Annotated in this window: 104 protein-coding genes, 1 tRNA gene and 1 pseudogene (2 of these 106 cut by a window edge); 47 read left to right on the plus strand and 59 right to left on the minus strand. The window is 72.1% G+C overall.

The genetic code is table 11. From position 1 onward, the window contains the following. On the minus strand, positions 1-167 hold the beginning of the coding sequence (locus AQI95_RS01585; RefSeq protein ID WP_067115975.1) for a nucleotidyl transferase AbiEii/AbiGii toxin family protein. The gene continues 568 nt to the left of window position 1, outside the view; 167 of the gene's 735 nt are visible here — the first part of the coding sequence; the start codon lies at positions 165-167; the stop codon falls past the left edge of the window. Between the two features lie 107 nt (positions 168-274). Between AQI95_RS01585 and AQI95_RS01590 the strand changes: the two genes are divergently transcribed. Further along, positions 275-622 (plus strand): DoxX family protein, encoded by a 348-nt coding sequence (locus AQI95_RS01590; protein WP_067115978.1) that lies wholly within the window; start codon positions 275-277, stop codon positions 620-622. A 48-nt stretch (positions 623-670) separates the two neighbouring features. Here the strand turns inward: AQI95_RS01590 and AQI95_RS01595 are convergent, their stop codons facing one another. The 8 genes from AQI95_RS01595 to AQI95_RS01630 form a co-directional block, all read right to left on the minus strand. Then, positions 671-3,373 (minus strand): HD domain-containing protein, encoded by a 2,703-nt coding sequence (locus tag AQI95_RS01595; RefSeq protein ID WP_067115981.1) that lies wholly within the window; start codon positions 3,371-3,373, stop codon positions 671-673. Between the two features lie 9 nt (positions 3,374-3,382). Next, entirely contained in the window at positions 3,383-3,868 is a 486-nt protein-coding gene (locus AQI95_RS01600; protein WP_079070981.1) for a hypothetical protein, read from the minus strand. A gap of 86 nt (positions 3,869-3,954) precedes the next feature. Continuing rightward, positions 3,955-5,679 (minus strand): methionine--tRNA ligase, encoded by a 1,725-nt coding sequence (gene metG, locus AQI95_RS01605; RefSeq protein ID WP_067115984.1) that lies wholly within the window; start codon positions 5,677-5,679, stop codon positions 3,955-3,957. Positions 5,680-5,813: 134 nt separating this feature from the next. After that, on the minus strand, positions 5,814-7,715 hold the full coding sequence (locus AQI95_RS01610) for a VWA domain-containing protein (protein ID WP_079070982.1): 1,902 nt from the start codon (positions 7,713-7,715) through the stop codon (positions 5,814-5,816). Positions 7,716-7,788: 73 nt separating this feature from the next. Next, the gene (locus AQI95_RS01615) at positions 7,789-9,768 is read right to left on the minus strand and encodes an FUSC family protein (protein ID WP_067115987.1); all 1,980 of its coding nucleotides are present in this window, start codon (positions 9,766-9,768) and stop codon (positions 7,789-7,791) included. 38 nt (positions 9,769-9,806) lie between these two features. Then, entirely contained in the window at positions 9,807-10,763 is a 957-nt protein-coding gene (locus AQI95_RS01620; RefSeq protein WP_067115990.1) for an endonuclease/exonuclease/phosphatase family protein, read from the minus strand. 60 nt (positions 10,764-10,823) lie between these two features. Further along, positions 10,824-11,798: a hypothetical protein gene (locus AQI95_RS01625; RefSeq protein WP_067115993.1), complete on the minus strand. Its 975-nt coding sequence runs from the start codon at positions 11,796-11,798 to the stop codon at positions 10,824-10,826. 379 nt (positions 11,799-12,177) lie between these two features. Next, on the minus strand, positions 12,178-12,660 hold the full coding sequence (locus tag AQI95_RS01630; protein ID WP_067115995.1) for a hypothetical protein: 483 nt from the start codon (positions 12,658-12,660) through the stop codon (positions 12,178-12,180). A 178-nt stretch (positions 12,661-12,838) separates the two neighbouring features. Here AQI95_RS01630 and AQI95_RS01635 point away from each other — a divergent pair, with 178 nt between their 5' ends. Together AQI95_RS01635 and AQI95_RS01640 are read left to right on the plus strand one after the other, a co-directional pair. Next, positions 12,839-14,044, plus strand: a complete 1,206-nt coding sequence (locus AQI95_RS01635) for a PP2C family protein-serine/threonine phosphatase (RefSeq protein WP_067115998.1) — start codon at positions 12,839-12,841, stop codon at positions 14,042-14,044. Positions 14,045-14,123: 79 nt separating this feature from the next. Further along, a complete protein-coding gene (locus AQI95_RS01640) occupies positions 14,124-15,266 on the plus strand; it encodes a hypothetical protein (protein ID WP_067116000.1) in 1,143 nt (380 codons plus the stop codon). Here AQI95_RS01640 and AQI95_RS01645 read toward each other — a convergent pair. Both AQI95_RS01645 and AQI95_RS48660 read right to left on the minus strand, forming a co-directional pair. Beyond that, positions 15,263-16,507, minus strand: a complete 1,245-nt coding sequence (locus tag AQI95_RS01645) for an amidohydrolase (RefSeq protein WP_067116003.1) — start codon at positions 16,505-16,507, stop codon at positions 15,263-15,265. The genes AQI95_RS01640 and AQI95_RS01645 overlap by 4 nt on opposite strands. A 97-nt stretch (positions 16,508-16,604) precedes the next feature. After that, positions 16,605-16,784, minus strand: a complete 180-nt coding sequence (locus AQI95_RS48660; protein ID WP_067116005.1) for a hypothetical protein — start codon at positions 16,782-16,784, stop codon at positions 16,605-16,607. Between the two features lie 114 nt (positions 16,785-16,898). Between AQI95_RS48660 and AQI95_RS01655 the strand changes: the two genes are divergently transcribed. Then, the gene (locus tag AQI95_RS01655; protein WP_067116008.1) at positions 16,899-18,242 is read left to right on the plus strand and encodes a helix-turn-helix domain-containing protein; all 1,344 of its coding nucleotides are present in this window, start codon (positions 16,899-16,901) and stop codon (positions 18,240-18,242) included. A gap of 19 nt (positions 18,243-18,261) precedes the next feature. Here the strand turns inward: AQI95_RS01655 and AQI95_RS01660 are convergent, their stop codons facing one another. Further along, positions 18,262-19,074 (minus strand): hypothetical protein, encoded by an 813-nt coding sequence (locus AQI95_RS01660; protein WP_067116970.1) that lies wholly within the window; start codon positions 19,072-19,074, stop codon positions 18,262-18,264. A 390-nt stretch (positions 19,075-19,464) separates the two neighbouring features. Here AQI95_RS01660 and thrS point away from each other — a divergent pair, with 390 nt between their 5' ends. Together thrS and AQI95_RS01670 are read left to right on the plus strand one after the other, a co-directional pair. Beyond that, positions 19,465-20,691: a threonine--tRNA ligase gene (gene thrS / locus AQI95_RS01665; protein WP_067116011.1), complete on the plus strand. Its 1,227-nt coding sequence runs from the start codon at positions 19,465-19,467 to the stop codon at positions 20,689-20,691. A 49-nt stretch (positions 20,692-20,740) separates the two neighbouring features. Then, positions 20,741-21,709: a nucleoside hydrolase gene (locus tag AQI95_RS01670; RefSeq protein WP_067116014.1), complete on the plus strand. Its 969-nt coding sequence runs from the start codon at positions 20,741-20,743 to the stop codon at positions 21,707-21,709. A gap of 7 nt (positions 21,710-21,716) precedes the next feature. Here AQI95_RS01670 and AQI95_RS01675 read toward each other — a convergent pair whose 3' ends face one another. Next, on the minus strand, positions 21,717-23,729 hold the full coding sequence (locus AQI95_RS01675) for a protein kinase domain-containing protein (RefSeq protein WP_067116973.1): 2,013 nt from the start codon (positions 23,727-23,729) through the stop codon (positions 21,717-21,719). Between the two features lie 168 nt (positions 23,730-23,897). Between AQI95_RS01675 and AQI95_RS01680 the strand changes: the two genes are divergently transcribed. Further along, positions 23,898-25,544 (plus strand): glycoside hydrolase family 13 protein, encoded by a 1,647-nt coding sequence (locus AQI95_RS01680; protein WP_067116017.1) that lies wholly within the window; start codon positions 23,898-23,900, stop codon positions 25,542-25,544. 5 nt (positions 25,545-25,549) lie between these two features. Here the strand turns inward: AQI95_RS01680 and AQI95_RS01685 are convergent, their stop codons facing one another. Beyond that, positions 25,550-26,296 (minus strand): DUF4142 domain-containing protein, encoded by a 747-nt coding sequence (locus tag AQI95_RS01685; RefSeq protein WP_067116975.1) that lies wholly within the window; start codon positions 26,294-26,296, stop codon positions 25,550-25,552. Positions 26,297-26,494: 198 nt separating this feature from the next. Between AQI95_RS01685 and AQI95_RS01690 the strand changes: the two genes are divergently transcribed. Further along, a complete protein-coding gene (locus AQI95_RS01690) occupies positions 26,495-27,181 on the plus strand; it encodes a DUF6445 family protein (protein ID WP_067116020.1) in 687 nt (228 codons plus the stop codon). 73 nt (positions 27,182-27,254) lie between these two features. Here the strand turns inward: AQI95_RS01690 and AQI95_RS01695 are convergent, their stop codons facing one another. After that, positions 27,255-27,611 (minus strand): cytochrome C oxidase subunit I, encoded by a 357-nt coding sequence (locus AQI95_RS01695; protein ID WP_208614041.1) that lies wholly within the window; start codon positions 27,609-27,611, stop codon positions 27,255-27,257. After that, complete coding sequence (gene ctaD / locus AQI95_RS01700; RefSeq protein WP_067116023.1) at positions 27,608-29,326, minus strand: aa3-type cytochrome oxidase subunit I; 1,719 nt, start codon at positions 29,324-29,326, stop codon at positions 27,608-27,610. Before ctaD ends, AQI95_RS01695 begins: the two co-directional genes overlap by 4 nt. A gap of 151 nt (positions 29,327-29,477) precedes the next feature. On the opposite strand from ctaD, the gene AQI95_RS01705 reads away from it, so the two are divergent. The 3 genes from AQI95_RS01705 to AQI95_RS01715 all read left to right on the plus strand — a co-directional run bounded on the left by AQI95_RS01705 (position 29,478) and on the right by AQI95_RS01715 (position 31,931). Further along, positions 29,478-30,167 (plus strand): DUF4328 domain-containing protein, encoded by a 690-nt coding sequence (locus tag AQI95_RS01705; protein ID WP_067116987.1) that lies wholly within the window; start codon positions 29,478-29,480, stop codon positions 30,165-30,167. Between the two features lie 47 nt (positions 30,168-30,214). After that, positions 30,215-30,880, plus strand: a complete 666-nt coding sequence (locus tag AQI95_RS01710; RefSeq protein WP_067116025.1) for an SDR family NAD(P)-dependent oxidoreductase — start codon at positions 30,215-30,217, stop codon at positions 30,878-30,880. A 103-nt stretch (positions 30,881-30,983) separates the two neighbouring features. After that, positions 30,984-31,931 carry an MIP/aquaporin family protein gene (locus AQI95_RS01715; RefSeq protein ID WP_067116029.1) on the plus strand — a complete coding sequence of 316 codons (948 nt, stop codon included), beginning with the start codon at positions 30,984-30,986 and terminating at the stop codon, positions 31,929-31,931. A gap of 22 nt (positions 31,932-31,953) precedes the next feature. Here AQI95_RS01715 and AQI95_RS01720 read toward each other — a convergent pair whose 3' ends face one another. From AQI95_RS01720 to AQI95_RS01735, 4 genes are all read right to left on the minus strand, one after another. After that, complete coding sequence (locus tag AQI95_RS01720; RefSeq protein ID WP_067116032.1) at positions 31,954-32,304, minus strand: winged helix-turn-helix domain-containing protein; 351 nt, start codon at positions 32,302-32,304, stop codon at positions 31,954-31,956. Then, a complete protein-coding gene (locus AQI95_RS01725) occupies positions 32,301-32,765 on the minus strand; it encodes a hypothetical protein (protein WP_067116035.1) in 465 nt (154 codons plus the stop codon). The genes AQI95_RS01720 and AQI95_RS01725 overlap by 4 nt, the downstream gene beginning before the upstream one ends. A 105-nt stretch (positions 32,766-32,870) precedes the next feature. After that, a complete protein-coding gene (locus AQI95_RS01730) occupies positions 32,871-33,173 on the minus strand; it encodes a hypothetical protein (RefSeq protein WP_067116038.1) in 303 nt (100 codons plus the stop codon). A 208-nt stretch (positions 33,174-33,381) separates the two neighbouring features. After that, complete coding sequence (locus tag AQI95_RS01735) at positions 33,382-34,461, minus strand: PucR family transcriptional regulator (RefSeq protein ID WP_067116041.1); 1,080 nt, start codon at positions 34,459-34,461, stop codon at positions 33,382-33,384. Between the two features lie 234 nt (positions 34,462-34,695). Here AQI95_RS01735 and AQI95_RS48665 point away from each other — a divergent pair, with 234 nt between their 5' ends. From AQI95_RS48665 to AQI95_RS49775, 3 genes are all read left to right on the plus strand, one after another. Next, positions 34,696-37,038, plus strand: a complete 2,343-nt coding sequence (locus AQI95_RS48665) for a hypothetical protein (RefSeq protein ID WP_067116044.1) — start codon at positions 34,696-34,698, stop codon at positions 37,036-37,038. A 114-nt stretch (positions 37,039-37,152) separates the two neighbouring features. After that, positions 37,153-41,979 carry a DNA repair ATPase gene (locus tag AQI95_RS01745; protein ID WP_067116047.1) on the plus strand — a complete coding sequence of 1,609 codons (4,827 nt, stop codon included), beginning with the start codon at positions 37,153-37,155 and terminating at the stop codon, positions 41,977-41,979. A gap of 22 nt (positions 41,980-42,001) precedes the next feature. Then, the gene (locus AQI95_RS49775; protein ID WP_279616991.1) at positions 42,002-42,133 is read left to right on the plus strand and encodes a hypothetical protein; all 132 of its coding nucleotides are present in this window, start codon (positions 42,002-42,004) and stop codon (positions 42,131-42,133) included. A 9-nt stretch (positions 42,134-42,142) separates the two neighbouring features. On the opposite strand, the gene AQI95_RS01750 is transcribed toward AQI95_RS49775, so the two are convergent. The 3 genes from AQI95_RS01750 to AQI95_RS47100 form a co-directional block, all read right to left on the minus strand. After that, a complete protein-coding gene (locus AQI95_RS01750) occupies positions 42,143-42,520 on the minus strand; it encodes a hypothetical protein (RefSeq protein ID WP_159056442.1) in 378 nt (125 codons plus the stop codon). Positions 42,521-42,641: 121 nt separating this feature from the next. Next, a complete protein-coding gene (locus AQI95_RS01755) occupies positions 42,642-43,172 on the minus strand; it encodes a hypothetical protein (protein ID WP_067116053.1) in 531 nt (176 codons plus the stop codon). Between the two features lie 66 nt (positions 43,173-43,238). Continuing rightward, positions 43,239-44,165: an SCO2400 family protein gene (locus AQI95_RS47100; RefSeq protein WP_067116055.1), complete on the minus strand. Its 927-nt coding sequence runs from the start codon at positions 44,163-44,165 to the stop codon at positions 43,239-43,241. Positions 44,166-44,465: 300 nt separating this feature from the next. Between AQI95_RS47100 and AQI95_RS01765 the strand changes: the two genes are divergently transcribed. Continuing rightward, positions 44,466-45,239 carry a VOC family protein gene (locus AQI95_RS01765; RefSeq protein ID WP_067116058.1) on the plus strand — a complete coding sequence of 258 codons (774 nt, stop codon included), beginning with the start codon at positions 44,466-44,468 and terminating at the stop codon, positions 45,237-45,239. Between the two features lie 262 nt (positions 45,240-45,501). Here AQI95_RS01765 and AQI95_RS01770 read toward each other — a convergent pair whose 3' ends face one another. Then, positions 45,502-46,608, minus strand: a complete 1,107-nt coding sequence (locus tag AQI95_RS01770; RefSeq protein WP_067116061.1) for a hypothetical protein — start codon at positions 46,606-46,608, stop codon at positions 45,502-45,504. 368 nt (positions 46,609-46,976) lie between these two features. On the opposite strand from AQI95_RS01770, the gene AQI95_RS01775 reads away from it, so the two are divergent. From AQI95_RS01775 to AQI95_RS01800, 6 genes and pseudogenes are all read left to right on the plus strand, one after another. Continuing rightward, the gene (locus AQI95_RS01775) at positions 46,977-49,034 is read left to right on the plus strand and encodes a TolB-like translocation protein (protein WP_067116064.1); all 2,058 of its coding nucleotides are present in this window, start codon (positions 46,977-46,979) and stop codon (positions 49,032-49,034) included. 203 nt (positions 49,035-49,237) lie between these two features. Beyond that, positions 49,238-49,771, plus strand: a pseudogene (locus AQI95_RS46245) (SDR family NAD(P)-dependent oxidoreductase); the annotation flags it as partial. An 89-nt stretch (positions 49,772-49,860) separates the two neighbouring features. Next, positions 49,861-51,147, plus strand: a complete 1,287-nt coding sequence (locus tag AQI95_RS46250) for a hypothetical protein (RefSeq protein ID WP_067116069.1) — start codon at positions 49,861-49,863, stop codon at positions 51,145-51,147. Positions 51,148-51,182: 35 nt separating this feature from the next. Beyond that, positions 51,183-52,382: an FAD-dependent monooxygenase gene (locus AQI95_RS01790; protein WP_067116072.1), complete on the plus strand. Its 1,200-nt coding sequence runs from the start codon at positions 51,183-51,185 to the stop codon at positions 52,380-52,382. Between the two features lie 63 nt (positions 52,383-52,445). Further along, positions 52,446-53,390, plus strand: coding sequence for an RNA polymerase sigma factor SigJ (gene sigJ, locus AQI95_RS01795; RefSeq protein WP_067116075.1), 945 nt, complete (start codon positions 52,446-52,448; stop codon positions 53,388-53,390). Positions 53,391-53,490: 100 nt separating this feature from the next. Next, entirely contained in the window at positions 53,491-54,750 is a 1,260-nt protein-coding gene (locus AQI95_RS01800; protein WP_067116078.1) for an NAD(P)/FAD-dependent oxidoreductase, read from the plus strand. A 28-nt stretch (positions 54,751-54,778) separates the two neighbouring features. Here the strand turns inward: AQI95_RS01800 and AQI95_RS01805 are convergent, their stop codons facing one another. Beyond that, the gene (locus tag AQI95_RS01805; protein ID WP_067116081.1) at positions 54,779-55,189 is read right to left on the minus strand and encodes a VOC family protein; all 411 of its coding nucleotides are present in this window, start codon (positions 55,187-55,189) and stop codon (positions 54,779-54,781) included. 209 nt (positions 55,190-55,398) lie between these two features. On the opposite strand from AQI95_RS01805, the gene AQI95_RS01810 reads away from it, so the two are divergent. Then, positions 55,399-57,015 (plus strand): esterase-like activity of phytase family protein, encoded by a 1,617-nt coding sequence (locus tag AQI95_RS01810; RefSeq protein ID WP_067116084.1) that lies wholly within the window; start codon positions 55,399-55,401, stop codon positions 57,013-57,015. Positions 57,016-57,066: 51 nt separating this feature from the next. On the opposite strand, the gene AQI95_RS01815 is transcribed toward AQI95_RS01810, so the two are convergent. Beyond that, positions 57,067-60,918 (minus strand): non-ribosomal peptide synthetase family protein, encoded by a 3,852-nt coding sequence (locus AQI95_RS01815; RefSeq protein ID WP_067116087.1) that lies wholly within the window; start codon positions 60,916-60,918, stop codon positions 57,067-57,069. A gap of 189 nt (positions 60,919-61,107) precedes the next feature. Here AQI95_RS01815 and AQI95_RS01820 point away from each other — a divergent pair, with 189 nt between their 5' ends. From AQI95_RS01820 to AQI95_RS47105, 8 genes are all read left to right on the plus strand, one after another. Then, positions 61,108-61,689, plus strand: coding sequence for an NADPH-dependent FMN reductase (locus AQI95_RS01820; RefSeq protein ID WP_067116090.1), 582 nt, complete (start codon positions 61,108-61,110; stop codon positions 61,687-61,689). Positions 61,690-61,737: 48 nt separating this feature from the next. Next, on the plus strand, positions 61,738-62,355 hold the full coding sequence (gene epsC, locus AQI95_RS01825) for a serine O-acetyltransferase EpsC (RefSeq protein WP_208614042.1): 618 nt from the start codon (positions 61,738-61,740) through the stop codon (positions 62,353-62,355). Positions 62,356-62,426: 71 nt separating this feature from the next. Beyond that, on the plus strand, positions 62,427-63,389 hold the full coding sequence (locus AQI95_RS01830) for a PLP-dependent cysteine synthase family protein (RefSeq protein ID WP_067116093.1): 963 nt from the start codon (positions 62,427-62,429) through the stop codon (positions 63,387-63,389). Between the two features lie 61 nt (positions 63,390-63,450). Further along, on the plus strand, positions 63,451-64,395 hold the full coding sequence (locus AQI95_RS01835; protein WP_067116096.1) for a PLP-dependent cysteine synthase family protein: 945 nt from the start codon (positions 63,451-63,453) through the stop codon (positions 64,393-64,395). A gap of 86 nt (positions 64,396-64,481) precedes the next feature. Next, a complete protein-coding gene (locus AQI95_RS01840) occupies positions 64,482-64,706 on the plus strand; it encodes a tautomerase family protein (RefSeq protein ID WP_067116099.1) in 225 nt (74 codons plus the stop codon). A 47-nt stretch (positions 64,707-64,753) separates the two neighbouring features. Continuing rightward, positions 64,754-65,689, plus strand: coding sequence for an ATP-grasp domain-containing protein (locus AQI95_RS01845; protein ID WP_067116102.1), 936 nt, complete (start codon positions 64,754-64,756; stop codon positions 65,687-65,689). Positions 65,690-65,737: 48 nt separating this feature from the next. Continuing rightward, a complete protein-coding gene (locus AQI95_RS01850; protein ID WP_067116105.1) occupies positions 65,738-66,991 on the plus strand; it encodes an ATP-grasp domain-containing protein in 1,254 nt (417 codons plus the stop codon). Between the two features lie 142 nt (positions 66,992-67,133). Beyond that, positions 67,134-67,277 (plus strand): hypothetical protein, encoded by a 144-nt coding sequence (locus tag AQI95_RS47105; protein WP_159056443.1) that lies wholly within the window; start codon positions 67,134-67,136, stop codon positions 67,275-67,277. Positions 67,278-67,337: 60 nt separating this feature from the next. Here AQI95_RS47105 and AQI95_RS01855 read toward each other — a convergent pair whose 3' ends face one another. Further along, the gene (locus tag AQI95_RS01855) at positions 67,338-70,334 is read right to left on the minus strand and encodes an AfsR/SARP family transcriptional regulator (protein ID WP_067116108.1); all 2,997 of its coding nucleotides are present in this window, start codon (positions 70,332-70,334) and stop codon (positions 67,338-67,340) included. 256 nt (positions 70,335-70,590) lie between these two features. Here AQI95_RS01855 and AQI95_RS01860 point away from each other — a divergent pair, with 256 nt between their 5' ends. Next, positions 70,591-71,871, plus strand: a complete 1,281-nt coding sequence (locus tag AQI95_RS01860) for an MFS transporter (protein ID WP_067116110.1) — start codon at positions 70,591-70,593, stop codon at positions 71,869-71,871. A 104-nt stretch (positions 71,872-71,975) separates the two neighbouring features. Next, on the plus strand, positions 71,976-73,034 hold the full coding sequence (locus tag AQI95_RS01865) for a zinc-dependent alcohol dehydrogenase family protein (RefSeq protein ID WP_067116993.1): 1,059 nt from the start codon (positions 71,976-71,978) through the stop codon (positions 73,032-73,034). Positions 73,035-73,182: 148 nt separating this feature from the next. Here AQI95_RS01865 and AQI95_RS01870 read toward each other — a convergent pair whose 3' ends face one another. Then, the gene (locus AQI95_RS01870) at positions 73,183-73,524 is read right to left on the minus strand and encodes a carboxylesterase family protein (RefSeq protein ID WP_107121521.1); all 342 of its coding nucleotides are present in this window, start codon (positions 73,522-73,524) and stop codon (positions 73,183-73,185) included. Then, entirely contained in the window at positions 73,470-74,102 is a 633-nt protein-coding gene (locus AQI95_RS01875) for a TetR/AcrR family transcriptional regulator (RefSeq protein WP_079070985.1), read from the minus strand. Before AQI95_RS01875 ends, AQI95_RS01870 begins: the two co-directional genes overlap by 55 nt. A 263-nt stretch (positions 74,103-74,365) precedes the next feature. Between AQI95_RS01875 and AQI95_RS01880 the strand changes: the two genes are divergently transcribed. Then, positions 74,366-75,025 (plus strand): nuclear transport factor 2 family protein, encoded by a 660-nt coding sequence (locus AQI95_RS01880; RefSeq protein ID WP_067116116.1) that lies wholly within the window; start codon positions 74,366-74,368, stop codon positions 75,023-75,025. A gap of 79 nt (positions 75,026-75,104) precedes the next feature. Here AQI95_RS01880 and AQI95_RS01885 read toward each other — a convergent pair whose 3' ends face one another. Next, a complete protein-coding gene (locus tag AQI95_RS01885) occupies positions 75,105-75,497 on the minus strand; it encodes a nuclear transport factor 2 family protein (RefSeq protein WP_067116120.1) in 393 nt (130 codons plus the stop codon). Between the two features lie 99 nt (positions 75,498-75,596). Beyond that, positions 75,597-76,820, minus strand: coding sequence for an alpha/beta hydrolase family protein (locus AQI95_RS01890; RefSeq protein WP_067116123.1), 1,224 nt, complete (start codon positions 76,818-76,820; stop codon positions 75,597-75,599). A 97-nt stretch (positions 76,821-76,917) separates the two neighbouring features. Here AQI95_RS01890 and AQI95_RS01895 point away from each other — a divergent pair, with 97 nt between their 5' ends. Further along, the gene (locus AQI95_RS01895; RefSeq protein WP_244188588.1) at positions 76,918-77,511 is read left to right on the plus strand and encodes a TetR/AcrR family transcriptional regulator; all 594 of its coding nucleotides are present in this window, start codon (positions 76,918-76,920) and stop codon (positions 77,509-77,511) included. 144 nt (positions 77,512-77,655) lie between these two features. Here the strand turns inward: AQI95_RS01895 and AQI95_RS01900 are convergent, their stop codons facing one another. The 12 genes from AQI95_RS01900 to AQI95_RS01955 all read right to left on the minus strand — a co-directional run bounded on the left by AQI95_RS01900 (position 77,656) and on the right by AQI95_RS01955 (position 84,633). Beyond that, positions 77,656-78,264 carry a sulfocyanin-like copper-binding protein gene (locus AQI95_RS01900; RefSeq protein ID WP_067116125.1) on the minus strand — a complete coding sequence of 203 codons (609 nt, stop codon included), beginning with the start codon at positions 78,262-78,264 and terminating at the stop codon, positions 77,656-77,658. Continuing rightward, entirely contained in the window at positions 78,261-78,539 is a 279-nt protein-coding gene (locus tag AQI95_RS01905; protein WP_067117002.1) for an SHOCT domain-containing protein, read from the minus strand. The genes AQI95_RS01900 and AQI95_RS01905 overlap by 4 nt, the downstream gene beginning before the upstream one ends. Before the next feature lie 524 nt (positions 78,540-79,063). Further along, the gene (locus tag AQI95_RS01910) at positions 79,064-79,351 is read right to left on the minus strand and encodes an SCO5918 family protein (protein ID WP_067116128.1); all 288 of its coding nucleotides are present in this window, start codon (positions 79,349-79,351) and stop codon (positions 79,064-79,066) included. Between the two features lie 34 nt (positions 79,352-79,385). Then, a complete protein-coding gene (locus AQI95_RS01915) occupies positions 79,386-79,784 on the minus strand; it encodes a CBS domain-containing protein (protein ID WP_208614043.1) in 399 nt (132 codons plus the stop codon). An 80-nt stretch (positions 79,785-79,864) separates the two neighbouring features. Beyond that, on the minus strand, positions 79,865-81,400 hold the full coding sequence (locus AQI95_RS01920; protein WP_067116132.1) for a DEAD/DEAH box helicase: 1,536 nt from the start codon (positions 81,398-81,400) through the stop codon (positions 79,865-79,867). A gap of 197 nt (positions 81,401-81,597) precedes the next feature. Continuing rightward, positions 81,598-81,804 carry a cold-shock protein gene (locus tag AQI95_RS01925; protein WP_067116135.1) on the minus strand — a complete coding sequence of 69 codons (207 nt, stop codon included), beginning with the start codon at positions 81,802-81,804 and terminating at the stop codon, positions 81,598-81,600. A gap of 231 nt (positions 81,805-82,035) precedes the next feature. Next, positions 82,036-82,374 (minus strand): MerR family transcriptional regulator, encoded by a 339-nt coding sequence (locus AQI95_RS01930; protein WP_067116138.1) that lies wholly within the window; start codon positions 82,372-82,374, stop codon positions 82,036-82,038. A gap of 211 nt (positions 82,375-82,585) precedes the next feature. Continuing rightward, complete coding sequence (locus AQI95_RS01935; RefSeq protein WP_067116141.1) at positions 82,586-83,002, minus strand: DUF5994 family protein; 417 nt, start codon at positions 83,000-83,002, stop codon at positions 82,586-82,588. Further along, entirely contained in the window at positions 82,999-83,208 is a 210-nt protein-coding gene (locus tag AQI95_RS01940) for a hypothetical protein (protein WP_159056444.1), read from the minus strand. Before AQI95_RS01940 ends, AQI95_RS01935 begins: the two co-directional genes overlap by 4 nt. A gap of 125 nt (positions 83,209-83,333) precedes the next feature. Beyond that, the gene (locus tag AQI95_RS01945; protein WP_067116145.1) at positions 83,334-83,858 is read right to left on the minus strand and encodes a DUF5994 family protein; all 525 of its coding nucleotides are present in this window, start codon (positions 83,856-83,858) and stop codon (positions 83,334-83,336) included. A 133-nt stretch (positions 83,859-83,991) separates the two neighbouring features. After that, positions 83,992-84,297, minus strand: a complete 306-nt coding sequence (locus AQI95_RS01950) for a hypothetical protein (RefSeq protein WP_067116148.1) — start codon at positions 84,295-84,297, stop codon at positions 83,992-83,994. A 75-nt stretch (positions 84,298-84,372) separates the two neighbouring features. Continuing rightward, on the minus strand, positions 84,373-84,633 hold the full coding sequence (locus AQI95_RS01955) for a hypothetical protein (protein ID WP_067116151.1): 261 nt from the start codon (positions 84,631-84,633) through the stop codon (positions 84,373-84,375). Positions 84,634-84,971: 338 nt separating this feature from the next. Here AQI95_RS01955 and AQI95_RS01960 point away from each other — a divergent pair, with 338 nt between their 5' ends. Further along, a complete protein-coding gene (locus AQI95_RS01960; protein WP_067116154.1) occupies positions 84,972-85,652 on the plus strand; it encodes a hypothetical protein in 681 nt (226 codons plus the stop codon). A 19-nt stretch (positions 85,653-85,671) separates the two neighbouring features. On the opposite strand, the gene AQI95_RS01965 is transcribed toward AQI95_RS01960, so the two are convergent. Next, complete coding sequence (locus tag AQI95_RS01965; protein ID WP_244188589.1) at positions 85,672-87,474, minus strand: SpoIIE family protein phosphatase; 1,803 nt, start codon at positions 87,472-87,474, stop codon at positions 85,672-85,674. Between the two features lie 298 nt (positions 87,475-87,772). Continuing rightward, positions 87,773-87,843, minus strand: a tRNA-Gly gene (locus tag AQI95_RS01970). Between the two features lie 294 nt (positions 87,844-88,137). Between AQI95_RS01970 and AQI95_RS47840 the strand changes: the two genes are divergently transcribed. The 4 genes from AQI95_RS47840 (at position 88,138) to AQI95_RS01985 (ending at position 90,662) form a co-directional block, all read left to right on the plus strand. Next, positions 88,138-88,296 (plus strand): hypothetical protein, encoded by a 159-nt coding sequence (locus AQI95_RS47840; RefSeq protein ID WP_167361918.1) that lies wholly within the window; start codon positions 88,138-88,140, stop codon positions 88,294-88,296. A 117-nt stretch (positions 88,297-88,413) separates the two neighbouring features. After that, the gene (gene dcd / locus AQI95_RS01975; RefSeq protein WP_067116157.1) at positions 88,414-88,989 is read left to right on the plus strand and encodes a dCTP deaminase; all 576 of its coding nucleotides are present in this window, start codon (positions 88,414-88,416) and stop codon (positions 88,987-88,989) included. Positions 88,990-89,002: 13 nt separating this feature from the next. After that, the gene (locus AQI95_RS01980; protein WP_067116160.1) at positions 89,003-89,512 is read left to right on the plus strand and encodes a phosphoribosyltransferase; all 510 of its coding nucleotides are present in this window, start codon (positions 89,003-89,005) and stop codon (positions 89,510-89,512) included. Positions 89,513-89,618: 106 nt separating this feature from the next. Beyond that, on the plus strand, positions 89,619-90,662 hold the full coding sequence (locus AQI95_RS01985; protein ID WP_067116162.1) for a GAF domain-containing protein: 1,044 nt from the start codon (positions 89,619-89,621) through the stop codon (positions 90,660-90,662). Between the two features lie 111 nt (positions 90,663-90,773). Here the strand turns inward: AQI95_RS01985 and AQI95_RS01990 are convergent, their stop codons facing one another. Together AQI95_RS01990 and AQI95_RS01995 are read right to left on the minus strand one after the other, a co-directional pair. Then, complete coding sequence (locus AQI95_RS01990) at positions 90,774-91,850, minus strand: Yip1 family protein (protein ID WP_208614044.1); 1,077 nt, start codon at positions 91,848-91,850, stop codon at positions 90,774-90,776. A gap of 83 nt (positions 91,851-91,933) precedes the next feature. Next, positions 91,934-93,412 carry a VCBS repeat-containing protein gene (locus AQI95_RS01995; protein WP_067116168.1) on the minus strand — a complete coding sequence of 493 codons (1,479 nt, stop codon included), beginning with the start codon at positions 93,410-93,412 and terminating at the stop codon, positions 91,934-91,936. Between the two features lie 259 nt (positions 93,413-93,671). On the opposite strand from AQI95_RS01995, the gene AQI95_RS02000 reads away from it, so the two are divergent. The 3 genes from AQI95_RS02000 to sigJ (AQI95_RS02010) all read left to right on the plus strand — a co-directional run bounded on the left by AQI95_RS02000 (position 93,672) and on the right by sigJ (AQI95_RS02010) (position 95,910). Beyond that, positions 93,672-94,466 carry an SDR family NAD(P)-dependent oxidoreductase gene (locus tag AQI95_RS02000; protein ID WP_067116172.1) on the plus strand — a complete coding sequence of 265 codons (795 nt, stop codon included), beginning with the start codon at positions 93,672-93,674 and terminating at the stop codon, positions 94,464-94,466. Positions 94,467-94,510: 44 nt separating this feature from the next. Next, positions 94,511-94,834: an antibiotic biosynthesis monooxygenase family protein gene (locus AQI95_RS02005; protein WP_067116176.1), complete on the plus strand. Its 324-nt coding sequence runs from the start codon at positions 94,511-94,513 to the stop codon at positions 94,832-94,834. Between the two features lie 161 nt (positions 94,835-94,995). Further along, positions 94,996-95,910 (plus strand): RNA polymerase sigma factor SigJ, encoded by a 915-nt coding sequence (gene sigJ / locus AQI95_RS02010; protein WP_067116180.1) that lies wholly within the window; start codon positions 94,996-94,998, stop codon positions 95,908-95,910. A gap of 76 nt (positions 95,911-95,986) precedes the next feature. Here the strand turns inward: sigJ (AQI95_RS02010) and AQI95_RS02015 are convergent, their stop codons facing one another. Next, a complete protein-coding gene (locus tag AQI95_RS02015) occupies positions 95,987-96,727 on the minus strand; it encodes an SDR family oxidoreductase (protein ID WP_067116183.1) in 741 nt (246 codons plus the stop codon). 144 nt (positions 96,728-96,871) lie between these two features. Continuing rightward, on the minus strand, positions 96,872-99,154 hold the full coding sequence (locus AQI95_RS02020) for a (Fe-S)-binding protein (RefSeq protein WP_067116186.1): 2,283 nt from the start codon (positions 99,152-99,154) through the stop codon (positions 96,872-96,874). 190 nt (positions 99,155-99,344) lie between these two features. Between AQI95_RS02020 and AQI95_RS02025 the strand changes: the two genes are divergently transcribed. The 5 genes from AQI95_RS02025 to AQI95_RS02045 all read left to right on the plus strand — a co-directional run bounded on the left by AQI95_RS02025 (position 99,345) and on the right by AQI95_RS02045 (position 104,638). Further along, positions 99,345-100,364: an MraY family glycosyltransferase gene (locus AQI95_RS02025; RefSeq protein ID WP_067116188.1), complete on the plus strand. Its 1,020-nt coding sequence runs from the start codon at positions 99,345-99,347 to the stop codon at positions 100,362-100,364. 94 nt (positions 100,365-100,458) lie between these two features. Continuing rightward, complete coding sequence (gene dnaK, locus AQI95_RS02030) at positions 100,459-102,306, plus strand: molecular chaperone DnaK (RefSeq protein WP_067116191.1); 1,848 nt, start codon at positions 100,459-100,461, stop codon at positions 102,304-102,306. Next, positions 102,303-102,974, plus strand: a complete 672-nt coding sequence (grpE, locus tag AQI95_RS02035) for a nucleotide exchange factor GrpE (protein ID WP_067116193.1) — start codon at positions 102,303-102,305, stop codon at positions 102,972-102,974. Before dnaK ends, grpE begins: the two co-directional genes overlap by 4 nt. A gap of 36 nt (positions 102,975-103,010) precedes the next feature. Then, positions 103,011-104,186: a molecular chaperone DnaJ gene (dnaJ, locus tag AQI95_RS02040; protein WP_067116196.1), complete on the plus strand. Its 1,176-nt coding sequence runs from the start codon at positions 103,011-103,013 to the stop codon at positions 104,184-104,186. Positions 104,187-104,191: 5 nt separating this feature from the next. Then, a complete protein-coding gene (locus AQI95_RS02045) occupies positions 104,192-104,638 on the plus strand; it encodes a heat shock protein transcriptional repressor HspR (protein ID WP_067116198.1) in 447 nt (148 codons plus the stop codon). 82 nt (positions 104,639-104,720) lie between these two features. Here AQI95_RS02045 and AQI95_RS02050 read toward each other — a convergent pair whose 3' ends face one another. The 10 genes from AQI95_RS02050 to AQI95_RS02095 form a co-directional block, all read right to left on the minus strand. Further along, positions 104,721-104,987 carry a hypothetical protein gene (locus AQI95_RS02050; protein ID WP_067116201.1) on the minus strand — a complete coding sequence of 89 codons (267 nt, stop codon included), beginning with the start codon at positions 104,985-104,987 and terminating at the stop codon, positions 104,721-104,723. Between the two features lie 42 nt (positions 104,988-105,029). After that, positions 105,030-106,472, minus strand: coding sequence for a WhiB family transcriptional regulator (locus tag AQI95_RS02055; RefSeq protein ID WP_244188590.1), 1,443 nt, complete (start codon positions 106,470-106,472; stop codon positions 105,030-105,032). Positions 106,473-106,599: 127 nt separating this feature from the next. After that, complete coding sequence (locus AQI95_RS02060) at positions 106,600-107,277, minus strand: hypothetical protein (protein ID WP_244188591.1); 678 nt, start codon at positions 107,275-107,277, stop codon at positions 106,600-106,602. After that, the gene (locus AQI95_RS02065; RefSeq protein WP_067116205.1) at positions 107,274-108,422 is read right to left on the minus strand and encodes a hypothetical protein; all 1,149 of its coding nucleotides are present in this window, start codon (positions 108,420-108,422) and stop codon (positions 107,274-107,276) included. Before AQI95_RS02065 ends, AQI95_RS02060 begins: the two co-directional genes overlap by 4 nt. Further along, positions 108,419-109,042 (minus strand): hypothetical protein, encoded by a 624-nt coding sequence (locus AQI95_RS02070; RefSeq protein WP_067116208.1) that lies wholly within the window; start codon positions 109,040-109,042, stop codon positions 108,419-108,421. The genes AQI95_RS02065 and AQI95_RS02070 overlap by 4 nt, the downstream gene beginning before the upstream one ends. Before the next feature lie 25 nt (positions 109,043-109,067). Next, the gene (locus tag AQI95_RS02075) at positions 109,068-109,697 is read right to left on the minus strand and encodes a hypothetical protein (protein WP_067116211.1); all 630 of its coding nucleotides are present in this window, start codon (positions 109,695-109,697) and stop codon (positions 109,068-109,070) included. A gap of 48 nt (positions 109,698-109,745) precedes the next feature. Beyond that, positions 109,746-111,926, minus strand: coding sequence for a hypothetical protein (locus AQI95_RS02080; protein ID WP_067116214.1), 2,181 nt, complete (start codon positions 111,924-111,926; stop codon positions 109,746-109,748). A 19-nt stretch (positions 111,927-111,945) separates the two neighbouring features. After that, positions 111,946-112,557, minus strand: a complete 612-nt coding sequence (locus tag AQI95_RS02085; protein WP_067116217.1) for a hypothetical protein — start codon at positions 112,555-112,557, stop codon at positions 111,946-111,948. A gap of 17 nt (positions 112,558-112,574) precedes the next feature. Continuing rightward, positions 112,575-113,207 (minus strand): hypothetical protein, encoded by a 633-nt coding sequence (locus tag AQI95_RS02090; RefSeq protein WP_159056445.1) that lies wholly within the window; start codon positions 113,205-113,207, stop codon positions 112,575-112,577. Between the two features lie 17 nt (positions 113,208-113,224). After that, positions 113,225-113,343: the 3' end of an ATP-binding protein gene (locus AQI95_RS02095; protein ID WP_067116223.1), read on the minus strand. 2,869 nt of this gene lie beyond the right edge of the window; only the last 119 of its 2,988 coding nucleotides appear in the window; its start codon lies off the right edge, out of view; it ends in the stop codon at positions 113,225-113,227.

A 113,343-nucleotide genomic window follows, 5' to 3' on the forward strand; every position in this document is an offset into this window, starting at 1 on the left:
CGGTCCATGGGCTCGGGGCTCTCGCCGGCGAAGTCGACGTTCGTGTGCGGTCGTTGGACCAGGCCGTGCGCCTGGAGGGCGTAGCCCCCGGCGAGGACCAGCCCGTAGGGGCCGCCCGCGGTGACGACGTCCGCGACAAGCCGCCGGTGGGGTTCGGGGAGGTTCACGACATCGGTACTTTGCCAGAAATTCTTTTCGGCTCGCCGTCACACGCCCGGACTCCGCGGTGTCAGAGAAGTGTCCGAGTCCGCATGCGTCTCTTCGGGAGCTTCTCATGCACATCGCCCATGTCGTCGTCACCCTGCTCGCCGCGCTGATGGCCGGATTCTCCGGGGTCGTGCTGCTGATGCGGGCCGAGTGGATCGTGAAGGCACTGACCGACTACTCGGTCCCGCAGGGGTGGTGGACCCTGCTGGGGGTGGCCAAGGCCGCCGGGGCCGTGGGACTGGTGGTCGGGCTGTTCGTGCCGGTCATCGGCGTGCTGGCCGGGATCGGGCTGGTGGTCTACTTCCTCGGCGCCGCCGTCACCGTGGCACGGGCCCGCTGGTACTCGCACATCCCGTTCCCGCTCGTCTACGCCGCACCGGTGGTCGGTGCGCTCGTCCTCGGGTTCGCGGGCTGAGCGGGAGGAGTCCGCGACACCCACCTGCGCCTGACCGCGCCGGGGCGACTACGGGAAGACGCTCTCCGGCGGTCGGCGCAGGAGATAGCCCGGAACCGGCCCGATGCTCTCGTCGCCGAGCCGCCCGGTGTCCGACCACTTGCGAGCCTCGACCGGCGCCAGCAGGGACTCCATGGTGCACGACCACGCGCGGCACACGGCGCGCAGGAGGAATCCCTGCAGGTTGCTCGACTGGCGCCACCACAGCTTTTGCCAGGTCAACTTGGTGTGATGACGCGCGGATTCATAGGCGCGGTCGCGGTTCTCCACGTCCGGGAAGACCTGATCCAACGGCGCGGAGGGATAGCGCGAGCAGACGAGGACCCAGTTGTCGGGCAGTTGCACGGAATCTCCCGATGTGTACTGGAAGAGCTCCGGGGGCCGGGAGCCCCAGGCCAGGGACGGCCCGGTGAAGGCCACGAACACCTCCTCCCGCTGCTCGGCCCAGCCGACCGCGTCGGACGCCCGGAGCAGGCCGTCTGCCGTGAGGGCGAAGGCCACGTCACCGGGCAGGTCCTGGTATGCGCCGTACAGCGTGCCGGCCAGCTCGAGTTGCAGCGAGTCGTCCAGCAGCCCGGCGTCGCGCAGATGTTGTTCCTGACCCCGCAACCACTGGCGTACCTGCTCCTGGTCGGCGGCCAGATCCGCCTTGTCCCGCGAGGCACGGTTCGGCACCCCCGCGAGATAGCCCGCGAAGGCCTGTGACTGGTCGGCGAGGAAACCGTTGACCGTGACGATCCCCGCGTAGAAGCGCGGTCCCTGGTAGTGCAGATCGTTCCACAGCGAGGCCAGGCCGATGCGCCGGCCCTGTTCGTCCAGCAGCTCGGTGGCCCGGCCGGCGAAGGCCTCCCGCGTCTGGAGGCGCTGCTTCTCGTCCCCGGCGCTCCAGTAGTCGGTGGCGGCCGGCGGATAGAGGCGGTCGAAGACCTCGTCCGGCGTCCCGGAGGCCAGGGAGAAGCAGGGCAGGACAGCCGGTTGCGTCGCGTCGAGTTCCCAGACATGGATGGGCACGGCGTTCTCCAGGACCAGCCGGCGCACCAGTTGGTCGAGCAGATCGTCCTCCGTGTAGTAGAGGAGGCCCCGCACGTCGTTGGGGCTCTTCTTCAGGGTGACGCGCACCGTCGTGCCTTCCGGGACCCAGCCCTGGGTGGACAGGGGGGTCAGCAGAGGGCGGTGGGACGGACCGTCGAAGGCGAGCCGGCGGGCGTCCTGGAGGGAGGCGTCGTAGCGGCGGGTGATCAGCTCCACCTGGTCGCCGAGCAGGAAGACGGAGAAGAAGCCGATGCCGAACCGCCCCTTGGGCGTGAACCCGCCGTCGGCCAGACCGGGAAGCCGGTTGCGCACGGTGGTGGAACTCCATCCGCTGTTCCCGAAGTCGAGCAGGCCGTGGATGAGGGTCTCCTCGTCCATGCCGAGGCCGTTGTCGCGGACCTCCAGGCACCGGGAACCGTCGGTCCCGGTCAGCCGGACCTCGATGCGCCCGTCCGTGAATCCCGGTTGCAGGGCTTGGCGGGCCAGCACGGCGTCCTGCGCGTTCTGGATCAGTTCGCGTACGGCGACCTCGGGCTGGTCGCCGTACAGCTGCTCTCCCCCCAGGTTCTTGACCAGGGCGGGAACGTCGGAGACCTTGATGGTCGCGTCGATGGGCCGCCACCCCTCGACACGGAAGTGCTGGGCGAACCGCTCCGGCGCGTCGACCCCCGCGACCGCGCGGGCTGCGAGCCGCTTCTCGCGGTGGTCGTGCAGAAGCGCGTCGACCGCTTTCAGTTCTCGGTCGATCGCGCGCAGATAGTCGAGGGCCAGCCACCAAGAACCGGCTTCCTCGGGCGGAAACCGTCGCATCGAGTCGTATTTGATCCGGTCGCCGTCCAGGACGGGGCGGCTGATGTGCAACTGGAAGCGCCAGTGCTTGCGGGAGAAGCCCTGCGGATCGCGCAGGGAGAACAGGAACGCCGGAGCACGCCGGTTGTCGATCTGGGTGGCGTCGGCGAGTCGCAGGATGCAGGCCAGCTTGAGCTTCTCGATGGTCCACTCGCCCGGCAGTCCGGGGAGCGGGCCGCTCTCGTGCCGGAATTCCTCGGCGAGCCGGTCCACCGGCCACCAGTGGCTGGCCGCGAGGTCCCCGACCAGCGGGCCGTAGAACTCGCGCAGCCGGCCGTCCTCGATGAGGTGGATGTCATGGCCGGTGCTGGACCTCCAGGCCTGGTCCACCAGGCGGCGCGCCTGCTCCGCGTGTGTCTCGCGGATGGCGGTCGTCCGGCACTCCGTGGCGATCTCGGCGGGCGGATCGTCCAACTCGTGCGGCTCCGGCCAGCATCCCTTGCGGCGGTAGTAGGCCATCGACACGAGGTCGTGCCACCGCGCCTCGCCCAGGGTGTCCCGCACGCTCGTCTGGTACGCCGCCTCCCCCATCGCGGCGTCGTGCAGCACGAAGGCGCACCCGAGGACGTATGCCTCGGCCGGATTCAGGGTGACCTCGTGGCCGCACACGAGGTCGGCTGTCTCCCACAGGGCGTCCACGTGGCTGATGTCGTGCACCGTGAAGTCGGGCATGCTGCGGGCGTTCTCCCCGAGGAGCACTGTCGCGTTCCTGCGCAGGTCCAGGTACGACGTGCGCAGTTGCTCGCGCTGCTCGGTGTGGGCGTCACCCTTCGTACGCGCGGCCAGGGTGCTCCGCCACAGGAAGGTGCTCTGATAGCCGTGCTCGGGCACCGGGGACGATCACCTCATCGCGGGAAGCAGGAGGAGTCCGGCCAGAACCCACATCGTGATCACCGAGACGAGGATGAAGAGCAGTACGTACGTCTCGTACCAGCGCACGAAGTTGCCGGGGCGGGGACGCTTGCGGAAGCCGGGGCCGATCAGCTCGTCGGTGATGTCGCACTCTTCGTGGCGGTAGTCGAGCCAGGCCAGGACTCCGACGACGATCAAGGTGCAGGTGAACGCGGCGGCCACGGTGGTCAGGGTGAGCAACCCGACCACGCCGCCGCGTGCGGTGGCCGCGGGGATGTCCCACTTCCGGAATCCCACGAAGAGGGCGAGGGCACCGCTCACGAGGGCGGTGGCGAGCGTCTGGTAGAGGGCGAGGAAGCGGTGGGCGTTCTCGTTCACCGCGTGGATCTGCTGCAGGATGTAGCGGTACCGCTCTAACGCGAACTCCCTGCGGACCGCTGCCGGTTCAGGCCCCGGCGCCCCTGTCGTCGTCATCGTCCCCCACCCGTTCCGACCCGTCATCAGCATAGGTAAGACACCGCCCGGCTGCACCCGGTGCTGACGACTTGCTCGGTGGGGGGCTACTGTTCCTGGCCGCCGAAGCGGGTCTTGTAGTTGTCCAGGTCCTCGTCCGTCAGCTTGGCGAACAGGACCGGCGGGACGGTGAAGGCGGTGCCGGACGGGACGGAGGTCAGGGACTTGGCCTCGTCCGCGGTGACCCAGGCGGCGGTGTCGTCGCCGAGGGCGAAGGCCTCGCGCATCGCCTTGGCCGTGGCCGGGATCAGCGGCTCGGAGACCACCGCGTACAGGTGGATCAGGTTCATCGCCGTACGCAGTGTGAGGGCCGCGGCGTCCTTGTCGGTCTTGATCTGGAGCCAGGGGGCCTTCTCCTCCAGGTAGGAGTTGCCGGCCGACCACAGGGCGCGCAGGGCCGCGGCGGCCTTGCGGAACTGCAGCGACTCCATGTGGCCCTCGTACTCGGCGAGGAGTTCGGCGATCTGCTCGCCGAGCCTGGTCTCGGCCTCGCCGGGGGTGCCGCCGACCGGGACCTCGTCGCCGAAGCGCTTCTTGGAGAAGGACAGCACGCGGTTGACGAAGTTGCCGAGGGTGTCGGCGAGGTCCTTGTTGACCGTGGCGGTGAAGTGCTCCCAGGTGAAGGAGGAGTCGTCCGACTCGGGCGCGTTGGCGATGAGGAAGTAGCGCCAGTAGTCCGCCGGGAGGATCTCCAGGGCCTGGTCGGTGAAGACGCCCCGCTTCTGGCTCGTGGAGAACTTGCCGCCGTAGTACGTCAGCCAGTTGAAGGCCTTGACGTAGTCGACCATCTTCCAGGGCTCGCGGATGCCGAGTTCCGTGGCCGGGAACATCACCGTGTGGAAGGGGACGTTGTCCTTGGCCATGAACTCGGTGTACCGGACGGGGTTCTCGCCCTGGTCCGCCTCGTACCACCAGGACTTCCAGTCGCGGTTCTCCGGGTCCTGGTCGGACCACTCCTTCGTCGCGCCGATGTACTCGATCGGGGCGTCGAACCAGACGTAGAAGACCTTGCCCTCGGCGGCCAGCTCCGGCCAGGTGTCGGCCGGGACCGGGACGCCCCAGTCCAGGTCGCGGGTGATCGCGCGGTCGTGCAGGCCCTCGGTCAGCCACTTGTGGGCGATGGAGGAGGCCAGCTGCGGCCAGTCCTTGTCGTGCCGGGCGACCCACTCGCGGACCTCGCTCTCCAGCTTCGACTGCAGCAGGAAGAGGTGCTTGGTCTCGCGGACCTCCAGGTCCGTGGAGCCGGAGATCGCCGAGCGCGGGTTGATCAGGTCGGTCGGGTCCAGGACGCGGGTGCAGTTCTCGCACTGGTCGCCGCGGGCCTTGTCGTAGCCGCAGTGCGGGCAGGTGCCCTCGACGTAGCGGTCCGGGAGGAAGCGGCCGTCCGCCGGGGAGTACACCTGGCGGATCGAGCGCTCCTCGATGAAGCCGTTCTCGTGCAGCTTGCGGGCGAAGTGCTGGGTGATCTCGCGGTTCTGCGCGGAGGAGCTGCGGCCGAAGTAGTCGAAGGCCAGCGCGAAGCCGTCGTAGACCGCCTTCTGCGCGTCGTGCGCCTGGCCGCAGAACACGTCGACGGGCAGACCCCGCTCCTTCGCGGCCAGCTCGGCGGGGGTGCCGTGCTCGTCCGTCGCGCAGATGTACAGGACGTCGTGGCCGCGCTGGCGGAGGTAGCGGGAGTACACGTCCGCCGGGAGCATGGACCCCACCATGTTGCCCAGGTGCTTGATCCCGTTGATGTACGGAAGGGCGCTGGTGATGAGGTGTCGAGCCATCGTGGCTGCTCCCAGGTCGCTGCTTTTTCTGCGGTTTCGAACCTTGAAATCGTAGCCGACAGGGGTGGGCCGCCCGCTTCCCGTTTTACGGAGTGGGAAGGGGCGGCCCGGGTGTCACGAAGGGTTACTGTCCGTCACGGGCGCCAGGTGGCGAGTACGCCCTCGTACAGCTCGGCGTCCGTCAGCTCGCGGGGGGTGGGGCCCGCGTGGAAGAAGGACGTGTTGCCGGTCTTCAGCCTGCGGAGGTAGTCGAAGGCCTTGTTGTCGTGCTCACCGAAGGCGACGAAGGAGAAGAACACCGACGGGTGGCGATCGGCGGCCTCGGTCAGGGCCTGGGTGGCGGGGGTCTTCGCGTCCGGGGCGCCGTCGGTCTGGAACACCACGAGGGCGGGGGCGGCGGGGCTCGCGTCCTTCTCGTACTGCTCGTAGTGGGCGAGTACGGCCTCTACGGCGGCGTGGTAGCTGGTACGGCCCATGCGGCCGAGGCCCGCGTGGGCGTCGTCGATCTTCGTCTCGTGGTCCGGGGTGAGGGTGAGGTCGGTGGTGCCGTCCACTTCCGTGGAGAAGAAGACGACGTGGACCGTGGCCTCGGGGTCCAGGTGGGCGGCGAGGGCGAGGGTCTGGTCGGCGAGGGCCTGGGCGGAGCCGTCCTTGTAGTACGCGCGCATGCTCGCGGAGCGGTCCAGCACGAGGTAGAGCTTGGCGCGGGCGCCGGTGAGGTCGGTCTTCTTGAGGGCGGTCGCGGCGGCGCGGTACGCGGTGGCGAGGGCCGGGGTGCGGGACTTGACCTTGGGGAGGGAGGTGGCGGGTGCCGGGGCCGGGGCCTGCGGCGCGGGGGCCGGGTCCGGGTCCGCCTCGGCTTCGCCTTCGGCGGCGGTGTTCCCACCCGCACCACCCGTGCGGGTCTCGTCGTCGGGTGCGGGTGGCCCCTGAGGGGCGTCCTCGCCGTCGGCGGCCTCCGGCGTGGCGGATGTCTCGGCCTCGGCCTCCGGCGTGGGCGGCGCCTCGGCCTCGGCCTCCGGCTCGGTCTGCGTGTTCGCCTCGGTGTCTACCGGGGTCGGTGCGACAGCCTCTTTGTGAATCTCGGTCGGCTGTGCGTCGTCGGACTCTTGCTCGGCAGTCGGCTCGACCGTTCCCTGGTCCTGCTCGTCGACTTCCGGCTCGGGCTGCTCCTCGGTCGTGGCCGCCGCCTCGGTCTGAGTCTCGGCCTCGGCCGTCTCCTCCGGCTGTGCCTCTGCCGTGGCGGCCACCTCGGGCTGGGGCTCGGTTTCAGTGCTCTTCTCGGGGCGGGTCTCTGCCGTGGCCGCTGCCTCGGGCTGTCCCTCGGCCTCAGCCCCCTCCTCGGAGTCCGCCTCGGCGGTAGCCGCCACCTCGGGCTGTGCCTGTGCCGTGGCCGCCGCCTCGGGCTGTCCCTCGGCCTCAGCCTCGTCCTCGGAGTCCGCCTCGGCGGTGGCCGCCACCTCGGGCTGCGCCTCTGCCGTGGCCGCCGCCTCGGGCTGTCCCTCGGCCTCAGCCTCGTCCTCGGTGGAGGTCTTGGCTTCAGCGACCGTCTCGGTCGAGGGCTCGGGCTCAGCCCCCTCCTCGGTGGAGGTCTCGGCCGCAGCCCTGTCCTCGGTCGAGGTCTCGGGCTCGGTGACCGTCTCGGTGGAGGTCTTGGCCTCGGTGACCGTCTCGGTCGGGGGTGCCGTCGGTGTCGGCTCGGTGGTGGTCTCGGGGTTTTCCGTGGGGTGGGGGATGGTGACGTTGTCGAAGGCCGCTGCCACCAGGTCGTGTTCGTCCGGGGAGGAGCGGCGGGGTTCGGGGACGGTGGGGGTCGGCTCCGTGGTGGGGGGAGTCGAGGGGGTGGGGTCGGCCGTGGCGGAGGCGTCCGGGGCGGGAGCAGCCGTGCCGGAGGGGGCCGGAGGCGTGTCGGTGGTGGGGGGTGTCGGCTCGGGGGTGGTCGGCTGCGCCGGAAGGCGGTCCGCACCCTCTGCCTCGGCGGCACGTGCCTTGCGTGAGCGGCCGAATGCGTTCCGCAGGAGAGTGAGAATGCCCATATGCGCAACCCTTCGCGTGAGTTGATGCCCGTAGATCCCTGGCCAGGACGGACACGTAAGGTTAGCGAAGCAGTCAGTGGGGGGATGCGATCGACCGGGCCGCGGCGACCTCCTGGCGGAGAGGCTCCAGCACACTGCCGGCGGGACCGGCGAGATCGGTGCGGACCGGGGTCAGGGTTTTCGCGTCGCGTACGCCCTGCGACAGCTCGCGGAGCTGCAGGGAGATCTGGGTGATCTCGGCCGTGGACGGCGGTGGCGCCCCGTGCCGGACGCGGACGCGGGCCGCGGTCGTGGCGTCGACGATGCGCTCCACGGCGACGACCAGCGGCCACCAGGCGGCGGCGCGGCGGCCGGTCGGCGGTGGTTCGGTCAGGGCCCGCTGGAACTCCGTGCGGATGACCGACAGGTCGCGGTAGAGGCGGCGGCGCATCCGGGCCCGTGCGGCGGGTTCCGTGGCGGAGCCGAACGCCGCTTCCACGTACGCCGCCGTGTCCGCCACCGCGTCGGCCAGCCGGTCGCCGACGCGGGTGCGCCAGCTCTCCGGCCACAGCAGGTAGCCGGCCGTCAGCGCGATCGCGCAGCCGAGGAGGGAGTCTGCCAGGCGGGGCAGGAGGAGAGCCGTGCCCTGGTGGTTCAGGATGTCCGAGAGGAGCAGGATCACGGGGGTGATCGCTGCCGTCTGGTAGCCGTAGCCCCGCGGGGTCAGGGCCGGGATCAGCGGGGCCAGGACCAGCATCGCCGGGACGTCCCACCAGCCCAGCGGGACCTCCGCCAGGACCACCGCCGCGATCACCAGGCCCGCCACCGTGCCGAGGGCGCGCAGCAGGGCGCGGGAGAAGACCGAGCCGAAGTCGGGCTTCAGTACGAAGGTGATGGTCAGGGCCACCCAGTAGGAGCGCGGCACCAGGATCAGGGAGACGAGGGCCTGGGCGATGCCGATGCAGAGCGCGAGCCGCAGGCCGTAGCGCCAGGAGTTGGCCGACAGCATCATGCTGCGGGCTGCTCGCGCCGTGCGGATGCGGAGCGCCGCCGGGCGGCCCAGGCGGTCGTCGGTGCCCTGGGGGTCCCCCCGCTCGGGCGAAGCCGGGAGTGGGGGAAGGCCGGTGTCGGGGGACGTGACGACCTCGGCCGTGTGGCGCAGGGCGTGGTCCACCGCGCGCGCCGTCTCCGTCGTCGGGACAGGGAGGTCCAGCGCTATCGGGCCGGTGTAGCCCGTCTCGACCGCCTGGGCGAGGTGGCCGACCGCCTCGGAAATCTGCGGGGGCAGGGGGCCGCCCGCCAGGTGGGCCGCGGGCGCCGCCTCGACCACCGGGGTGATGGCGTTCAACTGGGCGAGCAGGCGGGTGAGTTCGCGGCTGCGGCCGTGGTGGCGGGCGCGCCGGGCCAGGATCACGTCGTAGGACTGGTTGAGGGACTGGGTGACGGTGCGGCGGGCGTCCTCGTACTCCTCGGTGCGGTCGGTGCCGGAGACGGTGAGGAGCGCGGCGACGGTGCGGTAGGTGGCGGCCACCGCCGTGCGTTCGGGGACGCCCGAGCGCAGCGGCCAGGCCAGCAGGGCGAGGAGGAGGACCAGGAGACCGCCGCCGGTCATCAGGGCCGGCGCCAGCCACCACGGGGACGGCAGCGGGAGGCCCGCGCCCACCACGCAGTTCAGCAGGAGGAGCAGGCCGGAGACCGAGGCGACCGCGCCGATCGTGGAGATCATGCCGGAGAGCAGGGCGATCCCGGTCACCGTCGCCACCGCGTACCAGCCGTGCCCGTACACCAGCGTGCCCAGCGTCACGCCGACCGCGCCGAACAGCTGCGGTACGGCGATGTTGAGGATGCGCATGCGGTAGGCGTCGGCGGTGTCGCCGATGACGCCGGACAGGGCGCCCATGGAGGCGAGGGCGCCGTACGCCGGGTAGCCGACGGCGAGGCCGGTCGCCAGCGGCAGGGCCATGGCGACGGCGGCGCGGGCGACGGCGGCCCTGTTGACGGGAGCCTGCTCGGGGCGGAGGTTCCGGACCAGCCAGTCGGGAGGGGTGAGGCCGATGGGGAACTCTCGCGACATACGGCCATTATCGCGGGTCGGCTCCCCGGCCCCGGAGGTCATCCGCGCTGGTGGAGAGTGAGATCCACGACGAGAGCGCGGTGGTCGCTGCCGGCCACGCGCAGGAAGCGGGCGCCGGTCGCGGTGAAGTCCGCGGAGAGCAGGACGTGGTCGATCTGGGCGCCGACGACCGAGGCGGTGCGCGCGGGCCAGCTGGCGGCGCGGTCGTGGCCGGCCTGGCGGGCCGCGTCGGTCAGTCCGGTGTCGAGGAGGTGGCGGAAGGCCGCGTGGTCCTGGGTGGCGTTGAAGTCGCCGGCGAGGACGGTGGGGGTGCGGCGGTCGGCGGCGGCGAAGGCGCGGAGCCTGCCGAGTTCGCGCCGCCACAGACCGACCTGGCGCGGCAACGGGGGCATGGGGTGGGCGAGTTGGAGCCGTACGGAGTGCCCGCGTACGTCGGCGACGGCGCCGGGCATGCCCATCGTGCCCCGGACGCCCGCGGTGGGCCGGAGCGGGAAGCGGCTGAGGACGATCGAGCCGTGGGAGCCGGCCGCGCGGACCGCCTGCCGGTAGGGGTAGGCGGTGGCGAAGTCGGACTCCAGTGCGGCCTGGCAGGTGTACGGGCACTCCTCGACGAAGACGAGGTCCGGCCGCAGGTCGCGGATCCGCGGGACCAGCGCGGGGGTGCCGCGCCCGAACTCCACGTTGGAGGTCAGCACGCGCAGCGCGGCGAGCGGCGGACCCGTCGGCTCGGCGTTCCTGCCGTACGGCTCCAGGTACCAGGCGAGCAGGCCGAGCACGGCGACCGAGCCCACCAGGCCCGGCCACCAGCGCGCCAGCAGCGAGCAGAGCAGGGCGACGCCGGTCGGCACGAGCAGCCACGGCAGGAAGGCGAGCAACTGGGGTACGGGGGTGACGCCGTCGGTGTCGGCGGCCCGGCAGCCGACGACCACGCCGACTCCGGCCAGCAGCAGTCCGGCACACCAGGCGCCGAGCCTGCGTCCGGGACGTCGGTTCACGGGCCGAGCCTACGGCCGCCCGTCCGCCGCGCGCCAGGACGTCTGCGGGAGCGGACGCGGTCAGACCTGGGCCCGGGTCGGTCGCTCGGTCGGGGAGGGCGGGTGCGGGGGAGCGGGCGGGAGGGCGGGGGCCGACGGCGGAGGCGGGGCGCAGGCGCGGCGTCGTGCGGGACGTCCCAGGCGCAGATACCGGGTCAGCCAGGTGACGAGGGCCACGGTGAGGCCGAGGCCGAACAGCAGCCAGGAGACCGTGCGCAGGGTGCCGGTGAGGGCGTCGTAGACCGCGCCGGCGGCCGGGTGGGGCACGTCGGCGGGCAGGTCGGCGAGGGTGAGGGTGCGGCCGATGGCGAGGGCCAGGGCGAGCAGTCCGCCGCCCAGGGCCGTGCCCAGCGCGGTCGCGACGACGGCGCGGCGGCGGTGGACGGCCAGGGCGATCCCGGTGGTGGCACAGGCGACGGCCGCCACCGGCAGCCAGATACCGGCGACTTCGAGCACGTGGAATCCCTTCCGGAGCGAGACCAGTTCCGCCGCCGGGAGCACGGAGACCGCGGTGTGCTCCACCGGGATGCGCGCCGCGAGCGGCACATGGTCCCGGGCCAGCTGGCGCTTGACCTGGTCGGTGACGGGGGCGAAGTCGACGGTGACCGCCTGCTCCGCCGTGGTGGCGCCGTCCTCCTCGCGCAGGGCGCGCAGGACCGCGTCGTGGGTGACCCGGTTGCCGGTGTCCCAGGCCAGCCGGAAGGCCTCGGTCTGGGTGAAGGAGCGCACCACGTCGTGCAGGAAGGGGCGGACGGAGCCGGGTACCGGGCGCACGTCCAGGCGCCGGTTCGCCGCGCGCAGGATGCCGTCCCCGACGGTTTTCGCCACGGCCTCACGGACACTCGGGTCGGTGGCGAGCGGCGCCATCGTGGTCACGTACCGGCCGGTGTCGGCGAGCCCGTACGCGGCCCAGGCCGCCAGCGCGCTGAACGGCACGAGCAGGCAGGACAGGGCGAGCAGTGCGGCCGACAGGGCGCTCCGGAGGCGAGGGGGCACGTTTCCAGACAAGGGCCCCAAGGGTGAGGGCGCCAGCGGAGCGCCTGCGATCGGGGGAAGGGCGGGCCGTACGGGTGTCCCGCGGGGCGGCACCCCGGGGCGGAGCTGGGGATTCCGCTCTCCGGTGGAGGGTTCGCCCGAACGGGTGTTTCCTGGTGCTGGGGAGATGGAAGCGACGCGTGTGGTGCCGATTCCGGTCTCCCCCGGCGTCTTCGGCCTTCCGGCGTCTCCGGCTCTCCGGCTCATCGAGCCGGAGCCTGACGGGGAGGTGAGGGAAAGAGGGGGTCACAGGGGAGTGCGTGGGCCCCGGCCGACCGGCCGGGGCCCACGCACACACCGTCACGGCTCGGGCGCCGCGCACACCGTTCGGCGGCTCCGTTCAGTGGACCCGGTGTCCGGCCGCGTCCTCGCGCGTGTAGTAGCGGTAGAAGAACGCCGCGAAGGTGCACGCCGCGACGACCAGCGACATCAGCACGGTCCGCCAGACCGAGTGGCCCGTCTGGATGTACAGGAAACCGAACGCGACACCGACGAACGCGGTCCACAGCAGCGCGTGCAGCTCCCGCGGCATCCGCGGGGCCAGCGTCAGCAGGGCGACGCACACCCCCGCGAACACCAGCGCGCTGATCCAGCCGAGCAGCAGGTTCCCGCCCGTGATGCCGCCGCCCTGGCGGGCGTCGGCCGCCACCCAGTAGCCGTAGAGCAGCCCCAGGACGACCGGGACGGCGATGTGCGCGATGCGATGGGCGCGCGCGTCGAAGACGTCGGGCGGACGGGTGCGCCCCTCGGATTCCCGGGCCTCGATCTCCGGCGTACGGCCGGGGCGGGACATTCCGCCGGGCGCGGGTGCCGCTTGAGCCATGAGAGCACTCCTCTCTCCTCGCCCCCGCCTTCCAGAGCACACCTGGCGACACGGCGTGGCAAGTCGGCCAGGCGGGTGAAGCACGCGGTGAAGGGCGCGGTGCCGGACGCGGTGTCCGATGCCCGGATGCGCCTCGTTTCCTCCCGTGCTTCTCTGGGGGCATGGAGGGCTGCCCGCCGTGACCGACATCGAATACGGGCGCCAAAAGCAGCTGCTGCGCGTGCGCGGCCGGAACGTCTCCTGGGTGCCGCCCCTGCTGCTGCTCGTCGGGATCGTGCTGCTGGACTTCAACACCACCGAACGGTTCCGCATCATCACCTGGATCGTGCTGGTCCCCGGCAGCGCCGCCGCGATCTGCGGGGTGTGGTCGACGGGCGCCTTCGCCGTACTGGCGGTGGTGACGTACGTCGCCGTCGACAGCGCCTGGCCCAACCAGTACCAGGCCGGTCTCGGCGACTTCGTCCTGGTCGCGCTCGGCGGCCTCCTGGCCACGATCGCCTCCGGTGTGCGCGTGAGCAAGGAGAGACAGGCCCTGCACTTCCAGGACATCGCCGAGACCACCCGCCGTACCGTGCTGCGCCCGCTGCCGCCGCGATGGGCCGGTCTGGAGCACGCCGGGGTGTATCTGGCGGCGGACGTCGACGCCCGGGTCGGCGGCGACTTCTACGACATCCAGCCCGGTCTGCACGGCACCCGGGTCTTCGTCGGCGATGTGCAGGGCAAGGGCCTCGCCGCGGTGGAGACCGCCGCCGCGCTGCTCGGCACCTTCCGGGAGGCCGGCTACCACGAGAAGGACCTCGCGTCCGTCGCCGAGCGACTGGAGATCCGGATGCTGCGGCACCGCTCGCACAGCACCGCGCTCGGCCGGGACGACGGCGACCGGTTCGCCACCGCCGTGCTGATCGCCTTTCCCGAGGACGCCCCGGACACTGTCGAGATCGTCAACTTCGGCCATGAGGCCCCGCTCGCGGTCGGTCCCGGTGGAGTCCGTGAACTGCCGAGCGGCGACGGGCTGCCGCTCGGCCTCAGCGATCTCGTGCCCACCGAGCCGATCGTGCACCGGGTTCCGCTGGCCGCCGACGAGACGTTGCTGCTGGTCACCGACGGGGTGACCGAGGCACGCGACCGGACGGGCACCTTCTATCCGCTGGCCCGGGACATCGCGCCCGCGGCCGCCGCCGATCCGGGTGGCGCCGGTCGGGGTGACACGGCTCCCCGGGAGCTGGTCCGCCGGGTCCGCGACGGGGTCCTGCGGCACAGCGGCGGGCGGCTGGGCGACGACACCACCGCGTTCGCCGTGCGGCGGATCCGGGAAGCGGGGGGCGAAGGCAGCGAAGAAAGCGAAGGCGGCGAAGGTGGCGAAGGGGGACGTTTGCGGTCCTGAGGCGCGGGTTCGCAGCCGCAGCGGTTACGGTGCTGGCTGGAAGGCCGAAGGCGGATCAGGGTCGACAGGGGGAGGGACGATGCCCGCAACCGTGCTGTTGCTCGCTGCCGCGCCGCTCGGCAAAGGGCGTCTGGTGGACGCGGCCGGTGTGCTGCCGGTGCTGGCCGCCGTCGCCCCCGCCGTGCTGTCCGGCGCGGACACCGCCAACGTGGTCGAACTCGCCGATCCGCTGGAGCCGCAGGCCGTTCTGACCCGACTGCGGGCCGCCGCGGCCGCGCCCGCGCCGCTGAGCGTGTACATCGCCGGACAGCTCCAGTTGGACCGCCGGCAGCGGCTGCCGCATCTCGCGCTGGCGCGCACCACCCCGGCCACCGTCCGCTACACCGCGCTGCCGTGGCACTGGATCCGGGAGGAACTGCGGCTGCGCTCCGCCGCGGACACGGCCCTCGTGCTCGATCTGCACGCGGACGACGAGACGTGGCGGTACGTCGCCGAACGCGGGCTGGACTGCGGCCCCCACACCGCCGTCTACGGCCGTGTGGCGGGGTCCTCCGGGCGGCGGGGGCCGGCCGAGCCGGCGTACATGAAGGCGGTGGCGACGCTGTTGAGGAGCGGGTACCGGCCGCCGTTGCCCGCGTTGCACGAGCAGGCGTGGGCCCGGATCGCGGAGTCGCGTGCCGGGCGGGATCTGGTGCTGGCCTTCCCCGGGGGCTCCACGCCCGCCCACCCCGTCGATCAGGGGACCCGCGCCCGCGCTCTGGTCGCCCGGGCCGTCGAGCCGGCCCCGCGCGTCGTCGAACCGGACCCGCACGCCGCCATCAGCGCGGCCGTCCAGGGTGGGCGGCACGGGGATGCCGAGGTGCTGGCCGCTCGGTACGAGCGGCTCGCCGTTGCCGCCTGTGGGCCCGGCTCCCCCGAGGCCCTGCACTGGGCCGAAGTCCGCGCGGACCTCGCGATGTTCGCGGGGGACGCGGCGCGCAGCTGCCGGGCCTGGCTCGCGGTCGCCGGAGCCCGGCTGGCCGCCGGGCAGTCCGCGGACTCGCCCGCCGTGGAGACGGCCGTGGACCGGGCGCACCACCAGTGGGGCCGCATCACGGAAGCGGCGCCCGCTCGTGAACTCGGCCCCGTGCTGGCACAGTTGAGACTGCGGGTGCCGGGCCGCCGGCAGGGTGCGCTGGAGAACGTCCAGCAGCATCTGCGCGAGCTTCAGACGGCCCCCTAGTACCCCGACAGCAGGGCCAGGGCCCCGGAGACGAGGGTGCGGGTGCCCGGGGCGATCGTGGCGGGGTCGGGGGCGAAGTGGGGGCTGTGGTTGCTCGGCACGGCCGCGAACTTCTCCGGGAAGGTGTCGCCGGGGGCCCGGTCCCACACCTTCGGCGGGGTGGTCGTCACGAACCAGTACGAGTAGGGGATGGAGTTCTCCAGCGCCAGCTGGGGGAAGTCCTCGCTGCCCATCGCCGGGCCCGGGTCGAACACCGTGTCCGCGCCGAAGACCTCCCGGTGCACGGCGGCCACCGCGGCGTCGGTGGCCGCGTCGTTCACGGTCACCGGGAAGGTGTTGCCGATGGTCACCTCCGGCTCGCGCGGGCAGCCCGCGGCCAGGCACTCGCCGTGCGCGATCCGCCGGATCGCGGCCAGCATCCGCTGCCGTACCTCCTCGGACTGGCTGCGCAGGTTCAGCGAGACGCGGGCCTCGGACGGGATGATGTTGTGCCGGGTGCCGGCCTCGATGCGGCCCACGGTCAGCACGGCCGCCTCACCGGCGGCCAGCTCCCGCGACACGACGGTCTGCAGCCGGGTGACCAGGAAGGCGGCCGTCACCACCGGATCCACGGTCGCCTCCGGCCGCGAACCGTGTCCGCCCCGGCCGTGCACGACGATGTCGACCTCCGTCGACGCCGACATGATCAGACCCGGTGCGTGCGGGTACAGGCCGGCCGGGCCGGGCGCGGCGTGCTGCCCGAGCAGGACGTCCGGGCGGCCGAACCGCTCGTACAGCCCGTCCGCGACCATCCGCGCCGCGCCCTGCCCGGTCTCCTCGGCCGGCTGGCCCACCACCAGCAGGGTGCCCTGCCAGGTCTCCCGCCCGGCGGCCAGCGCCTCGGCGGCCCCGGTCAGCCAGGTGACATGCAGATCGTGCCCGCAGGCGTGCATCACCCCGTCCGTCCGCGAGGCGTAGGGCAGCCCGGTCTCCTCCTGGACCGGCAGCGCGTCCATGTCGGCGCGCAGCAGCACGGTCGGCCCGTCGCCGTTGCGCAGCCGGCCCACGACACCGGTGCCGCCGACGCCCTCGGTGGTCTCGAACCCGGCGTCCTTCAGCCGGCCGGCCAGCCTGCCTGCGGTGCGGTGCTCGCGCAGGGACAGCTCGGGGTGGCGGTGCAGGTCGCGGTAGAGGTCCTCCAGGTCCGTCACCGGGAGGTCGGCGGTCAGGTCCAGGGCGGTGCGCGCGGCTGGGGACGTCACGAGCGCAAGCGTAGGCCTCGGGCGGGGCAGGGGGGAGGGTCCGGGCGGACGCCGATCGTGTTCAGGGAAGGGGCGGCGGGGCGTCCGGGTGCCGCGTCTAGGCGTGCGGTGCGGGTGTCGCCTGCCGGGCCTGGGACGTCGGGTGGGGTTCCGCCGCCCGTGCCGGGCCCGCGTTCGCCGCTGTGATCAGCGCCGCCGCGGCCACGACCGCCGCGGCCACCGCTCTGGCATACCTTGTCGTGGGTCGTTCGAAAGGTGCGGATGTACGTCCGGGCACGGCGACCTCGCAACACAACAGCGACCTATTAAGCAGACTTAATCCGCCGTTTAACCTAGAGGTTGAGCGGCGCCAACGGCAAGAGGTGCCAAGGGAGTTGGGGGCGACGAGCGGATGCGCGAGCGGGACGACCCGGAGGTCATCGGACGGCGTGTGCAGCAGCTGCGCGCCCAACGCGGACTGACTCAGCGGCAATTGGCGGAACCCGCCTATACGCCCGCCTACATCTCCACCCTGGAGGCGGGGCGGGTGCGGGCCTCCGACGAGGCGTTGCGGCACATCGCCGGACGGCTCGGCGTCGCCTACGACGAGCTGGCCGTCGGGCGGCCCGCCCATCTCGCCACCGGCCTGCGGTTCCGGCTCACCGAGGCCCAGCGGGTCCTCGCCGACGGCAGGGCCGAGGAGGCCGCCGTGCTGTACGCGGAGCTGCTCGCGGAGGCCGAGAGCCATGGGCTGGGGTGCGAGGAGGCCACCGCGCTGCTCGGGCTCGGCGAATGCGCCCTGGAGACGGGTGAGCTGGTGCGGGCGCGGGAGTTCTTCGAGCGGGCCGAGGCCCGTCTCGCGGACGAGTCGCTGCCGGTGCGCGTCCCGGCCGTCCGCGGTCGCGCGGTCGCGCACTATCTCGCCGGTGAACTCCGTTACGCCGTCTATCTGCTGGAGTCCGCCCTCGACGAACTGAACCGCGGCGGACTGCACGATCCCGACGCGCTCCTGCTGCTCTACGCCAGCGCCATCGGGCCGTACATGGACATGGGCGCGCACGCCCGTGCCGCCCAGGCCGCCGAGTTCGCCCTCGCCCTCGCGCCGCAGGCCGGGGACCCCGCGCTGATCGCCCGGATGCACCGCTCGGTGGCCCGCACCCTGATCGCCGAGGGCCGGGTCACCGAGGCCGACGCCTCCCTCGCCAAGGCGGCCGAGCTGTACCGCCAGCTGCGGCTGCGCACCGAGCTGGCCAACTGCCACTGGATGCGCGGCTACGTCTGCGCCCAGAACGGGGAACTGGAGCGCGCCGAGGCCGAGTTGAGGCAGGCCCACGCCATGCTCTCCGAGACCCGGGCCGCCCTCTACCGCAGCCAGGCCGCCGTGGAGCTCGCCGACGTCCTGCACCGGCGCGGAGCCTCGCACGAGGCCGCCGAGCTGCTCCAGGGCGTCCTCGGCGACTTCTCCTCCGAGCGCGGTGCGGTGCACGCCGCCGCGGCCCATCGGCTCCTCGGGATCATCGCCGAGGACACCCGGGACACGGAGGCGGCCGAGGAGCACTACGTCCGCGCCCTCAGCCTCCTGGAACGCGCGGGCGCCGCCGGTGACCTGGCCGACCTGTGCCGTCTCCTCGGTGACCTGCTGCGCCGCACGGGCCGCATCGAGGCGGCCCTGGACGCCTACCGCACCGGCCTCGGCCACCGCACGACCCCGGGCACCACCACCCTGGGCCCGGCCCCGGCCCAGCCGCCCCTGTGAGCCCCCGCCGGCCCGCCCCCTAGACCTGCGCCCGGCCCTGTCTGCGGATGTCCGCCAGACGCAGGGCGCCGTCCTGCACGGCGACCTGGGTCGCGTCGTTCGGTACGTCGCCCAGGCCGCCGTTGGTGAGGGCGAACGCGTCCTGGCCGACCCGGACGACGGCCACCTCCAGCGTGAGCAGGTCCTCCTGGTCGTCGGACGTCGTGGCGGAGATGCTGACCCTGAGGCCCTGGCGCGCGTCCCCGACCTCCGGCAGCGAGGCGTCGCTGACCTTGACGTCCTCCTCGGTCCCGGTCTGCGTGGTCGCCGTGAAGCGCGCGCACCGGTCCGGCATCGTCTTCAGCCAGGCCAGCGCCGCGTCGACGTCGGCGGGGCGGCGGGCGCCGATCTGGTAGCGCAGCTGGGCGTCGGTGTCGGCGTCGTCCATGCCGATGGCGACCCGGGCGGGGCCGCCGAGGAGTTCGTCGCTGTACAGGGCGTCCAGCAGCCGCTGGCAGTCGCCGGCCGAGGTGGTCGCCTTCAGCAGCCCGTCCCGCCAGGTGGCCGCGCCCCGGGTCGCCGTCCAGGGGGCGCCGAGATCGCCCTGGGTGATGAGCGCGGCCTGCGCCTGCGCGTCGGTGAGGACGGAGCCGTCGGGCCGCGCGGGCGCCTTCCGCGAGGGGGTCGGCCTGTCGATCGTCGGGAGGGGCTGGGGCGCGGTCTCCGGTTGCCCCAGGCCGAAGGCCGCGCAGCCGCCGACGATGACGAGGCCGGCGGCCGTGAGGGAGAGCCGGACGCCGCGGGGGCGTATCGCCTCGTTCAACGAGGTTATCAATGAGGTCAATGAGGTCATCGAGATCACCGAGGTGCCTCCTGGACTGCGAGCCGGTCGGGCCCGGGGGCGGGGTGCCTGCTGACGTGCTGCCGGCGGGCTTGCCGACGTGTCTCGTCGGCGTGCCGCGGTGTGCCTTCTCTCACCGCACCACCGCCCCGACCGCCCCACCAGCGCGCCGGGCCCGTCCGGGTGAGCGGCCCGGCGAAAATGCCTCGATCCGCGGCTCCGGGCCCTGTTACGGTCGCCGCATGCAGCGCGCCCAGCAGTGCCCGCAGTGCTCGATGAGCACGACGACGCCGGAGACCGTCCCGGCGCGCTGACACCTGACCAGCATCGAAGCCCCGGGGCGAACGCCCCGGGGCCTCGGCGTTTCTCGGGCGTTCGCCTCTCCCGTCCGAGGAGACCACCATGAACGACTCGCTGCCCGACCACCGCCGCCTGGGCCGGGCACTCGGCCTGTTCGACACCGACCCGCTGATCGGCGCCGGCCTGCCGTACTGGCTGCCCGACGGCGCCGTCGTACGGCACACCCTGGAGGAGTACGTCCGCGAGGCCGAACGCCGCGCCGGGTACCGGCACGTGTACTCGCCCGTGCTCGGCAAACGGGAGCTGTACGAGATCTCCGGGCACTGGGACCACTACCGCGACGACATGTACCCGCCGATGCGGCTCGGCGCGGACGAGGTCGTCCTGCGGCCCAGCCTCTGCCCCCACCACGCCCTGATCTACCGCTCCCGCCCCCACAGCTACCGCGAACTGCCGCTGCGCATCGCCGAGTCGGGCGGCATGCACCGCGCCGAACTCTCCGGTGTGCTCGGCGGGCTGACCCGGGTGCGGGCCATCCAGCTCAACGACGCCCATGTCTTCTGCACCCTGGACCAGGTGGTGGCGGAGGCCCGCGCCGCGCTGGAGCTGATCGCCCGCGCCTACGCGGACCTCGGCATCGAGGCCGTACGGCACCGTCTGTCGCTGCCCGGCGCGGGCGGCAAGTACGTCGCCGACCCCGACCTGTGGCGCCGGGCCACCGCGCTGCTGAGGGAGGTGCTCGCCGAGGCCGGGGTGGCGTACGAGGAGGCGGAGGGCGAGGCCGCCTTCTACGGACCGAAGATCGACGTGCAGATCGCCGACCCGGCCGGCCGCGAGTCCACCCTGTCCACCGTGCAGATCGACTTCCACCAGCCGGCCCGCTTCGACCTGCACTACACCGGCGCGGACGGCGCGAGGCACCGCCCGGTGATGGTGCACCGCAGCATCATCGGCAGCGTGGAACGGGCCGTCGCCCATCTCGTCGAGGCGCACGCCGGTGCCTTCCCGGCCTGGCTGTCACCCGTCCAGCTGGTGGTGCTGCCGGTCGCCGAGGAGCAGCGGGAGCAGGCGGCGGCCGTCGTACGGGAGGCCCTGGAGCTGGGTCTGCGCGCCGAACTCGCCGGGCCCGCCGACGGCACCCTCGGGGCCAGGATCCGGGCCGCGCGTCTGGTGCCGTACCAGGCGGTCATCGGCGCCCGGGAGGCAGCAGCGGGCCTGGCCGCCCCACGGCTGCGGGACGGCCGCCGGCCCGGCGCGCTGCCGGTGCCCGAGCTGCTGTCCCGGATCGCCGCACGCGTGGCGGCACGCGGGACCGCGCTGTGGGAGTGATCTAGGGTTCCGGTGTCGGTGTCGGTGTCGTACGACGAAGGAGTCCGCAGTGACCGGTCAGCCCATCCCCGTGATCATCGACTGCGACACCGGTGTCGACGACGCCCTCGCGCTGCTGCTCGCCGTGCGCCACCCGGGCCTCGATCTGCGGGCGGTGACCTGCGTGGCCGGGAACACGGACGTCGACGCGGTGGTCCGCAACACCCTGACCGTGTTGGAGCAGGCCGGTGCCCCGGACATCCCGGTGGGCCGGGGCGCCGACCGCCCGCTGCTCGAACCGGCCCGCGCGGCGGGGCATGTGCACGGCGCCGACGGCATGGGCGACCTGGGCCTGCCCGCCCCGGCCCGGACCGCGTCCGAGCTGGACGCCGTCGCCCTGCTGCGCCGCGAGATCCTGGCCTCCCCGCGTCCGGTCACGCTGATCCCGACCGCGCCGCTGACGAACATCGCCCTGCTGCTGCGCACCCACCCCGAGGTGACCCGCAACATCGAGCGGATCGTCTTCATGGGCGGCGCGGTCGCCACCGGAAACGCCACCCCGGTCGCCGAGTTCAACGTCTGGCACGACCCGGAGGCGGCGGCGATCCTGCTGACGGCCGGGGTGCCCATCACGATGTACGGCCTCGACGTCTTCATGCAGGTCGTCGTGGCCGCCCCGGACGTCCACCGGCTGCGCGCGAGCAGCGACCCCGGCACCCGGCTGGCCGGCGACCTCCTCGCGCACCGGCCGACCGCGGTGGGCGAGGCCCCGGAGGCGGAGGAGGCGGGCGGGCTCGGCGACGCCGGCGCGGTCTGCGCGGTCGCCGACCCGCAGGGCATCACCACCCGCCTGCTGCCGGTCGAGGTCTCCCTCGTCCCCGGCCCCACACGCGGCCAGACCGTCGTCGACCGCCGGCCCCGCCCCGGCGAGGCCGAGATCCACGGAGGCCGCCGCGAACTGGCCCTGGTGGACGTGGCGTTGGAGGTCGACGTGGACCGCTACGTCAAGCTGTACCTGGACACGGTGGAGCGGCCCTAGGGCCTGTCTAGGCGGCGTTGCGCCACACCGTCACGTCCAGGGTGGCGTACGTCGTCCCGGACGAGACCCGGTACGTCACCAGCCCCACGTGCCCCGTCCCGCTGATGACACACATCTGCTGCCCGGCCGTGAGGTCCTTGGTCCAGATGTAGTTCCGGTAGCCGGTCGCGGCCTTGCACACGTTCAGGCTCCCCGCCCGGCCCGCGGGCAACAGGGCGAGCGAGCTGCCGGAGGTGGTGCCGGGGGCGAGGAGCGCGCCCGAGGAGTAGACGGCGTAGGTCAGATCCTCGTCGGAGGTCCCGGTGTCCGCCTTCGCCCGCACCGGGGTGTCCGCCAGGTACAGGTCATGGCTCTTGGTCATCCGGATCCCCGGGTACGCCACCGGGGCGGGGGCCTGCGCGGCCGCCGGCTTGCTCACGGCGGTGGCCGGTGCGGCGGAGGACACCGTGCGGGTGGGGGCCGGCGGCCCCGAAGGGCTGGGCGCCGCCGCGGACTTGGCGGCCTTCGCCTTCTTCGAGGCCCGGACGGTCGGAGAACCGGACGCCGACGCCGAGGGCCCGGCGGAGGTGGCTGACTGCGAGGCGGCCACGTCCTGGGTCCGTTGCCCGTCCTTGTCGCCGTTGCCCGGGACGAACAGCAGGGTGACGGCCGCGCCGCAGGCGACGAGGACGACCGCGGCCGCGGACAGCAGCAAGGGCCGCGCCCTGCGGCCCTTGCCGCCCGCGCTCACCGGGGCGGTCGGCGCGCCGGCCGGGTCCGGCGACTGCGCCCCGGCACCCGGAGCGTACGCACCCGGTACGGCCGCCGCCCCCATGACGAAGGGTCCGGGCAGCGCGGCGTGGGACGGCGAGGTGGGGGAGTAGGCGGCGTGGGCGGAGTAGGGGGACTGGGGAGAGTGAGGGGACGGGGCGGACGGGGCGGGGTAGACCGGCGGCGGGCCGAATCCGGTGGGGCCGCCGGGCGGGAACACGCCGGGTGTGCGGGGAGCACCGGGTGCGTCGGTGGCGGCCGGAGGCGTGGCGGCGCTGCCGAAGGCGGCCTCGGGGTGAGGGGGCCGGGCCGGGCCCGGTGCCGTCGCCCGCGACCGGGCCTGGTCGGCGTCCGCGGCCCGTGCTTCGATTCCCGCCGCCAACTCGCCCGGCAGCCAGGCCCCGCAGGCGTGGCGGGCCTCGTCACCGCGGTAGGCCTGGATCGCCTGGACGCAGCGTATGACCTCCTCGACGGCGGGCCGCTCGGCGGCGGGCTTGCGCAGGCAGCGCGCGGCCAGGTCCCGTATCTCCGCCGGGACCCGGCCGAGGTCGGGCTCCTCGTGCACCACCCGGTACAGCACCGCGTGCGGATCCCCGTCCCCGAACGCGCCGCCGCCCGTCGCCGCGAACACCGCGGTCTGCCCCAGCGCGAACACGTCGGCCGCGGGGCCGGCCTCCGCGCCCAGCACCTGCTCCGGCGCCATGTAGGCGACCGTGCCCAGGGCCGTACCGCTCTGTGTCAGTGACGTGGCGTCCGCCGCGCGCGCCACCCCGAAGTCGATCACGCGCGGGCCGTCGGCGGCGAGCAGCACGTTGGACGGTTTGAGGTCCCGGTGCACGATGCCCTCGCGGTGCACCGCCTGCAGCGCCTCGGCGACCCCGGCGATCAGCCGCAGCACGGTGTCGACGGGCAGCGGCCCGTGCTCGCGCACCGCGTCGGCGAGGGAGGGGCCGGGCACGTACGCGGTCGCGCACCACGGCACGGATCCCTCGGTGTCGCTGTCCACGACCGGCGCGGTGTAGATCCCGTGGACCCGGCTCGCGGCGGCCACCTCGGCGCGGAACCGCCTGCGGAACTCGGTGTTCTCGGCCAGTTCGGCCCGGATCACCTTGACCGCGACGGCCCGTCCGCCCGGGGTGTGCGAGAGGTAGACCCGTCCCATGCCGCCGGACCCGATCCGGGCCACCAGCCGGTAGCCGCCCACCGTCCGCGGATCGCCCTGCTCCAGCGGCTCGAAACTCTCCGCGTCGGGCCCACCGTTGCTCAACACGCCGTACTCCACCCCGAGACCCGAGTCCGATCCGTCGCGGTCATTGCATCACGGGCCGCCCCGCGGGCTCCTCGCCCGGCCTCGGCCCGAAGGTTCCCTTTCCGGGCAATGTGGACAGATTCCCCGTACGGATTCCCCGTCCTGCCGTCCTTCTCGAAGGGATCCCGTATGGCAGACCTCTCCTCCAAGAACCCCGACTGGTGGCGCCAGGCCGTCATCTACCAGGTCTACCCCCGCAGCTTCGCCGACGCCGACGGCGACGGCCTCGGTGATCTTCGGGGCATCACCGAGCGCCTGGGCCATCTCGCCACCCTCGGTGTGGACGCGCTCTGGCTGAGCCCCTTCTACCCCTCCGAACTCGCCGACGGAGGCTACGACATCGCCGACCACCGGGGCGTCGACCCCCGGCTCGGCACCCTGGACGACTTCGACGCCCTGGTCGGCGAGGCCCACCGGCTCGGTCTGAAGGTGGTCGTCGACATCGTCCCGAACCACACCTCGCACCTGCACCCCTGGTTCCAGGAGGCGCTGCGCTCCGCCCCCGGCTCCCCGGCCCGCGCCCGCTATGTGTTCCGCCCCGGTCAGGGCGCCCACGGCGAACACCCGCCCACCGACTGGCAGTCCGTCTTCGGCGGCAGCGCCTGGAAGCGCACCCCGGACGGCGAGTGGTACCTGCACCTGTTCGCCCCCGAACAGCCCGACCTCGACTGGACCCACGACGAGGTCCGCGCCGACTTCCGCACCACCCTGCGCTTCTGGTCCGACCGGGGCGTCGACGGCTTCCGTGTGGACGTCGCCCACGGCCTCGCCAAGGACCTCGCCGAGCCGCTGCGGGACATCGGGAACCTCGCGGTCACCGGCGAGGCGGCGCTGCCGCGCGTGCCGCCGGGCAGTCACCCGTACTGGGACCGCGACGAGGTCCACGAGATCTACCGCGACTGGCGTCAGGTCCTCGACGCCTACAGCCCGCCGCGCAGCGCCGTCGCCGAGGCCTGGGTGCCGGGCGCCCGCCGGGTCCGGTACGCCCGCCCCGACGAACTCGGCCAGGCCTTCAACTTCGAATACCTGGAGGCCCGTTGGGACGCGACGGAGCTGCGCCGGGTCATCACCGACGAGCTGGCCACCGCGCGGGCCGCCGGTGCCTCCGCCACCTGGGTGCTCTCCAACCACGACGTCGTCCGCCACGCCTCGCGTCTGATGCTTGCGCCCGGCACCGCCCCGGAGGCCTGGCTGCTGTCCGGCGGCACCGCGCCCGCGATCGACACCGGGGCCGGGCTGCGCCGCGCCCGCGCGGCGACCCTGCTGATGCTGGCGCTGCCCGGAGCGTCGTACCTCTACCAGGGCGAGGAACTCGGCCTGCCCGAGGTCGCCGACCTGCCCACCGAGGTGCTCCAGGACCCGATCTGGGAGCAGACCGGGCATGTCCGCAAGGGCCGCGACGGCTGCCGGGTGCCGCTGCCGTGGCGGGCGGGCGGACCGTCGTACGGCTTCGGGGCGGGCGCCGCCTGGCTGCCGCAGCCGGCGTCCTTCGCGTCGTACGCCGTCGAGACGCAGACGGGGACGGACGGCTCGACGCTGGAGCTGTACCGCACCGCCCTGCGCCTGCGCCGCAAGCTGCTGGAGGGCGAGACGCTGACCTGGGCGCCGGACGCCCCGGCCGGCGTGCTGGACTTCACCCGCTGCGCGGCCTGGCGCTGTCTGACCAACCTCGGCGACGAGCCGGTACCCCTGCCGCCGGGCGAGGTCCTGCTGACCAGCACGCCCCTGCCCGACACCCGCACCCTGCCCCCGGACACGACGGCCTGGCTGGCCTGAGCCCCCTAACCCGCCGTCGGCGCCGGGCTCGCCCCCGGTGAGGCGCCGCTCCCGCCCCCGGTGAGGCCGTTGATGTCCACGGGTGTGGACGTGGCGTTCGGCGGCGGGGTCAGTACCACCTCCGGCTGCCCGGCGGCCGGGGGTGGCGGGGTCAGGTCGGAGTTCGGCAGCTTCGGCGGGGTGGTCTGCTGGAAGATGGTCTGGTCGAAGTCGACCAGACCGGTCTTCTCCATCACCGTCATGTGGTCCAGCACGGTGTCGTTGGCCTGGTCGGCGAGGGCCCGCACCAGCGAGTTCTTGGTGGTGGACCGGATCTTCGAGATCGTGTTGAAGATCGCGCCGTGCGTCATCCGCAGGATGTTGGCGAAGTCGCTGTCGAACTTCTTCCCGCTGTCCGCCTTCAACTGGCTGACGAATCCCTGCTGCTGGGGGCTCGGCAGGTTCGGCAGCGTGATGTTCAGCATCGGCGCGATCTTGCGGCAGGTGGTGTCCAGCGCCGCGTGCCCGTCGACCAGGTGCTTGCTGGCCGTGAGGACCCCCGGCGTGGTGCCCTTCTGCAGCCCTATCTGCCCCACCGGGTACTCCCACAGCCCGGCCGCGCGCACCTTCACCACGAAGTCCCGGTCCTGCTCGGTGAGCGGCCCCCACTGGGTGCTGGCGATGACGCGGTCCTGTGCGCTCGCGACCTTGTTCAGGCCGAGCATGCTCGGGTAGGCCAGTGCCGCGAGGGTCAGGGCCATCGCCCCGCCCACGAAGAGGGTTCCCGTCGCGTTCCGCGAAAAGCGCACCGTGTCTCCAGCCCGGTCGTGGATCCCGCCCACGGTGGCAGCGGGACGGTTCGGACGCACAGCAGTACGCACGCGCGGGCCGATCGTCTCGATGCGGCAGGTAAAGAAGAGTTGACCTTTCCTCGGGAGAGACGAGGGGGAGCGCTGCCATAGATTCGCCGCATGCCCCCACAGCCACCGCCCAGGATGCCCGCCGCGCTGCCGGTCCTGCCGTACCGCAAGCCCACCAAGGGCCGCGACTACTGGGTCTTCGACGACGCCCTGCCCCAGGTCGACGCCGTACGGGAGCGGTGCCTGGCCAAGGACGACTGGGTCGAGGGCTATCCGTACACCTCCGAGACCTGGCCCGGCCTGCGCGCCATGCCGGGGCTGGAGCCGGATGAACTCGCCGTCGTCGAAGGGCTGGTGAAGCAGGCCACCGGCGCCGAGGAGCTGTGGGTGCAGCAGGCGCCCGGCGGCGGCACCCTCAACCACAACTGCGTCCAGGTGGTCGGCGAGGGCGAGAGCGAGCCCCGCCCGCACACCGACTCCCGCGCGCTGTGCCGGTACGCGGCCGTGCTCTACCTCAACCCGAACGTCCCCAAGAGCTGCGGCACCGCCTTCTACCGCCAGTCGCTGCCCGGCGGCCGGCTCGGCGGCAACGTCGTCCAGGCCCCGCACAACAACCTGGTCGAGGCCCTCGGCACGCGCTACGTCCCGGGCGACCACTTCGAGGACGACGTCCGCGTCCCCCACAAGTACAACCGCCTGCTCCTCTACAACGCCAACCTCGTGCACAGCGCGACGGGCTACTTCGGCAAGACGCTGGAGGAGAAGAGGATGACGGCGGTGTTCTTCTGGATGGCCTGACCCAGCGGGCCGCCTCAGGGGAGGGACGTCCCGGGGTCGGACGGCCCAGGACCGGACGGCCCAGGACCGGACGTCACAGGGTCGGTGACAGGGGCAGCAGCAGCGTGGCCACGGCGATGCAGCCGGCGCACACGGCGAGCGCCGTGCCGACGCAGCGCCGCCGCAGCAGCCGGTAGCGGCTCTCGTACTCGACGCGCAGCGACCCGCACCGGGCCGCGATCCGTTCCAGGTCCGCGCGGGCCCGGCGCAGACTGTCGGCGACGTAGCGCCGCTCGACGTCCTCGCGCTGCGCGCTCGTCAGCCACTCCATGGGGGCGACGAACTCCCGCGCACGCTGCTCCGCCTCGGCGATCCGGGCCTGCCAGAGCAGGTACCCCTCCACCTCGTCGCCGAGCGCGCCTTCGGCCCCCCGCCTCGACAGCCCGGTCACCCCTGCCCTCGGTCGGTCCGCGCCGGCACCTGGAACTCGTGCTCCTGCAGCGCGATGTCCGGGTGGTGCAGGTCGAACGCCGGGGACTCGCTGCGGATCCGCGGCAGGGTGAGGAAGTTGTGCCGCGGCGGCGGACAGGAGGTGGCCCACTCCAGGGAACGGCCGTAGCCCCACGGGTCGTCGACGTCGACCTTCTTGCCGTACTTGGCCGTCTTCCACACGTTGTAGAGGAACGGCAGCATCGACAGGCCGAGCAGGAACGAGCCGATGGTCGAGACCGTGTTCAAGGTGGTGAAGCCGTCGGAGGCCAGATAGTCGGCGTAGCGGCGCGGCATGCCCTCGGCGCCCAGCCAGTGCTGGACCAGGAACGTGGTGTGGAAGCCGACGAACAGCGTCCAGAAGGTGATCTTGCCGAGCCGCTCGTCGAGCATCTTGCCCGTCATCTTCGGCCACCAGAAGTGGAATCCGGCGAACATCGCGAAGACGACCGTGCCGAACACCACGTAGTGGAAGTGGGCCACCACGAAGTACGAGTCGGAGACGTGGAAGTCCATCGGGGGCGAGGCCAGGATGACCCCGGTCAGACCGCCGAAGAGGAACGTCACGAGGAAGCCCGCGGCCCACAGCATCGGCGTCTCGAAGGACAGGCTGCCCTTCCACATCGTGCCGATCCAGTTGAAGAACTTCACACCGGTGGGGACGGCGATCAGGAAGGTCATGAAGGCGAAGAACGGCAGCAGCACGCCGCCGGTGACGTACATGTGGTGCGCCCACACGGTGATGGACAGACCGGCGATGGAGATCGTCGCGGCGATCAGGCCCATGTAGCCGAACATCGGCTTGCGGGCGAAGACCGGGATGATCTCGGAGACGATGCCGAAGAACGGCAGCGCGATGATGTACACCTCGGGATGGCCGAAGAACCAGAAGAGGTGTTGCCACAGCAGCGATCCGCCGTTGGCCCCGTCGAAGACATGGGCGCCGAACTGGCGGTCCGCCTCCAGGGCGAACAGCGCGGCGGCCAGCACCGGGAAGGCGAGCAGGACCAGGACGGCGGTCAGCAGCACGTTCCACACGAAGATCGGCATGCGGAACATGGTCATGCCGGGGGCGCGCATGCAGATGATCGTGGTGATGAAGTTGACCGCGCCGAGGATGGTGCCGAAGCCGGAGAAGGCCAGACCCATGATCCACATGTCGGCGCCCGGACCCGGTGAGCGGACCGCGTCCGACAGCGGGGAGTACGCGAACCAGCCGAAGTCGGCCGCGCCGTCCGGGGTGAGGAAGCCGCCGACCGCGATGGTCGAGCCGAACAGGTAGAGCCAGTAGGCGAACATGTTCAGCCGGGGGAACGCCACGTCGGGCGCGCCGATCTGCAGCGGCATGATCCAGTTCGTGAAACCGGCGAACAGCGGCGTCGCGAACATCAGCAGCATGATCGTGCCGTGCATCGTGAACGCCTGGTTGAACTGCTCGTTCGAGACGATCTGCAGGCCCGGCCGGGCCAGCTCGGCGCGCATGACCAGCGCCAGCACGCCGCCGATCAGGAAGAACGCGAACGACGTCGCCAGGTACAGCGTGCCGATCGTCTTGTGGTCGGTGGTCGTCAGCCACTTCACCACGACGTTGCCGGGCTGCCGGCGCCGGACCGGCACCTCGCTCTCGTACGAGTCCTCGGGCGCGGCGGCACCATGCGGTTCGTTGAGGATGCTCACAGGTGCATCCTTGCTGCGGGACGGCGCGGCCGACGCCCTGAGCGGCCGACGCGCGGCCGAACGCATGACGGATGCACACGGATGGCGCAACCGCATCCCTAGCTGGTGGCCTGCGGCTTTCGTACGACAGGATGGGCCGGTGACCGAACAGATGGATCAGTCCGCCGCGCCCGCGTCCGCCCATCGGCCGGTTCAGCTGTCAGGGCGGCTGGCTGTGGGGGGACTGCTGCTCGCCGGGCTCGCCTGGGCCGTGCGAGGGGTGTGGGAGATCCGGCTCGCCATGGCCGGAGAGCCCGCCGCCGGGCCGCCGGACCAGGGCAACGGGGTGCACCGGCCGCTCAACTCGCTGGAGAACTCGTACCACTTGGTGACCTCGGTGGGCGGTGCGCTGACCCTTCTCTGCGCCGCGCTCTTTCTGTCCTGGCTGCTCAAGCTGCGGGAGAACGCGCGGGCGCTGTCGGGGGACACGCCGAAGTACCTGGGGATCTGGGTGTTCCTCGGGTGGATCGTGCCCGTGGTCAACCTGTGGTTCCCGCGGGGGATCGTCGTCGACGCGTTCCGCAGCAGCGCGCCCGGACGCAGGCTTCCCGCCTCCGTCAACGTGTGGTGGGGGCTGTGGCTGATCGGGCTGCTCACCGGGGTGGGGATCGTCTACCGCGACTCCACGGATCAGATCATCGCGCGCGCCTACACCGAGGGGTGGCCGCTGCAGCTGTGCGACGCCCTCGTCGTGGCGGCCGCCTGCGCCGGCGCCTTCGCGGTGCGGGCCGTGACCGCCGCCCAGGTGGAGCGGCTGCGCGCGGCCCGGCCGACCGGCACCCGGGTGGCCGAGGTCCTGTGACGGCCCAGCCCGGTGTGGGGCGGGGCGGTGTGCGGTACGGATGCGGCATGAGCTGTATCGCCATTGTGGGTGCCGGACCGGGGCTCGGGGTCGCCGTCGCGCGGCGGTTCGGGCGGGAGGGCTTCGGGGTCGCCCTCGTCGCCCGGGACCCGGGACGGCTCGACGCGCTGGTGGGGGAACTCGGCGCGAACGGGATCAGGGCCCAGGGGTTCGCCGCGGATGTGCGCCGGCCCGAGGAGCTGGCCGGGGCGCTGGAGCGGGCGGTGGACGAACTGGGGACCGTCGAGGTGCTGCAGTACAGCCCGGTGCCGCACCGGGACTTCATGCGGCCCGTGCTGGAGACCGGGCCCCGCGATCTGGTCGGGCCCATCGAGTTCTCCGTGTACGGGGCCGTCGCCGCCGTGCAGCAGGTGCTGCCGGGGATGCGGCGGCTGGGGCGCGGGACGATCCTGTTCGTGAACGGCGGGAGCGCCGTCGTCCCGCACACCGAGCGGGCCGGGACGTCGATCGCGTTCGCGGCGGAGAGCGCGTACGGGCATCTGCTGCACGAGCGGCTCGCACGCGAGGGGATCCATGTCGCCCAGCTGGTGATTCCGGGGGCCATCACACCCGGGCACGCCCGCAAGGACCCTGACGTGCTCGCGGAGCTGCTGTGGGGCATGCACCGGGACCGGCACGGTTTCCGGCACTTCGCGGACGATCTCGACGCTTGAGCCGATGAACCGGGGCCGACGGGCCGCTGTCGGCCTGCGGTGTGGGGTTTTGTAGGCCAATATGGGGATGTTGGCCGTATTGCTCTCGTCAAGGGGGCCTGGAATGGCTGTCGAAATCCCCGCGATCATCAAGCCGTCCCGGCTCAGAAGCCGGGGCGGGCTGCTGGGTGAGTGTCTCGCCGAGTTCCTCGGGACGTTCGTGCTCATCTCCTTCGGCTGCGGTGTGGTCGCGATGGCGGTTGCCGCACTGCCCGGTTCGGGCCGTGCCGCGACCCCCACCACGATCTTCCTTGCGGCCGGTGACTGGCTGCTGATCACCTGGGGCTGGGCGATGGCCGTCACCTTCGGCGTCTACGTGGGCGGCGGAGTCAGCGGCGCCCATCTCAACCCGGCGGTCACCCTGGCCATGGCCGTGCGCCGCGGCTTCGCCTGGGCGAAGGTGCTGCCGTACTGGTTCTCGCAGGTCGTGGGCGCCTTCACCGGCGCCGCGCTGGTCTACCTCGTCTACCACGCCGCGATCCACGCCTTCGACGCCGCGGCACCCGGACCGAAGGTGAACGGGCACACCAACGCCACCTTCTCCATCTTCGCGACGTTCCCCGCCCCGTACTTCCACGGCGGCATCTGGGGACCGCTGATCGACCAGATCGTCGGTACGGCCTTCCTGCTCATGCTGATCGCCGCCGTCAACGACCTTCGCAACCAGGCCGTGAAGGCCAACCTCGCCCCCCTGATCGTGGGTTTCGCGGTCGCCGCGATCGGCATGTCCTACGGCGCGAACGCGGGGTACGCCATCAACCCGGCCCGTGACTTCGGGCCGCGTCTGCTGACCTGGGTCGAGGGCTGGAAGAGCCTGGCGTTCCCGGGGAGCGTGTCCGGCTCCTACAGCGGCTACTGGTGGATCCCGATCGTCGGGCCGCTGATCGGCGGCGTGGTCGGGATCGTCGTCTACGACCTCTTCATCGGTGATGTGCTGCTGCTCCGGTCGAAGCTGGCCGAGTCACGGGAGCCGGGGGAGTCGACTCCGGTGCGGACCGTCAACGGGGAGTAGGCCGCCGGATGATGAGGGTCCGTCAGCTGCCGGTCGTGTCCTCGGCGCAGGCGCCCGCGGCCCGGCGGGCCGTCGCCGCGATCTCCTCCAGCGCCGCCAGATGCCGGGCCAGCGCCCTGCGGCCGGTGAGCGTGAGGCCGGCCCAGGTGCGCGGGCGCTTGCCGAGGTAGCCCTTGCGGATGCTGACGTAGCCCGTCTTCTCCAGCGCGGAGAGGGTCTTGCTCAGCGTGGAGTCGGAGACCTGGCAGTAGTCGCGCAGGACGGCGAACTCCGCCTCACCGCACGCCGAGAGGTAGGCGGCGAGGGCCAGCCGGGTCGGGTGGTGGAGTTCGCGGTCGAGAGCGGGTGGAGCACCGCCCGTGGGGTCTGTCATGCGGTGCCCGCCTGCCAGGTCCCGCGCAGCACGTAGTCCGCGCCGGAGGCCAGGCCGAAGGCGATGAGCCAGCCGGCCGAGCCGTACACGACCGCGGCCGGCAGGCTGATCGCCAGGGGGATGAAGGGCACCACCCAGGCCTGCCAGGGCGGGCGGCCGGAACCGCGGTCCCGGTGGAACCAGCGTGTCACTCCCCCGTGGTGGGCGCCCAGCCACAGCAGCACGAGGAAGCCGGTCAGGCTCACCGTGGCGGCGGCCACCAGCCAGATCCCCCAGCGCGGCTCCCGGTCGGCGAGGCCCAGGGCGATGAAGCCCACCGCGAAGGTCAGGCCCTGTCCGATGCCGTAACCGCGGGGCCGTTCGCGCTCGCCGGCCTCGCGTGCCGCGACCCGTGCGGCGCAGGCGGCGGCGAGCGCGCTTTGTGCCTGCCGGGCGTCCATCGGTTCCCCCGTGCTGTCCATGCGCTTACCTCCGGTGCGGGGAGGGGCGGTTGGTCGTCCGCCCCTCGTGCATACCTTCAGCATGGACAGTACTTTCCAAGAAGGCAAGTACTTTCTGATGATTGGTCATTCCCGGCGGCAGACGATGGCGGTCGGTGCCGAGTTCCGGCAGGTGATCCCGCTGCCGGGGCCGATGAGACGCGACAGGAGCGGTGCGATGTCCCGCTCGCAGGACACGTCCTGGCCGTCCTCGGGCTCGGCGTTCGCCTCCTGGCAGACCCGGCCGATGGCGGTACCGCTGTCGACCTTCGGCCCGGGAGGCGGCGTGTCCGCGAAAGCCGCCGGGGCGAGCAGGCCCAGGCCGAGCACGGGCGCGGCGAGCAGCGCTGCGACCTGGGCACGGGTGGGCCTCAGGATCCGTCGCGACATGACTGTCCTTTCGACTGGTTCATCCGGTTCATCCGGCTCGTCTGATTCATCCGACTGCTTCGACCGCGTCGTCCGCCCGGTCCGGGGGAATGCCGTGCGAAGCAAGGTCATGATCGAGGCCGGCGACGCGGCACGGACGCGGACACGCGTGGTGCGTTCGCGTGAACTGCCGCTCGCGGGGGTGCCGAAGAGGGACGGTCCACGACGTTCACAGAGGGCGGTTCGGCCAGTCCAGGAGGCGGGCGCCGATGACGGCCGTCTGGAGCATGTAGCGGTGGGCCGGGTCGGTCGGGTCCGCGTCGGTGAGCTTGTGGATGCGCTCCAGGCGGTAGGTGAGCGCGCGCACGCTGAGCGAGAGCCGGCGGGCGGCCCCGGCGGCCACGCAGCCGGAGTCGAAGTACGCGGCGAGGGTGTCCAGCAGCGGACCGGCGCCGCCGCGCGCCGCGGTGAGCGGGCCGAGCGTGTGCGTGACCAGGTCGACGAGCGCCTGCCGGTCCCGCGCCAGCACCGGGTAGACCAGCAGGTCGGCGGCGCGCAGCACCGGCCCGGCCAGATCGAGCCGGGCCGCCATCTCCAGTGCGGCCAGGGCCTCTTCGTACGACTGCACGACCCCGCCCGCGCCGTGCTGGGCACGGCCGATGGCGACCCGGCCGCCGTCCGTCGCCGCGTACGCCTGCTTGGCGAAGTACAGGAGGATCTCGTCCTCGTCACCGGGCGCGATGCACAGCAGCCGGCCGTTCTTGGTGGTGAGCAGGATGCTGCGCGAGTCGAACCGGCTCAGGACGGCGGCCTCGACGCGGCGGGCGACCGGGCCGCCCTCGGCGTAGGCGGACGGGCCCTCGGCGACGGCCACCGCGTATGCCCGGGAGAGCAGCAGGCCGAAGCGTTCTGCGCGTTCGGCGAGCCGGCCCAGGTCGCTGCGGCCGTAGAGCAGATCGTCGATGAACTCCCGCCGCGCGGCCTCCTCGCGGCGCACGGCGAGCCGCTGCGCGCGTTCGTAGCCCTCGGCGAACGCGTCGATCGCCTGCTCCACGGCGGCCAGCGTGGCCAGGCCGCTCTCGGCCGAGCCGTCCCTGGCGGGCCAGGCGGCGCGGGCGGCGGCCAGATGGGCGACGACCAGCGCGCGCAGCCCGTGCCCGGCGTCGGCGGCCTGCTCGCCGAGGGTCCGCCGGACCTTCAGCTCCTCCCTGGTCAGCCGCCTGCCGGTGGCCGCGACCTCGGCCAACGTCCGGGCGAACCCGTCCAGACAGCGTTCGGGCAGCTCGTGTCTGTCGTGCTGATCCCCCATGCCGGCCCCACTCCCCCGTGATCTTGACGTGCCGGTGACGCTTTCTTAGCGCATGTCCGGCATGCAGACCCTAGTCAACACTGCCGGAAACCGGCAGTGCGCGGGGCTGTTCCCCTGCCACACCATCCTCTGCGGGGAGCACTACGGAAGGTTGCGGTGCCGGTCACCGGCAAATGACCGGCACTCCAGCCTCGGGGGGCTCCGTACCCATCGTCTGACGCAAGGACGTGTGTCATGGAAGTCCTCGGCGTGCTCGTCGCCGGCTGTCTCGTGTTCGTGGTGCTCGCGCTGCTCGCGTTCTCCCGCCTGTACCGCAAGGTGGACCAGAGCCAGGCCCTGATCGTGTCGAAGACCCGGCGGGTCGACGTGTCCTTCACCGGGCAGGTCGTACTGCCGATCCTGCACAAGGCCGAGGTGATGGACATCTCGGTGAAGACGATCGAGATCAGCCGCTCCGGCCGGGACGGGCTGATCTGCCGGGACAACATCCGCGCCGACATCCGGATCCTGTTCTTCGTGAAGGTCAACAAGACCGTCCCGGACGTCATCAAGGTCGCCCAGACCGTCGGCACCGAACGCGCCAGCCACCAGGACACGCTCCAGGAGCTGTTCCACGCGAAGTTCTCCGAGGCGCTGAAGACCGTCGGCAAGCAGCTGGACTTCACCGACCTCTACACCAAGCGCGAGGAACTCCGGTACCACGTCATCGAGTTGATCGGCATCGACCTCAACGGCTACCACCTCGAGGACGCCGCGATCGACTACCTGGAGCAGACCCCGCTCACCCAGCTCGACCCGGCCAACGTCCTCGACGCCCAGGGCATCCGCAAGATCACCGAGCTGACGGCCGTCGAGCACGTGCGCACCAACGAGGCCAAGCGCAACGAGCAGATGGAGATCACCCGCCAGGACGTCGACGCCCGCGAGGCCATCCTGGAGCTGGAGCGCCGGCAGGCGGATGCCGAGATCAAGAAGAAGCGGGAGATCGAGACCTCCCGGGCACGCGAGGAGGCCGAGACCGCCCGCGTGGTGGAGGAGGAGCGGCTGCGCGCGCAGGGCGCCTTCCTGCGCACCGAGGAACAGCTGGGCGTGCAGCGCGAGAACCAGGCCCGGGAGATCGCCGTCGCCGCGAAGAACCGCGAGCGCGTCATCGCCGTCGAGAACGAGCGCATAGAGAAGGACCGGCTGCTGGAGGTCATCGCCCGGGAACGGGAGACGCAGCTGACGAAGATCTCCGCGGAGAAGGAGGTCGAGGCGGAGAAGCGGGACATCGCCGAGGTCGTCCGGGAGCGGGTCGCGGTGGACCGTACGGTCGCCGAGCAGGAGGAGTCCATCAAGAAGCTGCGCGTGGTCGAGGAGGCCGAGCGCGAGCGGCAGACCCTCGTCATCGCCGCCGAGGCGGAGGCGCAGGAGAAGCTGGTCAAGGACATCAAGGCCGCCGAGGCCGCCGAGCAGGCCGCGACCCACCGGGCGGCGGAGGAACTGACCCTGGCCGAGGCCCGGTTGAAGACCGCCGACCTCGACGCCCGGGCCAAGCTGCGGCTCGCCGAGGGCGTCCAGGCCGAGGCCGCCGCCGAGGGGCTGGCCGCCGTCCAGGTCCGGGACAAGGAGGCCGAGGTCACGGTCAAGGCCGGCCGTGCGGCGGCGGAGGCCACCGAGGCACGGCTGCGCGCCGAGGCCGAGGGCACTCAGGCCAAGGCCCTCGCCGAGGCCGAGGGCGCCCGCGCCAAGGGCCTGGCGGAGGCCGAGGGCGCGCGGGCGGCGGCGGAGGCCACCGAGGCGCGGTTGAAGGCCGAGGCGGAAGGCACCAGGGCGAAGGGCCTGGCGGAGGCCGAGGGTGCGCGGGCGGCGGCGGAGGCCACCGAGGCGCGGTTGAAGGCCGAGGCGGAAGGTGCGCGGGCGAAGGCGCTGGCCGAGGCCGAGGGCGCGAAGGCGATGGGCGCCGCCCAGGCGGAGGGCGCGAAGGCCATGGGCGCGGCCCAGGCGGAAGGCGCCAGGGCGAAGGCGCTCGCGGAGGCGACCGCCATCGGCGAGAAGCTGAAGGCCGAGGCGGCCGGACTCACCGAGAAGGCCGCCGCGATGGCCGCCCTCGACGAGGCCTCGCGCGGACACGAGGAGTACCGGCTGCGGCTGCAGGCCGAGAAGGAGATCCGGCTGGCCGGTCTGGAGACGCAGCGGCAGGTCGCCGAGGCGCAGGCGGCCGTCCTCTCCACCGGTCTGGAGAACGCCGACATCGACATCGTCGGCGGGGAGTCCGTCTTCTTCGACCGGCTGGTGTCCGCGGTCTCCCTCGGCAAGGGCGTGGACGGCTTCGTCGAGAACTCCCACACCGCCCAGGCGCTGGCCAAGCCCTGGCTGGACGGCTCCGGCAGCTTCACGGACGACCTGAGCCGGGTCCTCGGAGCCATCGGTACGGCCGACGTGCGGAACCTGACGGTGTCGGCGCTGCTGATGAAGCAGATCGGGGGCGGCGGCCCGCAGACGGGGCAGCTCCAGAAGCTGCTGGACCGGGCGAGCGAACTGGGCCTGTCGGACACGCCGTTGACGGCCCTGAACGGGAGCGGTTCGCCGAACTGACGGCGGGCGGTACGCGGGTGCGTGGGAGCGAGCGGCCCCCACGCACCCGCACCCGGCACACGTCTCGCAGCCCCGAGCTGGCAGCCGCACAGTCCACGAAGGGAAGCACTCCCCATGGCCACCGTCGACGCCGGTACCTATGAGGTACTCCGCGACCGGCTCGCCGCGCACGCCGCCGACCTCGCCCGCAGGGCGGACGCGCTCAACACCCGCAGGGCCGAGGAGTTCGGCTCGGTACGGCTCGACCTCGCGGCCACCGCCCGGCTCGACACCGGCCGTCCGTGCCTGCCCTGCGACATCGTGGCCGTCGGCGACGCCCTGCTCTTCGGCGGCACCGGAAAGACGGCCGACGGCACCGAGGCCGCCGTCGCCGACGTCCTCGCGCTGTACGGCCGCGACGGCGAGCGGCTGCCCGCGGACGCCGTGCCCGGTCTGCTCGACGACCCGGCGTTCGTACGGGAGTTCACCGCCCTGCACCGCTACTACCGGCAGGCCCGGCTGCTGCGGCTGCGCCGGGTCGACGGCCGACTGCTGGCCGTGTTCCGCACCGGCGAGAACGCCGACGACGTCCGCGTCCTGCGCTGGAGCGTCGCCGACGACGGCCGCGTGGCGTTCCTGGACGCGCGCGGCGACCGCGACGACACCTTCCCGCCGGCCCAGGACCTGACCTGGACGCCGACCACCCGCGAGGACCACGTGCTGGGCCGTGCGCCGCATGTCGCCGTCCCCGCCGGAGTCGGGGTGTCGACCGTCGGCGGAACGCTCACCGTGCGCACCACGGACGGGGATCCGCTGTACGCCGAGCCGGTGCAGGAGCCGCTGCAGTCGCTCGCCGACGCGGCCGTCGGGTACGCGCGCGTCGGTCCGCTGGTGCTGCTGCGGGTGCTGCCGTACAAGGAGGACACCGACCGCTACCTGGTGTTCGACACGCTGACCCGGACGGTGGTCCGGCTCGACGGGATCGGGCAGGCCTGCAGGCGCCTGCCCGAGGAGCAGGGGATCGTCTTCCCCGGCGGGTACTGCCTGGCCGGTGCCGGGCACCGGACGTACGAACTCGACGTGCGGGAGCTGGAGTTCGAGCGGGAGGTGCGCGCGCCCAACGGCGAGGACGTGCTGTACGCGTTCCGGTCCCGGGCCCGGGGACGCACGCTGCTGCTGTCGTACAACACCCTGCGCAAGGAGGTCGCGACCCCGCTGTCGTGCCGGGGCTGGGCGCTCTTCGAGGACGGCGCGCTCGCCGCGCTGCGCGAGGGGGGCGACGAGCCCGCGCACACCCATCCGCTGCAGTGGTGGACCTCGCCGTACGTCTCCGACACCCATGCCGCCGCCCTGCGCACCGGCACCGGGGCCCTCGCCCGGGTCGGCAACGCGGACCTGGTGCGCGGGCTCGCCGACTGCCTGTCCGTCGCCCGGCTGGTCGCCGACGGCATCGAGACCGGCGAGGGCTACCGGGCGCTGGCCGCCGCCTGTGTCCGCGCCGCCGACACCAACCACTGGCTCGACGATCCCGAACTCGGCGACCTGGCGGGTCCGTTGGGCGAGCTGCGAGGCACCGCCGAGCAGGTGCTGGCCGAGTTCGAGACCGTACGGGAGCTGACCCGGCAGGCCGCGGGTGCCCTGGACGAGGCCGCCGAGCGGATCGCCGCCGTGGTGCGCCGGCTGCGCGGCGAGGCCCCGCGCGAGGCCGCGGCCTGGGTGCGCGGACTGACCGAACTCCGGCACGCGCACGGCCACCTGCTCACCCTGCGGGAGCTGCGGTACGTCGACACGGCCCGGCTGGCGGAGCTGGCCGACGGCGCCGCGGCCGACCTCGCCGCGTTCGGCCGGCGCGCGGTGACCTTCCTCGCCCGCGACGACGCCTTCACCGCCCAGCAGGAGGAGGTCGAGCGGCTCGTCGGCCAGGCGGCGGCCGTCGCGACCGTCGCGGGCGCCGCGCCCGTCACCGCCCGGCTGGACGAGCTGGCCGAGGGGCTGCGCACCGTCACCGACGTCGTCACCGGTCTCGACATCGCCGACGCCACCGTCCGTACCGCCGTGCTGGAGCGGATCGCCGAGGTGCTGGGCGGCGTCAACCGGGCCCGCGCCACCCTCGACGGCCGCAGGCGAGCCCTCCAGGACAGCGAGGGGCGGGCCGAGTTCGCCGCCGAGACCGCGCTGCTCGCCCAGGCCGTCACCGCCGCGCTCGCCGCCTCCGGCACCCCCGAGGAGTGCGACGACCAGCTCGCCTCCGTCCTCGGCCGGGTGGAGGACCTGGACGGCCGGTTCGCCGAGTTCGACGACTTCCTCACCGAACTCGCCGACCGGCGCACCGAGGTCTACGAGGCGTTCGCCGCCCGCAAGCAGTCACTCGCCGACGCCCGCGCCCGCCGCGCCGAACAGCTCGCCGTCTCGGCGGGGCGCATGCTGGAGACGATCGGCCGGCGCGCGGCCACGCTCGCCGACACCGACGCGGTGACGACGTACTTCGCCTCCGACCCCCTGGTCGCCAAGATCCGCCGCACCGCCGGCGAACTGCGCACCCTCGGCGACGGCGTGCGCGCCGAGGAACTCGACGGCCGGCTGAAGTCCGCCCGCCAGGAGGCGGCCCGCGCCCTGCGCGACCGCACCGACCTGTACGCCGACGACGGCCGCACCCTGCTGCTCGGCGGCCACCGCTTCGCCGTCAACACCCAGCCGCTCGACCTCACCCTCGTCCCGCACGGCGACACCCTGGCCTACGCGGTGACGGCGACGGACTACCGCGCCCCGGTCACCGACCCCGACTTCGCCGCGTACCGCCCCTACTGGGACCGCCACCTGCCTTCCGAGTCGGCCGGGGTCTACCGCGCCGAGCACCTCGCCGCCCGGCTGCTCGCCGAGCACGGCCCGGCCGCCCTCGCCGCCGCCGACGACCTGCCGGGCCTGGTCCGCCGGGCGGCGCAGGAGTCGTACGACGAGGGCTACGAGCGCGGCGTCCACGACCATGACGCGACCGCCGTGCTGCACGCCCTGCTGCCCCTGTACGAGGGCGCCGGCACGCTGCGCCACGAGCCCGCCGCCCGCGCCGCCGCCCAGCTGTTCTGGGCGCACGGCACCACGGAGGAGGCCCGTACCGCATGGCGGCGGCGGGCGCTGTCCCTGGCCCGCGCCCGGGACGCCTTCGGCACCGTACCGGCCATCGGGGAGCTGGAGCGGGAACTGGCGGACGCGATGGAGGCCTGGGATCCGGGCCCGGCCGGCGGGCCGGCCGCCGCGTACCTCTTCGAGGAGCTGACCACCGGGCCCGCCGGCTTCGTCCTCGGGGTCACCGCGCGCACGCTGCTGGAGAAGTTCCGGCACACGGGCGGAAGCTACCGCGGCGATCTGGAGGGGCTGACCGATCTGGCGGCGCGCCGGCAGGTGGTGGCGGCCTGGCTCGGCGCGTACGCCGAGGCCATCGGCACCGAGGCGGGACCCGGCGAGCTGGCCGAGGCGGTCGTCGCCGAACTCTGCCCCGACCTGCCCCGCCACGACGGGGACGCCCCGCTCACCGCGACGGCGGAGGGCCTGCTGGGCGCGCACCCGAGGGTGAGCGGCGGCCGACTGCCGCTGCGCCTGGACGAGTTCCTGTCCCGCACCGCCCGTTTCGCGGCCGAGGAGGTACCCGGCTTCCGTGCCTACCAGCACCGCCGTACGACCCTGGTGGCCGCCGAACGCGACCGGCTCCGTCTGGACGACCACCGTCCCCGGGTGCTGTCGGCGTTCGTCCGGGGCCGCCTCGTCGACGAGGTCTACCTTCCCCTGATCGGCGACAGCCTGGCCCGCCAGCTGGGCACCACCGGCGCGTCCAAGCGCACCGACACCGGCGGGCTGCTCCTGCTGATCTCCCCGCCCGGCTACGGCAAGACGACCCTCATGGAGTACGTGGCCGACCGGCTCGGCCTGATGCTCGTCAAGGTCAGCGGCCCCGCGCTCGGCCACACCGTCACCTCGCTGGACCCGGCCGACGCCCCGAACGCCACCGCCCGCCGCGAGATCGAGAAGGTCAACTTCGCGCTGGCGGCCGGCAACAACACGCTCCTGTACCTGGACGACATCCAGCACACCTCGCCCGAGCTGCTGCAGAAGTTCATCCCGCTGTGCGACGCGACCCGGCGCGTGGACGGTGTGTGGGACGGCCGGCCGCGCACCTACGACCTGCGCGGCAAGCGGTTCGCGGTCTGCATGGCCGGCAACCCCTACACCGAGTCCGGCGAGCGCTTCCGCCTGCCCGACATGCTCGCCAACCGGGCCGACGTGCAAAACCTCGGCGACGTCCTCACCGGCAAGGACGACGTCTTCGCGCTCAGCTTCGTCGAGAACGCCCTCACCGCCAACCCGGTGCTCGTCCCGCTCGCCACCCGCGACCGCGCCGATCTGGACCTGCTGGTCCGGCTGGCCGCCGCCGACCCCACGGCCCACGCCGACCGTCTCACCCAGCCGATGCCGCCGGCCGAACTGGACGCGGTGGTACGGGTGTTGGGGCATCTCCTGGCGGCCCGCGAGACCGTGCTGCGGGTCAACGCGGCCTACATCGCCTCCGCCGCCCGCTCGGAGGAGGCCCGTCCGGAACCCCCCTTCCGCCTCCAGGGCTCCTACCGCGACATGAACAAGATCGCCCAGCGGCTGCGGCCGGTCATGAACGACGCCGAACGCGAGGCCGTCGTCGACGACCACTACACGGCCGAGGCCCAGACCCTCACCACGGGCGCCGAGGCCAACCTCCTCAAACTGGCCGAACTGCGCGGCACGCTCGACACCGGCCGGGCCGCCCGCTGGACCGAGGTGAAGGCGGCCCACGTCCGCGCCCGCGTCCTCGGCGGCCCCGAGGACGACCCCCTCACCCGCGCGGTGGCCGCCCTGGGCCTGCTCGCGGACCGGGTGGCGTCCGTGGAGACCGCCATCAACCGGGCCCGCGCGAACGGTGGCGGGGAGGAGCGGTGAGGGTCGGCGGAAGGGGGCGGTGATGGTCGGCTTCCTGGTGCCGCTGTCGGCGGCGTTCGCGTTCGTCGTCCTGAGCACGGCGGTACTGATCCGCCGGGACCGCCGACTGGCACGTGGGCCGCAGACGGACCAGGACGAACCACGCGGGGGATGAGCGCCCGGCTCAGATCTCGAAGTTCGAGTTCTCCCAGCTGTGCTTCAGCCAGACCAGCATCGCGGCCCAGACCACGAGCGTGCCGAGCAGCGCACCGGCCGCCGCCCAGACCCCGGCCCGGCGCCGCAGGACGGCTCCGCCGAGACCGAAGAGCACGGCGCCGCAGGAGGGCCCGCCGACCAGCCATCCGGCCGCGCGCGCCAGGGACGCCTTGTCGTCGTGGTCGCCCCGGCAGCCGGTCGGTCCGAAGCACTCCATGGAGTCGTGCGCGATGTAGTACAGCCCGTACACGAGGGGCAGCAGCAGAAGCACGGTCGCCACCAGCAGCCCGACGACCGGACCACGGTCCGTCCGGCCCCCGGGGGGCGCTGCGGAAGAAGGATTCACCACGCCATCGTGGCGGGGCACGGGGCGGGGGCACATCCGTTGTCGTACTCACGCGTGGTGGGCCCGCCGCTCGCCGCCGCCGGGGTTGTCGTCCGACGAGCGCGGCCGGACAACGCCGTTGTCAGCAGCCGGTGTTCGGGAGGAGGGGGACGAACTGGACGCGGGTGTGGTCGTCGGCGGTGAGGATGCGGTTGTAGTCGACGTGGTCGACGCGGAACCAGACGTCGTCCCGCTTGCGGTCGCCGCCGACGTCGTCCAGGAGGACGCACCAGCGCTCCGGGCGCAGCTCCCGGCGGTACGTCTCGGTGCCGCTGCGCACCTTGTGGCAGTTCTGGTAGTGCTCGGTGGTGTACCAGGTGCGGGTGCGGCGGTGGCTGCCGGAGCCGGAGCGCGAGGTGTGCCGGACCTGGCGGGTGCCGGGCGTGCAGCTCCTCACCAGGTGCGGGCGGGTGGCCGGGGTGGTCCTGCGGGTGACGTGGCGGAGGGTGTCCTTGATGCCGTGGACGGGGTTCTGGGTCGGGGTGGGGGAGGCGGTGGTCGCCGGCGCCGTGGTCCGCGCGCCGTTCGACGTGCCGCCGCCGCAGGCGGTCAGCACGGCCAGCAGGATCGCCGTCACACCGGCCGCCCTCAGCCGCCCACCGGACACGAACATGTGTCTCTCTCCCGTCGTCGGACGCGTAGCGTAGCTGATCAACCGGCGAGCATTGCGGGGACTGGATCAGCCCAGGCAGATCAGGACCAGGCAGAGCTGGGTGGGTGAGGTCGACGCGGAGGCCGGGGCGGATGCGGAGGAGCCGCCCCCGGTGGAGCCTGTGCCGGTGTCTGCGCCGGTGCTGGTGGTGCCGCCGGTGGAGGGCGTCGGCTGTGCGGCCGTACCGGAGGACGACGCCGGTGCGGTGCTCCGCGGCTGCGGGGTGGCCGCCGCGGCCGGTGCCGTCGACGCGGTCGGGTGGGACGCCACGGTCGCGCTGTCGGTGTGGGGGACGGCCGGCCGCGGCGTGGCCGCGAGCGTCTGCTGGTGGGGGACGTTGGCCACGGTCGTCCGCGCCGTCGGGGCGGCAGGTGTGTGCCGGTGCGCGGTGGCGGGCGGTGTCGCGGTGGACGCGGGCCGGCTGGGCGCGGTCGACGGGTCCTCGGTGAGGCCCATGCTGCGGTTGTCCGGCGCCGTGGCCGCCTGGGCCCGGCCGCCGGAGCCGCGGTCCATCGAGGCGAGCGTGAGGCCGCCGCCGACGAGCGCGACGGCGGTCGCCACGACGGCCCGGCGCTGGTTCTTCTTCCAGCGGGCCATCTGGCGACGCCGGGCCGCGCGTCCCCGCGGGGCGGAGGGCGCGTCCGTGACGTCGACGGGGGATGCGTCCGCGAACTCGGCGGGGGATGCGGTGGAGACCTCGCTGTGGGGGTTCCCGGTGTCGAACCAGCCGTCGGCGGCGGGGGCCGACGGCGACGCCGTCGCGAACCAGCCCTGGTCGGCGTGCGACGCGTGCGATGTGTGCGGTGCGGTCGGGCCCTGGTCGGCGAACAGTGACGACGGCTCGGGGCGGCTGCCGTGGGTGCCGGGCGGGGCGATGTCGGGGGCGTAGGCACCGCACCCGGGACAGACCAGGGCACCGTTGAGGTGCCGGCGGCACGAGGAGCAGTAGTCCATCTGCGGTCTTCCTGAGTCGACTGCGCCGTCGGCCCACCGGGGGCGCGGCCTGGTCATGCTCGTACAGGGGGTCGAGCGACCAGTCACGGTAACGAGCCTTTCGAAAGGCTGTGTGCAGCCCGTGTGGCACTCCTGCGCAGATTCGCCGGGTGCTGTTTCCCCGGCCGGGTGAAACCCGTCGGGCCTCCGGTCCGGTGGGCCGTGTCCGGGCCGCGCCCGCCGGTGCCCGTCGGCATAGTGGCGGGCGGCTCCGTCGGCGCAGTGGCGGGCGGCTGCGCACCGACCGGCAGGAGGACACGCATGCTCGGCACAGAGTTCCGCACCGGGTCGCCCAACTGGATCGACCTCGGCAGTCCCGACATCGAGGGGTCGGCCGCCTTCTACGGCGCCGTCTTCGGCTGGGAGTTCGTCTCCGCCGGCCCGGATGCGGGCGGCTACGGCTACTTCCAGAAGGGCGGCGGCACGGTGGCCGCGCTCGGCCCGCTGACCGAGTCCGGGGCGAGGTCCGCCTGGATGACGTACTTCCGCAGCGACGATGCGCGGGCCGCCGCCCGGATCGTGGTCGCGGCCGGCGGTGCGGTGCGCACCGAGCCGATGAGCATGGGCGAGGCCACTTTCGCCCAGTTCACCGACCCGCAGGGCGGGCAGTTCGCCGTGCTCCAGTCCGGGCAGGGCCTGCAGCGCGCGTCGCAGAACGACACGCTGGTCTGGGTGGAGCTGCACACCGGTGACACGGAGGCGGCCATCGGCTTCTACCGCAGGCTGTTCGGCTGGCGGAGCGAGGCGATGCAGGCGCCGGGCATGACGTACCAGGTGCTCAGCATCGCGGCGGGCGACCGGCAGGAGGGTGCCTTCGGCGGTGTGGCCCCGCTGCAGGACACCGGGGAGGAGGCGCGCTGGGTGCCGTACTTCGCGGTGGCCGACGCGGACGCGTTCGTCACCGCGGCCCGCGACTGCGGCGGCACGGTGCTGATGCCGGCGGCGAACATCCCCGGCGTCGGCCGCGTCGCCTGGCTGACCGACCCGGCCGAGGCGGTGTTCGCCGTACTCAAGCCGGACCCGCGCCAGGCCTGACGTCGGCCGTCGGGCGTGACGTCGACCGTCGCGCTGACGCCCGCCACCCACCCGGTCCTCACCCCGGACCGGCTGCTGGGCAGGGCGAGCGCGACGGCCCGGTTCGTGTCCTCGGGTGGCCTTCCGCTCGGCGCGGTCCTCGGCGGAGCGTCGGGCTCCGTGTTCGGGGCGGCGGCCACGCTGTGGATCGGCGCGGCCGGCATGACGCTGAGCTTCCTGCCGGCCTTCCACTCCCCGGTGCGCACGCTGCGCGCGGCGCCGCCTATGAACGGGTGGCGGTCCCGCAGGCCGTGTCGCCCTCGCCGTGCCTGCCCGGGGCGATCGAGGTGCTGCGGTCGTACGGGTCGATGGTGGGGCCGTCGTCCGGGCTCGGGGACCCCTGCCCGGTGTCGAACTCGGGGGTGAGGTAGCCGGTGTAGGTGCCGCAGCCGCCGTTCGTGGTGTCCGACTTGTAGGAGAGCAGCGAGAACGTCCCGGACTCGGTGACCACCTTCGCCGGGTCGTCCCAGCTCATGACGGTCTCGCGGCGCACGATGGTGCGTTCGACGTCGTCGCTGCCCTTCGCGGCGCGGACGACCGGATAGACGAACGTGACATCGGCGCTCACCTCGACCGCGCCGCGCTCGCCCTCCCGGTACGTGATCCGTCCCCGGGTCTTGACGACGTCCCCGACCAGCCGGACCTTCGTCCTGTCGAACCGGCTGAACAGCAGCAGCGGATCGTTCTCGCGGCTGGGCGTGCGGAACGCGGCGGCCAGGTACTTCCGGATGTCGGGCTGATGCGGATTCATCAGCGCGATGGCCTTCTGGGGCCGCTCCCCGCGCAGCACACCGGTGTCCAGGTTGGACGCGACGAGGAAGTCCCGGCTCCGCGCGAGCGCCTGCGCGACCTGCGCCTTGCTCATCCAGCCGGTGGCCCGTGCCGCCGGCAGCCCGATCCCCGCCCCGCCGTCGCTCCAGCGGGCGGCCGGTGAGCCCCTGAACGGCTGGTCCAGAGTGGGCAGTTGGGAGGCGGGCCCGGTGGGCGGCGGCTGATCCGGGCGTTCGGACTCGACGGCGAGCGGCGCACCCGAGTCGTCCCCGCCCCCGCCGCCGAACCAGCCGGTCACCCGGCCGGGGTCCAGCGCCACGACGAGCAGGCCGGCCGCGACCAGCAGACCGACCACGTACCGTGCCCTGCCCGCGCGCCGCCGGGGCGGTTCATGACCGCGCCACGCGTGCGGCCGGTCGGGCTGCTCCCGCAGCCGTCCCGCCACCATCCGGGCCCGTGCGGAGGGCTCCTCGGGCGCGCTCGGTGCGTCGGCCCCGGCCTCCCGCACGAAGCGCTCCCACTCCTCGTCCGATATGGACGACTCCCCACCCTTGTCCACGACGAACTCCCCGCTTCTTCTCCCTCACCCGGCCGGTCCCTCCCCAGGACCCCCGACCCCCGACCACCGCCGGTCGCGCCGGTCACCGGTCGTGCGCCACGCATCATCACACACCCGGAACGGACGACAGGACGGACAGGAGGCAGCGGGGGCGGCCCGCCGCGGCCCTCGAGCACCTGCACGGCACCGGGGTCGTCCTGCCCGCCCCGCCGTTTGTTGTTCATTGAATGTTCGAATGCGCTTTCCGGTGTCCCCCGCGCGGCATCACATACCGTCCTGCTTTCGGCGATGGACCGCCGACACCTGGAGCGCCGCGCGGCACGCACACGCGCGCGCCATCACAGGAACTCAAGCTGGGGGGCTTCTCCTTGAGATCTCGCACGCGCCGCAATCTCGCGGCGCTCACCTCGGCCGCTTCGCTGGCGGCCGGTCTGCTCGGTGCCGCCGCGCCGGGCGCGCAGGCCGCGACGGATGACGTCGCGGCCGGCCAGATCAGCCTGTACGGCGGTTCCACGGGGGTCGAGACCGTCAACGCGGATGGTACGGGCCTGCGTTCGGTCCCGGGCATCCCGAACTACGGATACACCCCGAACTGGGCGCCGGACGGCAGCAGGGTGGTGGCCGGCTGGAGCCAGCTGACCACCGGCCGGGTCACCGGCGCCACCTCCGCCATCACCCTGCCCTGGGCCACCAAGGTTCGTTCCAGCGCGTCCTACGAGGACCCGACCTTCTGGCTGGACGGCCGCTACGTGGTCTTCAGCACCGGCGGCCAGCTCGCCTACGGGCCCTCGGACGGCTCGTGGGCGCCGGAGCCGCTGCTGACGGACGCCCAGGAGCCGTCGACGGTCTGCGACGAGCACCCGACGGCACGTCCGAACGGCACGCTGGCCTTCGAACGCCGGCACAACTACGGCTGCTACGACAGCCAGGGCATCTGGACCTACGACCCGGCCACCAAGGCGCTGAAGAACATCATCGCGTCCGGTTCCTCACCGGTGTTCTCGGCGGACGGCGGCAAGCTGGCCTTCACGCGTGAAGTGGACGGCTGGACCCAGCTGTTCACGGCGAACGCGGACGGCAGCGACGTCCAGCAGGTCACCACCGACGCGTCCGACCACCTGAACCCGACCTGGGACCCGGCGGGCGGCCGGATCGCCTACGAAGCGCACACCTCGCACGCCGGCTGGTCCGACGACGTGCAGACGGTACGGCTCCTGGACCTGTCGAGCGGTACGACGACCCAGGTCACCGACGCCGGCAAGGGCGCCAAGCCCGCCTGGCAGCCGCTGCGGAAGAACACCCTGGTCCGGGTCTACGGAACCGGCTCCACCGGCATCGACGCGGCCGCGTCCCACTGGACGTTCGACACCCAGGGCGCAGCGCACGTGCCCGGCCTGATCACCGCCAAGTCCGCGGTCCTGGTCAACAAGTCCAACGCCACCTACTCGGCCCCCGCGATCGCGCTGGCCGCCGAGAAGCAGGGCCCGGTCCTGCTGACCTCCGGCGGCGGCCTGGACTCGTCCGCGGCCAAGGAACTCAAGCGCTCGCTCCCCAAGGGCGGCACCGTCTACCTGAACGGCGGCACCCGCATCCTCGGCTCCAAGGTGGCGAGCCAGGTGCAGGCGCTCGGCTACAAGCCGCTGCGCCTGGATGCCCCCGACCTCTCCTCGCTGTCGGCCCGGGTCGCCCGGCAGATCAGCGCGAAGCCGAGCTGGATCTTCGTCGCCGACGGCAACGAGTACCACGACCCGATCGCCGCCTCCACGGCTGCCGCCGCGCTCGGCTACCGCGGCACCGGCGTGGTCCTGCTGACGAACGGCAAGACCGTCCCCACCTCGGTCAAGAACTACCTCAACACCCTGAACCCGACGGCCACGAACCTGGTGACGGTCGGCTACAACGCCACCCAGGCGGTGGAGCACGTCGCCCTGAACAAGGTCTGGAGCTTTTGGACCATCGGCGGCAAGGCCCATGAGGACGTCGCCGCCAACCTGGCCCGGTTCTGGTGGTCCGCACCGACCCAGGCGACCGTCGAGTCCACTTGGACCTGGCAGAACGCCGTCGCGGGCGGCGCCGCCACCGCCACGTACGGACCGATGCTCTGGTCCTCCGAGTCCACCCTGTCGGCACCTGCCTCCTCCTACCTGAGCCAGGAGGCCGCGAGCGTCTGGGCGGTGTCGACCTTCGGCGGCAACACGTCGTACCCGCCCGCCAACCGCACCGCCATCGCCTCGGCGATCGCCGCGAGCAGCGCCTGGACGACCACCCAGTGGGCGGCGGGCGGCGAACTGCCGGCGACGGCGTCCGGCGCGCGGTCCTTCGCTCGCACGGGCCCGTCCGCGGCCGGCACCGCCCGCCCGGCGGCCGATCCGACCGCGGTGCCCGGCCGGCACCTGCCGGCCCGCGACGCGCACAGCGGTCGCTAAGCCCTGTCGGCGTCGCGCTCACTCGGGCAACAGGCCCGGCGGCTCACCGTTTCCCGGTGGGCCGCCGGGCCTCGCCGTGTGCCCGCCGGCCGGTGAGCCCGCCTCGGTGAGCGCGCGGTGAGCCCACGGTGAGCGGGCGCCGCCACGGTGGATCCATCGCCGGTCCCGCACCGAGGACCGGCCGCCGGAGAAGGAGCGGAACGATGGGCGTGACGACGGACGTGGCGACGAGCGCGGCGACGGGTGATCTGGCGGGGAGGACGGCGCTGGTGACCGGTGGATCGCGGGGCATCGGCCGGGCGGTGGCCCTGCGGCTGGCCGCCGACGGCGCGCTGGTCGCGGTCCACTACGGAACCGACGGCGAGGCGGCCGAGGAGACCGTGAACCGGATCGAGGAGGCCGGCGGCCGGGCGTTCGCCGTACAGGCCCGGTTCGGTGAAGTCGGCGCGGTGGAGCGGCTGTTCGGCGGACTCGCCGCCGGACTCGACGGCCGTGGGCTGGACATCCTCGTCAACAACGCCGGTATCTCCTCGGCAAGCCCGATCTCCCGGATGGCCTTGGACGAGTGGGAACGGCTGCTGGCGGTCAACGTCACCGCGCCGTTCTTCGTGATCCAGCGGGCCCTGCCCCTGCTGAACGACGGCGGACGCATCGTGAACATGGGCTCCACGGCCAGCCGGTTCGCCGTCTCCACCCAGATCGGCTACACCGTCACCAAGGCCGCGCTGGAGTCGCTGGCCCCGTCGCTCGCCAACGAACTGGGCCGGCGACCCTGCAGTCGCTCGCCGACAAGTCCCTCCTGGAGTGGACGGGCGGGCGCTGCCGCATGCTGGAGACGATTCGCGCCTACGGCGCCGAGCAGTTGGACGCCGCGGGAGAAACGGAGCGGATACGGCGCGACCACGCACGGACGTTGCTGGAGCTGCTCCGCGCCGCCGGCCCGTGGCTGCTGCGGGCCGAACAGCTTCGACGGCTGCCGGCCCTCACCGCGGAACAGCCCGACCTGCTGGTGGCCGTGCGCTGGGCCGTCGGGGCGGAGGAGACCGGGACGGCCCTGGAACTGCTCGCCGCCGCGTCGTCGTACCTCTGGATCCGCGGCGCGGCCGACACCCTGGCCCCCCAGGCCCGCGCCCTTCTCGACACCGTGGGCGACACACCCCCGGACGGCCTGTCCGAGGAGTACGCGATCTGCGTCCTGCTGGCGACGGCAGGGCGGACCGGGTCGGCCGGGCCGGACGAGCGGGGCGTGTGGCGGCGGTGTCGGGGCGCGGCGGGGGTGGCGCTGGCCGAGGTGTGGTCGGGCGGGCGGACGGGGCGGTATCCGGCCGCCCTGCTGTTGTGGATGCTGCACAACGCGGCGGGCGAGGGGGACGCGCCCGGGGCGTTCGCTCTCGTCGCGGCCCAGCGGGACAGCGGTGAGCCGTGGGCCCGGGCCGTCGCGCGGTACGTCATCGGGTTCGGGGCGCTCGGCGACGGCAACCCCGCCGAGGCCGAAGAAGCCTTCCGCACGGCCCTCGCGGAGTTCCGTGCGCTGGGCGACCGCTGGGGCGCCGCACTGGTGCTGGACGCGCTCGCGGGCGTCGCGGCCGCGCGGGGCGACCGGCGGACGGCGGTCGCGCTCACCGACGAGGCGCTCGGCCTCGCCGAACAGCTGGGCGCCCTGGAGGACTGCGCCGACCTCCTGGTCAACCGGGGCGACCAGTGGGCGGACACCGACCCGGCGGCGGCACGCGCCGACTACGTCCGCGCGGCCGAGCTGGCCCGCCGCGCCGGCGGCACCGGTGCCCTGGCGGCGGCCCTGCGCGGACTCGGCGACATCGCCCTCGCCGAGCGGGACCGGGGCACGGCGCAGGACCTCTACACCCAGGCGCTGGAACAGCTCGGCCCGCACTGGGTGAAGGGGCTCGGCAACCGCGTACGCGCCCTGGCCGGACTGGGCCGGGTCGCCGAGGCGCACGGCGACCACGCCGAGGCCCGGGCCCGCTACCGGCAGGCCGCGCAGACCGCCGGCTCCGCGGTCCCCACGGCGGAGGCACTGCCCGAGGCACTGCGCCTGCTGGGCCTTCCCGGACCGCTCGTCGAACCGCTCGTCGCGGCGGTGAGCCGGTGGTGAGTGCGCGGTGAGCGCGCGGGCGCAGAGTCGGGGCCATGACGAACACCGCGAAGAACCTCAGGGTCCTGATCTCCGGCGCCTCCGTGGCGGGCCCCGCGCTCGCCTACTGGCTCCACCGGCACGGCTTCCGCCCGACCGTCGTGGAACGCGCCCCCGCTCTGCGGGACGGCGGCTACGCCGTGGACTTCCGCGGCGAGGCACACCTGTCGATCCTGCGCGGGATGGGCATCCTGCCCGCACTCGAACGCGCCCGCACCGGCACCGGATCCATGGCGTACGTCAGCAGCGCGGGCAAGCCCGTGGCCGAACTGCCCGCCGACCTCTTCGCCGGTGACATCGAGATCCTCCGTGGCGACCTGGCCCGCATCCTCCACGACGCCACCGAGGAGTTCACCGAGTACGTCTTCGGCGACTCGGTCACCTCGCTCACCGAGGACGCCGACGGTGTCACCGCCACCTTCGAACGCGCCGCACCGCGCCGCTTCGACCTGGTCATCGGCGCGGACGGACTGCACTCCACCACCCGCCGCCTGGTGTTCGGCCCGGAGGACCGCTTCGTGCGGCACTCCGGCGTGCACTGCGCGATCTTCACCACCGCCAACCACCTCGGACTCGACCACACCGGCCACGCCTACCGCACCGCCGGCAAGCTCGTCGCCCTGTACAGCGCCCGGCACAACGCGGAGGCCAAGGCCGTCTTCTACTTCGCCGCGCCGGGCCTCGACCTGGACCGCCGGGACCCGGCCCGCCAACAGCAGGTCCTCGCCGAGCAGTTCGCCGGAAACGGCTGGGAGAGCGACCATCTGCTCCAGCGGATGCGGTACGCACCCGACTTCTCCTTCGACTCGGTCGCCCAGGTGCACATGGACACCTGGTCCCGGGGCCGGGTCGCCCTGATCGGCGACGCCGCCCACTGCCCGTCCTCCCTGTCGGGCATGGGGTCCGGACTGGCCCTGGTCGGCGCCTACGTCCTGGCGGGCGAGCTGGCCGCCGCGCGGGGCGACCACACTACGGCCTTCGCACGCTACGAGGAGCTGATGCGCCCCTACGCGGCCGGCTGCCAGAAGATGGGCGACGGCGTCGCCCGCCTCATGGTGCCCGGCAGCCGCTTCCTGACCGCCTTCCTGAACCGCTACTACCGCCTCCTGCCCTACCTCCCGGGCCGGAACCTGGCCGCCACCATGGCCCGCAGGGCCGCCGAGGGCATCACGCTCCCGCACTACCCGCTGCGGTGACGAGCGGCTCGGCCACGCGGCCCCGGCGGTCGCTGCGTGCGGTGCGGGGCTAGGATCCGGGCCATGGCGCTGACCATGAACGACGTGGACCGGTTCGAGGCGTCCAGACCCCGCCTGGAGGCCATCGCCTACCGCCTCCTCGGGTCCGCGAGCGAGGCCGAGGACGCCGTGCAGGAGACGTTCCTGCGCTGGCAGGGCGCCGACGTCGAACGCATCCAGATCCCCGAGGCCTGGCTGACCAAGGTGCTCACCAACCTGTGCCTGAACCAGCTCACCTCGGCCCGCGCCCGCCGCGAGACCTACGTGGGCCAGTGGCTCCCCGAGCCACTGCTCGCCGGGGACCCGATGCTCGGCCCCGCCGACACCGCCGAACAGCGCGAGTCGGTGTCGTTCGCGGTCCTCACCCTGCTGGAGCGCCTCACCCCGGGCGAGCGGGCGGTGTACGTCCTGCGCGAGGCCTTCGACCACCCGCACCGGGAGATCGCCGAGATCCTCGACATCACCGAGGCCGCGAGCCAGCAGATCTTCCATCGGGCCAGGAAGCACGTCGCGGACGGCAAGCCCCGCACCGCGGTCGACGAGGCCGCCGCGCGGCGGATCGTCGAGGAGTTCCTCGCGGCCGCCACCAGCGGCCGGACCGAGCCGCTCGTACGGCTGCTCACCCAGGACGCCATCGCGATCGGCGACGGCGGCGGGAAGGTCCCGGCCCGCGCCAAGGCGTTCGAAGGCGCCCTCGCGGTGGCGACGTTCATGCGGGGCCTGTTCAAACCGGCCAAGGCCAAGCGCGCTCTGGTCGGCGGCTCACCCGAGGTGTACGCCACGACCGCCAACGGCGATCCCGCGCTCGTCGCGGTCTTCGACGGCCGTGTCGTCGGCGTCATGTGCCTGGAGATCGAGGTCGAGGGCATCGCCGCGTTCCGCAGCCAGGTCAACCCCGACAAGCTGGAGCGCGCGACCCGGTGGTGGGCGACCGCCGAGCACGGCGAACCCCTGCTCCACGCCTTCTGATTCCGATGTGAGGTGCTTCACATCCGGTTGCTGTCAGGAAACGGCGGGCCGCCCGGTTCAAGGGGCGACCCGCTGAAGAGCTGATGACAGGAGCCAGGAAATGCAGCACCGCATCGTCGTCCTCGGAGCCGGATACGCCGGAGCCATCGCCGCCGGCCGCCTCGCCAGGCGGCTGCGCCCCGAGGACGTCGCCATCACCCTCGTCAACGCCGAGCCCGACTTCGTCGAGCGCGTCCGCCTGCACCAGCTCGCGGTCGGCCAGTCCCTCAGGCCCCGGCCCCTGCGCGAGATGTTCGCGGGCACCGGCGTCGAACTGAAGATCGCGCAGGTCACCGGCGTCGACGTCGAGCGCAGGACCGTCACCCTCGCCGACCCGAACGGCACCGGGGAGTCCGGTCGACTCGCCGCAGGGGCCGGTGAGTTCACGGGAGGGTCCGAGATGCTGGCGTACGACACGCTCGTGTACGCCCTCGGCAGCGGCTTCCACGACCGGGGCGTCCCCGGTGCCGCCGAGCACGCCCACCAGATCGCGGGGCGCCCCGGTGCGCTCCGGCTGCGCGAGCGCCTGGCCGGCCTGGCCGCCGGAGGGTCCGTGGTCGTGGTCGGCGGCGGCCTCACCGGCGTGGAGGCCGCGACCGAGATCGCCGAGGCCCGCCCGGACCTCGACGTCGCCCTCGCCGCCCGCGGCGGCCTCGGCGACTGGCTCTCGCCCAGGGGCGGCCGGCACCTGCGGAACGTCTTCGGCAAGCTCGGCATCACCGTGCACGAACACGCCACCGTCACCGCCGTCGAGGCCGACCGTGTCGTCACCGCCGACGGGGGCTCCGTCCCGGCCGCCGTCACCGTGTGGACCACCGGCTTCGCCGCCCACCCGATCGCGCGGGCCACCGCCCTGGAAGTCGGCGACACCGGCCGGATCGTGGTCGACGCCACCATGCGCTCCCGCTCGCACCCGGACGTGTACGCCGTCGGCGACGCGGCCCTGGCGACGGGCCCCGGCGGCAAGCCGCTGCGGATGTCCTGCGCCTCCGGCACCCCCATGGCATGGCAGGCCGCCGACGCCATCGCGGCCCGCCTGACCGGCGGCAAGCTCCCGAACCTGCCGCTGCGCTACTTCAACCAGTGCATCTCGCTCGGCCGCAAGGAGGGCCTCATCCAGTACGTCACCGCGGACGACCGTGCCGTCGAGGCGGCCCTGACCGGACGGCTCGCCGCCGTCTACAAGGAGCTGATCTGCAAGGGCGCGGCCTGGGCCGTGGCCAACCCGACGGTCGGGATGCCGACCCGGCGCCGCCGCGTCGTGCCCCGCCCGGCCGAGGGGGCACCGCCGTCCGCGGCGACCTCCTCGACGGCGGCGTGAACCCGGGCGCCTGGTCCCGACGACCGGTTCACGCCGGCAGGTTCAGCTGCCAGGAGACGCCGAACCGGTCGTTGACCCAGCCGAACCTGGCGCTGAAGCCGTAGTCCCCCAGTGGCATCAGCGCCGTGCCCTGCTCGACGAGGGCCGTGTAGAGCCGGTCCAGTTCGGCCTCGTTCTCGCACTGCACGAAGAGCGAGAACGAGGGCGTGAAGGTGAAGTCGTGCCGCGCGGGACTGTCGACGCACATGAACTGCCGGCCGCCGAGCGAGAACGTCGCGTGCTGCACGCTGCCGTCCTTGCCGGGGCCCTCGGCGCCGTAGCGGGTGATGTGGACGACCTCGGCGTCGTCGAAGAGCGAGACGTAGAAGGCCATCGCGTCCTCGGCGTTGCCCTCGAACATCAGGAACGGCGTGATCTTCTGCGACGACACGATCTCCATGCGGCTCGCCCCTTCGGCGCTGTCGGACACTCGACACCTGGCCACCCCACGGTACGGCCGGAGCCCGACCGGGAGCGGTGGGACACCACCGCCCGGCCGCCGCGGGCATGCTTTACCCCCTGCGTACCTTCCGGACGCCCCCCGGCCATGCGCGGTGAAGAGACTTCCTCCTCGCGCGCCACCGTGACGCGTGACGAGGAGGGGATCAGATGAACCGTCTGGGAATCGCGACCGCGGCCGTCACGGCCGTCGTCCTGTCCCTGGCCGGCACCGGACCGGCCGACGCCGGCACGCCGAAGCTGCGGGCACACGACGACGCCTACACCGCGCACGCCGGACGGACGCTGACCATCGGCGCGCGGCACGGGGTCCTCGCCGACGACAGCGGCAGGCCGGCGACCCTCGTCGCACACACCACGACCGCCCACGGCACGCTCGCCCTCGACCAGGACGGCTCGTTCCGCTACACCCCCGACGCCGGCTACCACGGCACCGACACCTTCACCTACCGGATCAGCGACGCCGTACGGCTGTACCGGACCCGTCTCAAGCCCCTCGCCACGATCGGCGGGGTCCGGGTCACTGCCGGGGCGTACGGATCGTCGCTGTACCCGGTGCCCGGCTCGAGGAACGAGTTCTACGGCCTCACCGACCGCGGCCCGAACGTCGACGCGCCCAGCGGCGCCAAGGTGCTGCCGCTGCCGGACTTCGACCCCGCTATCGGGAGGTTCCGGCTGGAGGGCACCAAGGCCGTGCTGGAGCGGACCGTACCGCTGCGCGCCGCCGACGGCACCCCGTACAACGGGCTCGTCAACTCCCAGGCGGGCACCGGCGAGAACCTCGTCGACCTGAACGGCACCGCGCTGCCGCACTCCCCGTACGGCTACGACCCGGAGGGCCTGGTGGCCCTGCGCGACGGCACCTTCTGGGTGTCGGACGAGTACGGCCCCTACATCACGCACTTCGGCCGCGACGGCCGGGCCCTCGACCGCCTCTCCCCCTTCGACGGCTCGCTCCCCGCCGAGTTGCGCAACCGCGTCCCCAACAAGGGCATGGAAGGCCTGACCGTGACCCCCGACGGCCGCACGCTCGTCGGCATCATGCAGTCCGCGCTCCAGGCCCCCGACCTGCCCGCCGGAGTCAAGGTCAAGAACGTCAGCACGCTGCGCATCGTCACCTACGACCTGCGCACCCACGCCACCCACGAGTACGTGTACCTGCTCGACGACCCCAAGACGAACAGCGGCGCGGTCAGCGAGATCACCGCACTGAGCGCCACCCGCTTCCTCGTCGACGAGCGGGACGGAAACGTCGAACCGGGCGCCTACAAGAAGCTGTTCGCCATCGACCTGTCCGGCGCCACGGACGTCGGCCCGTCGGCCACGGTGCCGGGCGCCACGTACGACGCGGCCGAGGGCGGGCTGCTCGTCGGCCCGGACCGGCGGACGATCGAGACCTGCGCGGGCACCGCGAACACGGCGACCGCCACCGCCGCCCTGAAGTCGGCCGGCATCACCCCCGTGGCCAAGACCCTCGGCCTCGACCTCGGCTCCCTGCTCACCGGCCTCGACCCGACCGGCGGCTTCTTCGGCCACGACAAGATCGAGGGCGTCGCCACGACCGACGGCGGCCGCACGGTCGTCGTCAGCAACGACAGTGACTTCGGCGTCGACGGGGTCTCCGACTCGACCCCGGCCCCGCCGTACTCCCTGCACGCCAAGACCCTCCCGAACGGCACGCAGGACGACGGCGAGTACCTGGCCGTCGACACCACCCGGCTGCCCGCCGCGACCAGCACGGCGACCGTGACGATCACCGTCGGGTGACCCGCCCCGAGGCCCCCCGCGCATGAGATCAGGCAAGGGAGGCCGGGGCCGTCAGCGCCCCATCGCCGTGTGGGCCGCCCTGGCCAGTTCCGCGACGCCCTGCTCCCTCAGGACGCTGTAGTGGTCGCCGGCCAGGTCGACGACCGTGGGCGGCTGCGCCGAGTAGCCGGTGTGGCTCTCCACGAACGAGTAGTCGTCTCCCCGGGCCTTGAGGATGGTGACGGGCGCCGCGAGGGTGCGCTCGGTCAGCTCGCGGAAGGTGTACTCGAACTCGTACGTCGTGGCGACGATCCGGGCGATGCGGCGGATCGTCGCCGTGTCCAGGGCGGGGAGCAGGCCGTGGACGAAGGCGACGAAGCTGTCCTCGTCGCGGGTGGCGGCGAGGCAGGCGTCGAGCGCGGGGCCGTGGATCGTGCCCGCGAAGACGGAGAACAGGATCGTGACGTAGGCGGGATTGCCGTAGGACGCCTCGCGGCCCCGGGCGCGGCCGTCCCGCTCGCGCACCTTCGGGTTGCCGGGGCAGATCAGCAGCAGGTGCTCGACCTTCTCACCGGCCTGCTCCAACTGCCAGGCGGCCTCGAAGGCGACGCGGGCACCGAAGGAGTAGCCCCACAGTGTGTAGGGGCCGCTGGGCTGGGCGCGGCGGATCTCCGCGAGGTCGGCCCGTGCCATCTCGCGGATGGTGCCGTAGGGGGTCTCGCCCTCGTTGATGCCGTGCGCCTGGACCCCGAAGAAGGGGCGGTCCAGGTCGACCTCGTGGCTCAGGAGGCGCAGGTTCATCGGGTAGCCGCCCAGCCCCGGCCAGCAGAAGACCGGATCGAAGCCGCCCTCGGGTGCGAGCGGGACCAGACGGCCGACCGGGGCGGACGTGTCGGCGTCGATGCGGGCCGCGAGATCCCTCAGCCTCGGGTGCTCGAAGACGACCTGGAAGGGCAGTGCGGTGCCCAGCTCCTTGTTGATCCTGTTGATGAGGGCCACGGAGGTCAGGGAGTCGCCGCCGCAGGCGAAGAACTCGTCCTCGATCGAGACGTCGGCGCCGTCCGGGTACCGCAGGGCCGTGCCCCACGCGGCCGCCAGCCACTTCTCGGTGCGCGTGGCCGGTGCCACGAACGGGCCGGACCGCTGCGCCCCGGTCACCTCGGGGGCGGCGGCGAGAGCCTTGGTGTCGATCTTCCCGTTGGCGGTCAGCGGCAGCGCGTCCAGCACCAGGACCCGGCTCGGCACCATGTAGTCCGGCAGGAACTGGACGAGTTCGTCGCGGATCATCTCCGCGGGACCCCTGGTGTGCACGGAGTCCTCGCGCATGCCCTCGCTCGCGGCCTGCTCGTCGCTGACGAGACCACCGAGGAAGAAGTACGAGGGACCGCTCGCGATGCCCGCCGCGCCGAGGATGTCGTCCAGACGGCGGGCGGCCGGCAGCGGGTGGCCCGTCCGGGAGGAGTAGCCCGACGACATGAAGCCGAAGCCAGGGGTGCGCTGAAGGTGGTGCAGGCGGGTCCCGAGGCTCACGTACGCGAGCCAGGGCTCCTCGGCACGGCCGACCGCGCTGATGCCGAAGCTCGCGCGCTCGTACACGCCCTGGTTGATGGCGATGACGTGGCGCGCCTCGACCAGCGCGTCGCAGACCGGCTCCAACTCCCCGTCCCGATACCGGTACTGGCCGCCCGGCAGGCCCTCGACACGGTCCCCGTGCGCCTGTACGTACAGCTCGGTGGGGTCGGGGCGCGCCACGCCGTCGTTCGCGGTGATGGTGAACGTACCGAGGTAGTGGTCCTCCCCGGTGACGTCCAGGGCCTCCTTGACGGTGGCGAAGTGGCCCAGCGGGGCGATGGTCAGTCCGTGCGCGGGCAGGATCTCCTCGAAGACACCCAGCATGTGCCCGGTCTCGAACTCCAGCACTTCCTGGATGTTGTTCCTGTAGACGGGCTCGATCGCCCGCTTCTTGCCGAGGAAGTGCACGACGAGCCCGCCCGGCGGGCAGTGGCCGCTGCCGTCCCCGACGCGTACCAGCGTGTGGTCGACGGGGTGGTAGTAGTACACGCCGGCCGCGAGTCCCGCGACGTCGCCGCCCGACTCCACGTAGAGCTGGGTCGCGTACAGGGCGCCCGGCGAGGCGTAGGAGTACTTGGGCAGCAGCCGCTCGTCGCTGTGGAACTGGCCGAACCAGCGAAGGACGTGCCCGAGTTCCTCCGGTGACAGCTGAGCGAGCGGTCGCGAGCGCGTGGGCAGGGGGCGCGGGGCGAGGAGGCGGAGCAGCGCGTCGCGGGTGACGCGTCCGCCCTCGTAGAAGCGGTACGTCTTGCGGCTGAAGGTCTCGCGCCGCTGCTCGGGGGTGCAAGCGCGGCCGGGCAGGTCCACGACGGGCCGCCCCGCCAGTTCATGGGCCTCGCGCAGGCCCGGGTTGGACAGCTGCGCCTTCACCTGGAGCTTCGACGTCTTGGACTGGTGGTGGGCGCCGTGCGCGCCCTGATCCATGACGGCCGCCGTGTGCGGGTTCAGCTCGACGCATGCCACGAGGGTCCGGTGGCCCGTGCGGGGGTCGTCGGTGACGACCGTCGCGGCGTGCCGCACCCACGTGTGCTCCTCGATCCGGGCCGCGACCTCCTCCAACTCGACGCGGTAGCCGCGGAGTTTGACCTGGTTGTCGGTGCGGCCCACGAACTGGAGGGTGCCGTCGGGGTTCCACAGGCACACGTCTCCGGTGCGGTACAGCCGTCCGTCCGGATCCAGGGTGGAGCCCACGAACCGCTCGGCGGTCTGTCCCGGGCGACCCAGGTAGCCGCGCGCCAACTGCCGTCCACCCAGGTGGAGTTCGCCTGCCTCGCCGATGTCGACGGGGGCCAGGTTCTCGTCCAGGACGTAGGCGGTCACGCCGTCGACGGGCACCCCGATGGGCACGGTGCACGAGTCCTCGCCGCCGATGCGCTCGGGGTCGACCTGGTGCGCGGTGGCGTTGATGGTGGCCTCGGTCGGTCCGTACAGGTTGACGAGGGACACACCGGGCAGTTCGTGGAAGAAGCTCCGGGCGAGCCGGTGTGTGAGCGCCTCGCCGCCGGAGAAGACGCGCCGCAGCGACGCGCAGGATGTGAACCCGTCGGTCTCCAACAGCGCCTGGAGCAGCGTCGGCACGCACTGCAGGGCGGTGATCCGGTGCGTGCGCAGGGCGGTGACGATGGCCTGCGGGTCCCGGTAGATGCCCGGCTCGCCCATCACGACGTGGGTGCCGGCCGCCGGGGCGAGGATCTCCCACTGCGCGGCGTCGAAGCTCATCGGCGTTTTCTGCAGCACGGTGACCCGCGGACCGAGGTAGCCGCACGAGGTGAGCCAGCGGAGCTGACTGACGACCGCCTCGTTCTCGATCATCACGCCCTTGGGCTTGCCCGTGCTGCCCGAGGTGTAGATGACGTACGCGAGGTGTCCGCCCGACCGTTCGGGCACGGGTGCCTCGTCGGCCTCCGGTATCCGGCGGTCCGGGGTCCTCGCCGAGGTGATGATCTCGGTGCCCCGCGGGACGAGGGCCGACAGCCGTTCACGCAGGTGCTCCTGGGTCACGATCACCGTCGCACCGGAGTCCTCGATCATGTAGCGGAGGCGCTCTTCCGGATAGTCGGGAGACAGCGGCAGGTAGGCCGCTCCCGCGGCGAGGACGCCCCAGGCTCCGACCATGAGGTCCATGGAGGGATCGGTGAACAGGCCGACGCAGGCGTCGGGGCCGATGCCGAGCCGGCGCAGGCGGCTGCCCAGGGTCCGGCTCTCCTCGTGAAGCCCGCGGTAGGAGAGCCGCTCGTCGCCGAACGTGACAGCCGTCGCGTCCGGCCGGAGCCCGGCCTGCCGCTCCAGCATGTCGAACAGGCAGCTTCCCGTGCGCGCCGGGTCAAAAGTGAGTGCGCTCGAAGTCTTCATTGCATCGTCCCCGCAACGTGGTGATCGATAGGTGGCGGAGCTTGCCCCCTGACGCGGACCAACCTGGGCCAGCCGCTTCCCGCGCCCCTCCCGGCCGGATCCCGGTGCCGCGGGTACCTGGCCGGGAGGGATTCGGTATCGGTGGCGGCCAGGCTCGGGGCAGTGAAGACCTGGGAAGGGTGAGCCGCCGTGGCCAAGATCGTTCTGCTCTCCGGGAGTGTCCGCCGGGACTCCCTCAACGCCGCCGTCCTGCGCACCGTGCGACGCCTCGTGCACGAGCGGCCCGGTCCCGTCCCCGGCGGGCACGACGTCGCCGTCCTGGAGGCGGGACGGCTGCCGCTGTACGACGGCGACCTGGAGCAGAGCGGCGGCACGGCCGTGGTGGAGGAGTCCAAGGACCTCGTGCGGGACGCGGACGCGCTGTTCATCAGCACGCCCTCGTACAACGGGGAGATGCCGGGCGCTCTGAAGAACGCCCTGGACTGGCTCTCGCGGCCCTCCGGCGACAGCCCGCTGGCCGGGCTGACCGTCGCCGTGCTGAGCGCCTCGCCCGGGGCGCGGGGCGCGCTGGACGCTCAGCCCGCCCTGACCGGTGTGCTCGCCCGGTGCGGGGCCCACGTCGTGGACCACGAGCCGGTCGCCATCGGCAACGCCCACGAACTGCGCCGCGCGGACGGCGAGTTCACCGAACCGTCGGTGGTCGCCGCGCTGGGCGGCCTCGTCGACGCGACCCTCGCCGCGCTGCCGCGACCGGCCGTCGCACACCGCTGAGGCGCCGCCCGGCCCGTCAGCCCGCCACCGCAACCGAAGGAAGTCCGCATGCCGCAAAGCCCGAAGCAGCCAGGCATCCTCGACACGATGCGCGAGGACCTGCGCGTGATCGTCGAACGCGACCCGTCCATCGGCCGCCGCCGCGAGGCGCTGCTGCATCCCGCACTGCCCGCCCTGTGGACCCACCGGATCGCCCATCGGCTGCACTGCCGCGGGCGGCGGATGCCGGCCCGGCTGCTCGCCTACGCCGCCCGGCGCGCCACCGGAGTGGAGATCCACCCCGGTGCCCGGCTCGGCCGGCGGGTGTTCATCGACCACGGTGCGGCCGTGGTGATCGGGGAGACCGCGCGGGTCGGCGACGACGTCACCATCTACCACCAGGTGACGCTCGGTGCGGTCGGCTGGTGGAGCGACAACGAGCGGCCCGCCGGCGAGCGACGGCACCCCCACGTGGGCAACGGCGTCGTCCTCGGCACCAACGCCACGGTGCTGGGGCCCGTGACGATCGCGGACCATGCCGTCATCGGAGCACAGGCGCTGGTGAACAAGGACGTACCCGCGCACGCGAAGGTCCTGGCACCGACGGCCGTGGTCCGGCCCGTGGGGCACGAACCGCGCCTGATGGAGGACCTGTTCGCGACCACGGCATCGGTCGGCTCATGGTGAGGCGGGCTCCGTCGTCCGGCCCGCGCACCCCGTCCCGTCCCGCCCACCCGTCCGACAGTGAGGAACCCACCGTGTCCCTGGCCCTCGGCGAACGCGTCGCCGACAGCATCGCCGATCTGGTCGGCTCCACTCCGCTTCTCCGGTTGCGGCTGGAGGGGGTCGACGAGAGCACGCGGGTGCTGGCCAAGCTGGAGTCCGCCAATCCGTTGTCCAGCATCAAGGACCGGGCCGCCCTGTTCATGCTGCGTGCGGCGCGGGAGCGCGGTGAGCTGCGTCCGGGTGGCACCGTGATCGAGGCGACCTCCGGGAACACCGGTATCGCGCTCGCCGCGCTCGCCACCGCGCAGGGCCACCCCTGTGTGATCGTGCTGCCCGGCAACGCCACGCAGGAACGCGTCCTGGCCCTGCGCATGCTGGGCGCCGAGGTCGAGTTCACCGACCCGGCACTCGGCTTCGCGGGCTGCGTGGACCGCGCCGAACAGCTGCACGCCGGGACGCCGGGCTCCTGGTACGCGAGGCAGCACACCAACGCCGACAACGTGCGGGCCCACTACGAGACCACCGGCCCCGAGATCTGGCGGGACGCCGCGGGCCGCGTCGACTATCTGGTCTGCTCGGTCGGCACCGGCGGCACGCTCACCGGCATCGGCGGCTACCTCAAGGCCCGCAACCCGAACCTCAGGGTCGTCGCGGTCGAGCCGGCCGGCTCGGCGCTGCTGTCCGGGGGTGAGCCGGGGCCGCACCGGATCCCCGGCCTGAACGGCGGCTTCATCAGCCCGGTCACCGATCTCGGCCTCATCGACGAGGTGATCGCCGTGGACGACGCCGACGCGGCGGCCACCACCCGCGCGATCGCCGCGCGCACCGGGCTGCTCGTCGGGATCTCCTCGGGCGCCGCGGTGTACGGCTGTGTGGAGCTGGCCCGCCGTCACGACCTCGCGGGCGCCACCGTCGCGACCGTCCTCCCCGACACCGGAGAGCGCTATCTGAGCTGGTGGCCGGAGGAACCGGCCGATGGGCGGACGGACGCGTGAGAGCCGTCCGGAACTGATGTCAGACCGACCCGACCACCCACCGTGAGGACAGGACCGCATCATGCCGCTCGCCATCGCCGACAGCATCGCCGATCTGGTCGGCTCCACTCCGCTTCTCCGGTTGCGGCTGGAGGGTGTTGACGAGAGCACGCGGGTGCTGGCCAAGCTGGAGTCCGCCAATCCGTTGTCCAGCATCAAGGACCGGGCCGCCCTGTTCATGCTGCGTGCGGCGCGGGAGCGCGGTGAGCTGCGTCCGGGTGGCACCGTGATCGAGGCGACCTCCGGGAACACCGGTATCGCGCTCGCCGCGCTCGCCACCGCGCAGGGCCACCCCTGTGTGATCGTGCTGCCCGACAGTGCCAGCACGGAGCGGACCGCCCTGCTGGAGGCGTTCGGGGCCGAGGCCGTGCGGACACCGCGCGACGCCGGGTACCAGGGTGCGATAGCCAAGGCCGAGGAGATCCACGCGGCGACGCCCGGTTCCTGGTTCTGCCGCCAGCACGAGAACCAGGACAACGTGCGGGCCCACTACGAGACCACCGGCCCGGAGATCTGGGAGGCCACCGGCGGCGTCGACGTCCTGGTGTGCGGCGTGGGCACGGGCGGGACGCTCACCGGCATCGCCCGCCACCTCAAGGAACGCAACCCCGCCGTGCAGATCGTCGCCGTGGAGCCGGAGAACTCGCCGGTCCTGTCGCAGGGCACGGCCGGCCAGCACCGCATCCCCGGCCTCAACGGCGGCTTCGTCGCGGCCACCACCGACGTCTCACTCATCGACCGGGTCATGACCGTCTCCGACGAGGAGGCGCTTCAGACGGCGCGCGCCCTCGCCCGCGGGCAGGGCATCTTCGTCGGGGTCTCCTCGGGCGCCGCCGTGCACGCGTGCGCCCGGCTCGTCGGGAAACCCGAGTACGCGGGCCGGACCGTGGTCACCGTGCTGCCCGACACCGGCGAGCGTTACCTCAGCGTGTGGCAGGACGACCGGACGAAGCCCCGCATCTCATGACGCGCGCACACCGACACCCGTACAGAACCCGTCAAAACACGTACAAAAATCTGTACGGCAACCCGTACGAAAAGAGGAGCGACGACATGCCAGTGATCACTGTCGACTGGTGGCGGGGCAACGACCGCGCAGCCCGCGCCGAGCTGGTGGCCGAACTGACGGAGAGCGCCTCGCGCATCGCGGGCTGCCCCAAGGAGGCCGTGACCGTTCTCGTCCGGGACGTGGCACACGACCACTGGGGCATGGGCGGCACTCTCGCGGACGAACTCGTCGCCCCGCCGCCCGCCCGCCCCCGCCCCTCCGGCACGTGATCCTCCGTCCGGACCCCGTACGCCAGAACCAGGAAGCGAGAACGCCCATGCCGCGCCCCGGCGACCCCCGGCGCCTGCTCGTCATCGAGCCCGGTCCGGCGACGACGGCCAAGGCCACGGCGGCCGGGTTCCGCTCCTGGACGCTCCGGGGCCGCGCGCAGGAACGCCCGGACGCGCTCGCCGCGGCGGTGCGGGACGCGGCGCACCGCCACGGCATCGGCCGCGTTCTGCACCTGGGCGGTGGGCCCGGCCGCGCCGCGGCACTCACCGCCGCCGACGCGGCGGGCCTGTCGATGACAAGTGCCCGGTCCGTGCACCGGCTCACCGAACCGGCCGCGCTCCGGCAGCTCCTGGCGGAGGACGGCCGCTACGTCGCGGCGCCCGGTGAGACGACCGCCCGGGCGGAGCACCGGCCCGTGTACGGAGTGCACACGCTCACCGTGTCCGGCGCCCACCACTTTCTCGCCCTCACCGGCCGGTTCGACGACATCGAGGTCTATCCGGTACCCCTCGGCGTCCGGGCGCAGGGGCAACTGCGCTCCGCCGCCACCGCCGTGCTCGACCTCGCCGACCTGCAGTTCGGGCTCGCCCACGTCCGGCTGGTCCGTTCGCCGGACGGCCCGCGTGTCCTGTCCGTGCAGACGGGTATCGAGGAACACGCCCTCGACCTGCTGCGAGCCGCCGCGGGGTTCGATCCCGAGGTGTGGCTGTTCCGCGCGCTGGCCGGCGAGCAGGTGCCACGGCCCGCACCGCACCGCGCGGCGGCGGCGATCGGTGTCGAACCGCCCGTGCACCAGGCCGTGTTGAGCGATGTCGCGGCCCTGCCCCATGTGCGGACACTCGTCCCGCCGCGCCCCTCGGCGGGGCACGCCGGCCGGGTCGTCGTCGCCGCGCCCTCGCCCACCGGGGCGGAAGAACGGATCGCCGTGGTGCGTGACCTGCTCGCAGGGCGCGACCGGCTCCCGCCCCATGTCCGTCATTGAGCCCCCGTGCCGGGCCGACGCCGGCACCCAGCACCCTGGAGGTGACGCGTGAGCGTCCTCGTCCTGCACCGCTTCCCGCTCGGCCCCTTCCCGTACGACCGCTGGCTCGCGGACCACGACGGCGGGGTCGTGATGATCGCCGCCCGCGACCGCATCGAACAGGGCGGCGAGGCGGTCCCCGAAGGGTTCCTCGGATACCGGCACCTGGAGGTGCTCGACAGCTTCGACGACGACGACCTCGTCACCCGTCGGGCCCTGGACCTGGCCCTGGAGCACGGTGTCACGCATGTCGTCGCCCACCACGAGGCCGACCTGCTCCGGGCCGGGCTGCTGCGCGAGAAGCTGGGCCTGCCCGGTCCGCGCCGCGACGACGCGTTGCCGTTCCGCGACAAGGTGCTGATGAAGCACCGGGCCGTCGGAGCGGGCATCGAGGTCGCCCCGCACACCGTGCCGGCCACCGCCGCCGACGTCCGCGCCTTCGCCGAGATCCACGGCCTCCCCCTGGTGTTCAAGGCGCGCGACGGCTTCGGCTCCGTCGGGCTGCGCGTCGTCCACACCCGGGAGCAGCTCGCCGAGCACGTCGGACGGGAGTTCCCCGACGGTGCCGCACCGCGCGACGACGTGCTCCTGGAGGCGTATGTCCCCGGGCGGATGTGCCACGTGGACGGTCTGGTCGCGGGCGGGCGGACGGTGCTGTCGTGCCCCTCGCAGTACCAGTACGAGCTGGCGTCGTTCCGGACCGACCGGGGGGCGCGCGTCGACCTGATGCTCGACCCGGCGGACCCGGTGAGCGCCCGCGTCGTCGAGCTGACCGACACCCTGCTGAGGGCGCTCGGTGCCCCGGCCGACACCGCGTTCCACGCCGAGGTCTTCCACACCCCGGACGACCGCCTGGTGCTGTGCGAGATCGCGTGCCGTCCGGCCGGCGGCCGGGTCCGTGACGTGCTGAAGGCCGCGTACGACCTGCATCCCGTGGAGTACGCGGCGCGCGCCGAGACCGGCCTCGCCCTGCCCGCGGTGCAAGACCTTCCGGCGGGCGAACGGTTGCGGCCCCGCCGGATGGCCGGACAGGTCCTGATCATGAAGAGGGCCGGTGAGGTACGCGCGGTGCCCGAGCCGCCGAGCGAGCGGCACGTGGAGTTCTACGCCGTCTTCGCCGAGCCGGGAGAGCACCTTGGGCAGGCCGCGATCTCGTCGGACTTCCTGGCCGCGGCGGTGCTGACCGGGCCCACCCGCGCCGTGTGCGAGGAGCGGCTGCGGGCCCTCGGCGAACGCTTCGAGCGGGAGATCGTCGTCGTGTGACGGCCCCTTGGGCCCGCCCCGGTATCGGCAGGGGACCGGATCGGTATTGGCCTGTACCAACATGAGGGGCGTCGACAGCGAGCGCCGTCACCGACGCCGCGCGACACCCCACCGCACAGCTGCACGACCAAGGAGTCACACCATGCTCAAGAAGATCGCCGCAATCATGGGAATCGCGACCACGGTGCTCGCGCTCGGCCTCGGGGGCGCCGCCACGGCGTCGGCGGACGGCGGCGGCTCCCCGGCGCTGTTCAGCAACGGCGGTCCGGCCGCGCCCGCGGCCTGAGAGCCCGTGCACCCGGCCCGGGGGTGCCCGGCCTCGTGAGAGCCGGGCACCGTCACCGTCTCAGGGTGTCCCGCAGGGCATTCCCATGGCGGCGAACAGCTCGTTCGCGGCCGACCGGTTGCGCCGCGCCGACGCCTGGTCCCCGAGCGCGCCCGCGGCCTGCGCCACCCCGTCGTGGGCGCGGGCGAGTTCCACGCGGCACTCGATGGCGCCCGCCCGCTGTGCGGCGCTGCGGTGCAGCTCCAGGGCCCGCGCGTACGCGCCCCCGTGCCGGTGCACCCGGCCGACGATGTTCTCCACTTCGCAGGCCCTGAGCGCCGTGCCCCGGGTCCGCGCCTGGTCCACGGCTCGTTCCGCGTACGCCGCGGAGGTGCGCTGGTGCCCCAGGCGCTGCTCGGCGTCGGCGGCGAGCGCGAGGGTGAGCGCGAAGTCCTCCGGGACCGACGACCCGTCACCGAAGGCCAGCGCCTGGTCGAGGTGCGTCTTCGCCCGCTCGGGATCGCCGAGGCTGAGCAGGGCGACCGCCAGGTCGTTCAGCGCAGGGATCCGGCCGGCCGGTTCACCGTTGGAACTGTGCAGCACGACAGCCCGCTCGGCGGCGTCCACCGCCTCCTCGTACCGGCCGAGGCACGAGCAGACGGTGCTGAGGTTGCACAGCGCGATCCCTTTGCGCAGCGGGTTCTCCTGCATCTCGACGCTGCGGAGCAGCTGTTCCCGGCCCTCGCGCAGCTGCCCGAGGCTGCTGTTCAGCAGCCCGAGCTGGTCGAGGCTGACCGCCTCCCCGTAGAGGTCGCCGGACGACAGCGCGATCTGATGGGCCTCCTCGGCCGAGCGGAGGCCGTCGCGGAACCTGCCGAGTTTCCAGTGCGCGGACGTCAGGTTGGTCAGGCTCGTGCGCAGGCCCGACCCCTCGCCGAGGCGGCGCGCGGAGGCGACCGCGAGTTCGGCGACATGGGCGTACTCGTCGTAGCAGCCGCGCAGGTTCAGATAGAACATGGCGTTGCGCGCGAGCTGCCCGGTCTTCGTGTCCAGGCCCCGCTCGTGCGCCACCGCCACCGCGGACAGCACCGCCTCCTGCTCCTGGCAGAACCAGTCGCCGGCCTGCTCGATGCCGTGCAGCGGCGGCAGCTCGGCCACGGAGGGGGTCTGCGTCGTATGGCCTGCTCGTCCGGGGAACAGGACCGAGCACGCCACCTCGGAGGCGGCCACGTAGTAATCGACGACACGCTGGACCGCGGCGTGGTCCGCCGCTCGGGTGGCCTCGGTGCGCAGGCTCTGCGCGACGCTGCGCACCAGATCGTGCAGGGCGTACCGGCCGAGCGTGTTCTGCCGCACCAGGTGCACGTCGAGCAGCCGCTCCAGGATGTCCTCCGCCTCCAGGGGGCCCGTGCCGAGCAGCGCGGCGCCCGAGTGGACGTCGGCCTCCGTGCCCGGGTGCAACCCGAGCAGCCGGAACGCCTTGCGGTGCGGCTCGTCCATCGCCTGGTACGACAGCTGGATGGTCGCCGCGACGCTGCGCTCGCCCGCGCTCAGCTCGCCCAGGCGCCGGGTCTCGTCACGCAGCCGGTCGACCAGGTGCTGCACGGTCCAGCGCGACCGGTTGCGCAGCCGGGCGCTCGTGATGCGCAGGGCCAGCGGCAGATGGCCGCACAGCTCGGCCAGCTCGGTCACCGCCTCGGGCTCGGCCGCCACGCGCTGCTCGCCGAGCGTCTCCGCGAGGAGTGTCGCGCTGTCGGCGGGCGGCATCTCGCCGAGCGAGATCCACTCGGCGCCGTCGAGATGCACCAGACGCTGGCGGCTCGTGATCAGTACCAGACAGCCGGGCGAGGCCGGCAGCAGAGGCCTGACCTGCGCGGTGTCGGAGGCGTTGTCCAGCAGGAGCAGTACCCGCCGGTTCGTCAGCGTGGCTCGCCACAGCGCCGCCCGGCCGCCCTCGTCCTCGGGGACCCGCTGATCGGGGACGCCGATGGTGCGCAGCAGCATGCCGAGCACGGCGGCCGGCTGCAGCGGCTCCTCGCCCGGCGAGTGCCCGCGCAGGTCGACGTGGAGCCGCCCGTCGGGGTACCGGTCCGCCAGGAGGTGGCCGGCGTGCACCGCGAGGCTGGTCTTGCCGCACCCGCCCATGCCGTCGACGGCCACGATCCGGGTGCCCTCGCAGGACTCGTCCACCCGGGCCAGGAGCAGCTTCAGCTCGTCCTCGCGGCCGGTGAAGTCCGTCAGGTCGTACGGGAGGGTGGACAGCGCGGTGGGCGGCGCGACGCCGGCCGGGGCGCCCCGGGGCTCGGGGGCGGTCAGCTCGTCGCTGTCGTGCAGGATCGCCTCGTACAGCTTGGTCAGGCGCGGCCCCGGATCGGTGCCGAGCTCTTCGATCAGCAGGTCGCGGACCCTGCCGTACTCCTCCAGGGCCTCGGCGGCCCGCCCGGAGCGGTACAGGGCGAGCATCAGCTGGGCACGGAGGGTCTCGTGCAGCGGGTGCGCGGTGATCAGCTCCCGCAGATCGCCGATGAGGTCGGCGGTCTCGCCCTGGTCGAGCCGGAGCTGGAAGAGCTGCTCGGCGGCGGTGATCCGCCGCTCGTCCAGGGCGGTGGTGACAGCGGTGAGCGCGGGGCCGCCGCCGCGGTCCGCAAGGACGGGCCCGCGCCACAGGGCGAGGGCCGCGCGCAGGTGGTCGGCGGCCTCGGTGACGGCACCGGCGGCGAGGTCCTGGCGGGCCTGGGCGGTGAGCCGGGTGAAGCGGCTCAGGTCCAGTTGCTCCTCCTCGACGCAGGCGCGGTACCCGGAACTGTCCGTGACGATCAGGTCGGCCCCGTCCGGGATGCGGCGTCTGAGGTCGGCGACGGCCTTGCGGATCTGGTGGACGGCGGTCGCGGGCGGCTCCTGCTCCCAGACGACCTCGATGAGTCGGCTGACGGGCACCACCCTGCCCGGTTCCAGAAGAAGAGCGACCAGGACCCGCTCCTGGATCGGTCCCCCGAGCCGCAGCCGGTCCTCACCGTCCTGGATCTCCAGGGATCCGAGGATGTTGAAGCGCACGGTTCGCGCCACAGGTCCGGTCATAGCGAGCCCTCCTGCTCAAGTCGTGCAAAACCAGGTCGAGGCTTGCTTCTGCCGAAAATAATCGGTCATCGGTGGTGACCGGTACCGAAGCGGGAGGTGATCGGGAACACCCGGTCGCAGAATTCATGGCGCGAAAGGGCCGCCCAGCCGCTCTCTCCGTGTGGCGCCTGTCACGGTCCGGTCCGCTCCGGTCACCGCGGGGTCCCGGTGTCGGCCGCGCCCGTCGCATCCGCCCCATCGCAACCGAGGAGCTGCCTTGCCGACCGACACCGCCCCGCACCGCCCGGCCCGCAACCTTCGGTATCTGACGGCGGTCGCCGCCGAGGCCGTCGGCAGCGGGCTGTACGTACCGGTCTCGCTGCTCTACTTCCACCATGTCACCGGCATGTCCATGTCGCGAATCGGTGTGGCCATGACCATCGCGGCGCTCCTCGGCCTCGCCGTCAGCCCGCTGGCAGGACCCGTCATCGACCGCTGGGGCGCCCGCACCGCCGTGGTCGGCGGCTTCGTCGTCCGCGCGGTGGGCTTCCTCTCGTACCCGATGACGCACAGCTTCTGGCAGGTGCTGGCCGCCGGCACCCTGGTGGCCGTCGGCGACCGCTCCTTCCAGGCATCGGTGCAGGCCATGGTGGCGGAGCTGGCGCAGGGCGCCGACCGGGACCGGCTGCTCGCCGCGCAGTACAGCCTACGCAACGCGGGCATGGGCGCGGGCGGCCTGCTGGCCGGCGTCGTCCTGGGAGTCGACAGCGACTGGGCGTACCAGTCCGTCGTGATCGGCAGCGGTGTCGGCCTGGCCGTCGCGGCCGTCCTCATCGCCACGCTGCGGATGCCGCCCCGCGCACCGCACGTCCGCCCGGCCGCCCGGCCGCGCGCCGGGTCCGGCTACCGGACGGTGCTGCGCGACCGCCCCTATCTCCAGCTCACCGTGGCCAACATCCCGCTCGCCCTGTGCTATTCGTCGCTGAGCGTGATCCTGCCGGTGTACGTCACCCAGTCCCTCAAGGGCTCACCCTCGACGCCCGGCCTGCTGTTCACCCTCAACACCGTGGTCGTCTCGCTCGCCCAGGTCTTCGTCACCAGGAGGCTCGTCCGTACCCGCAGGACGAGGGCCGCCGCCCTCGGCGGTGTGGTCTTCGCCGCGTCCTTCGTCTCCTTCGCCCTGCTCGACCTGGCAGGCACGGGATGGTGGCTGTACGCGGGCCTGGCCGCGGCGACCCTCACCTACACCTGTGGGGAACTGCTGCACGGCACCACGTCCGGGGCACTCGCCTCCGAAGCCGCGCCCGACGATCTGCGGGGCCGGTACCTGTCCACGTACTTCTTGTCCTGGTCCGTCGCCAAGGCGGCAGCACCGGCGATGTTCACGGCCCTGCTCGCCGAGTCCGCGCCACTCACCTGGGCCTTCCTCGCCGCCGGCGTGCTGCTGGGCAGCCTGGCCCTGCTGCGGGTGGAGCCGAAACTGCCCCACCGGGCCGTCCGCGTCACCTGCGAGCAGAAGCCCGCCGCGAAGGACGCGAGCCTCGCGCAGGCGCAGTGACGAGGTCGGGCCGCCCACGGCATGACAGCGCTCGCGAAGGAGGGGAGGCTGGGAGGAGTGCGGGGGGTGTGCTGAGAGACGAGAGGCCGCTCATGCCGCGAACCATGCGTGCGCTCGTGGCCGGAGCGGTCGGCGAGCCGAACGATGTCCTGCGGCTGGAGTCCCGGCCCGTTCCCGTGCCGGAAGCCGGCCAGGCGTTGATCCGCGTGAAGGCGACTCCGATTCACGCGAGCGATCTGCACGTGCTGCGCGGCCGCTACGGTTTCTCCCCCGAGTTCCCCGCGGTCGGCGGGCACATGGAATGCGTGGGCCGCGTCGAGGCCCTGGGCCCGGACACCGAGGGACCGGGGACCGGCGAGCGTGTGGTGGCCGTCGCCGTCCCGGCGGTACCCGGGCCGCGTCCGACCGGCACCTGGCAGGAATACCTCGTCGCCGACACCCACAGGCTTGTGCCGGTCCCCGACCGGCTGAGCGACTCCAGCGCCTGCCAACTCGCCGTCAACCCGTTGACCGCGCTGCTCCTGCTGACCCGCGAACTCGACGTACAGCCGGGGGAATGGCTGTTGCAGACAGCCGCGGGCTCCACCGTCGGCCGGCTCGTCGTTCAGCTGGCCAGGCATCTGGGTGCGCGCACGATCAATGTGGTGCGGCGGCGCGATGCCGCCCAGGAGATCGAGGCGCTCGGCGGCGACGAGGTCATCTGCACCGAGGACGAGGACCTGCTGCGGCGCGTGGCCGAGATCGCGGGACCGGCCGGCGTGCGCAAGGCCGTGGACTGCGTCGCGGGCCACGTGGGTGCCCAGGTGTCCCAGGCACTGGCTCCGGGAGGAGAGGTCGTGGTCTACGGCGCGCTCTCCACCCATCGGCAGACCGACCCGGCGGCGCTGACGATTCCGCTGCCGGCGCGCTCGCTCATCTACGAGACCAAAGTGGTCCGCGGCTTCTGGCTGAACCGCTGGTTCGGCACCACCTCGCCCGCGGACGCGCTGCGCGCGCTGTCCGAGGTCCGCGCCCTCGTCGTAGACGAAGTGCTGAGCATCCCCGAGGGCCTGCCGTTCCCGCTCGAACGCTTCACCGAAGCCGTCTCGTCCGCCGAAACACCCGCTCATGGCGCCAAACCCCTCTTCGTCTTCGCAGACGGCTCGGACGAGGACGACGAGTAGGCCGGCCACCGCCATCGCCATCGCCATCGCCATCGGGATCGGGATCGGGATCGGCCGTATGGTCCCCCCTGGCAGGGGTGGAGCCGTGATGGAGAGGTCCCGGTGGCGGCGCGCCCAGCGGGTGGACGACGTCCGGCCGGTGGCACTGTCACCGCCGGACGTTCCAGAAGGCGCAGTGGTGGTGGGCCGCGGTGTGTGCCGGGCCGGTGTGGTCGGGGGCCAGGGACTGCACCGCGCCGGGGTGCCAGGGCTGCGGGGCCGCGCCCGGTGAGGGCGCGTCGTTCGGGTCGCCCGTTCGTGCGAAGCGGGACCAGTAGTCGATCATCAAGTCGGCCAGGCGGCGCTGGGCCGGTGTCATGATCCGGCGGCGGCCTCCCATGTCGAACAGGTACGGGAGTTCGCTCGCGTGCGACGGGCCCGCGGTATCAGCCCGGTTCAGCCGACGTTCGGGGAGCCGAGGAACGCCCCGGCCAGCACGGGGACCAGCCACCGTTCGATCTGCTCAGGGGGCTCGGCGGCCAGTTCGGCGCCTATGGGGGCCAACACGAGCCAGTTCAGCAGGCCGGCCGCGCACCGGATGCGGAAGTCCAGCTCCCGCTCGTCGACTCCGGGAGTCTTCGCCGACAGCTGCCGGACGATGTCCCGCCGGGACTGCTGGAACTTCGCTGTCAGCCGGCCCCAGCCCTCAGGGGGGTCGATGCCGACGCGGGCCACCGTCCGCATGACCGCCAGATCCCGTCCACCGGCCTCCAGCGCACGCATCATCGGCCGGGCGAACGCCGCGGCCAGATCCTCGACGCCGGATGCGGTGTCGAGAGAAGCGACCTCGTCGATCTGCGCGTCCAGGTACCGCTCCAGCGCGTTCTCGATCGCCGAATCGCACAGCGCCTTCAGCGACCCGAAGTGGTAGCTGACCGCGGAGACGTTGGCTCCCGCGCGATCCGTGATCTCGCGGAGGGTCACACCCTCCTGGCCGCGTCGCGCGAGCAACTCCTGCGCGGCGGCCAGCAGGCCGTCCCGCGTCCGCTGGCCGGCCTCGCGGCGTTGATCCGTCCGTTCTGTCGCCATGGACGGAACTCAAACAGCTGCTTGATTTTGCTGTCAAGCGGCCGAACGCCCGACAGGCGGCCCACCGGCGACCGCAGAACGCCAGGCGGGCGCCCGCCCCTCAGGTCGTGACACTCACCCGCCATGTAAATCAAACATTCGCTTGACATGTCTCCAGTGCCGTCCATACAGTCAAGCGAGCGTTTGATTGAAAGGCGCCGCGCCCGGCGCGAACCCGTCTCGACGGATCTCGGATCCCGAGAACCAACGCGGAGGAACACGACATGAAGTCGCTCGGATGGAAGACGATCATCGCCACGGCCGCGGTCACGAGCCTGGCCGGTCTCGCCGTTGCCGCCGCACCGACACAGGCCGCGAGCCCCGCCGTCGGCGGCGCGCACGTCCGCACCGCCGGCGGCTCCCGGGCCCACGCGGCCCTGAGCCCTCGCGAACTGGCGGCGCTGCCGCTCACCGGCCGGCACCTGACCCGGCACGAGATAGCCAATCTCGCGGTCGTGCTGAACGCGTACCACGTGGCGGAGGGCAAGAGCCTGGACGTCCCCGCCTTCGTCAACAGCTTCGCCGAGGACGGCGTCTTCAACGACGAGGTCGCCGGCAAGGCCTACCAGGGCAAGGCGCTCGGTGACGTACTGCCCTACATGGCCAACCTCTTCCCCGATGTCCACCGCGACCTCAAGCGCATCACCGTGAACGGCGACGTGGTCAGCATCGAGCTGTCGATCCAGGGCACGTTCGAGGGGCCGCTCCAGACTCCGGCGGGCACCGTCAAGCCGACCGGCGCGAAGGTCGACGCTCCGACCGCCGACTTCTGGTACCTGCGCGACGGCAAGGTGGAGAAGTTCAACTGCTACGTCGGCTACACGAAGATGTACTCCGACATGGGCGTGAACCTCGACTGGGCCTCGGCGGTCGACAAGCACTGAGCCGTTCCCCGGCGGCCCGGCCGGCCGGATGACGCCGGTCGGCTGCCGGGTGCGCGGTGTCCTCGCGGTGTGGGGGTGGTCAGCGGGCGCTGCCGAGGTTGCGGTCGGCGTCGGAGCCCTTGAGCATCAGGGTGGTCTCCTCGATGCGCTGGAAGCGGCCGTCGGGGGAGAGGTCGGCGAACACGTAGACCTCCATGCTCACGGTCGAGCCGTCCTTCTTCGTGATGTGGCAGGTGTGCCGGTCGGCGTACTTGCCGCCGTCGTAGAGCTCCTCGTGCACCTCGACCTCGCCGTCGGCGACGAGCGTGCGCAGATGGGCGATGTGGTCGAGGAACTCGGCCCGGTCGGCCCACTCGCCGTCGGTGCGCTGGCGGTAGTCGGGGGTGAAGTGGCGGTCGGCGGCCTCGGCCAGGGTGATGTCCTCGTTGAGGAGCAGGTCGGTGAGAGCGGCCTTGATGCCGGTGCGGGTCATGAGAGGTCCTCCAAGTGGATTCAGCGGATTCAGCGGATTCAGTGGATTCAGCGGATTCGGAAGAGAGGGATGCGCGGTGGTGCCTGGTGGGCCGGGGCCTCAGGCGCCGGCGTCGGCGAGGGTGTCGTCGAGCCAGTCGTAGATGCGGGCTTGGGACAGGCGCATGGCGCCTGGGTGGCAGTGGGCGCCGGCGCCTTCTTCGGCGGTGAACACCATCAGGGTCTTGGGGCAGGTCAGGTGGTCGAAGAGCTGCTCGGGCTGGCCCTTGAAGAACTCGTCCTCGGCGGCGTCGCAGACGAGGGTGGGGCACTGGATCTTTTCGGCGATGCCGTCGGCGAGGGTGTAGTCGAGGTACGAGGCGTTGAAGGCGCGGGGGGTGTCGACACCCATGACGTACATGCCGTGGTTGATCGCCCACCGCGCGGTCGCGTCGGTGGCCATGATCCGCTCCATCGCGGCGTCGAGTTCGGGGGCGGAGTCGGCGCGCAGGAGGCGTTCGGCTGCCTCGCGGTCGCCGGGGATGTTGCGGACGGACACCTGGCCGAGGTCGTAGACGCCGTCGACGGCTATCAGCGCGGCCAGGCGGTGTTCGAAGGCCGCGGCCCTGGGGGCGAGTACGCCGCCCATGCTGCTGCCGAGGAGTGCGATGCGGCTGTCGTCGACCTCGGGGAGGGTCTCGGCGAAGTCGATCACCGGGGTGATGACGTTCTCCCAGTCGGGGCGGAAGACCAGGCCTTGGTGGTGGCGCGGTCCGGGCTGTCCGGGGCCGTCGAAGACCAGCACGGTGTAGCCACGTTCGACGCCGGCCAGTGCCCCGAAGAAGTGCATCTCCTCCGCGGTGCCGTCGAAGCCGTTGTGCATGATCAGGGTCGGCCGCGGCTCTCCTGAGGTGTCGGCCCGGTAGAGGTAGCCGGGCAGGGTGGTGTCCTCGTACGGAATCTCGACCGGTTCGATGGCCGGGGTGTACAGCGCCGCCGCCGAGCGGAAGCAGGCCACGGAGCGGTCGTAGGCGTGGTCGTGGCGGGGGTCGCAGGGGTTGCCGTGCAGGAAGAACTCCGCCGAGCGGTAGTAGTTCGACGCCCGCAGGAATCCGTCCCGCGCGCTGACCGTGTGGCCGGCGTCCAGGGCCTTCTGCGCTTCGGCGGACACCCGGTCGGCGGTGGCCAGCCACTCCTTGTGCCAGCTGTCGTAGTCGCCTTCGACGATGCGCTCGCTGGTGGAGACGACCTCGCCGAAGTCGGCGCCGCCGTAGGCGATGTGGCTCATCGAGCGCAGGGTCTCGTACCAGAACTGGGTGTTGTTCGGGAACAGCAGCTGCTTCATGTCACTCTCCTCCGCCCCACAAGCACAGATCTGTGCTTGTGGGCCACTGTAGATCCATGAGCGCCGCGAAGCAAACATCTGTGCTTACGATGTGGGGGTGGCTTCGAAACAACCGACCGCTCGCATCCGCAAGAGTCCCGAGCAGGTCCGCTCAGCCGTCCATCAGGCGGTCATCGACCTGCTGTCCGACTCCGAGGGCGCGGACCTCACCATCCCCGCGATCGCGCAACGCGCCGGGGTCAACCACACCAGCATCTACCGGCGTTGGGGCGGTCGTGAGGCTCTCCTGGTCGACGTGGTCACCACCCGCCTCGAACGGGACTGGCCGCTGAACGACACCGGCACCCTGCGCGGGGACCTCACCGCCTGGGTGGAAGCGGGGGTGGCGAGCATCCGCACACCCGAAGGCCGGCTTCTCGTACGAGCCGTTGCCCTGTCCATGCCGAGCAGCTCCCACACGCAGGCGGAACGCGCACAGCACTTCCAGCGGCGGATCCACTCCATCGAGCGCATCCGCGAGCGGGCCGCAGCCCGTGGCGAGAGCCCCCCGCCCCTGGAGGAGATCCTCGACCAGCTCATCGCGCCTCTCTACCTGCGGGCGATCTTCGGCATCGACCCGCCGGCCTCCGGCTACGCGCAACTGCTCGTGGGCAGACTCCTCGGCGACACGGGTGCACCGGGCGCTGCGTAAGCGCGCGCACCCGGTGCGACGGCGCGGCCGGGCTGGACAGCTCGGCTTGGGAAGTTGCGGTCATGTGGGGGCTGGTTCGGGGTTTGGTGGTGCGACGGCGGGCGCCGCAGCTGTGCGGTCTCCTGTCTGATACCGGTGGGAGGGTCAGGGCGTGACGTCCAGCTCGGTGTACATGCCGGCCGCGTAATGGCCGGGGACGTTGCACACCAGCTCGTAACGGCCGGGTCGCAGCGTCACCGTGGTCCATCCTGTCGCGCCGGGTTCGATGCCGTCCCCGCTACCGGATCCGCAGCTGCGTGAGGCTTCGCCCAGGCTTCCCGTCTCGCTGATCCTGCCGTCGGAGCCGGCCGGCCGCCCACCCGCGCTCTGGCCGTTCGGCAGCGGCAGCACGACGACCTCGTGAGTGAGGGATCCGGCGTTGAGGACACGCAGGGACACAGCGCCGGCGCGGACCGTGCCCGGAGTCACCCGCAGCCACATCGTGCCCGTGCCGTACCCCTGGCGACTGCCGGAGTCACGCCGTCTGGGGCCGTGCATCATGCCCGGTCCCATGTTGGCCACGGTCACGTCCACCACCTGGCCGGGCAGGGCGGGCGCGTTGCACCGTGTTCCCGGCGCCCGCCAGGTCGTGGGCGCGGTGTGGCGGAAGGCGCCCGTAGCAGCGAGAAGTACGGTCGTGGCGATGCCGAGCACGAGCGCGGCGACCGCCCCGGCCACGACGAGCCGCAGTCGGCGTTGGGGTCCGCTGATCACCGGTGCTCCCGCAGCACCGCGAGACGGCGTTTGTACTCGTCCTCGTCGATCTCCCCACGGGCGAACCGCTCAGCCAGTACATCCTCGGCCCGCCCGCCACCGCCCCATCCGGCCTCGCCGGGAGGCGGGGCAGCGCCGGGCTGTCGGCCGCGGTGGCCACCCGTGAGGTAGTGGACAAGCGCGACGACACCCGCGATCACCAACGCCCAGAACAGCACCATGATCACAGTCGTGACGATCCAGCCGCCCCAGCCCCAGCCGCCGCCGTACCACATCACGCCGATCACCTTCCTCGGCCGGTGAGTACAGGCCTCACCTCCAGCGTGCGCCCACCCGGCCGCCCGCGCAGGTCGACGGACGACCGGGCCGCCGACAGGGAGTCTTACGCGACGTACGAGCCCGGAGATTCCACGAACGCCATGACTTCGACCTGCTCTGGCCCGCGCCCCGCCCGGAAGAGCCAGTGCATCAGGGCATCGCAGGCATGGATGAATTGAACGCGGGCTTTGCCAAGGCGACTTCAGGTGCACCGCGGTGAAAGGGGACGCACGCCACCCTCGAATTGGCCTGGACAGCAGGGGGCGGCCCGGGCGGGCCACACCGGTTGTCGCCGCGCAGTCCGGCGGCGACAACCGGGCGGAGCGGGCCGTACCGGTCTCGTGCGGCGTGCGGCTCATTGCCGAACCGTCGGCCCCTCCGGGACGCGGTTCGCGCGTCCGGTCCGCTCACAGGCCGGGTGCCACATCCTCGGCTTTCCAACCCGCGAACGGCGCATGACCTTTCGTCGCCCCGGAAAGCGTCACCAACCGAGTGCGTCCTCGTCGGCCCGCGCGTCCCAGTCCGGCGTGACCGGGCGCGCGTCGTGGCAGGAGAAGCCGAGGCGGGTCAGCGCTCGGTGCATCTCGACCGAGGTGAAGTCGCGGCGGTTCTGCCTGGTGATCACTTCCCCGACCTGCATCACGGGGTAGGTACGGCGGTCGATGGTCACGCACACGCCGGTGGCGGGTTCGGGCGTGATGCCGCTCATCGACTGCTCGACCTCGATCTTGGTCAGGTCGAAGGGGAACCGGGCGATGACACAGCGCATGGATGCCTCCACAGGGCGGTCAGGCGGTGATGGCTCAGGACGTGAGGGCGAGGATGCCCAGGGCGTAGCCGTGTTCGTCGATCACGGGGGACACGTCCAGGGTCCGGTCCCGCATGGCGGCCTCCGCCTCGCCGAGTACGGCGACGGACGAGGTGAACGGTCCGCGGTCGAGCGGGATGTCCCGCAGCCGGGTCCGGTCGCAGTACCACGAGCCGCCGCGGTGCGCGGCGAGCTGGGCCCGGGTGACCAGTCCCGCGCACCGCCCGTCCTCGTCCCGGAGGAGCAGGTGCGGGACGCGGGCACCGATGAGCACGGACAGGGCGACGTCGACCGTCATGTGGTCGTCGACCTGGGGCCCGGGAGCGTGCATGGCGTCGCGGGCGGTCAGCCCGGTGTCGTCGGTCTGCCGTGTTCGGGGCGGAATCGGCGTCAAGGGGTTCTCCTCGTCGTCGGGGCGTACAGAACGGGCGACGTCTCGGCCCGACTGCTGGGAGCGCGTTCCCCGTGCCCGGCCTATGTGTCGGTCCTCGGGGCGGAGTGACGTGCCCGGGCGGCGGCCCGACCGTTCCCGCCACGGCCGGCGGCCCGGCCCCCGCGACGCCGGGCGGCGGATCCCTTGCCCTCGCGGTGTCCGTCGACCGGCGTGGTGAGGGTGACGGGCACACCGGAGGGGGTCCGGGCACCGGTGATGCGCTGCAGTTCGGCCTCGCCCGGACGGATCTGCGCGCTGCGCGCAGTGATGCCGGCGTCGGCCATCAAGCGGTCCACCGCGCGGCGCTGGTGCGGCAGGACGAGGGTGACGACGGTCCCGGACTCGCCGGCGCGGGCGGTACGGCCGCCGCGGTGCAGGTAGTCCTTGTGGTCGCCGGGAGGGTCGACGTTCACGACGAGGTCGAGGCCCGCGACGTGGATTCCGCGGGCGGCGACGTTGGTGGCCACCAGGACCGTGACGTGGCCGTCCTTGAACTGGGCGAGTGTCCGGTTGCGCTGCTGCTGGGACTTGCCGCCGTGCAGGGCCGAGGCGCGCACGCCGGCGGAGAGCAGGTGCTTGGTCAGCTGGTCCACCGCGTGCTTGGTGTCCAGGAACATGAGCACACGTCCGTCGCGGGCGGCGATCTCGGTCGCGGCGGTGTCCTTGTCGGCGTCGCGCACGTGCAGCAGATGGTGCTCCATGGTGGTGACGGCTCCCGCGGACGGGTCGACCGAGTGCACCACGGGGTCGTGGAGGTAGCGGCGCACCAGGAGGTCGATGTTGCGGTCGAGCGTGGCCGAGAACAACAACCGCTGGCCGCGGGACGGGACTTGGGCGAGCAGCTCGGTCACCTGCGGCATGAAGCCCATGTCGGCCATCTGGTCGGCCTCGTCCAGGACGGTGACGGCGACCTGGTCCAGCCGGCAGGCTCCTCGCTCGATGAGGTCCGTGAGTCGGCCGGGCGTCGCGACGACGACCTCGGCGCCGCCGCGCAGCGCACTCGCCTGCCGGCCGATCGGCATGCCGCCCACCACGGTGGCGAGCCGCTGCCGCAGGGCTCGGGCGTAGGGGGTGAGCGCGTCGGTGACCTGCTGGGCCAGTTCCCGGGTGGGGACGAGGACGAGGGCGAGCGGCTGCTTGGGCTGGGCCCGCTGCCCGTCGAGGCGGGCCAGTACCGGCAGGCCGAAGGCGAGAGTCTTGCCCGAGCCCGTACGACCCCGGCCCAGGACGTCCCGACCCGCCAGGGCGTTCGGCAGGGTGGCCCCCTGGATCGGGAAGGGAACGGTCACGCCCTCGGCGCGGAGCGCGGTCAGCAGCCGTTCGGGCATGTCCAGTTCGGCGAACGTCTCGACCGCGGGCAGCGGCTCGGTGAGGGTGACCGGCAGGGCGAACTCCTGTCGGCGCGCGGTGGAGCGTCCTCCCCGGGCGCTCTTTCGCCCGGCGCCCGGACGAGGACCTTGCCGGCCCGTCTCCTGCGTACGGAAGCGGCTGCCGCGGGCGGAGCCCGTCGAGCGGGTGGAACTCCTGTCCGTACGGAAGCGACCGGAACTGCCGCCGGTTTGACGGGTGTGGTTCATGGAGGGAACCTTCCTCGATGCGGCGTATCGAGGAATTCCGGCCAGCGGCGGGCCGCCGCGCACGAGGAATCACAAGAATGAGCCGAAGGGAAATGCGAAGAGCCGGGTAACACAATGGGCTGGGACCCGCACCCCAAGAGCGCGGGCCCCAGCCACATGATGCGCGAACCAGTGGCTCGCGACGGTTCGCGTCAGCGTCAGGCGGGAACGATGTTCTCGGCCTGCGGGCCCTTCTGGCCCTGCGTGACGTCGAAGCTAACCTTCTGGCCTTCCTGAAGCTCGCGGAAGCCACCGTTGCTGATGATGTTCGAGTAGTGGGCGAACACGTCGGCGCCGCCGCCGTCCTGCTCGATGAAGCCGAAGCCCTTTTCCGCGTTGAACCACTTCACGGTGCCAGATGCCATATTGAATCTCCCTCGGGGGCAGTGCCGGACTCCGCACTTTACGGAGTCGAGTCGCCGTGAATGATCACCCCTCCGGAAAGATCCGGAAAGCTCTGCAAAGAAATATTCTCTGGCAACCAAAACTGCAACTGTTATCACGTTAGCACAGGCCTGGGTGCAAGCGGTCATGCGTTTTGGGAATCGTCCGGTATTTCTCATCCCGCTGGGCTATGTATTTCTGTATTGGCGGGACTAGGTATCCGCGCCGTGCTCGTCCAGCTCCCGGCGTATTTCCCGGTTCAGTCGGAGGGCGTCGTCGAGCTGGTCCTCCAGTGTGATGATGCGGCACGCGGCCTCGACGGGGGTGCCCTGGTCGACCAGCTCCCGGGCGCGGGCGGCGATGCGCAACTGACGGCGGGAGTACCGGCGGTGACCCCCTTCCGAACGCAGTGGCGTGATCAGCCCGGCTTCGCCGACGGCCCGGAGGAAGGCGGGGGTGGCGCCAAGGACGTCGGCGGCCCGCCCCATGGTGTAGGCGGGATAGTCGTCATCGTCGAGGCTGTCTGCGGCAGAGGAATTCTCGGCGGGCATAGCACCTTCGTTGTGGGGGACGCGGCAAGGGACCCGGGCGTGTCCGGCACCGGTCTCCGAAGGATTCAGCGCCGTCCGCGTCGTGCGACAACCCTAACTCCGGCAGGCATGGAGATGTGGGCTCGCCATGGCAGATCTCCTCCCACGCGCAGCCCGACGAGCCGCCGCAGTTCGCCCTGCCCGTGCCGCCGGACAGGGCGAACCCGCGCACTCAGCTCACGAAGTGGTCCTGCTCCGGTGTCAGTCCCACTGCGGACATGAGGGATTCGGCGGCCCGCTCGGTGGCCTGCGGCGGTACGACCAGCAGATCCCGGCGCCCATGGGCGGGGGCCATCAGAACGATGGTGCTCGGCGTGCGCTCCGTGGTGGTCCTGCGCAGCCGGACGACCTCGTTGCAGACGAGCATGCGGCCCGGCGCTCCGGCCCACCCCGTGCCGTTCACCAGGACACTGACGATCTGGCCCCAGGCGCGGGGCAGACCGGAGAGCAGTGGCGGGAGTTCCGCCAGGAGATCGAAGGTACGCGGCCACCAGGCCCCGTCGATACGGCGTGGCACGGTGCTCTCGGGCGCGAGGTACAGGCGGAGGAGGGGCGGGGCCGGTGGCGGGCGCCGTAGTCGGTCGTTCATGAGGTGTCCTGTCGAGTGGTTCGGCGCGGTACGACGTCCTCGGCCGGACGGTGCGCCTCGGCGGCCGGGATTGCGCTCGCGGTGAGGCGGAGTGCGGCGTCGGCCGTTCGTCCCTCCCAGGCGTCCTGTGCGTTCGCGTGGGCGGGGAAGCGGTCGGGCATGCCGGAGTGGCGGAAGGCCAGGCCGGTCCTGCGGTTGTCGTACACGATGCGTATCCAGCCGCCCCGGGCGCGGCAGTCGGACCACGCCTCGCACAGCAACGGCTCGCGCGAAGACGGTGGTTGAGGCCGCTGGATCGTCCCTGCCGTGGGCTCCCGAGGAGCCCCGCGCCTCATTCCGCCTCCCCGGTCGCGCCCACCGGGCGACCCTCCCCCAGTGCCTGAACGGCCTGGGGGCACCCCCAGGCGAGCATCAGCATGCGCGCGGCGGTCAGCGGGTTCTCGGGGTCGGCGGCTGCGGCCAGCAGCCGGACGGCCGTACCGGCAGGCGCCTCGGGTGGGACGACCAGGAGCACCCAGCGTCCCACGGTGCCGCAGTCCAGGGTGATGACGTGTGCGTCGCTTCCGGGTCCGGCCGGCTCCACGGCGATCACCCGGCCGGGCGCCATGACCGTGCGCGGGGCGTCGGGCCACCCGGCGGGGTCCACGGTGACCTGTATCGCGGCCCCCGGCTCCGGCTCCAACGAGCCGACGAGCGAGGGAAGTTCGATTTCCAGCGCATCGCAGCGCGGCCACCAGGCCCCGTCCAGCGGGCCGTGACTGACCTCCGGGGTGAGGGTCAGGCGGGGCAGCGGCATGCGGTACGTGTGCGCGGCGGCACCGAACGCGCCCTCGGGCGGCGTTCTGGTGGGTTCCATCGTGCGATCCCGTCCCGGGAGCCGTGGGACGACTACCCGTTTCGTCCCTCGCCGGGAACGGCACCGCCGGAAGCGCTGCGCGAAAAGCTCTCGGTATGGTCAGGCTACTCCTGGCCGAGGCGAAGCGGACGGCTCACTCGTCCGGCTCCGCCCTCTCCGGCCTCTCCTGTTCCTCCTGTTCTTCCTCCAGCTCCTCCATCAGGCGGATGCCCTCATGTGTCAGCGAGACGGCCGCGGGGGTCCGGTGCGAGGTCCAGTCCACGCTGATCAGGCCCTCGTCAGCCAGATAGGCGCAGGCGGCGGAGAGGTCCTCGTCGGGCAGGCCCAGCTCGGCGCGGAGCGCAGATCCGCTGACCTCGGGGCGATTGAGCCCGACGGCCCCGTACAGGGAGCGCAGGACCGCCTCCCGGTTGTTCTTGCGTTCGCGGAGTTTCGTCATGGCTGTCGTTCTCCGGTGTGACGGCCGCGCGGGGACGGACGCGACGGCGGATCTTCGCGGCTTCGCGGACCCGGTTCATACCTCGTCGGCGTGAGCGTGCGCCTGCTCTGTCGATCTACTGGTCGCGAGCCAGGACCGTGCGGGTTCCGCGGTGTGCGTGGTGTCGAGGGTGAGATGGAGCCGGGTTCCTCCTTCGAGGCCGGCGGGGTAGCTGCGCTGCTCGGTCGAGGCGAAGCAGCGCCGCAGTACTTCGGCGACGCGACGGGCGATCTCCGGTGTCGCGGCGACGATGCGGACCTCGGCGTGGCCCTCGGAGGGCAAGGGCTCGTGCTCCATACGGACCTCCTGGCAGGCGACGGGTACGAACCGTGATTCCGGTCGCTGCCCGAAACGCCGGGCGACAGTGCGGGGGCTGCGTCGCGTTTCCACGGCGGCCCTCTTCTGAAGGGTATGCCGGGTAAGGGTGGCCGCGCGTCCCATGATCGACCGACTGGCCGACTGGCCGACTGGCCGACTGGCCGACTGGCCGACCGACCGGCCACCCGCCGGTCGCCCGGCCGGGAGTACGGTGGAGACACCGAGGGCACGCCGCGCACCGCCTCAGGCACCGGTGCCGTTCTCGGGGATCGACGACGCCGGGGCGGCCATTGTTCGCGCCCGGGGCAGGGTTGGTCATGACCGCGCAGGTGTTCCTCCCGACGACCTTGACCCTCCCCGCGCTCCGGCCCGCACGGGGCAGGCCGCGTACCCACGTGCCAGGCCCGCCGCAGAGGGAGCGCAGGTCCTCGCCCCAGATCGCAGAACGCGTCCGCCCGCTGACGCGTGGTCAGGTCGGGGACCGTCTGCAGGAACTGGGCGACCTGTACGCGGAGACCTCCGGTGGCGACCCATGGGCGTGGAACGAGGCGCGGCTCGCCTTCCTGCGCCATCTCGCGGCCGACGCACGTCGACCGGGGTTCTCCCTGCTGATCGCGGAGACCACCGCCCTGACCGGATACGCCTACGGCTTCCCCACGAGCGGCACGGGTCCGTGGTGGGCGGGCTTCGACGGACACGTCAGGGGACGTCTGCTCCGCAGCGCCGCCTCCGGGCGGCTCTTCGTCGTCTCCGGGATCGTCGTCCCGCCTCGCGTGCGCCGGGAGTACCGGGACCAGGTCTGGAACCTCGCCCGGCGCCTGCAGCGGCGATTGCTCGCCGACCACGGCGCTGCGCTCGGCGTCGCACTGGTGGACGTCCGGGACGACAGGACCGTCGAGACGATGCGGTCCTGGGGCTGGCGGTATGCCGGGGACGACACCCTCCAGGCCGTGCCGCGCGGTCCGTTCCGCATTCTGGTGCTGGCTCCGGGGGCGTGAGCGGCCACCCCGCCACGGATCACGCCTCGGCCCCGGTCAGGGGCACCGGCAGACGCAGGGCGAGCAGGGCGATGTCGTCGGTGCTGCCGGGGGTCATCCGGCTCGACAGCTGGTCGCACAGCGTGTCCAGTGATTCGTGGGCGAGAGCGAGGGCATGCCGGCGCAGCCGGGCGAGCCCGCTGTCCAGGTCGCTGCCGCGGACTTCGATCAGGCCGTCGGTGTAGAGCAAGAGCGTGGACCCCGGCGGCAGGGCGTGGGTCGCGCTCGGCCGACGACCGCCGGCGCCCAGGTGGGTTCCGAGGATGAGCCCCTGCCCGGATTCGAGGTACTGCGCGTTCCCGTCGGAGGTCAGCAGCAGGGGCGGCGGGTGCCCGGCACTGGTCCAGTGCAGCGTCCAGGGGCCGGTGTCCGGACCTTCTACCCGGGCGAGGACGAGGGTGGCCATCCGCACGGTGGTGATGGCGTGCATGGCGTCGTCGAGGCGGTCCACGACGGCACCGGTCGGCCCGGGGTGGTCCCAGGCGAGGGAGCGCAGGATGCCGTGCAGCTGCGCCATCCCGGCCGCGGCGGTCAGATCGTGGCCCACGACGTCACCGATCACCAGGGCGAGCGTGCCGTCCCTCAGCGTGAACGCGTCGTACCAGTCGCCACCGACCTGGGAGCCGGCCGGAGCGGGCTGGTACCGGGCGGCCAGCTGGAACCGGCCGTGCGCGGGCAGCGGGGGGAGGAGGTTGCGCTGCATGGCCTCGGCGACCGCGCGCTGCCGGCCGAACCGGCGGGCGTTGTCGATGACCAGGCCGACCCGGCGGCCGATGTCGCTCACCACGTCCAGATCGCCGGTGTCGAAGGGCCGTGCCGCCTCGGTGCGCACCAGTGTCAGCGCACCGGTGACCTGTCGTCTGCTGCCCAGCGGCACCGTGATGACGGATGCCGCGCCGGTTGCTCCGAGGAAGGCGCTGTGGACGGCGGCGAGGGGGGAGTCGGGCGGTGCGTCCAGGTCCGCCCTGGCCTGCAGGACGGGACCGCCTCCGTTGAGCACCTGGACCAGGGGCGAGTGGGTCGCCTCACCGGCCGGGGGCAGCTGACCGCGCCAGTCCTCCTGCCCGGCGTCACGGCCCTCGGGGCCGGTCACCGCCACTCGGTGGACCTGGTGGGAGCCGACCCGCAGGTCCACCGCGGCCCACTCGGCGAGGCGGGGGACCAGGAGCCGGCTCAACCGGGCGAGGGCCTCGTCCACCTCCAGGGTCTGACCGAGCACGTCGGTGATCTCCGCGACGAGTGTCAACCGCTCGGTGAGACTCTCCAGAGCGCTCGTATGAGCGGCTCGTTCCGCCTGTTCCACCCGCTCCGACTGCTCCGCACGTTCCGCCTGCTCCGCGCGTTCCCTACGGGCACGGCGGTCCGCCGCGGTCTCGACGATCAGCACGACCATGCCCAGGCAGACGCCGGAGACGTCGTCGTCCGTCAGAGGCGTGGCCGACCAGGAGATCGGGACCAGCCGTCCGTCACCCCGCAGGCACCGGTCGTCGTCCCCGTGCGCCGGACGCCCCTCCGCCAGCGCCCGCAGCAGCGGACAGCGCTCTCGTGGGATGACGGCGCCTCCCGGGTCCCGGTGGCACAGGTCGTGCAGGTCCTGCCCGTGCACCACCGCTGCCGTGCGCCCCATCAGCCGCTCGGCGGCCGGGTTGACCGCGACGATCCGCCCGGCCGGGTCGATCACGGCAACGGCCGTACCCAGTTGCCCGACGACCTGCTCCCACAGATCCGGCTCCGCAGACAGTCGTCTCTCGTACTCCCCGCCGGACCTCAAGCCCTCGACCACGTCGCCGCCGTCCTTCCCGCACAGACCACACCGCGACCCCTGGGCCACCGGGCCACAGAGACGTCGGTGCCCCGATCGTCCCTCTTCGAGTACCCGGCCGCACGGCCGACAGGGTCTGCGCCGCTCGGTTGTTCCGTGTCCCGGGTCCTGCCCGACGACGTGCCGTTCCGACACGGCCTTCTGCCCCCCAAGTCCCGGCTGCAGAAAGGGACTTCGGTGTCTCCCGAAACCCGGAGTGAAGCTGCAGGACGGCGGAAAAGCTGAAGCCCCAGGCCGCTGACCTGGGGCTTCAATGAAGAGCGGGTGACGAGAATCGAACTCGCGCTCTCAGCTTGGGAAGCTGATGTTCTACCATTAAACTACACCCGCGTAAGTTCGGACATGATCCTCTCGGGGTCCTTGTCCGGACGTTCGCTCACTCTACATCATCGCAGACCCCTGGTGTCCCGACCCCGGGGTCTGAGTCTGTTTCAGGGGTGGGATCCGGCTGCGGGCGGGGTGAGTTGGGGCGTACCGTGGAGGCCTCGCGGAGGCCTCGCGGAGGGGTCGGGTGAGGCCGGAGTGCCGCCTGGAGGGTGGTCTCTTTAATCCCGTAATGTGGCTTTTGTCGTCAGGGCGCGGTAAGCCCGACGAGGCTCTTGGGGAAGGGACTTAAGGGACTTGATGCAAAGCACCGTCGTCCGCTGTGCGGACGGGCACGTCTTCAGCACCGCTTCGTTCCCGATGCAGCAGGCCGAGCGGCTCGGCCCCGGCCGGCTCATGAGGTGCCCCCGGTGCGCCCGGCTCCGCAGTGTGGTGCCGGTCGCCCTGGAGAAGCGCTAGCGGGGCGGAAGCGTTAGCGAACAGGCCGCCGCGGGAACAGAGGCAACCAGCGATAACACAGGCGCGCGGAGTCGTCACGATTGTCACGGCTCCGCGCGCCTTGCGTATCCTCGCTACGTGCTTCTCTCAGACAAGGACATCCGGGCCGAGATCGATGCCGGGCGGGTACGGATCGATCCCTATGACCATTCCATGGTGCAGCCGTCGAGCATCGACGTGCGGCTGGACCGGTACTTCCGGGTGTTCGAGAACCACCGGTACCCGCACATCGACCCCTCCATCGAGCAGGCCGATCTGACGCGGCTCGTGGAGCCCGAGGGGGACGAGCCGTTCATCCTGCATCCCGGGGAGTTCGTGCTGGCCTCCACGTACGAGGTCATCTCGCTCCCCGACGACCTCGCGTCGCGGCTCGAGGGGAAGTCCTCGCTCGGGCGGCTCGGGCTCGTCACCCACTCCACCGCCGGGTTCATCGACCCCGGCTTCAGCGGGCACGTCACCCTTGAGCTGTCCAATCTCGCCACGCTCCCGATCAAGCTGTGGCCGGGGATGAAGATCGGCCAGCTGTGCATGTTCCGGCTGACCTCGCCCGCCGAATTCCCCTACGGCAGCGAGCGTTACGGCTCCCGCTACCAGGGGCAGCGCGGTCCGACCGCCTCGCGGTCCTACGTCAATTTCCATCGGACCCAGGTGTGAGGGCTGCAGCAGCATGAGTGACGTACGGGAAAACCTCACCTACGAGCGGTTCGGCGGCGCCATCCGCGACCTGGCGCAGACCATCGCCGACGACGGGTACCAGCCCGACATCGTGCTCAGCATCGCCCGGGGCGGGGTGTTCGTCGCCGGTGGGCTCGCCTACGCCCTCGACTGCAAGAACATCCACCTCGTGAACGTGGAGTTCTACACCGGTGTCGGGACCACCCTGGAGATGCCGGTCATGCTGGCCCCCGTCCCCAACGTGATCGACTTCTCCGACAAGAAGGTGCTGATCACCGACGACGTCGCGGACACCGGCAAGACGCTGAAGCTCGTGCGCGACTTCTGCCTCGACACCGTCGCCGAGGTGCGCTCCGCGGTGATCTATGAGAAGTCCCACTCGCTCGTGAAGTGCGAGTACGTCTGGAAGCGGACCGACGACTGGATCAACTTCCCGTGGAGCGTCCTGCCTCCGGTCCATAGGTCGGGTGAGGCGCCGAGGGAGAACAAGGAGGCGCTCTGACCAGCGCTTCCGAGGGAGGGCCGAGCCGCCCCCGCCCGGGACTGTGCAGCGTGGCAACGGAAACGTAAACTCGTCACAAGGCCACCCGAACGAGGCTGTGGTGCACATGAACCACTTCCAGAACCTGGTGGGGCCGCTCGATCATGTGACGGCCTCCTATCGTTCCGTGCGGCCACGGCCCGCGCGCAAGGTGTCGGTCACGCGGAGAGCCGACCAGCTCGCCGCGTGGGTCGCCCTCAGTCTGGACGAGCCGGCGGTGCTCAAGAACCTTCAGGACGAGGCCGCGGAACTGCGCGACGTCCCTCAGCTGTCCGCCGTGCTTCCGAGGATCACCGAGGGAGCAATGGCTCTCATCGGTGCCGAGTTCGGGAACATCCAGTTCCTGGACCCCCTCGACGACTCCCTGGTTCTGGTCACCCAGTCGGGATTCGAGCAGGAATTCCTCGACCACTTCGCGGTGGTCCATGACAACCGCTCGGTCTGCGGACGGGCCGCCTGGCAGGGCGTCCAGGCGGTCACGCCCGACGTCCGCGAGGACCCCGCCTTCGCCCCGCACCAGAGGACTTTCCGTGCCGCAGGGGTGCGCGCGGTCCAGTCGACGCCGCTGGTCGATCGCGCCGGGCGGCTGGTCGGGATGATCTCGACCCACGCGTCGCAGCCCGGCCGCCCGTCCGCTCAAGACCTGCGGACCATGGAGCTCTACGCGCAGCTCGCCGGGGAGGCCGTCGCACGGCACCTGGTGGGCCGACGTGTCGACGGCCATCCGGCCGACGTGCCGCACAGCGGCACCGCCCTCCATCGGCGCGCGGAGCTTCTGGAGGGGGCCGGGACCAGGAGCGGGGTGACCCACTGGGTGTACCGGGTGGACGAGCCGTACGGTTCCGCGGGGTGTCGCATATACGGAGACCACCCCGCCCAGTGGCGCGGCAGGATGACCAGCGACGGCCCCGACCAGGACGCGGAGTACGTGGCGGCCCATGTCGCCGGGGAGCTGATGGCCGACTGGGACATGCGCGGGCTCCACAGCGACAGGCTCGTCCACGTGCATGTCTGGCGCGGCTGGGAGGGCACCCCCCAGAGCGCGGCCTTCACCCTGGAGGTCCAGCCCCACCTCGGCGGAGGAGACCGACGTCCGGCCGTCGACGCCTGATCCTCGGGTTCGGGTACGCCCGATCCTCGGGTTCGGGTACGGAAAAAGGGCCTCCGGCCGCATGGCCGGGGCCCTTTTCGCATGCCGGTCGCGCGGACCGGTGCCGAGTTCCTAGAACGTGCCGAGCTTCACGATCGACAGCAGCGCGATCAGCTGGATCGCGGACGCGCCCAGCGCCTTCGGCCAGGGCAGGTCGTGGGAGCGGGAGACCATCATGGTCAGCAGGGCACCCGCGCCGAGCCAGGTGGCCCAGCCGAGCACCTGGACGAAGGTCGCGTCGCCGCCGGCGAACATGGCGACCAGCAGACGGGGCGCGTCCGTCAGCGCCGTGATCAGCATGGACAGGCCGACCGTCGGCTGCCAGGCGCCGTCGCCGCCGAGCTGGCGGGCCAGGGAGTGGGTGACCACGCCCAGTATGAACAGGCCGAGCACCATCACGACCGCCGTGATCAGCACGATCGGCACCGCGTTGGAGAGCGTCGCGCTGATCGCGTCCTTGCGGGCGCCGTCGAAGCCGAAGACCGCGAGCAGGCCGTAGAGGAAGGTGGTGATGATCGCCGGGGCCCACATCGTGTAGTCCCGCATGCGCAGGAAGGTCTGGTCGGGGGAGGTGATGATCCCCTTCAGCAGTTCCTTCCAGTGCAGCGGCGGGCCGATCGGGGCGGCGGGGGCGGCGGTCGAACCGGCGTGGTAGGTCGCGCCCTGGGTGTATCCGGCGGCCTCGTCGATCGAGAACGCCTGGGTGTGGCCCGGGTTGTTGGCCGCGTACGGGTCGTGCCCCGGGGCGCCGGCCGGGTGGCCGCCGTCGTCGCCGAAGTACTCCGGCCCGTCGTCGGCGGGACCGGGATGGCCGTACGACTGCCCCGGTCGGCCGTAGGGCTGTCCCTGCGGCGCCCGCTGCCCCTGCTGCGGGTACGACTGCTGCGGGTACGGCCGCTGCGGCGCCTGCGGATGGCCGTACGAGGGCCCCGCGGGCTGCCCGTGCGAGGGCCCCGGGGGCTGCCCGTGCGGCGGTCCGGGCCGGCCGTACGACGGTCCCTGCGGCGCCTGCTGTCCTTGGGGGGTCCGGTTGCCCCGGCCCCCGCGTCCGATCCTGAATCCAGCCACGTCATCGAACGTACCTGGTCCCGGAGAGTGACGTGCCGGGCCCAGGTGTTCGGGCCCGGCATTGCGGCCGACCTGTGACATCCCCTAAGGGGCCGTCAGCGGACGGACCAGGGGATTTCCAGGGTTTCGGGACAGCGGGAGCGGCCGGTCCGGGAAACCGGGTGTCAGTCGGCGAAGTTGGCGCCGAAGTACGGCGCACCCGTCGTCGAGACGCCCGAGGTGCTCGGGGAGACCGTGCGGGACCCGGACGTGGTGATCTTCGTGCCGTCGGACGGCAGATAGGTCACCGCGCCGTTGCCGGCGTTCTCCTGGGAGCCGACGAGCAGGTCGGCCCTGCCGTCGCCGGTGACGTCGTCGAGCTTGACGTCCTGGCCGAAGTAGTCGTCCTTCTCGTCGTTGCCGGGCACGCCCGGGGCGGACTGGGCGAAGCCCTGGGCGCCGGAGGCGGTGTCCAGGCCCTTGGCCGTGCCGTACAGGACGGTGACGGCGCCGGTGTTCGTCGCGCTGCCGATGTTCTCGCCCGCCACACCGATCGCGAGGTCGAGGAAGCCGTCGCCGTCGATGTCGCCCAGGTCCAGCTCGTAGCCGAAGAAGTCGTTGCCCTCGGCCGTGCCGGGGACGTTGCCCGTGTCCTGGGTGATGCCGGTGGCGGTCGGGGTGAGCGGGCCGCCGTCGGAGCCGTACGTCACCCAGACCTTGCCGCCCTTGCCGGAGTCGGGCACGGTGGTGCCGTCCTCGGTGGTGGGGTTCCAGTAGGCGCCGCTGACGATGTCGCCGTAGCCGTCGCCGTCGATGTCGCCGATCGCGCTGATCACACCCGGCTTGAGGGTCATGGCCTCGGACATGTGCAGGCCGTTCGCCCCGCCGGGGATGTAGTAGTTGCGGTTCCAGCCGTACGAGGTGTCGGTCTCGTAGCCGTCGACCACCAGGTCGGTGCCGTCGCCGCCGTTGATGTCGCCGGCGGTCAGGTTGAGCGGGCCGCCCGCGTCGGTGCCCATGATCGGGGGCTTGATCGTGTACGTGCCGCCGGGCGCGCCGGAGGCGTTGATGCCGCCCTTGAGGACATAGATGGTGGCGGCGGAGCTGCCGACGGCCAGGTCGGCCCTGCCGTCGCCGTCGAAGTCGCCGGCGGCGAGGTTCTTGCCCCAGTAGTCGTGCGCGGTGGGCGCCGGGTCGGCGACCGTGACGCCCTTGCCGGTGACGCCGGAGGCCGAGCCCCACAGGATGGCGATGCCGCCGCCGTCCTTGTCGCTGCCGACGTCCTCGCCGGGGGTGCCGACGGCGATGTCGTCGTAGCCGTCGCCGTTGAAGTCGGCGTACGCGGTCTCGGCGCCGAAGTGGTCGCCGGCTTCGGCGGTGCCCGGGTTGCCGGCGGTGTTCTGGCTGATGGTGGAGCGCTTGGCGGAGGAGACGCCGGTCTTCGTGCCGTACAGGACGACGAGCTGGCCGGCGCCGCTCCTGCCGTTCACGTAGGCGCCGTCGGCGGAGAAGGCCACGTCACCGATTCCGTCGCCGTTGAAGTCGGCCTGCGGGACGTGGGTGGAGTCCGCGGCCGTGGCGGTCACGGCCGAGAACGTGAGCAGACCGCCCGTGAGCGCGGCCGCGGTGGCCGTCGTGAGGGCGAGTCGCAGAGGCTTGTGCATGCGGGTTTCTCCTGCTGCATGCGGGGATGCCTGGCGGGCATCCACAGTCGATGGGGCGCGGACCGCCTCTGTTCGCTGTGAGTTGTCCCACGGTTCACCGGGCGGTCGGCGATCAGGAGACCCGTCGGGATGCGTAAGGGTTGTACGTGAGGTCAGTAAATTTGTGTGACTGCTGGGCGTGGCGAGTTGCCGAGCCGGTGGCGCCGGATCCGCCTACCGTGGACAGACGTGCGGGGGCCGACCCGGGCAGGGGACCGCCATGGACATGCAGCTCAAGGACACCGTCGCCGTCGTCACCGGAGCGAGCAGAGGCATCGGCCTCGCCATCGCCGACGCCTTCGCCCGTGAAGGCGCGCACGTCGTCGCCGGCAGCCGGAGCATCACTCCCGAACTGGAAGCGCTCCGCGAGGCGCACGGCGTCACCGCGGTCGCGGTCGACCTGTCCACCGCGGACGGGCCGGACGCACTCGTCCGGCACGCGGTGGAGCGGCACGGCAGGGTCAACGTCCTGGTCAACAACCTGGGCGCCGCGACGCCCCGACCGAGCTTCCTGGACATCGACGACGCCGAGTGGCTGCGGATCTTCGACCTGACCCTGTTCAGCGCGGTGCGGGCCAGCCGCGCGGCGCTTCCGCACCTGCTGGCCGCGGACGGGAGTTCCATCGTCAACATCAGCTCCGTCAACGCGCGCCTGCCCTTCCCCATGGTCGTGGACTACTCCGCGGCCAAGGCGGGTCTGGCCAGCCTGACCAAGTCGCTGTCCGAGGAGTTCGCGCCGCGCGGCGTCCGGGTCAACGCGATCGCCCCGGGGCCGGTCCGCACCCCGTTCTGGACCGCGCCGGGTGGCTTCGCCGACGCGACGGCGGCCCAGGCCGGCACCAGCGCGCAGGAAGCCGTCGATGTCGTCGTGCCGCGGACCATGGCCATCTCCACCGGCCGGGTCACCGAGGCTCGTGAAGTCGCCGATCTGGCCGTCTTCCTCGCCTCCCCGCTCGCCGGGAACATCACGGGCGCCGAGTTCACGATCGACGGCGGCCAGGTCAAGACGTTGTGAGCCCTTGCCCGCCGACGCGGAGGGCGGTGGGCGAGGATGGTGCCATGAGCGTAGTGAAGATCAATGTGCTGACCGTGCCCGCCGAGCAGCGGGAGGTGCTGGAGAAGCGGTTCGCCTCGCGCGCCCACGCGGTGGAGAACTCCGACGGCTTCGAGTGGTTCGAGCTGCTGCGCCCCGTCGAGGGCACCGACACCTATCTCGTCTACACGCGCTGGCGTGACGAGGAGTCCTTCCAGGCGTGGATGGAGGGGCCGATGAAGTCCGCGCACCAGGGCGGTGCCGAGGGCGAGCGTCCGAAGCCGGCGGCCTCCGGCTCCACCCTGTGGTCCTTCGAGGTGGTGCAGCAGGCGGGGCCGAAGGGGGCGTAGCGGAAAGGCAGTTGGGCAGAGCGACGGCGCCCCTGTCCGTGCGGGGCACGGGCGCCGTCCCCGAGCGGTGGCGCGTGGGTCGTTTCGGCGGCGGGTGCGCGGTCGGCCGGGGGTACGGCGGTCGGGGGTACGGCGGTCGGGCAGGGAAAGGCATCGACGGCATGGATGAGCGGCAGCGGCTCGGCGAGGGGTCGTTGGACGAGGCGGCGGACGCGTTTCAGGGCGTACGGCCGCGGCTGTTCGGTATCGCGTACCGCGTCCTCGGCAGCGTGTCCGAGGCCGAGGACGTGGTGCAGGACGTGTGGATGCGCTGGCAGGGCGCGGACCGGAGCACGGTGCGGGACGCGGGCGCGTATCTCGCGAAGATCGCCACGCGGCTCGCCGTCAACGTGGCGCAGTCGGCGCGGGTCCGCCGTGAGGCCTATGTGGGGCCGTGGCTGCCGGAGCCCGTGGACACCAGCGTGGATCCGCAGGTCGGCGCGGAGCGTGGCGAGGCGCTGGAGCTGGCCGTGCTGCTGGTCCTGGAGAAGCTGAACCCCGTGGAGCGGGCGGCGTACGTGCTGCGGGAGGCGTTCGCGTATTCGTACGCCGAGATCGCGGACATCCTGCAGCTGAGCCAGGCCAACGCGCGGCAGATCCTCAGCCGGGCCCGCAAGCGGCTGTCCGCCGAGCACCGCGAACCCGTCGAGGCGGCGCAGCACCGGCGGCTGGTCGAAGCCTTCGTCGCCGCCGCGCGGCACGGCGACGTGGCCGCGCTGGAGAGCGTGCTGTCGGCCGACGCGGTGGCCTACGCGGACGGCAACGGCATGCGCGGCGTGGCCCGGCTGGCGGTCGTGGGCGCGGAGCGCGTGGCCCGGATCAGCGCCTTCGCCCAGCGGTTCTTCCCCGGGGCCGAGTACGGCGTGGTCGAGGCCAACGGCCGGCCCAGCGTGCTGCTCGTCCGCGACGGGGTCGCCGTCGCGTTGGTGTCCGTCACGGTGGGGGCGGAGGGCATCGACGGGCTCTACTGGGTCCTCGCCCCCGCCAAACTGAGGGCCTACGAACGCTCCGCCCGCAGAGCCACCGCCCACCCGTAGCCACACGGACCGCCCGTCGGGCTCACCTGCCGTCGTAGATCTACCGGTTGCCCCCCCATGAGCGGGGGGGGGACGGTCAGTTCCGGGTGAGCCAGTCCTCGTAGCGGGTGGCCGCCAGGTGCGCCGTGTCGTCGCCGATGAGCACGCCGTCGGGCATGCCCGCGAACGGGCTCGCGGACTCGTCCGTGACGACCGTACGGCCGTCCGGCTTCGCCGCCAGGGTGATCTCCCCGAGCCGGTCGAGGGCGTGCACCTCGGGCCCCGCGATGTTCCGCACGCCGTTCGACGGCTCTGCCCGGGCCGCCTCGGCGACGGCGGCGGCGACGTCGGCGGAGGCCATCGGACGCAGCCGCAGGGACGGCAGGTGCACCTCGGTGCCCTCGGCGGACATGTCCATCACCGGCGCGATGAACTCGAAGAACTGGGTGGCGCGCACGATGCTGAAGGGGACGCCGCTGTCGCGCACGGCCTCCTCCTGGGCGACCTTGGCCCGGTAGTAGCCGTAGTCGGGGACCTGGTCGACGCCGACGATGGACAGCGCGACATGGTGGCGGACGCCCGCTTCCTTCTCGGCCTGGAACAGGTTCCGCGCCGAGCGGGTGAAGAAGTCCAGCGCCGCCTCGGTCTCGAAGGACGGGGAGTTCGACACGTCCACGACCACGTCCGCGCCCTTGACCGCCGCTGCCAGACCTTCGCCGGTCAGGGTGTCGACGCCGGTGGAGGGGGTGGCCGGGAGGGGGTCGTGACCGGCCGCGCGCAGCAGTGCGACCACCTGTGAGCCGATGAGCCCCGTACCGCCGACAACCATGATCTTCATCTCTGTCTCCGTTCGCTGATGCCGATGTCCGGCATCAGCAGGACAAGGCAGCGGACGGATCTGTGACAGCCGGGACCGGCCGTTCGCACGACGGCGCCCCCTGCCTGTGCGGGGCAGGGGGCGCCGTACGTCGTGGAGCCGGTGCTACTTCGCGGGCTCGGGCTCCGGCTCGTTCGCGGGCTCGGTCTCGCCGGCCGGGTCGAGGGGGGTCCGCACCGAGTCGAGGAGCAGCTGGGCGACGTCCACCACCTGGATGGACTCCTTGGCCTTGCCGTCGTTCTTCTTGCCGTTCACGGAGTCCGTGAGCATGACCAGGCAGAACGGGCAGGCGGTGGAGACGATGTCGGGGTTCAGCGACAGAGCTTCGTCGACGCGCTCGTTGTTGATGCGCTTGCCGATCCGCTCCTCCATCCACATCCGGGCGCCGCCGGCGCCGCAGCAGAAGCCGCGCTCCTTGTGGCGGTGCATCTCCTCGTTGCGCAGGCCCGGGACCTTGCCGATGATCTCGCGCGGGGGCGTGTAGATCTTGTTGTGGCGGCCCAGGTAGCACGGGTCGTGGTAGGTGATGATGCCCTCGACGGGGGTGACCGGGATCAGCTTGCCCTCGTCGACCAGGTGCTGCAGCAGCTGGGTGTGGTGGATGACCTCGTAGTCGCCGCCGAGCTGCGGGTACTCGTTGCCGAGCGTGTTGAGGCAGTGCGGGCAGGTGGCGACGATCTTCTTCGCCGACTTCGGCTTCTTGGTCGACTCGTCCACCTCTCCCTCCTCGTTGAGGGACTCACCGAACGCCATGTTCAGCGCGGCCACGTTCTCCATGCCGAGCTCCTGGAACAGGGGCTCGTTGCCGAGGCGGCGGGCGGAGTCACCGGTGCACTTCTCGTCGCCGCCCATGATCGCGAACTTCACGCCCGCGATGTGGAGCAGTTCGGCGAAGGCCTTCGTGGTCTTCTTGGCGCGGTCCTCCAGCGCGCCGGCGCAGCCGACCCAGTACAGGTAGTCGACCTCGGAGAGGTCCTCGATGTCCTTGCCGACCACCGGGATCTCGAAGTCGACCTCCTTGGTCCACTCCAGGCGCTGCTTCTTCGCCAGACCCCAGGGGTTGCCCTTCTTCTCCAGGTTCTTGAGCATCGTGCCCGCCTCGGACGGGAAGGCGGACTCGATCATGACCTGGTAGCGGCGCATGTCGACGATGTGGTCGATGTGCTCGATGTCCACGGGGCACTGCTCGACGCAGGCGCCGCAGGTGGTGCAGGACCACAGCACGTCCGGGTCGATGACGCCGTTCTCCTCGGCGGTGCCGATCAGCGGGCGCTCGGCCTCGGCCAGGGCGGCGGCGGGGACGCCGGCCAGCTGCTCCTCGCTCGCCTTCTCCTCGCCCTCCATGGTCTTGCCGCCGCCGGCCAGCAGGTACGGCGCCTTGGCGTGGGCGTGGTCCCGCAGCGACATGATCAGCAGCTTCGGGGAGAGCGGCTTGCCGGTGTTCCAGGCGGGGCACTGCGACTGGCAGCGGCCGCACTCGGTGCAGGTGGAGAAGTCCAGCAGGCCCTTCCAGGAGAACTGCTCGACCTGGGAGACACCGAAGACGTCGTCCTCGCCGGGGTCGGTGAAGTCGATCGCCTTGCCGCCGGACGTCATCGGCAGCAGCGCGCCGAGGGAGGTCTCACCGGTGGCGTTGCGCTTGAACCAGATGTTCGGGAAGGCCAGGAAGCGGTGCCAGGCCACACCCATGTCGGTCTTCAGGGCGACCGTGATCATCCAGATGAAGGAGGTCGCGATCTTCAGGCCGGCGAAGAAGTAGGTGAGGTTCTGGAGCGTGGAGACGTCCATGCCCCGGAACCAGGAGACGACCGGGTACGAGAGGAAGAACGACGCCTCGTAGGAGTCCACGTGGTGCTGGGCGCCCTCCAGCGCGTGCAGCGTGAAGATGCAGACGCCGACGATGAGGATGACGGCCTCGACGAAGTACGCCTGGCCGAAGTTGGAGCCGGCGAAACGGGACTTGCGGCCCGGCTTGTTCGGCTTGCTCAGCTGGCGGATCGCGATCAGGACGAGGATGCCGGCGACCGTCATGGTGCCGATGAACTCGACGAAGACGTTGTACGGTGCCCAGTCGCCGATGATCGGCAGGATCCAGTCCGCCTTGAACAGCTGCCCGATCGCGTTGACGATCGTCAGCAGCAGGGAGAAGAAGCCCACCGCCACGAACCAGTGCGCCACACCGACGACGCCCCAGCGGTTCATCCGGGTGTGGCCGAGGAACTCCTTGGCCACGGTGAGGGTGCGCTGCGTGGGGTCGTCGGTCCGCGTCCCGGCCGGTACGGACTGGCCCAGCCGCATGAAGTTGAAGATCTGGAGGAGGGCGCGGCCGAACAGTGCCACGCCGACCACGATCAGGACCAGCGACACGATGATCGCGGCGAGTTGCATTGGGGCTCCTGGGGCGGCCTCGAATTAACCGAGCGAGCGACATTACTAAGCGGTAACTTATCCAGTCCGTCTGAGACTACCCCCATCTTCCTGCGGGTTGCAGCCGAGCGCGGGGTGATGAGCATCATCCCCGGGTCATCAGATCGTGTTATTCATACCGAATTGCTACATTCGCCCCTACCTTAGGGCTGTGCTCTACGGGATCGCCGCGGCTACCGCAGCCCTCTTTCTCGCCGCCGTGCTGGCGGCGCTGCTCAGAGTGCCCGCGCTGCGGGCGGGCATCGTCGACCGGCGTCTGCACCGGCGGCTGCCGCTGCTCGGCGGGGTCGCCGTGGTGACGGTCACCTGTCTCGTCGCCGGGGCCGGGCAGTGGACCGGCGTCGCACCCCTCGGGGACGGGGTCGACCGGCTGCTGGTGTCCGCCGCCCTGGTCGCCGCGCTGGGCCTGGTCGCCGACGTCTGGCGGCTGCGCCTGCGCGTGCTCGTCGCCGGTGCGGCCGTGGCGGCGGCCTGTGTGGTGCCCTACGACGAGACGGGGGTGCTGGGCGGCGTCCTCGCCCTCGGGTGGATCGTCGCGGCCACGCTGGCCTTCAAGGGGCTCGATCACGTGGACGGGCTGGCCGGCACCGTCGGGGTCGTCACCGCCTTCGGGGCGGGGGCCTGCGCCGCCGCCGAGATCATGGACGGGCTCGCGGTCCTGCTGAGCGTGTTCGCCGCCGCCCTCACCGGCTTCCTGATGCACAACTGGCATCCCGCGCGGATCGGCCTCGGCACCTGCGGCTCGCTGTTCACCGGGTTCCTGCTGTCGTCCTCGCTCGTCTTCACGCGCGCGGGGTACGACCTCGGGCCGAGCGCGGCGGTGATGTTCTGCCTCGGCGCGGTGGCCCTCGCCGACGCCCTCCTGGTGGTCCTCGCCCGGGGGTTCGCCCGGCGTTCGCTGCTGCGGCGCGGGCCCGACCATCTGGCGCACCGGCTGCGGCGGCTCGGGCTCACCCCGCAGGCCTCCGTCGTCCTGCTGGGTGCCGGCTCCTTCTCCGCGGTGCTCGTGGGGGTGCTCGTGCACACCGGATGGACGGGGGAGGGGGCTGTGCTGTGGGTGGCCGGAGGGGTGCTGCTGGTGGTCGTCGTACTCCTTGGGATTCCTGTCCAGTCGTCTCGGCGGACGGAATCTACGCAGGTCAGCGGCCCATTGCGTGTAAGGAACGGATAAGACTTGAGCCCTCTCGACTCAGGTCTGTTGACCCAGCGGTGGGAGTCGTGCACACTTGAGTCCGTTCCACTCAAGTCAGCTGGAGGAATCAAAAATGGCACGTGCGGTCGGCATCGACCTGGGCACGACTAACTCCGTCGTCAGCGTTCTGGAGGGCGGCGAGCCCACCGTCATCACCAACGCCGAGGGCGCCAGGACCACGCCGTCCGTCGTCGCCTTCGCCAAGAACGGCGAAGTGCTCGTCGGCGAGGTCGCCAAGCGCCAGGCGGTCACGAACGTGGACCGGACCATCCGCTCCGTGAAGCGCCACATGGGCACGGACTGGAAGATCGAGCTCGACGGGAAGCAGTTCAACCCGCAGCAGATGAGCGCCTTCATCCTGCAGAAGCTGAAGCGGGACGCCGAGTCCTACCTGGGCGAGAAGGTCACGGACGCGGTCATCACCGTCCCGGCCTACTTCAACGACTCCGAGCGTCAGGCGACGAAGGAGGCCGGCGAGATCGCCGGTCTGAACGTCCTGCGCATCGTCAACGAGCCGACCGCCGCCGCGCTGGCCTACGGCCTCGACAAGGACGACCAGACCATCCTCGTCTTCGACCTCGGCGGCGGCACCTTCGACGTGTCCCTGCTGGAGATCGGCGACGGCGTCGTCGAGGTGAAGGCCACCAACGGTGACAACCACCTCGGTGGTGACGACTGGGACCAGCGCGTCGTCGACTACCTGGTCAAGCAGTTCCAGTCCGGCCACGGCGTGGACCTGTCCAAGGACAAGATGGCCCTGCAGCGCCTCCGTGAGGCCGCCGAGAAGGCCAAGATCGAGCTGTCCTCCTCCACCGAGACCTCGATCAACCTGCCGTACATCACCGCGTCCGCCGAGGGCCCGCTGCACCTGGACGAGAAGCTCACCCGGGCTCAGTTCCAGCAGCTGACGGCCGACCTGCTGGAGCGCTGCAAGACGCCGTTCCACAACGTCATCAAGGACGCCGGCATCTCCATCAACGAGATCGACCACGTCGTCCTCGTCGGTGGCTCCACCCGCATGCCCGCCGTCGCCGAGCTCGTCAAGGAGCTGACCGGCGGCAAGGAGGCCAACAAGGGTGTGAACCCGGACGAGGTCGTCGCCATCGGCGCCTCGCTCCAGGCCGGTGTCCTCAAGGGCGAGGTCAAGGACGTCCTGCTGCTCGACGTCACCCCGCTGTCCCTCGGTATCGAGACCAAGGGCGGCATCATGACCAAGCTGATCGAGCGCAACACCACGATCCCGACCAAGCGTTCCGAGATCTTCACGACGGCCGAGGACAACCAGCCGTCCGTGCAGATCCAGGTCTACCAGGGCGAGCGCGAGATCGCGGCGTACAACAAGAAGCTCGGCATGTTCGAGCTGACCGGTCTGCCGCCGGCGCCGCGCGGCGTCCCGCAGATCGAGGTCTCCTTCGACATCGACGCCAACGGCATCATGCACGTGACCGCCAAGGACCTGGGCACGGGCAAGGAGCAGAAGATGACCGTCACCGGCGGCTCCTCGCTGCCGAAGGACGAGGTCGACCGGATGCGCCAGGAGGCCGAGCAGTACGCGGAGGAGGACCACCGCCGCCGCGAGGCCGCCGAGAGCCGCAACCAGGGCGAGCAGCTCGTCTACCAGACCGAGAAGTTCCTCAAGGACAACGAGGACAAGGTCCCGGGCGAGATCAAGACCGAGGTCGAGGCCGCCGTCGCCGAGCTGAAGGAGAAGCTCAAGGGCGAGGACACCGCCGAGATCCGCACCGCCACCGAGAAGGTCGCGGCCGTCTCCCAGAAGCTCGGCCAGGCCATGTACGCCGACGCCCAGGCCCCGCAGGCCGGCGGCCCGGAGGGTGCCGCCGCCGGTGGCGCCAAGGCCGCTGACGACGACGTCGTCGACGCCGAGATCGTCGACGACGAGCGCAAGGACGGTGCCGCGTGACGGAGGAGACCCCGGGCTTCGAGGAGAAGCCCGACGTCCCCTCCGGCGCCACCCCCGACGACGCCGAGTCGAAGGCCGCCCCCGAGGAGGGGGCGGCCCCGGCCGGGGACGCAAACGCAAGCGCGGGTCTGGTGGCCCAGCTGGACCAGGTGCGCACGGCGCTCAACGAGCGCACGCTGGACCTCCAGCGCCTCCAGGCCGAGTACCAGAACTACCGCCGCCGGGTCGAGCGCGACCGGATCGCGGTCAAGGAGATCGCCATCGCGAACCTCCTGACCGAGCTCCTGCCCGTGCTCGACGACATCGGCCGCGCGCGGGAGCACAGCGAACTGGTCGGCGGCTTCAAGTCGGTGGCCGAGTCGCTGGAGACCGTCGCGGCCAAGATGGGCCTGCAGCAGTTCGGCAAGGAGGGCGAGCCCTTCGACCCGACCATCCACGAGGCCCTGATGCACTCGTACGCGCCGGACGTCGCCGAGACGACCTGCGTGGCCATCCTGCAACCCGGGTATCGCTTCGGCGAGCGCACCATCCGCCCCGCGCGGGTGGCCGTCGCCGAGCCGCAGCCCGGCGCGCAGACCGCCAAGGCCGAGGGCGCCGAGGAGACCACCGAGGCGAAGCAGGCCGGTGCCGTCGACGACGGGGAGAACGGTGGCCCGGACGAGGGCTGACGGGCAGACACTCAAGGGGAAGGAGGGACGTCGGGGATGAGCACCAAGGACTTCATCGAGAAGGACTACTACAAGGTCCTCGGCGTTCCCAAGGACGCCACCGAGGCCGAGATCAAGAAGGCGTACCGGAAGCTCGCCCGCGAGTTCCACCCGGACGCCAACAAGGGCAACGCCAAGGCCGAGGAGCGCTTCAAGGAGATCTCCGAGGCGAACGACGTGCTCGGCGACCCCAAGAAGCGCAAGGAGTACGACGAGGCACGCGCCCTGTTCGGAAGCGGTGGCTTCCGCCCCGGGCCGGGCGCCGGCGGCTCCTTCAACTTCGACCTGGGTGACCTCTTCGGCGGAGGCGCCGGCGGAAACACCCAGGGCGGAGGCTTCGGCGGCGGGATCGGTGACGTCTTCGGGGGCCTGTTCAACCGTGGCGGCACCGCCGGCGCGCGCACCCAGCCGAGGCGCGGCCAGGACATCGAGTCCGAGGTCACGCTGAGCTTCACGGAGGCCATCGAGGGCGCCACGGTGCCGCTCAGGATGTCCTCCCAGGCGCCCTGCAAGGCCTGCTCGGGCACCGGCGACAAGAACGGCACACCGCGTGTGTGCCCGACCTGCGTCGGCACCGGGCAGGTGGCGCGGGGCTCCGGCGGCGGCTTCTCGCTCACCGACCCCTGCCCCGACTGCAAGGGCCGCGGCCTGATCGCCGAGCACCCCTGCATGGAGTGCAACGGCAGTGGCCGGGCGAAGTCCTCGCGCACGATGCAGGTCCGCATCCCGGCGGGCGTCACCGACGGGCAGCGGATCCGGCTGCGCGGCAAGGGCGCGCCCGGCGAGCGGGGCGGACCGGCGGGCGATCTGTATGTGGTCGTGCACGTCGGCGAGCACCCGGTGTTCGGGCGCAAGGGCGACAACCTCACCGTCACCGTGCCGGTGACGTATCCCGAGGCGGCCCTCGGCGGCGAGGTCCGGGTGCCGACCCTCGGCGGTCCGCCCGTCACCCTCAAGCTGCCGCCCGGCACGCCGAACGGCCGCACGATGCGCGCCCGTGGCAAGGGCGCGGTCCGCAAGGACGGCACCCGAGGCGATCTGCTGGTCACCGTCGAGGTGCGTGTTCCCACGGACCTGCCGGGGAAGGCTCGTGACGCACTCGAGGCGTATCGCGAGGCGACCGCGGGCGAGGATCCGCGGGCAGAGCTGTTCGAGGCGGCGAAGGGAGACTGAGAGAGATGGACGGCCGTCGACGTAACCCGTATGAACTGACCGAGGAGACCCCGGTCTACGTCATCTCGGTGGCGGCCCAGCTCTCCGGACTCCACCCGCAGACGCTGCGCCAGTACGACCGCCTGGGCCTGGTCTCCCCGGACCGCACCGCGGGCCGGGGCCGCCGCTACTCGGCCCGTGACATCGAACTGCTCCGCACGGTGCAGCAGTTGTCGCAGGACGAGGGCATCAACCTGGCCGGCATCAAGCGGATCATCGAACTGGAGAACCAGGTCGCCGCGCTGCAGTCCCGCGTCGCGGAGCTGGAGTCGGCCCTGGACGGCGCGGCGGCCGCGATGCAGCAGCGCGAGGCCGCCGTCCACGCCTCCTACCGCCGCGACCTGGTCCCGTACCAGGAGGTCCAGCAGACCAGCGCGCTGGTGGTGTGGCGACCGAAGCGGCAGCAGGACTGAACGGCAGCAGGACCGCACGGAACACGGCGAGGGGCCGGGAGGAACGATCCTCCCGGCCCCTCGCCGTGTTCCGTGCGGGGCGTCAGTCCAACTGCTCGGTGGAGCCGTCGGGGTGGACGAGCAGGCGGATGGAGCCGCCGTAGCGGTTGTCCGTGATGGCTGCCGGGGTCGGGCCGCCGAGCTGCCGGGCGCGTTCCTGCAGGATCGACAGGACGACGTCCTGGATGTCGCCGTAGGGCGGCGCGGTGACCGGGACGCCGTCGACCAGCGCGGCGTTGGGGGAGAAGACGTGGACCTGGGCGTCGGCGGTGGTGCTCGGGGCGGGCTGGGTCGGCGTCGGTTCGGTCATCGGATCCTCGGAAGGTGCGGGCGGGCTCGGGCAGCAGATGAGTCAGGCGATCCTCGGCGCGGCCGGGTCGGCGGCGCCCCCGTGCCCGGCCCGCGCGTAGGTGCCGCGCGAAAGCCGTTGCAGGCGACCCGACTTGACCAGGGCGGACAGGACGTTGCTGATCGTCTTGGACGGGTCGCCGTAGACGCCCGGCGGCAGTGCGCGTCGTACGTCGCGGGCGGAGAACGGGCCGGGGAACGCCTTCACCGCCCGCTCCACGGCGGCGCGGATGCTGGGCGCGGTCGGCGGACGGCGGCGCGGCTCCGGCACGGCGGCCGTGCCCGTGTCACGGGCGGCGGGGTCGTCCGCGGCCGGGTGGGGCAGGTGGGCGCGCAGCTTGTGCAGGGCCGAGCGGATGGTCGCTGGCAGGTCGTCGTCGCCGTCGACCGTGGCGGCCAGCATCGTCGCCACCTTCTCGATGTTGCCGAGGCCGGCGGCCAGTTCACGCAGCAGCGGATGGAGGACGTCGTGGCGCAGTGCGGCCACGGGGTCCTTGGTGGCGAGTTCGACCGAGATGGATCCGCTGAGCAGGTGGGGCCAGGCGACGGCGTCGGCGCTGTCCTCCGCGGGGACGAGGGAGGCCACGGCGGCGCGCACGGCCCGGACCTCCGCCAGCGACTCCGGGCGCACCTCGCTGCCGGGCAGGCACACGAGCATCGCGACGAACTGCTCCAGGCTGGCCAGCGCGGGCAGGGTCGTGCGCACCAGCGGGCCGAGCAGCGCCTGTCGTACGGCCTGGGCGGGATCCTCGTAGGAGAAGGCGATCCGCTGCCCGGCCCCGGCCGCTGCCATGTGCTCGTTCCCGCTTTCCGTGTGCCCGGTCGTACCGGGGTGTCGTGGTGGTCTCGGTGGTCGTGTGTGCTCGCGGGCCGGCTGTCCCGGGTCGGCCGCGGGGCGCCTCGGCTCCTCGGGGGCGCGCGGTGGTTCGTCCTGGAGGCGGTCGAAGGCGTCGAGGATCTCCTCCAGGGTGGCCGGGCCGTGGGCGGCGGCGCGATGAAGGAACGTTTCGGCAGCATATGAGCGCACCCGGGCCAGCCGCCGCGCCTGATCGTCCGCACCGTCCGCGACCCGGGTCGGCAGATCGCCCCAGGCGTCGCCGATGCCGAGGGCCCGGCGCATCCGGCGGCGGTCGTCGGGGGTGGTCGCCGCCGCGTAGCCGTAGGGCTCGGCGTAGGCCACCGCGTCCTGGAGGCACTCGGCCCACAGCGGGCACGAGGCGCACAGGTCGCTCGCGGTGCGCAGCAGGACGAGATGCTGGCGGCGCTGCTCGGGCGGGCCGCCCGGAACTCCCGCGGCGTCCGGCGCGTTCTCCAGCAGCGGGTGCTGGAAGACGTCCGGGCGGCGACGGCAGGGCAGCGCAGCGTCAGGTGTGTACGGTCCCCGATGCCGCTCACGCGCGCGTGGCGTGGGCAGTGCGGGCAGCGTCGCAGGACGTGCCAGGCGCATGTGTGAAGTCCCCCGTGGTGATCTTTGAGCGTGGGGGACTCTAAAACACCGCGTAAAAGCCGTGCAACGCATCTCTAAATTGCGTACCAGGCTGAGACAGTGACGCGACGAAACGTTCACAATGCCCTCAACTGTCGGCGCCTTGCGGCGCCTTGGTGCCGGATCGGCCCGCGCGCCCCACTCGGCGCAGCCGGGCGACCAGCGATTTCGCGGTGCCGCCACGGAGCGCCAACACCCCGAGGACGCCGAGGAATCCCAGCGGAACACCGGCCTGCGGGGCGAACATCCCGACAACCGAGGCGATGACCAGGATCACATCCGCGAGGAGCACGGTCACCCCACGCCGACCCGGGTGCTCCTTCACCATCCAGGCGCCGAGGAGGGCCATGCCGGTGAGGGCCCAGTAGCCGAAGACGGCTTGGCCGGTGACGGTCGCGCTCGTGTTCGTACGGGCCAAGTCGCCCATCGCGGAGAAGTATCCGGTGAATGCGACGGTGAGCGTGGTCGTGCCGAGTGCCAGCAGGAGCTGGGTGCGGCGGCGGAGCAGCCAGATGACCGCGCCGCCGAGTGCCAGCGCACAGATCGCGCCGAAGGAGGCGAGGCTCTGCGAGGCGATGGCGAACAGGGTGTAGACGACGGCGACGCCGAACACGAGACGGGGCAGGAGACGGACGGCCCAGGGGTCGTCCCGGTCCTGGTGGAGGAGGCGGCGCAGACCGGGCAGGAGACCGCTCGTCCGGCCGCGGGGCGCCTTGGCATCGCGGGCGCACCGCTGAGTCCTCCGGCTTGCCTGTGTCGTACTCATCCCAGCTCAGCTCTCGTGCTCTGATGCTCCAGGCCCGGGGCCGGGGGCGCCTTCGAGTCCGGCGCCGCGCCGGAGGAACCCGTCTCGAGGGCGACGGGCCTGGGAGTGAAACCGAGCTGCCACAACGGGACGGAGGCCGACGGTGCCGGGGCCTTCTGCTCCTTGGCCCCGACGGTCGCAGGGGCCTCTGCCTCGGTCGTCTCTTCCGCGGTCTGCTCGGTCTGCTCGGTCTGCTCGGTCGGCCGGTCCGTTGCCTGTTCCTCGGTCTGCTCGGCCGACGGGTTCGTCGCCCGTCCCGCCTTCTTCGCGGCCGCGCGTTCGGCGCGTTCGTTCGCCACCGAGGCGAACTCCGACTCGAGACCGGCCCTGCGCTCCACGGGGTCCTGGTCCGGGTACGTCTGCGGGTCTATGTAGTGCGCGGCCGTGGGGTCGTTGTACTGAAGCTGCGCACGGGCCGCGTCGGTGCCGACTTCGGTCCGTGTCTGCTCGGGCCAGGTCTGAGGCGCTTCGTAGGCGAAGTTGATGTGGTCCAGGCCGACGTCGGGGTTGGCGTGGAGGGTGGGGAGTTCGCGCTTGTAGAGGATCGAGCGGGTGTCGGCGTACTGGGCGAAGGCGACGACCGGACCTTTCGCCTCGGCGGCGTAGGTCTCGGAGATGGTGCCCCAGCACTCGCGGGTCCAGTCCTCGGTGAAGCCCTTCTCGGCTCCACCGAGAGCCTTGAGGACCTCTGGTTCCCACAGGTACATCGCGTTGAGCCGTCGACCGCCCTCGGTGGTTTCCAGCGTCTGCGCCGATCCAGGACTCTGCGCGTTCTGGGTTCGGGCCCAGGCCTCGGCGATGTACCGGTTGTCGAGGAAGTGCTGGTTCCAGCTGTTGGCGGGCACGTCCGGGTGCTCGATGCCGTACGACCAGAAGGCACTGGTGGGTGCCGTGCCCTCGGGAGGCTTCACACCTTCCGGGTCCCTGGTCAGGGCCTCGATGTACTCCTTGACCTCCATGCCCTTGGCCCCGGCTTCCGCTCGCAGTTGCCGGACGATCGCCTTGCGGCCTTTGGGGGATCTGGCGTACGCGGCGCGCTCGGCCTCCTCGGTGGCGAACCGGACGGCGAGGTCTTCTATGTTCTCCGGGATCGTCGGCGTGCTCACACTGCCCCCATCTCGATCGGGCGCGGACGGAAGGTCACGGACAGGTTCGCGGCGCCGTCCCACTCGCTGTGGGCTGTTCCCACCGCCAGGGCGATGTCCATGACGACGAGCGGTCCTGTGCCCGACCGGGGCAGCCAGTAGGCCAGTCGGTACGGGTTCCGCTCGTCGAGCCGGTCCTCCGGGTCGGCCAGGTCCAGGCCGCAGACCCTGTCGGGAAAGTCGTCGGCGCTCCAGGACCCCTCCCACGTCGGCTCCCCCAGAACGGAGCACGCGGCCGTCAGGTACACGGGCCAAGCATGGTCCGCCGCCTCCAGCACAGCAGGGTTGTCCTCGGCGGTCTCGGCCCCGGCCCCCCACACCCAGTGGCGGACGGAGTCCACGGGCGCCCAGCTGCCGCCGGGGGCGCTGAGAACGAACTCGCCTCCCGTGTCGGTCCGTACCTGAAGGACGCGCTCGAAGCTCAGTGGTATCCAGCCGTACTGGGCGCACCACATGTCCAGGCCCTGGCCCGGCAGCGGCGGGCCGGCCCACATGGTCGGCCAGTCCACCTCGGCCAGTCCCCGCAGCTCGGTGACCAGCTCCTGCGGAGTGCGGTCCTGGCGTCCTGATGTGAGGCCCATGGTCTGTCTCTCGTCTCGTCGTTCGTCACAGCTGCCAGCCGGGACCGGCGTTCCCGGGGTCGGTCGGCCCATGACAGGCCAGGGAGATCGTCGCACTGCCGGGCCCCCAGCCCGTCGCCGTACCCGCGGAGAGGCTCGCCTTCAGTGCGAACAGTGGTGCTCCCGGCGTACGGAAGGACCAGACCGCCAGTCGGTAGGGGTCCTGGTGTTCCGCACGCCATGCCGCGTCGCTCCAGTAGCCGGTGCCGGGTGGATCCGGAAAGCCGGCTGTGTCCCAGTCACCGGACCAGGCGGGCATGTTCAGCACCGCCTGGACGGCGCCGAGATAGGCGGGCCACCGTCCGGCCGCGAGGGCGGCCACGGCGCCGTTCTCCGCCGCCGCACCCGCGCGGACCGACCACAGGGTGTGCTCGACCCGGGTGACCGGACGGCCGGGGGCGACCGAGGCGAGGTGCAGGCGGCTGCCCTGTGGCGTGCGGACCCACTGGCCCGCCTCGAACCACAGCGCCCGCCAGCCCAGGTCGGCGCACCAGGCGGTCCGCTTCTCCCCGTCGTCCGGGAACCCCTCCCACACCGTGGACCAGTCCACCTCGATGAGCCGCTCCAGTTCCTCGACCACCTGGTCGGGGCTGCAGTCGGCGGTCAGGGTGGGCATGGGGTGGCTCCTCGGGATCATTACTGGCGGACAGGCGCAGAGCTGGTTCTATACGCGGCCGTTGGGGCCGCGCGGGTCTCGTGGGGGCGGGGTCGGGGACGTCGGCTGCCGGGGCACCGTCGGCGGTTCGGTGGGCGTCGGCCGGAGCCGGGGGGCGGGCGGCTCGGCGGCAGTGGGCCGGGGACGGGATGCGGCCGGCTGGTGCTTCTGCAGCTGTGCCGAGCCCGACTGTGCCGAGCCCGACTGTGCCGGCGCGGTGGGCTGGCGCGGTTCCGGCTGTGCTGCCGTGGGCTGGAGGGTCTTCTGACCGCTGGAGCCACTGACACGTCGGCCTCGGGTGGGGGAGGCCGGAGGCGCCTGCTGTTCCGCCGCATCGCGGCGCTCCCGCACTTCTTCGTTGACCATCTTCGCCGCCTCGGACTGCTGTTGGGCCGTCTGCCGCTGCTCCCGCCTCGACTGGCCGAGCCAGCCCCACTGCTGGAGCTTGTCGCGGCCCCGGCCCTTGGCGACGACACGGTCCGCGGTCCAGGCGGCTCCCTTGGCCGTGGAAGCCACGACACGGCCGGACCTCTTGGCCGTGCCTGCCGCGACGCCCGGTGGCATGGCGGCCGCCTTGCCGAAGGCCGAGTTCGCCGCATCCGCGACGCCCAGCGCGTCCTCCGCACCCGCGACCTGCGGCGTGAACTTCCCGGACAGCAGGTTCTTGAGCAGCACCACCACGGCGATCGTGACCAGGAGGAGCATCAGCAGCTGCACGCCCAGCGGCTCCGGGAGCGGGAGGATCAGCTGATAGAAGAGCAGCAGAATGGTGAGGATCACGCCGAATCCGGCGCGCAGCACGAAGCTGTGCACGAAGGTCTGCCACCAGCCCCTGAGCAGCTTCTGCTGGGTCGGGTGGATCGCGATGGTCGCGACCAGGGGCAGCAGGATCACCATGATCAGCGTGACCGCGTGCCACAGCAGTGTGAGAGCACTGAGCACCATGACCATGATGCCGACGATCAGAGAGGCGACCAGGGCGTAGACACCCATGCTGACGCGTGCGCCGGGCTTGTCACCGCTCCACGTTTCGTAGACGTCGGGGGGCTCATGGCCGGCGACGTAGTAGCGGACCTCTCCGTATTGGTGCTCCTTGTCCGTCATCACGCCGTCCGTGACTATCTTTTTCTGCCCGTTCGGGTAGAGCTCGAAGTTGTTCAGCGACTGGGCGGAGACCTGCCTGACACGCAGGTCGTCGCAGTACGTCTTTGCGAGATCGCACTTGAAGGCGTCGCCCTTGTACGGGATGGGCGTCTTGCCCGAGTCGCCGAACTGGCCTATGGCCCAGGGCCGGAACGCCAGGGTGTCGTACATGGCGCAGGTGGATATGCGCATGCCGCGCTGGGGCGCGCCGCTCGGCAGGGCACAGGGGGGACTGATGTCGCCCGTCGCACTGGACAGCACTGCCTCGGCCAGTGCGGCGTTGCCCTGCGCGATTCCCGAGTCGGCCTTCTGGACCACGGTCGTGTAGTTGTTGTCGACGAGGAACGCCGACACCGCGATCACGACGAACGCTGCCCATCCCACGCCCGACCAGACCTCGCGCATGTCGCCCTTGCGCCATTTGCCGAACACCCAGAGCCCGGTGAGCAGGATCATGGTGGGGACGGCCACCTTGAACACCCTGTTGTTCAAGCGGTCGACGACGCTGTCGTGACCCTCGACGGTGTGCTTGTAGAGCGCGGAGAGCGGGCTCGGGTTGGACGCGATCTCCTTGAGGCTGATCGCGGCGCGACTGACGAACTTGCTGATGTCGAAGATCGCCTGCGCGACGGTGTTGGTGATCGAGTTCTGGATGCTGCACTCGTCGTCGTCGGCGTGGTCGCCGTCGCGCCCGGTCTTTGCCTCGCTCTGACTCTGCTGAGTGGCGGACCAGTTGAGCCCTCTCATGCCGTCGATCTCGTAGAGCGTGTAGTCCTTGGCCGTCTTCGGCATCGGCTCGGCCCCGGAGACCAGGCCGCGCGAGCCGTCCCACTGCCTCACCGCGGGGAAGATGTTCTCCCCGCCGGCGCCCGGCACGTCCGCCCTCTGGTTGATGCTCTGATCCACCCAGTCACACGTGCTGAAGAGGGCGTTGGCCGACTGCGGCGCGGAGAGCGACAGCGCGATCACCCCGAGCACCACGAACAGAATGGCGCGCGCGGCGACACCGGTACTGATGACTGCCTTGCGCAGGGGGTGGGTCAGCATGCGATGTCCTTCGGACGGATCAGAGATGGCGGAAGTAGTTGGTCAGGACACACCCGTCGACCAGCGCGGGCTCCTTCTTGTAGCCGCTGGGCATCGTGAACTTCGGGTCGCACGTCAGGTACTTGAGGCCGGATGTCTTCAGGTCCTGGGCGGTTTCGGAGCCACCGGGAACCACCAGGAAGTCCTGGCCGACCAGGACCCCTGAGGTGACACCGCTGGTCTTCAGAGCGCCCTGGAACTTCTTCATGTCCACCAGGGCCAGCGTGGTGGAGTCGTCGTAGTTGTCCCTGCAGACGTAACGCTCCCTGACGCCCCAGACGGCGGCCCCCCGATCGTCGGGGATGTCCCAGGCCGGATCGTGGCCCGCGAGGCTGCCGGCGTCGTACTCGTCGCCCGGTTGCAGGTCCAGGCAGGCCCCGTGCTGGTTGAGGTAGTCGGAGATGTCGGCGATGCTGGAAGCCGAGGGGAGTCCGCCCTTGGCGGCCCCGCCCCCGCTGGCCTTGCCGTCACCGTCGCTGTTGCCGATTCCGCCGATCGCGCCGCTGCCGTCCTTGCCGTCGTTGCCGCACGCGGCCACCGACGCCGACATGACGAGGAGAGCGCCTACGGCCAGTGCTCGCTGGAGTCGCATGGTGATGTCCTTCTGCCTTACTCGGGGACGTAGTCGGTCAGCACACAGCCCTCTACGAGCGCGGGCTGCACGCTGTAGCCGCTGGGGACCTTGAGGTCGGGATAGCAGTTCAGGACCCGCAGGTCCGTCTGGAGGAGCGGGTTGTCCTGGAGGGAGGCGGTGGGGTCGACCGTGAAGTCGGCGCCGACGAGATACGTGCCGCGGCGCAGCGTGGGATCAGACTCGCTGCTCCGTACCGACTTGCGTACGTCGTCCCGGTAGGCCTGCTGGAACGTCTTCATGTCCTTGGTCAGGTAGATGACCCAGCCTCCGGCGTCGGAGTTGTCCTTCCCGCAGGCGGCGCCCTCCTTCACTGACCACTTGGCCGCGTCCGCCTTGGTCTCCTCCTTGAAGTCCGCACCGCTGTACCCGTGGTAGGTCGGGCTGATGAAGCCCTCCGCCGGCGCTCCGGGTGCGCCGAGGGGGTCGTTGCTGAGGGCGGTGCAGGGCAGGCCCGCCCGGGTGATGAACTTCTGCACGTCCCCGACCGTCTTGGCGCTGGGCAGTGCGTGGCCGTCGGAACCGCCGCCGCAGCCGGTCAGCGCCGTCAGCAGGGCCACCGAAACGGCGGTGGGGAGCAGGGACTTCAGCGAGCGCACGGTGCTTGCCATCCTTCGGGTGTCGGGGGTCATACAGCTGCCGGGTCCGCGGCCACGGCAGTCTGCTGCGCCGGGTCCTCCTCCGCTTCCTGCAGGAACGTCCAGTCCCAGACGCTGAGCGGCGGGTTGATCCCCTGCCGGGTCGGGC

Origin of the sequence: Streptomyces yokosukanensis (assembly GCF_001514035.1) — a bacterium.
GTDB lineage: Bacteria > Actinomycetota > Actinomycetes > Streptomycetales > Streptomycetaceae > Streptomyces > Streptomyces yokosukanensis.

Coding starts and splice junctions, on each gene's coding strand:
- AQI95_RS01590 (WP_067115978.1), top strand. CDS start 275: ATGCACATCGCCCATGTCGTCGTCACCCTGCTCGCCGCGCTGATGGCC.
- AQI95_RS01600 (WP_079070981.1), bottom strand. CDS start 3,868: ATGACGACGACAGGGGCGCCGGGGCCTGAACCGGCAGCGGTCCGCAGG.
- metG (WP_067115984.1), bottom strand. CDS start 5,679: ATGGCTCGACACCTCATCACCAGCGCCCTTCCGTACATCAACGGGATC.
- AQI95_RS01610 (WP_079070982.1), bottom strand. CDS start 7,715: ATGGGCATTCTCACTCTCCTGCGGAACGCATTCGGCCGCTCACGCAAG.
- AQI95_RS01615 (WP_067115987.1), bottom strand. CDS start 9,768: ATGTCGCGAGAGTTCCCCATCGGCCTCACCCCTCCCGACTGGCTGGTC.
- AQI95_RS01630 (WP_067115995.1), bottom strand. CDS start 12,660: ATGGCTCAAGCGGCACCCGCGCCCGGCGGAATGTCCCGCCCCGGCCGT.
- AQI95_RS01640 (WP_067116000.1), top strand. CDS start 14,124: ATGCCCGCAACCGTGCTGTTGCTCGCTGCCGCGCCGCTCGGCAAAGGG.
- AQI95_RS01655 (WP_067116008.1), top strand. CDS start 16,899: ATGCGCGAGCGGGACGACCCGGAGGTCATCGGACGGCGTGTGCAGCAG.
- AQI95_RS01660 (WP_067116970.1), bottom strand. CDS start 19,074: ATGACCTCATTGACCTCATTGATAACCTCGTTGAACGAGGCGATACGC.
- thrS (WP_067116011.1), top strand. CDS start 19,465: ATGAACGACTCGCTGCCCGACCACCGCCGCCTGGGCCGGGCACTCGGC.
- AQI95_RS01680 (WP_067116017.1), top strand. CDS start 23,898: ATGGCAGACCTCTCCTCCAAGAACCCCGACTGGTGGCGCCAGGCCGTC.
- AQI95_RS01690 (WP_067116020.1), top strand. CDS start 26,495: ATGCCCCCACAGCCACCGCCCAGGATGCCCGCCGCGCTGCCGGTCCTG.
- AQI95_RS01705 (WP_067116987.1), top strand. CDS start 29,478: ATGGATCAGTCCGCCGCGCCCGCGTCCGCCCATCGGCCGGTTCAGCTG.
- AQI95_RS01710 (WP_067116025.1), top strand. CDS start 30,215: ATGAGCTGTATCGCCATTGTGGGTGCCGGACCGGGGCTCGGGGTCGCC.
- AQI95_RS01715 (WP_067116029.1), top strand. CDS start 30,984: ATGGCTGTCGAAATCCCCGCGATCATCAAGCCGTCCCGGCTCAGAAGC.
- AQI95_RS01720 (WP_067116032.1), bottom strand. CDS start 32,304: ATGACAGACCCCACGGGCGGTGCTCCACCCGCTCTCGACCGCGAACTC.
- AQI95_RS01725 (WP_067116035.1), bottom strand. CDS start 32,765: ATGGACAGCACGGGGGAACCGATGGACGCCCGGCAGGCACAAAGCGCG.
- AQI95_RS01730 (WP_067116038.1), bottom strand. CDS start 33,173: ATGTCGCGACGGATCCTGAGGCCCACCCGTGCCCAGGTCGCAGCGCTG.
- AQI95_RS01735 (WP_067116041.1), bottom strand. CDS start 34,461: ATGGGGGATCAGCACGACAGACACGAGCTGCCCGAACGCTGTCTGGAC.
- AQI95_RS48665 (WP_067116044.1), top strand. CDS start 34,696: ATGGAAGTCCTCGGCGTGCTCGTCGCCGGCTGTCTCGTGTTCGTGGTG.
- AQI95_RS01745 (WP_067116047.1), top strand. CDS start 37,153: ATGGCCACCGTCGACGCCGGTACCTATGAGGTACTCCGCGACCGGCTC.
- AQI95_RS49775 (WP_279616991.1), top strand. CDS start 42,002: ATGGTCGGCTTCCTGGTGCCGCTGTCGGCGGCGTTCGCGTTCGTCGTC.
- AQI95_RS01755 (WP_067116053.1), bottom strand. CDS start 43,172: ATGTTCGTGTCCGGTGGGCGGCTGAGGGCGGCCGGTGTGACGGCGATC.
- AQI95_RS47100 (WP_067116055.1), bottom strand. CDS start 44,165: ATGGACTACTGCTCCTCGTGCCGCCGGCACCTCAACGGTGCCCTGGTC.
- AQI95_RS01765 (WP_067116058.1), top strand. CDS start 44,466: ATGCTCGGCACAGAGTTCCGCACCGGGTCGCCCAACTGGATCGACCTC.
- AQI95_RS46250 (WP_067116069.1), top strand. CDS start 49,861: ATGCTGGAGACGATTCGCGCCTACGGCGCCGAGCAGTTGGACGCCGCG.
- AQI95_RS01790 (WP_067116072.1), top strand. CDS start 51,183: ATGACGAACACCGCGAAGAACCTCAGGGTCCTGATCTCCGGCGCCTCC.
- sigJ (WP_067116075.1), top strand. CDS start 52,446: ATGGCGCTGACCATGAACGACGTGGACCGGTTCGAGGCGTCCAGACCC.
- AQI95_RS01800 (WP_067116078.1), top strand. CDS start 53,491: ATGCAGCACCGCATCGTCGTCCTCGGAGCCGGATACGCCGGAGCCATC.
- AQI95_RS01805 (WP_067116081.1), bottom strand. CDS start 55,189: ATGGAGATCGTGTCGTCGCAGAAGATCACGCCGTTCCTGATGTTCGAG.
- AQI95_RS01810 (WP_067116084.1), top strand. CDS start 55,399: ATGAACCGTCTGGGAATCGCGACCGCGGCCGTCACGGCCGTCGTCCTG.
- AQI95_RS01815 (WP_067116087.1), bottom strand. CDS start 60,918: ATGAAGACTTCGAGCGCACTCACTTTTGACCCGGCGCGCACGGGAAGC.
- epsC (WP_208614042.1), top strand. CDS start 61,738: ATGCCGCAAAGCCCGAAGCAGCCAGGCATCCTCGACACGATGCGCGAG.
- AQI95_RS01835 (WP_067116096.1), top strand. CDS start 63,451: ATGCCGCTCGCCATCGCCGACAGCATCGCCGATCTGGTCGGCTCCACT.
- AQI95_RS01840 (WP_067116099.1), top strand. CDS start 64,482: ATGCCAGTGATCACTGTCGACTGGTGGCGGGGCAACGACCGCGCAGCC.
- AQI95_RS01845 (WP_067116102.1), top strand. CDS start 64,754: ATGCCGCGCCCCGGCGACCCCCGGCGCCTGCTCGTCATCGAGCCCGGT.
- AQI95_RS47105 (WP_159056443.1), top strand. CDS start 67,134: ATGCTCAAGAAGATCGCCGCAATCATGGGAATCGCGACCACGGTGCTC.
- AQI95_RS01855 (WP_067116108.1), bottom strand. CDS start 70,334: ATGACCGGACCTGTGGCGCGAACCGTGCGCTTCAACATCCTCGGATCC.
- AQI95_RS01865 (WP_067116993.1), top strand. CDS start 71,976: ATGCGTGCGCTCGTGGCCGGAGCGGTCGGCGAGCCGAACGATGTCCTG.
- AQI95_RS01875 (WP_079070985.1), bottom strand. CDS start 74,102: ATGGCGACAGAACGGACGGATCAACGCCGCGAGGCCGGCCAGCGGACG.
- AQI95_RS01880 (WP_067116116.1), top strand. CDS start 74,366: ATGAAGTCGCTCGGATGGAAGACGATCATCGCCACGGCCGCGGTCACG.
- AQI95_RS01885 (WP_067116120.1), bottom strand. CDS start 75,497: ATGACCCGCACCGGCATCAAGGCCGCTCTCACCGACCTGCTCCTCAAC.
- AQI95_RS01890 (WP_067116123.1), bottom strand. CDS start 76,820: ATGAAGCAGCTGCTGTTCCCGAACAACACCCAGTTCTGGTACGAGACC.
- AQI95_RS01905 (WP_067117002.1), bottom strand. CDS start 78,539: ATGTGGTACGGCGGCGGCTGGGGCTGGGGCGGCTGGATCGTCACGACT.
- AQI95_RS01910 (WP_067116128.1), bottom strand. CDS start 79,351: ATGCGCTGTGTCATCGCCCGGTTCCCCTTCGACCTGACCAAGATCGAG.
- AQI95_RS01920 (WP_067116132.1), bottom strand. CDS start 81,400: ATGAACCACACCCGTCAAACCGGCGGCAGTTCCGGTCGCTTCCGTACG.
- AQI95_RS01925 (WP_067116135.1), bottom strand. CDS start 81,804: ATGGCATCTGGCACCGTGAAGTGGTTCAACGCGGAAAAGGGCTTCGGC.
- AQI95_RS01930 (WP_067116138.1), bottom strand. CDS start 82,374: ATGCCCGCCGAGAATTCCTCTGCCGCAGACAGCCTCGACGATGACGAC.
- AQI95_RS01935 (WP_067116141.1), bottom strand. CDS start 83,002: ATGAACGACCGACTACGGCGCCCGCCACCGGCCCCGCCCCTCCTCCGC.
- AQI95_RS01945 (WP_067116145.1), bottom strand. CDS start 83,858: ATGGAACCCACCAGAACGCCGCCCGAGGGCGCGTTCGGTGCCGCCGCG.
- AQI95_RS01950 (WP_067116148.1), bottom strand. CDS start 84,297: ATGACGAAACTCCGCGAACGCAAGAACAACCGGGAGGCGGTCCTGCGC.
- AQI95_RS01955 (WP_067116151.1), bottom strand. CDS start 84,633: ATGGAGCACGAGCCCTTGCCCTCCGAGGGCCACGCCGAGGTCCGCATC.
- AQI95_RS01960 (WP_067116154.1), top strand. CDS start 84,972: ATGACCGCGCAGGTGTTCCTCCCGACGACCTTGACCCTCCCCGCGCTC.
- AQI95_RS47840 (WP_167361918.1), top strand. CDS start 88,138: ATGCAAAGCACCGTCGTCCGCTGTGCGGACGGGCACGTCTTCAGCACC.
- AQI95_RS01980 (WP_067116160.1), top strand. CDS start 89,003: ATGAGTGACGTACGGGAAAACCTCACCTACGAGCGGTTCGGCGGCGCC.
- AQI95_RS01985 (WP_067116162.1), top strand. CDS start 89,619: ATGAACCACTTCCAGAACCTGGTGGGGCCGCTCGATCATGTGACGGCC.
- AQI95_RS01990 (WP_208614044.1), bottom strand. CDS start 91,850: ATGTCACAGGTCGGCCGCAATGCCGGGCCCGAACACCTGGGCCCGGCA.
- AQI95_RS01995 (WP_067116168.1), bottom strand. CDS start 93,412: ATGCACAAGCCTCTGCGACTCGCCCTCACGACGGCCACCGCGGCCGCG.
- AQI95_RS02000 (WP_067116172.1), top strand. CDS start 93,672: ATGGACATGCAGCTCAAGGACACCGTCGCCGTCGTCACCGGAGCGAGC.
- AQI95_RS02005 (WP_067116176.1), top strand. CDS start 94,511: ATGAGCGTAGTGAAGATCAATGTGCTGACCGTGCCCGCCGAGCAGCGG.
- sigJ (WP_067116180.1), top strand. CDS start 94,996: ATGGATGAGCGGCAGCGGCTCGGCGAGGGGTCGTTGGACGAGGCGGCG.
- AQI95_RS02015 (WP_067116183.1), bottom strand. CDS start 96,727: ATGAAGATCATGGTTGTCGGCGGTACGGGGCTCATCGGCTCACAGGTG.
- AQI95_RS02020 (WP_067116186.1), bottom strand. CDS start 99,154: ATGCAACTCGCCGCGATCATCGTGTCGCTGGTCCTGATCGTGGTCGGC.
- dnaK (WP_067116191.1), top strand. CDS start 100,459: ATGGCACGTGCGGTCGGCATCGACCTGGGCACGACTAACTCCGTCGTC.
- dnaJ (WP_067116196.1), top strand. CDS start 103,011: ATGAGCACCAAGGACTTCATCGAGAAGGACTACTACAAGGTCCTCGGC.
- AQI95_RS02045 (WP_067116198.1), top strand. CDS start 104,192: ATGGACGGCCGTCGACGTAACCCGTATGAACTGACCGAGGAGACCCCG.
- AQI95_RS02050 (WP_067116201.1), bottom strand. CDS start 104,987: ATGACCGAACCGACGCCGACCCAGCCCGCCCCGAGCACCACCGCCGAC.
- AQI95_RS02055 (WP_244188590.1), bottom strand. CDS start 106,472: ATGCGCCTGGCACGTCCTGCGACGCTGCCCGCACTGCCCACGCCACGC.
- AQI95_RS02060 (WP_244188591.1), bottom strand. CDS start 107,277: ATGAGTACGACACAGGCAAGCCGGAGGACTCAGCGGTGCGCCCGCGAT.
- AQI95_RS02070 (WP_067116208.1), bottom strand. CDS start 109,042: ATGGGCCTCACATCAGGACGCCAGGACCGCACTCCGCAGGAGCTGGTC.
- AQI95_RS02075 (WP_067116211.1), bottom strand. CDS start 109,697: ATGCCCACCCTGACCGCCGACTGCAGCCCCGACCAGGTGGTCGAGGAA.
- AQI95_RS02080 (WP_067116214.1), bottom strand. CDS start 111,926: ATGCTGACCCACCCCCTGCGCAAGGCAGTCATCAGTACCGGTGTCGCC.
- AQI95_RS02085 (WP_067116217.1), bottom strand. CDS start 112,557: ATGCGACTCCAGCGAGCACTGGCCGTAGGCGCTCTCCTCGTCATGTCG.
- AQI95_RS02090 (WP_159056445.1), bottom strand. CDS start 113,207: ATGGCAAGCACCGTGCGCTCGCTGAAGTCCCTGCTCCCCACCGCCGTT.